Below are 112,224 nucleotides of genomic sequence, written 5' to 3' on the forward strand. Positions count from 1 at the left end.
GCGTGGTGAGCAGGATCGTCGTGCCCTCGTGCTGCACCTGCCGCAGGAGGTCCCAGAACTGCCGGCGAGCCTCGGGATCGAAGCCGGTCGTCGGTTCGTCGAGGAACAGGACCTCGGGGCGGCCGATGATGCCGAGGGCGACGTCGACGCGGCGGCGCTGGCCTCCGGACAGCCGGCTGATCCGGGTGTTGCGCTGCGTCTCGAGTCCCGTCGCGGTGAGGAGCTCCTCGACGCGGCGGTGCTTCGGGTACAGCGTGGCGAAGTGGTTCAGCTGCTCGGCGACGGTGACGTTCGGGGACTCCGCGCTGGTCTGCAGGACGATGCCGATGCGTGCGTTGTGGCTGCGGCTCGTCCGCGCCGGGTCGTGGCCGAGGACGCGGACCTCGCCGGCGGTGCGGGACCGGTACCCCTCGAGGATCTCGACCGTCGTGGACTTGCCGGCACCGTTCGGGCCGAGGAGCGCGAAGGTCTCGCCGCGTTCGATCGTGAAGGAGACGTCGTCCACGGCGCGTTTACCGGTGGCGTACTGCTTGCCGAGGTGCTGGACCTCGATGGCGGGGGACTCGGGCATGGGTCCAGCTTCGCCGCCCGGTGGTCGTGGGGGATCGGCCGGTGCGGTGGTGTCGGCATCGTCCGATCGGGGGATGGTGCAGGCCGGGAGGCGCGGTGCGGGTCGGTCGTGCCCAGAACGCTGCACGGGTCGTTGCGTCCGGCAACTCGTCTGATATGTTGCTGGCGGGGATGTGGTGCAGGCCGCGACGGGGGAGATGATGGGCGATCTGACAGTGTCGTGGAGCCCGCTCGACGCCCCTCCTCATGCTCCGATCCGCAAGCTGCTCGCCGTGCTGGTAGCCCTGCTGTCCGCCACGATCGTGCTCGCTGGATGCGCGGGCGGAGCGAAGAGCATGACCCCGGAAGAAACGCAGAAAGATGCCCTGGCGCTGCTCGACCACACCACGACGTCCACTGACCTCGATTGGTCGTCGCCCGGGGACCCAGTCAGCAAGAAGTGTTCCGAGGGTGTGCGTTACCAGTACATGGTGCATGCCCCGGTCACCTCGAAGCAGACCGAACTCGCTGACTCCCTGGCCGAGTTCTGGCGCTCCAAGGGACTCCAGGTCGAACGGAGCCAGCAGGAGTTCGGGGCGAAGTACGGGACCGTGTACGCGGCCACGGCGAAGGCTGACGGCAAGGCGGGCGCAGCCTTCGAGATCACGAACGGGAACGCACTCCTCTACGTCAACTCCCGGTGCGTCGCTGGCTCTCCGGACGATGAACAACAGCCGTGGCGAAGGTGACCCTGCCGTGATGGCGAAGCAACGCATCGGGCTCGTCGTGTTGACGGCGAGTCTGCTGACCGTGGGCATCACGGCCTGTGCAGGAGGGAGCCAATCGATGCACACCCCCGAGGACGCGAAGGCCGAAGCCTTGCAACTGCTCCGCAAGACCGAGAAGGCCGTGGACGTGTCGTGGCCCGACACCCCGGAACCGACCGCCGAGCAGTGCGATGACGGCGTCCGCTTCGCCTACTTCCTCCCGGTGTCGGTCGACAACGACGCGAAGGCAACCGCGAAGTCACTCCGGCAGTTCTGGGAGTCGGAAGGCCTTCGAGTATCGCCGTCCGAGACGGATTTCGGTGCGAGGGGCACGCTCTACTCGGCGACTGCCGACCGGGCTGGTGCGGCAGGAGCGGCGTACCAGATCAGTTCGACGTCGGTCGCAGTGCAAGTGACCTCTCCGTGCGCAACAGGGTCGGTGCACGGTGACGACGAGTGACGGCGTCGAGGCGGGGCGGCTCCGGTGACGAGGCGAGTGGACAAGCCGACGACCGCTGCCGCTCTGGCCGGCACGATCATCCTCGTGCTGTCGGGGTGCGGGATGGCAGGGCCGGGCAAGACCATGACCATCGACGAAGCGCGCTCGCAGGCCGTGACCGAACTCCGGTCGGTCCTGGAACTCGCTCCCGACACATGGCCACAGGAAGTCCCGAGGCCTGTCGCGAACGACTGTGAGGTCGACGGGCAGAAGGCGGTGCAGTTCAGCTACTACGTCGAGGTGGACAGGCCGGACGATCCGCAGGTGCTCATCGAACAGGCCGGTGAACACTGGAGAGAGCAAGGGTACGAGCTCGCAACGACGCAGACCGAGATGGATGCAGCGACGGGCGACGTGTCGGCCGTGGTCGCGCGCGCCGACGGCAAGCCTCGTGCGTCGATCGCAGCCACGAAGATCCGCGCGCACGTCAATGTGGACTCGCGCTGCGTGCTCGGGGACCCGGACGACTACCGGTGACGGCCCTGATGACGAATGAGTTCTGACGGTTCTGGTTCGCGATCGTCGGGGATCGTGAACCGAAACCGTCACCGTCTCAGTACTGCGGCCGGATCCAGTCCGTCGGTTCCACGAAGCGGGCGCGGGGCAGGACCTCGTCCGGCTCGGCGGTCCGCACGCTCGTGATGATCGTGGCCTCGCCGTACTCGTACGAACGGCGGGCGATGCCGTCGCGCTCGTCGATCACCAGCGTCGTGCGGAACGCCGGGTCCTCGTGGTGCTCGAACGTCAGCAGGATCGAGTGCTCGCCGACGTGCTGGACCAGGATCGGGTGGACGTCGTCCGCGGCGCGGCGCGGCCCCACCGGAGCATCAGGTCGGGCATGGCCATCCGGACGACGGGGGACGAAACCATGCCCCGGGCGAACGACACGTCGATCGGGCCGTCGTCGGGCTCGTGCAGCACGCCGTCGCGGTAGGAGACCGGCTTGGCCCGCTGGCGCACGAGCGTCCAGGTCTGCGCGGCCTCGTCGATGTCGACGCGGAACTGCCAGTACTTCTGCCGGGACTCCTGGTGGACGCCCTCGAGGACGTACCGGGCGGGTCGACGGAGGGCCGCGAGCTCCTCGGCGATCGCAGGACCGTCAGACCGGGTGAGGAGCTCGTCGAAACGCACGGTGCCAGCATGGCGCACCACGTGCCGTGGACCGCACCCCTGACGGGCGGGAGGCGCGGGGCGGGGTGGTGCCGGGCCTCCAGGCCGTGGGGTGGTCGCGTCAGGTTGCGTCAAGCAACGTGCGCGTAGACCGGGAGGATGCAGGTCGTCGGAGTCGAACAGTTCGGAGGGCCCGAGGCCCTCGCCGTCCACGAGGTGCCGGAGCCGCACGCCGGTGCGGGGTCCGTGCGGATCCGGGTGCAGGCGTTCGCCGTGAACCCGACCGACACGGGGGTGCGTGCCGGGCAGCGGGACAGTTCGCAGGCCTCGCCGCCGTACGTGCCGGGGATGGACGCCGCCGGCGTCATCGACGAGGTCGGGCCCGACGTCACCGGATGGCAAGTCGGCGACGAGGTCATGGCGATGGCGTTGCCGCTCAGCGCCCACGGTGGCGCCTACGTGCAGGAGCTCGTCGCGCCGGTGGGGTCGTTCACGCGGATTCCTCGTGGGACGTCTCTCCCGCTCGCCTCCACAGTCCCGATGAACGGGCTGACGGCGTTGCAGATCCTGTCGCACGCCTCGCTCAAGCCGGGGCAGACGCTCGCCGTGACCGGGGCCGCTGGGCTGCTCGGGAACTACGTGGTGCAGCTGGCGAAGGCCGCCGGGCTCACCGTCATCGCGGATGCTGCTCCGGCGGACGAAGCCCTGGTCCGCTCGCTCGGGCCGGACCATGTGGTGCCGCGAGGTGCTTCCTTCGCCTCCGCCGTCCGCGAACTCGTGCCGGACGGGGTCGATGCGCTCGCCGATGCTGCGGTGCAGCGTGATGAGGTCACGGACGCCGTTCGCGACGGAGGAGTGTTCTTCGATGTGCGGGGGTGGCAGGGGAACGGGGACCGGGGGATCGAGTTCGTGCAGATCATGGTGTTCTCGGAGTACCGGTCGTTCGACAAGCTCGAGCAGCTGCGGCATGCGGTGGAGAGTGGGACGTTGACGCCGCGGGTCGCCGAGGTGCTGCCGGCTGCGCGGGCTGTGGAAGCGCATGGGCGGTTGGAGGCTGGGGGGACGCGGGGGCGGTTCGTGCTGACGTGGTGAGTTGACGTCAGTGTGATGGACGGGAGGCGCGGTGCCGGGTGGTGCCGCGCCTTCCGTCGTTCGGCGGCAACTCTCTCGAATGCCGTTGCATGAGGTATCAAATATCAGTAGGTTACTCTCGTGCACAGCACAGTGGCTGTGTCGGGAGGGACAAACTTGAACATCCAGAAGCTCCGCCGTCCGCGGGTTGCCGTGCTCGGATTCGTGACTGCCATCCTGCTGCTCGCGGCATCGCTCGTCGGTTCGCCAGCCGCGGCGACGGCCGTCGAACCGGTGGCGGCTGCGAGCAGCACGTCGGGCCTCTCAGAACAGGATGTGCTGCTCGTCGACGGGGCGCTGTTCGGTGTCGGCCCCGTTGCGAAGCAGCTCGGCACGAGCATCGAACCAGTCTTCTCCGGCGATGACTTGGAGCGAGTCACGGCCTACGCGCGTGAATCCCGTGAAGGACTCGTCGCATCGAACCCCGATGCGGTCGAGCGCGCTGTGGCCAACATTCGGTCGGGATCGGTGAACTCCGTTGCGAAGGGCTTCGAACAGCTCGGCGGAGCCTTCAACTCTTACATCAGCGAGACGTACACCGAGGAAGAGTTGAACGCAGCCAAGGAGGAGTACAGCTCGACGCCGGCCGTACCGATGTGTGGAGCAGTCGCCGCCTGTGTCGCAGCAGTTGCCTTCGCCGTCTACGCAGCAGCTGCCGTCCACAATGCTGCGGTCATCACAGCGGCCGCTGCTGTCCTCGTGTCCGTGTACGCGTGGTGCGGAGCCTGGACCGGTTGCGGGCGCAGCGGCCAAGCAACCGGGAATGACCGGGTGAAGCAGGAGAAGTTCCTGGCGAACGCAACCCGCGTCGGCCAGACGCTGCCCGCGTGAGCCTGAAGCTCGCCGAGACGACCGTGGTCACGGTGGCGGCTCTTGCCGTGGCCACGGTCGCCTTCGCATCACTCCCGATCAGTACCCACGCGTCGGGATTCGTTGCTGACGGTCTGCGTGCTGTCAGCGAGGTCACGCCGCAAGGATGGGGCTTCTTCACCCGTGACCCGCGCTCTCCGATCACGCAAGCCCGCGTCCGCACCGCGGAGGGAGAGTGGAAGACCGTGACTCGGGGTCCGAACGCGACCCTGCGGAACGCGTTCGGGTTCAACCGGTCGTCGCGACTCGACGAGTACGACGTGTCCCAGGTCACCGGGGCGCACGACATCGATGAACTCTGGTCGGACTGCACCGGAAACTCGATCGCTGAGTGCGCCCAGCGTGCTGTGTCAGAGCGCGGTGTTCAGGAGTGGACGGCCGAAGGCTACGACCTCCGGCTTTGCGGGGAGGTCCTCTTGCTCGCTGTGGATCCGGTGCCGATCGACTTCGCTGGCCTGCAGTACGACGCCTCGACGAAGGCCATCCGCGCGACGGTCCGATGCGATGCTCTGGAGGACCAGTGATGACCTCTGCCGCCACACTGCAACGTCACAACGGTGTCGGAGAGGGCGGGCGAGGGTCCTTCGCGCGGTACGTGTCGGCCGTCAGCCCGCTCACGCCGGTACTCGGGCTCGTGCGATCAGCGATCGCAGCAGCCGCCTTGCTCACGCTCGTGTTCACCCCGACCGATCAGCTCTTCTTCCGGAGCTCGACGTTCCCGACCGGTGCGAACTGCGGGAACAGCACGTCGTGGATGTCCTTGTTCTGCATCGGGTCCTCCAGCGGGCATCTCGAACTGACGAAGTGGGTCGCGGTTTCCGTACTCGCCATCGTCGTCACCGGACTGTTGCCGGCGATCACTGCCCTTCCACACTGGTGGGTGACGTGGAGCCTCATGACTTCGAGTACGGCCGTCGACGGCGGCGAACACCTCGCCTCGAACCTGACACTCATCCTCGTTCCGCTCGTACTGCTCGACCGCCGTCGCTGGCACTGGGCGCCTGACAGGCGGTACGTGGGCCGTTCTTCGTGGGTCGCCGTGATCGGGTACACCGCCCTCGGGCTCTGGACTCTCCAGATGATGGGCGTGTACTTCCAGGCCAGCGTGGCGAAGTTCTCCGTCCTCGAGTGGTCGGACGGGACGGCGCTCTGGTACTGGATGCAGAACCCGGTCTTCGCCCCGGCCGGAGCCGTCGGAGACCTTGTCCGGAGCGCGCTCCAGTGGTTACCACTCACCGTCATCGCGACCTACGGCACGCTCGCGCTGCAGCTCGCTCTGGTCGGCGCTGTCTTCATGCCGCGCAGGCCTCGGCATGTGCTCCTGGGCCTCGCTGTCGCGTTCCACCTGGCGATCGCGATGCTGATGGGCCTGTGGAGCTTCTCGATCATCATGATCGCGGCAGACCTGCTGTTGCTTCTCCGCCCCCACGAATCCGAGAGCGTCGCTCGTGCCCTTCACATGGGCTCACGAAACGAACGGCAGGTGAACCATGTCAGCGCCTGACGGGTCCTTCCGAAGCCCGGCGGATCGCGGAGCGGCACTCGGGGCACTCTTCATCCTGGTCCCCATCGCGGTGATCGGAGTTGCCGGCGCTGCAGCGAAGGGCTTCGATGGACCGTCTCTTGTCGTTCTCGTTCTGGTCTTCGGCGGGCTGGTCTGGGCGATGTCGGTCGCTGCGCGGGCGGCTGCCTTCATCGAATACTCACCAGAGCAGGTCACCGTCGGGTTGGCGCCGTTCTGGAGGACGCGGCTGCCTCGACGTGAGATCGCAGACGTCGCGATAGTGCATATCGACACCTACGGCGACTACGGAGGCTGGGGTATCAAGGGCTCCGCCCGAAGCTCGAAGGGGCGCCTGTACTCGGTCGGCGGCGAAACCGCCTTGCGGGTGCTGATGCGGGATCAGCGGACGTTCGTGGTCGCATTCAAGGACCCGGCGACAGCGGAACGAGCGAGGGAAGCACTGCACGGCCGATGCTGATCGCGCTGAGCGGGATGGGTGTGCCGGTGAAAGACGCGCTGCCGCCCAGCCGTCAGCGGCTGCGCGTTGTTCCGCTCCGCCCGCCGACCCACAGACGGTCCCGTGCGCGGGTCATCTCGACGTAGAGATCCTGGCGCTCACGACATCGCCACTCCTGTTCGATCTCCGATGGGTCGACCGGACCAGCGTCCAGGGGTCGCGGAGCGACATACGACAGGAGTAACTGCTTGACCTCGAGGCCCTTCGCGGACTTGATGGACACAACTCGCACCGCATCCGACGTCCCTCCCCTCTGGTGCTGCAGGGAGACGGGCGGAACGCCCACGGCGCAAAGGCGTCAATGAGGCCCTCAGCCTGACGGTTCGGAGCCATATCACACCACCGTCGGGGCAGCGCGGGAGCAGGAGAGGTCAGCCACCGCATCATCCACCCCACGACGCCCTCGATGTCCATGAAGGTGTCGTCAGCGACCGTGTCCTTGCGAAGTGGGATGTTCCGGCGATGTTCCAGCGATGATCTCGGCGGTGTTCCGGTGGTCGACGTGGAGCACGTTCGGGCTGTGGATCGACGCGATCAGCCTTGTCCGAAGCGCTCCCGATGCGCCGCGAAGTATCGACGAGACTCCGGGCGCGAATGCCAGATGTCGACGACCCGCCCTCGCAGCTTCGCGCGCCAGTAGCTGAGTGCCTCCACGTCAGAGAGGTCCTTCGACTTCTTCAATCTTCCTCGGTCGTCGACCCAGATCAGTCCACGCTCGTAGAGTTCGTCGCACCCGAACTTGCAAGCAGCCATGGCGATCGCGGGGAGATCGTTCTTCTCGTCGTCGGAGCAATCTGAGCGCCGCTTGATGTGGGCTGCAACGAGGAACGAGGATGCCATGGACCTCCCGCACAGAGCACAGACGCCCGAATCGCCCGGAAGAATCCACGTTCGCAGATACCGCTGTTCTAGCCGTCGTGTCGTCGTCACCTCAGCGTCGAGTTCGTCGAATCGACGGGCAATCGATGGATAGTCGAACCCCCCGACGGGCCGGATGAGCGCTGCGGTGTCCTGGTCGAGTAGTGCGAGGACCGGAACACTCACCTCCGTACCGTAGACATTGAACTCACGGGTCCCCAGGGCGCGCACTCGCGCTGACGCCTCGGCCATGTCGGCGTAGGACAAGCGCACTTCCACCGGATCAGTGAAGCTGAACATGAGCTCCCAGGGGCGCGAGTTCCCGTCCGCGCTCCGCTTCCGAGGCCAGAGGTCGTCAGCCAGGCGTTCACTGACCCATTTGTGGGTGATGGTCGCGGCGAGGTAGGCATGGTTCCCCCCGAGGAAGAAGATCGCGTCGCCGTAACGGATTCGGTCCCACCGCGATCGCATCTGGCCTCGCTGTCCCGCCGTGGTGCCCCACATTGGTACCTGACCTGAGGGGTGGCTCCTCTCGAGCGCGCGCCGGTCGTCTGCGCCCAGGTGCGGTGCCCATCGAACGCGATCGACCGGCTTGTGCACGGTCTCGTTCAGGTTGATCCGTGCTGCTGGTCCGGCTGGCTGAAGAATCAGGTTTCCACGGTGAGTCGCGTCGAGCAGATCCGTGAGTTCTGGCATGAATACAGAATGTCCAGAAAATGTTCAGATTGCCAACTGCGCTCGCGGGCGGCCGCGAAGGTCGCTGGCCGATGACCTGGACGATCGAGGTCAGGCAGACGCTCCGACGCCGGGAGCTGCACGAGATAGTCGGTGGAGGCAGCTGGCAGAACGGCATTGCACCCGTGCGGTCGACGCCGGACATCCTCGTCTTCACCGACCCTGTCTCGGGGGCTGCCCACGGGTACGACCGCTTTGAAGGCTTGCGAGAAGACGGGACCTACGCGTACACCGGTGAAGGGCAGCGAGGCGATCAGCAATTCGTGCGCGGCAACCGGATACTCCGAGATTCCGCTGAGGACGGTCGAGTGGTTCGACTGTTCAGGACCTCAGGGCGGAACGCCACCTACGTCGGTCCGTTCACCTTGGGCGATCCCGCCTACGAAGTGCGGGAGATTCCGTCGTCAGACGGTGTGCTCCGCGCGGGCATCATCTTCAATCTGGCACCCTTGGAAGACGCGGCGCTAGAGCTCCTGCCGGCCTATGGCCGCGACGAAATCGATCCCCTTGTCGACAAATGGTCAGCGCCCTCGTTCGATGACTACACGGTCAACCTGCGGCGGACTGGTGAAGAAACGTACGCATCGCGCGTGGAATTCGAGCTTCAAGCAGCGTTTGGTCGATGGCTCACGCTTCGTGGAGACGAAGTCAAGCTCCTCGTGCTTGAAACGACCGACGGCGTCCTTCGGCCGGATCTGTACAACGAGACCACCGGGGAAGTCATCGAGGCCAAGAAGTCGGTGGCTCGGACGTACGTGCGCACGGCGATTGGGCAGGTCCTCGACTACGCCCACGTGGCACGGGTGAAGTCCCTTGATCTTGCGCCTTCGATCCTTCTTCCGGGGCGTCCCTCGAACGACATCCTCGAACTCTGCCACTCGCTCGGGATCACCGTCTGGCACCCGGACACGATCGGCTTTGTGCGACTTGAACCGTCCTGATCCTGACGATCCCTTGTCAGCCAGTCAGTCGTCGTCGGCCAGGAGCGCTACGACCGGCCTGTCAGCTAGAGCCCAGTCCCTGCGGGCGAGCTCGCTACGGGAGCACCAGGCGATTTCATCGTGGTCGGTGCTCGAGATGAACGCTGAGTCGCCGATCGGAACGCTGTAGCAGGCGAGGTCGATTGCCCCGTCGGGGGTGAGCGTTGTCCTGCGGTCGATCATGCGCCCGATCTCGAGGTTGAGACCAAGTTCTTCCAGAAGCTCCCGCGCGAGTGCTTGTTCTGGGGTCTCGCCGTGCTCGATCTTCCCTCCTGGGAACTCCCAGAGGCCCGCAGCTGATCTGCCCGCAGCCCGGCGGCAAGCCAAGTACCGCCCATCCGGGCGTCGGATCACGGCCGCTACGACTTCGACGGTGTGCACCCTCCAGTTCTACCCGATCGACCTACTTGAGACAGCTGAGCTGCGGGCAATGATCAGATTCCATCGGCCGAGTTCTTCTTCGACGACGGACGCAGCAGCTGCAGCGTCTTCGTGTTCCCAGAAACGGAGTACCCGCCAGCCCTCTGACTCGAGGGTCGCTTGGTTCCTCGCATCGCGCTGACGGTTCGCCAGCAACTTTCGGTGCCAGAGGTCGGCGTTCGCCTTCGGCAACTGGGCGTGCACCTCGCAGAAGTGCCAGAAGCACCCGTCGACGAAGACCGCGATCCGTGCACGTGGGAACACGAGGTCGGGCCGAACGCGGCACTGACTGCTCACGCGCCGATCGACGAAGAACCGTCGCCCTCGGCGGTGCAGCTCACGACGCAGGGCGAGTTCGGGCGCGGTGTCCCGTCGACCGAACCGGGCCATGTGCCGCCGACGAGCGTCGTCTGCTTCCCAGGTCTCCACGCTCTGATGCTCGCCTGACGACGATTCGGGCGGGGATCGGAGCGATGGTTTGTGAACGGATCGGCGGTGGATCGCGATGTGGAGGAACGGGCGATCAGCGCGAGGTAGCCGCGGTCGCTCGGACCGACGTGACCTGCGCGTCGAGCGGCGCCTCCGGAGCGACGGGATCGCCGGACGGGGAAGCCGGCCGCGCCTCGAGATCAGCCCGCACCGACTCCGACACCCCGAACAGCAGCGTCGCCACGAACCCCACGACGTACGCCACCACGAGCCCTGACCCGTACCCGAGCAACGCCCACCCGTACCCCGACGACCCGTTCAGCAGCGGGATCAGCGACAGGTCCGAGGCCCCGATCGCGATCGCCCCGACGGAGTGCCCGAGCTGGTCGAACAACCCGACGACACCGCCACCGAACGTTCCACCGATGCACGCGGTGATGAACGGCCGACCGAGGGGGAGGGTCACGCCGTAGATCAGGGGCTCACCGACGCCGAGGAATCCAGCAGGAAGAGCACCACGGATGGTCCGCACCAGCGAGGCGTTCGACCGGAACCGCACCCACAGCGCAATGCACGCACCGATCTGCCCGGCACCACCCATCGCCAGCACGGGCAGCAGCACGGTCCACCCGGTCTAGTCGATCAGAGTGGTGTGGATGGGGATGAGCCCCTGGTGCATGCCGGTCATGACGAGCGGTAGGAACAGGCCTCCGAGCACGAAGCCGGCGAAGGCCCCACCGTTCGCGAGGAGCCACGTGGCAGCCGTCCCGATCGCTACGGAGACGACACCGGCGACGGACATCAGGATCCCGAGCGTGATCGACCCGGCGACGAGGACGGTCACGGTCGGCACGACGATGAGCGCGATGACGTCCGGCGTGACCCGGCGCATGAAGCGCTCGACGTAGGCGGCGAGGATGCCGCCGGCAAGCGCGCCGAGCACACCGCCCTGCCCCGGAGCCAGGGTCTCGCCGAACACGGTGACGTTCGCGACACCGGCCGCGACGATGATGCCGCCGACCGCGCCGCCGAGGATGGGCGTGCCACCGAACTCCTTCGCGGCGTTCATACCGACGAACACGGCGAGCAGCGAGAGGAACCCGGACGAGAGCACGCCGAGGAAGGGCGTCACTCCGGGCAGCCACCCGAGGTTCGTCAGGATGCCGTTGATCCCGGCGATGAGCCCGCAGGCGATCAGCGCGGGGATGAGCGGGATGAAGATCGCGGAGATCTTCCGGATCGCGCGCATGGTGCGGCCATCGGAACGAGCCCGCGCGGTCGCCTTGATGGACGCACCGCGAGCAGCGAGCTCGTCAGGCGACGCACCAGGCCCACCAGCCGCAGCCGGCGGGGCGGCCGCGCGTAGGGCCTCCAGGCCGTCGGCCACGCGGTCGACGAGACCCGGGCCGAGCACGATCTGCAGGTTCGAGCCGGCCGCGATGGCGGCCATCACGCCGTCGGTGGCCTTGAGGTCCTCGAGCGCGACGGACGAGTCGGAGACGACCTCGACCCGCAGGCGGGTCATGCAGTTCTCGACGTCGGCGATGTTCGCGGAACCGCCGACGGCGTCGAGGATCTGCTGGGCGAGTTGCTGTGCATCGGGCATTGCTGTGCTCCTCGGGGGAGGGGAAACGAAAAAGGGAACGGGGTCTACAGCACGGCACGCAACGAGCCGGCAGCAGCATCGAGGCGAGCACGCACGTCGGCCGCCGAGGCGCCGGTCAGGATCACGGCGATGGCGGTCTTCACCTCGCCGTCCGAGGCGTCGAGCGCTGCCTGGACCTCGGCGGGGGGAGCGCCGGTGACGTCCTGCACGAGCGAGAACGCCCGGGCGACGAGCTTCGCGTTCGTCGCGCGCACGTCGACCATGCGGTTGCCGTACGTCTTGTGGCTGCGCACCATCGCGAGCGTGGTGAGCATGTTGAGCATGTTGAGCACGAGCTTCTGCGCGGTGCCCGCCTTCAGGCGGGTCGACCCGGCGATGAACTCGGGGCCGACGACGACGTCGATGGCGATGTCGATGGCGATGTCGGCCTCCCGCCCCGCGGCCGAGTCGGGGTTGCACGCGACGGAGACCGACAGGGCGGAGCGGCGCCGGGCCTCCAGGATGGCTGCGATGACGTAGGGCGTCCTGCCGGACGCGCTGATCCCGACGACCACGTCGTCGGCTGTCAGGCCGAGCGCGTCGAGGTCGCGGACGGCGGCCGCTTCGTCGTCCTCCGCGCCCTCCACCGCGGTGGTCAGGGCGGGGTCGCCGCCGTCGATCACGCCGACCACCTGGCTCGGATCAGTGCCGAAGGTGGGCGGGCGCTCGCTGGCGTCGAGGACGCCGAGCCTGCCCGGCGTGCCGGCGCCGACGGAGACGAGTCGGCCGCCGCGCGCTACGGCTGCGGCGATCGAGTCAGCCGCCAGGGCGATGGCCAGCGGACTAGCGCCAGTGCTGAAAGTAGCTTGCGTGTTACGTGGTGGGCGGGTGGCTGCGGTTCAGTGGTTCCGGTTCCGGTTCCGGTTCCGGTTCCGGTTCGCACAACGGGAGTCAGGTCGCGCCGCGGAATCGTGCGGCTCAGACGCGCTTTGGTTGTGCGGGCGGCCGTCCTCGTCAGGCCCGCGGGACCGGGGAAGCCACGACGGTCGCCGCGTGCAGGTACCGCCGCGACCGACGAACCGCTCGCAGCAGGATCGGCGTCATGATCAGTGCGGTGATGAGTAGCGCTGCGCAGAGGAACCGGGTGAACGCCGAGCCGAAGACATCTTCGTCCGCGAGCCTCGGGAACTGGATGCCGGCGATGCCGACGTAGAGCAGCAGGAACTGGGCGAGGGCGAGTGGCTGGTAGGTGGAGAGCAGTCGTGCGTGCTCGCGTGCTCGGAGGGCGAGGTCGGACTCGGGTGGCTGGATCGGGCTGCCGGTCTTGATCGCTTGCGTCACCATGCGCTTGCCGGCAGGGGAGAGCCCCGCCGTTGTGGTCTGCATCGCGGTCGACATCCCGATCGTCGTTGCGAGGATCGAGAAGGTACCGGCCAGGCCACCGACGGACGCGCCGAAGCCGACGACGGTGAGGACTGCGACAGCGCCCGACTCGGTCGTGGCCAGCAGCCCGCCGATGACGGCGCCGACGACGGCTCCGATCAGTGCGAGCAGGGTCGTCCGTCGCCAGGCTCGCCGTGCTTTCAGTTCGAGTTCCCCCATGCCCCCACCCTACGAGCGGATCGCCCGACCGTGACGACGGCCGCGACGATGACGATCGGTGCGACGAACAGCCAGTAGGTGAGCTCGGTGTTGGTTGTGACGACGCCGGCCCAGACGGCAGGGCGATCCGGCATTCCGCGTCCGAACAGCCCTGCGACGAGCAGGTACAGGACGCCCGGCACGGATTGGTAGCGATCACCGAGCACCGCGCGGCTGGCCACTGCTAGCGCGCAGAACGCGATCGTGTTGCGGATGGTGGCGAGCGAGACAGCGGGGTCTGCGCCGAGGGCGAGGCTGACGGTACTGATCGCGCACACCAGTCCGATCACCACCAGGACGGTGCTCAGCTCGAGCAGGTCGGTCCGTCGGGTCGGAGCGGGGAACGGTGCGCGACTGATTGATGCACCCGCCGCGATCGCAAGCACCAGCGGAGCGACCGCAGCGACGGGGATCATCGCGAAGGGTGCGCCACCGCCGAACGAGGGGAAGAGCATGCCGATCGGGCCGAGCGCGATCGAGAGCACCGTCAGGGCCGTCGTGAGTCCGAGCAGCGGCAGGGTGCGGTGGACACGCAGCCACCAGATCACGAGGACGGCACCGCGATGTGGCCGATCGAGCAATCCGTCAGCCGGTCGATCGTCGCGGTGACCCACGCGGCCTGAGCGGGGACCGGAGCACGACGGAGGTCTCGCAGAACGTCGGGGTCGTCCAGCTCGAGGGCGGGCTCCACCTGGTCGGCGTGCACGATGCCCTCGGCGGCGACGTCGATGAGCCATCGGTCGGCGACAGCGGCATCGTTGAGGCGTTCGGCGTCGTCCTCCTCGGCGCCGCAGTACGCCACCTCGGCGTCGCCGAGCAAGGAGGTCGTGATGCTGTGGAGCACGTCCGCATCGGTCATCCGGACCTGGACGATCATGTTCAGGACGTCGGGCGTCGACGGCGCGTTGCTCGCCCGGATGGTCGACGGCACCTTCATGCCCGAGCGGCCGAGGTTCTCCGCGGCCTTCCGGATCACCGACTGCGAGTCGTCGGTGGCGCGTTGCTCCGGGAAGAGGCAGATCGTGGGCGCCGCGCCGCTGCAGATCGCTTGCGCTTGCGGGCGGTCGACGATCGGTGCCGCGCCGAGGCCGGAACCGGCGGTCAGTGCGATGAGGGTGATCACGACGAACGAGCTGGCGCCGATCTGGAGTCCGAACCGGCGCGCACGGTCACCACTCGAGCGTCGAGCGACCGCGATGACGAGCAGACTGCACCCGGCGAGCAGACTGAACGCCGTCACGATGACCGGTGCCCGGATGTCGAGCGCGGTCTCGACCGAGCAGCAGTCCGCCATCACGAGACCGGCGAGGTACCGGAGTGGGAAGTAGTCCACGGACCAGGTGAAGCCGAGCCAGCTGTACGAAACGAGCAGGCTCAGCGGGATGGACACCACCGGCGGGAGCCACCGCCCCAGTGCGAATCCGATGCAGCTGTGGAAGAACAGGATCCCCGCGAATGCCAGACCGATGAGGGGCGACGGGCCACCGGGAGCGCCCCAGGTGTCCCGACTCATGAGTGCGACCGCGACGAGCTGGAGCAACAGACCGGCGGCCAGCGGTGTCCACAGGTGATCGGTGACGACCGCTGCACTGGATCGGCTGCTGGACTCGATGACGGGCGTCCCAGCTCGGAAGCGCTTCCCTTCCCAGGCGCCCGCCGTGGCCGCGATGCCGCAGGAGAACACCAGGTAGATCGCGGAGCCAGCCATCGCAGCGGGCCAGTAGCCGACGACGGTCGTCTCATCTGCGAAATGCATGCTGTACGCGACGACGCCGAGCAGCCCAGGAATGAGGAGCCACAGTGCTGCTCGGCTGCGCCACGGGATGATCGGGCGCATCAGTCGTCCTCGCTCGTGAACCGCGCGTACGAAGCGGTGATCGCCTCGGCGGACGAGAGGTCTGCGAACGGCTCGGTGAACGACGCGACCGAACCAGCGAACGGCACCCGGCCGTCGAAGAGGACGGTCACGTTGTCGTAGGTCGCGGCGACGTCCTCGGTCTGGTGCGTCGAGACGACGACGGACACTTCCGTCGGCAGGTTCTGGATCACCCGCGCGAACCGCGTGCGCTGTGCCGGATCGAGTCCGGCCGTCGGCTCGTCGAGCAGGATCCACTGTGCGCCGGACACCAGCGCGCCGGCAACGCCGAGCCGCCGGATCTGGCCGCCCGACAACGAGGACGCTCGTGCGTCGGCTCGGGTGGCGAGATCGACGGCGGTCAGGGCGGCCATCGAGCGATCCCAGGCGTCGGCGCGCGACAGGCCCTTCAACCAGCCGCAGTAGGCGACGTGCTCTCGAGCGGTCAGGCCCGGGAAGGCGCCGCTCCGCTGCGGAAGCCATGCGACCCCGCGGCGGTACCGTCGGCGGTTTCGGCGCGTCCCCGGTTCCCCCAGTCCCTCGATGTTGATCGTCCCGGTGCGGGGACGGAGCGTGTCGGCGACGAGTCCGAGCAGGGTCGATTTGCCAGCGCCGTTCGGCCCGAGCAGGACGCTCGCTCCGGTCGGGAACACCGTCGACAACCCGGAGAGCACCGTGTGGTCCCGCCGGTACCCGAAAGTCAGTTCGTCGATCTGTATGCCCACTGCGCCCCCTTGAAACCTTGTACTGGTGTTTCACCGTACAGTAGCGTGCACTCGGCTCGGACAGCCCGGGCCGTCACCTCAAGGGGGAAGCGCAATGGTCAATCTCAGTCGTCGTCTCGCGGCAGCCGTCGCAGGGGGAGTCGTGGCCGCCACGGTGTTCGCGGCAGCGCCGGCGTTCGCCGAGGGTTCCTGGTCATCGAAGCTGACCGGTGTCGCGATCGGCAAGAACTCGAGGAGCTGGCAGGACTCGCACAAGGACAAGGTGCGGACTGCCACGACGTTCGCGAGCTGCCGGATCTCGGGGAACGCGAGCGGATTCCGATCCGCCACCGTCCGGCTCTACGACGAGCGCGGTCTGTTGCCGGACAAGAGCATGGGGTCGAAGGTGAACAAGTGCGGGCGGAGCGACTGGGGCGTGATGACCCGGCCTGATCGGTACCACTGGACGATCACGGCGCTCAACGGCTCCTCGTACGAGCCCGCTCTGCGGCTGTCGGTGTCGCGGGTGCGGCAGGCCTACTGAGTCAGCGCTGGCGGGCGGCTGCTTCGGTGGCCGCCTGCACGTAGCGTCGTGCAGCCCGGGTCTGACGCAGGATGACGGGGGACATGGCCGCAGCCACGACGAGGAGGGCCACGCAGATGATGCGACTGAAGCCAGCCATGAACGAGTTGTCGTCGAACAGGTTCGGGATCTGCGGGCCCGCGATCCCCGCGGAGAGCAGCAGGAACTGGCCGAGTGCGACCGGTTGGTAGGCAGCGCGGAGACGAGCGAGGTCGAATGCCCGTCGTGCGAGGTCGGAGCCGGCCGGTTCGATCGGGGTCCCGCTCGCGATCGCCTGAGCGAGCGTCTTCCGGCCGAAGCGCGAGAGGCCATCGATCGGCGCTTGCATGTCGGAAGATCGGCGGAGCGTCGTGGCGATCATCGACAAGGTTCCGAGAATGCCACCCACTCCCGCAGCGATGCCGAGGATCGCGAGGGTGGTCTCGAGCGCACTGTCCTGCCGGGCGAAGAGCGATCCGCCGATCGCACCGAGGACCACACAGATCGCGACGATGACGGCGGTTCTGCGCCAGGCTCGGCGAGCAACGGCTTCGGGGGTGAGCGGCGCTCCGGTCACGGACGTCATGCGACGGAGGCCGGCGCAGGAGCGCGGCGCTCGTTCTCGGCCGTGGCAGCTTCGGCGTAGCGCCGAGCTCGGCGATATCGGGTGACCAGCAACGGCACGAGGAACACGACTTCGATGACGAAGAGCGCGAGGACGACCCGGCTGAAGACCACACCGCCGCCGTCGCTGACGACACGAGCGAAGTGCGGAGCCGCGACCGCAGTGAGGAGCAGGAATCCCTGCCCCAGGAAGATCCCGTTGAACACGGCGGTCCCGCGGGCGAGGGTGAGCGCACGGTGCTGCAGTTCCGGGCCCGCGTCCTCCGCGAGCGGAACGCCCGAGCGGATGGCCCTGCGGCGGTCTCTCGTCAGGCCCTCGGTCGCCTGCGTGATGATCGACGATGCGTGTGCGCTTGTGGGGAGCAAGGAGAGCATCCCGGCCATGCCGGCCAGCATCGCGACGCACGTGAAGATCGCCAGGGCGACGGTCCAGCCGCCCTCGCCTCGCGAGGTTGCCCAACCTGCCACTGCACCCGCGACCGCGGCGATCGACACGACCAGGGCAGTGCGACGCCGCGCGCGCCGGATGATCCGTTCGTCTTCCTCCACCCACTCACCCTACGAGGAGGCGCGTGACGGTGTTCTCGAGGCGTGCTGACGGTTCCGGTTGACGACCCCGGGGGATTCTGAACCAGAACCGTCACTCCCGCCGATACCGCGTCGCAGGCTTCCCCGGCCCGTCCGCCCGTTTCGTGTCCGTCGCGACCAGCTTCGGCAGCATTGCACGCCGGAACGAGTCCGGCAGCAGGCGCTTGCCGAGGACCGCCTCGTGCAGCTGCCGCAACTCCGACATCGTGAACGGCTCGTCGAGCAGCACGTGTGGATCCGGGGTAGTGCCGTAGACGGAGCGGAGCCGAGCGACCGCGAACCCGAGGATGTCGTCGTGCCCGTGCACCATCCCGCGCGCCTCGACCACCGGCGCGAGCCGTACCCGGGGCTCGTCCAGGTCCAGGGCATGAGCCGGCACGACGTCGAGGTGCGCCACCGACAGTACCCACCCACGGTCGTCCCGCGCCGGATCGTCGAACACGTGGAGCTGCTGCGGTGCGAGCCCGCTCACCCCTGCCTTCTGGCGGAGTGACCGCAGCACCGCATCCGCGAGCCGCTCACCCTCGTGCACGAACGTTCCCGGCAGTCGCCAGTCGCCCTCGGTGGCATCGCGGACCTGCACGACGGACAGCGGTCCGCCCGGGGGGACGGTCAACACGGCGGTGTCCACGGCGACGGAGGGCCGCGGGTAGTCCGTCAGGCGCCGGCCGCTCGCGTCGCGGTACTCGTCGGTCATGCCCGCGAGTTTACGCACACTTGCGCAAACGTGGCGAGTGGTGCAGGATCGCTTTTACGCAATCCCGCGTAAACCCGATCCGGAGGTCCACCTGACCAACCCGCAGATCCACGACCGAGCCGTCGGTGCCGTCCTGGGCTCCGCCGCCGGCGATGCCCTCGGCGCCGGGTACGAGTTCCGTCCGGCAGTGCCCGAGCCGACCCCGATCACGATGACCGGTGGTGGCTCCTTCGGCTGGGCGCCGGGGGAGTGGACCGACGACACGAGCATGGCCGTGCCGATCCTCCGCACGGTCGCCCGCGGCGGCGACCCAGCGTCGGAGCCAGCCCTCGACGGCCTGGTGGCCGCCTGGGCAGCGTGGTCGGTCGACGCGCCCGACGTCGGCATCCAGACGCGCAACGTCCTGACCGGTCTGGAGGCGCGGACCGCCTCCGTCGCGCGGGCTGCGGCCCGGCGGGAGCACGACTCCAAGGGCCGCTCCGCCGGCAACGGGTCGCTCATGCGGACCGCACCGCTGGTGCTCGCCTTCCTGCGCGGTGACGTCGGCGAAGAGGAACGGCTCGCGGCTGCGGCTCGCGCGATCAGTGACCTGACGCACTACGAGTCGGACGCGGGGGACGCGTGCGTGCTCTGGTGCGCGGCGATCCGGCACGCGGTCCTGACCGGCGAGCTCGACCTCCTGCGTGGGATCGACCTGCTCGACCTCGACCGTCGACGACTGTGGGTGGAACGGATCGTCACGGCCGAGCACTCGCAGCCGGTGGACTTCACGGAGTCGAACGGGTGGGTGGTGTCCGCCCTGCAGGCCGCCTACGCCGCGGTCAAGCACAGCTCCTCGCTCGAGGACGCCCTGATCCGCGCAGTCCGCACCGGCAACGACACCGACACGGTCGCCGCGATCGCCGGTGGCCTCGCGGGTGCGCTGTACGGAGCATCGTCGCTGCCGGCCGAGTGGCGTGAGCTGCTGCACGGCTGGCCGAACCTGCGCGCCGATGACATCGTCGCGCTCAGTGAGCAGGCGCTCGCCGTCTGACCGGACCGGCGTCGGAGGCTGCCGTGGGGGGAGCCTCCGCCGTCGGGCTGGTCGTTCTCGTGGGGCCGGCCCACCGCTCTGGAGGCGACCACATCGGCAGCGCGGGCGGTGGAGCGGAGGTGAGTCGGGCCTCCAGGCCGGACGCCGTCAGGCGACGCCGCGCCGCGGACGGAAGATGCCCGCGCGGACCAGCCACACGTAGAGCAGGCAGCCGATGCAGACGTCGAAGACGGCGTTGAGGAACGCGGCGACCAGGGCGACCGCCGCACCGATCGGGGCGGCGTACGGCACGCCGAGCAGCGCGAGGAGCAGCGCGACCGCGGTCACGAACAGGCCGACCTGCTGGGCGAAGGTCGGGGGTTCCGGAGCCTCGAGTTCGGCGGGTGGGGCCAGGCGCGGGCGGACGACCCGTCGGAAGAGTGCGCCGTAGGGGTGACGGCGGATGCCGGCGATGCCTCCGACGGCGAACAGCACGACGATGACCGCGAGCAACACGATGCCGGCGACCCACGTCTCGGGGATCAGCGTGAGGACGATCGTCGCGGCGAGCAGCACCGTGGTGATGGCGGCGCCGAAGCGTGGGGAGCGCGGGTCGATGCCGCGTGTGGGGTCGTTCGTGGTGGTCATCGGGGCTCCTGGGTGCCGGTGGTGCTTGAGGTACCTGTGCCGCGTGTGGTGTCTGTTCTGCCTGTGGTCAGGACGGTGTCGAGGGCTGCGGCGAGCTCGGGTGGGCGGGGTGGGCCTCCGAAGCGGGTGCGAACGGTCCGGGAACCGTCGACGAGCAGGACCGTGGGGGTCTGCAGGACGTTGAAACGGCTCGCCAGGCCGGGGTGCTCGGCGAGGTCGATCTCGATGCGTCGAACGCCCTCGTGGTGGTCTGCGACGGCGTCGAGCAACCGGCGCGTGGCCGGGCAACGAGCACACGTCGGCGTGGAGAACTGGACGAGGGTGGCGCGGCTGCCGAACGCATCGGCGGAGGCGAGGCCGTCGACGGTGCTGGCGGTGCCGTCGGGCGCGGTCGGGCTGGGCTTCGCGCGGCCGGTCCTGGAGCGCAGGAGCAGCCCGAGGACGGTGGCGAGGGCGAGAACCCCCGCCAGCACGGCGACGGCCACGATGACGGTCATGGTGTGACCGTACGTCGTGGTGCTGTCCGCACGGAAGCACGTGTCCGTTCGTGACGGTGCCGGGCGGTCTGGCGGTCCGGCGGTCCGGCGGTCTGGCGGTTCGGCGCGGCCGTCGCGTCGTTCAGCCGCCAGACGAGCCGCCCGCCGGGGTGGGGACACCTGCGCCGTGAACAGCGCACCTTTCCAGCGTCGGCGGCGGACGGCTCACCTGCCTACGATCGAGGCTGTGACTATCGACGTGACACCTGGGCGGTACCGGCACTTCAAGGGGAACGACTACGAGGTGGTCCTGGTCGCCCGTGACGTGGAGACCGAGGAGCCGGTGGTCGTCTACCAGGCGCTGTACGGCGAACGCGGGCACTGGGTCCGGTCGCTCGCCGACTTCACCACGCACGTCACCCGCAACGGGTACGACGGCCCGCGGTTCGTGCCGGTCGCCGGCTGACCGCCCGAGCGAGCGGTGTCGGCGCTCGCCCCTAGGCTTTCAGCGCACCAGAGGACGAGGGGGAGCGCATGCAGATCGGCGTCGACGGGCACGTGCTGCTCAGCCCGAGTGACCTGAGCACGTGGTCGGCCTGCGAGTGGGCGTTCCTCCGCCGCCTCGACGCCAAGCTCGGTCGCGGGGAAGCCCTGCCCGACGTGCACGACGACATGCTCGAGCGCACGGCTCGGCTGGGGGACCAGCACGAGCTGGACTACCTCGACATCCTCAAGCAGACCCGCGCCGTCGTCGAGTTCGACCGCCCTGCCCAGCCGGACTACGCACGCGCCGCAGCCGAAGCACGACAGGCCTTCGCCGACGGCGCCGACGTGCTGTACCAGCCGACGTTCCACGCGGCGCCGACAGCCGACGCCCCCGGGTTCATCGGCTTCGCGGACTTCATCATCCGCAACGAACGCGGCGAGTACGAGGTCTACGACACCAAGCTCGCCCGCCACGCCAAGATCAGCGCCCTGTTGCAGCTCGCCGCGTACGCCGAGCAGATGCAAGCGCACGGCATCCCGACCGGGCCGCAGGTGCACCTGGTGCTCGGCGACCGGACGACCACGACGCACGACCTCGCCGACATCGCGCCGGTGTACCGCACGCAGCGCGCCGAGCTGCAGCGGGTCATCGCCGAGCGCATCGCTGCCGACGAGCCACTGCAGTGGGGCGACCCGCGGTACTCCAGCTGCGGGCGCTGCGCCGTCTGCTCGACCCAGGTGGCCGAGCACCGCGACCTCGTGCTCGTCGCGGGCATGCGCCTGGACCAGCGGGCGAAGCTCATCAAGCACGAGGTGCGGACGATCGACGACCTGGCGGTCCGCACTCGGGCAGTGCCGGGCCTGTCCCGCGCGACGCAGGATCGGCTGGTGCGTCAGGCGAGCCTCCAGATCGAGACGGAGACCGCCCGACGGAACGGCGCCGACCGGCCGGACCAGCCTGTGAAGCCGCGCTTCGAGGTCCTCGACGCCCGTGCGCTCGACGCGATCCCGGCACCCGACCCGGGCGACGTGTTCTTCGACTTCGAGGGCGACCCCCTGCACACCGAGGACGGCGTGCACTGGGGCCTCGACTACCTGTTCGGCCTGGTCGACGACCGCGCCGAGTTCACCGCGTTCTGGGCGCACACGATCCGCGACGAGCGGGTTGCGCTGGAGCAGTTCCTCGCGTTCATCGAGGCCCGGCGGCAGCAGTACCCGGGCATGCACATCTACCACTACGCGGCGTACGAACGGACGCACCTGCTGTCCCTCGCGGCCCGGCACGGGGTCGGCGAAGAGGCCGTCGACGAACTGCTGCGCGCCGGCGTCCTGGTCGACCTGTACCCGATCGTCCGCAAGGCCCTGGTCGTCGGCAGCCACAGCTACTCGATCAAGAAGCTCGAACCGCTGTACATGGGCTTGGACCTGCGCGAGAGCGACGTGACGAACGCCGCGGACAGCATCACCGCCTACGTCGACGCGATCGAGGAACTCCGGAACGGCGACGCCGTCGAAGGGCAGCGGATGCTCGACCAGGTCGCCGACTACAACGCCTACGACTGCCGCTCGACCCTGCGCCTGCGCGACTGGCTCCGCTCGCTGCGCACCGACGACCCGGACGCGGCCGACCCGGCACTCGAGCTCGAGGTCCCGCCGATCCCCGTCGAGCGCGAACCCAATCCGGTGTACGTCGCCCTGGCCGCGCAGCTCGAGGACGTCGACGCCCTCGACCGCACTCCTGACCAGACCGCGTTGGCACTCGCCGCAGCCGCGATCGACTACCACCGCCGCGAGGCGAAGACCTTCTGGCAGGACCACTTCGACCGCCTGCGGAACCCGGTCGACGACTGGGCCGACACGCGTGACGTCCTGGTCGTGGAGCGGGCGTCCGTCGAGCGTGACTGGGACACGCTGCCGCGTGCCCGCTCGCAGTCGCGGGAACTCCGGTTGTCGGGGACGCTCGCGCCCGGTTCGCGGCTCCGGCCTGGAGGCACGCCCCACCTTGTTTACGACGACCCGCTTCCGCCATCGGTCGCTTCTCCGGGCCCCGGGTCGAAGGGCGCGTCGTCGCGCGCCGTGATCGTGGACGTGTGGGACAACGGCGATGCCGTCGAGGTCCTGGTGAAGGAGGGCCTGCCCGTCGGTGGCGAGCCGCACCACGAGTTCCCGGTGGCCCTCGCCCCGTCGGCACCGCCCCGAGCGAAGCCCCAGCCGGAGGCGATCGCGTGGTGGGGGCAGGCCGTGCTCGACGAGCTGCCGGCGATGCTGCCCGACCCTGCGCTCGACCTGCTGCGTCGGGTGCCCCCGCGCGGTGCGATCGTCCCGGTGCAGGGTGACGACACGGTGTCGGCCGTGGTGTCGACCCTGCTCGGCCTCGACCGCTCGTACCTGGCGATCCAGGGCCCTCCCGGCACGGGCAAGACCTACGTCGGGTCGAACGTCGTCGCACGGCTCGTCCGCGAGTACGGCTGGCGGGTCGGCGTCGTCGGGCAGTCCCACGCGACGTCGGAGAACTTCCTGTCGTCCGTGGTGAACGCCGGCGTCCCCGCGGACCGGGTCGTGAAGGTGCCGAAGTCCGGCGCGACCGAGGACGACCTCGACGCCGCCGCGTGGACGCCCGTCAAGAACGGTGCCGCGGTCGCCGCGTTCCTGTCGTCGTGCGAGGGCTCGGGCACCGGCGGTGTCGTCGGTGGCACGGCGTGGACGTTCGCGAACGAGTCGACGATCGAGCGTCGTTCCCTCGACCTGCTCGTGGTCGACGAGGCCGGACAGTTCTCCCTCGCCCCGACCATCGCCTCGTCGGTCGCGGGGACCCGGCTCCTGCTGCTCGGCGACCCCCAGCAGCTCCCGCAAGTGTCGCAGGGTTCGCACCCCGAGCCCGTCGACGAGTCCGCGCTCGGCTGGCTCGCCGACGGCCAGCACGTCCTGCCGCCGGAGTTCGGCTACTTCCTGGCCCGCACCCGCCGCATGGAGCCCGCGCTGACCGAGTCCGTCTCGGCTCTGTCCTACGACGGGCAGCTGGCCTCGATGGTCTCCGGTCGGCACCTCGACGGCATCGACGCCGGGGTGCACCCCGTGCCGGTCGTCCACGCGGGCAACACGACGTCGTCGGCCGAGGAGGCCGCCCGTGTCGTCGCGCTCGTCGGTGACGTCGTCGGCCGCGCGTGGACGGACGGTTCCGACACGCGTGCCCTGACCGACGAGGACGTCATCGTGGTGGCGCCGTACAACGCGCAGGGAGCCCTGATCCGGCAGGAGCTGGACCGCGCTGGCTTCACCGGGACCCAGGTCGGGACGGTCGACCTGTTCCAGGGCCGCGAGGCCGTCGTGTCGATCGTGTCCCTGGCGGCGTCGAGTGCGGCGGACATCCCGCGCGGGCTCGACTTCCTGCTCATGCCCAACCGGTTGAACGTGGCGATCTCGCGGGCGAAGTGGGCGGCGTACCTCGTGCACTCGCCGGCGCTGACCACGGGCCTGCCCCCGTCGATCGCGGGCCTGTCCTTGTTGTCCCGCTTCATCGAGTTGGTAGAACCCGTTCACCTCGCCGGAATGTGCGTGTTGTAGCAGCAAGGCAACGCGCTATGACAGACTCTCGTCCATGCATAAACCTGACGTTGACTCATTAAGGCACCAATGGTACCGGCAGACGGCGGAGTCCTTGATGTCCCCGAGCGTCCTGCCGAAGATGCCCGGGTTGGAGGCGATGCCTCCTATCAGCCGAGCGCTCGTCGCGATGCTCGTCGGGCAGGGGCACTTGCTCGGTGTGGACAACGAGGATCTGACGTTCGGCGGGGAAGTGAGTGCCGATGAAGTTCGGCGATTGATCGACCTCTGGCGTTCCGGGAGGGTTGCTCCGGAGATTGTCGCCGAGCCCGTGATGGCGACCGTGTCGCTGATCTGGGCGGCGGTTCGCTGGGAATCTTTCGGCAAAACGGCGTTGCACGCGTTCCTCTTGCGGTCGCACCTCCTCCGCAGACTCGAAGAGGCTATGGGTGACGGACTTCTCGATGACCGTGATTATCACACCGAGATTGAATCGAATCCGCCTTCTCTGCTGCGGGATTCAGCGTGGCCGGAGGCGCTGAGGGCAGTAGCTACCGGTGAGTCAGCTGATCTCCGGATAGCATCGCCTCTCGAACTTCGCTTGATCCTTGATGACCCGTTCCGTGACTGGCAGGTCGATCGACTCCTTGAGGTGAGCCGAGTGACCTACGCCTCGCTCACAGCAGACGGGGCGTGGCCGGCAAAGTCTGGCGGCACGGTGCCGCCTTGGTTGCGTGACGTTGTTGCTGGTGACGGTGCCCGTTTCTGGCACAATTCAACTGGGTTCGTACCGACTTTTCACTTGGTTCTGGAATCACCCCGCGATGAAGCCGATTTTTTTAGATGGACTTATCGTCCTGCATTCAGCATGGAGTTCCTGTCGGATAACCGGGTCGTTGTTTACATCGTGCTGGATCCCGAAGGTGATGCGGCGACGCTGCCGTTCTACTTCAACTATGAAGATTGGCAGTCAAGCGAGCAACTAGACCTTTTCGCGGCCATTGGCCTTTTGCGTATCGAGGTATATCGGATTGAAGCGGATGGTGTGATCAAGCATCTCTACAACTTCGGCACCACGACTGACTGGATCCTGCCAATATTGCAGCATCGTGGTCGATGGGGTGGGAAGCCCAACCACCCTCTGAGTGAAAGCCTGACCCCCGAAGAACTGATGAAAGCGATTGATCAACGTCAGCGAGCGGCCTTCGAGACAACGGTTCCAGGCTTGGATCCGCGCAGCGCTAATGATGGAGTTCGCGAAGCTTGGGAGCGCCGCCTCAAGGTGCTTGATAGGGCGGCTGACACCTACTCGGTTGGAGGTATCGTCGACATCGAAGTTCTCGAGGAGACGGTCATTGAACTGCGCAACGCTGAGAGTCGTTCGCGTGAACCTCATGATGATGATTTTGGCGCCGAAATCGCGCCGGGCGAAGCCGTGGTCCATTATGGCTTCCGAGAGGACTTGGGCTGGTTCTCAGTTGCCGCGGTGCATCGCTCTGAAGACGGCGCGTATTCCGGGCAGTTTTACGACACTACCGAGACCTGGCGTGAAGATTCTTTCGCCTCTGGCATAGATGATCTCGTGCGACCGCTTGTCCCGCTACAGGCGGAAGGAGTGAAGCATCTGACAGTTTCTGCAGGAGCTGGCGCTTATGCACTTCCGCTGCATGACGCCGCGCTCCGTCTCGGATTTGAAACCGTATCGTATTCTCACTCACTTCGGCGCAGGCCCGCGAGTGGTCGTGGAGACGGCGTCCTGGTGATGGGATACTCCGGCGCGGGCAGGGATCACATACCCGCCGTGGATGCGGAACTGAGCTACGTCTCGAGCCTCTACAACGCGGCTGTGAACGTCGAACCTGAGGCGTGGCGCGGGAACTGGCCAGGTGTTGTTCATGTTGCCGGACACGGTGTGACCGGTATGCGTGAGTACGAGGCCGGTATATATTTGCAGGGTTCATTTATGTCAGCAAGCGGTGTTCTTCGCTCCGTCGATGCGTCGGATACAGGGCTTGCCTTCTTGTCTGCGTGCGATTCGGGCGCAGGTGAGTTTGCGATAGGCGCAATTGGAAAGTCGGTTCCCCTAGATGTTGCTCTCCTTGAGCGAGGATGCTCGACCGTTGTTTCGACCTCAGCGCCTGTGAATGATGTAGTCGCTTCAGTCTTCGCGGTGGCTTTTCATGCGTCTTATGCTGCCGGTGCGTCCGCCTGGGACGCGTACTCGGCGGCGCGAGCAATATTTGAAGCAGGGAGAAAAGACGTGACTCGTGAGTTGAAGGACGTGTTCGAGCGGTATCTGCCTAATTGGCAGACCGAGCTCTCCGCAGAGGCGGAGGCAACCTGGCGATTCTTTCGATTCTCCGGACTGCGGGGATAACGTCTCGGAGTGCTGAGAAGGAGCCGCCTAGATGTGATGTCCAGGGACGTTGTGTCGTTGGGCGGTCGTTGACGCGCTGATCGAAGAAGGCCTCCCGGTGGTGGAGTGGAGCTGTCTAGGAACCGCTTCACCGACCAGGAGGCCTTCGTGTCCCACGCTAACGCTGCGCTGACCCCACGCGCCCGTCTTCGTCTCGCCAGGCTGATCGTCGAGGGCGGATGGCCCGCGACGACTGCAGCGAAGCTGTTCATGGTGTCGCCGATCACGGCCCGGAGGTGGGCTGCCCGATATCGGACTGATGGTGCTCCGGGAATGGCAGATCGGTCCAGCCGTCCGCACCGGATGCCGGCGAAGACGCCGCCGGAATTGGTGAAACGGATCGTGAAAGCGCGGTGGCGGCGCCGCCTCGGGCCGGTGCAGATCGGCGGCGAGCTGGGGCTACCGGCGTCGACGGTGCATGCCGTCCTGGTGCGATGCCGCATCAACCGGCTCTCCCACATCGACCGGATCACCGGGGAACCGATCCGCCGCTACGAACACGCGACTCCCGGCGCGATGATCCACGTTGACGTGACGAAGTTCGGAAACATCCCTGACGGCGACGGCTGGCGGTTCGTTGGGAAGCAGCAAGGCGACAAACACAAAGCCGCCACAGCGCTTCGGACAGGCAAGACCGCCAAGGGCAACTGGAAGATCGGCACCGCGTTCGTTCACACCGTGATCGACGACTGCTCTCGCGTCGCCTATGCCGAGATCCATGCTGACGAGCGAGCCGTCACTGCGATCGGCGTCCTCCAGCGGGCCGTCGCATGGTTCGCTGATCGGGGCGTCACGGTCGAGCGGGTGCTCTCCGACAACGGCTCCGCCTACAAGTCCCACGCTTGGACCGACGCATGCTCGGTGCTCGGGATCACACCGAAGAAGACCCGCCCCTACCGACCACAGACGAACGGGAAGATCGAGCGGTTCCACCGCACGCTCGGCGAGGGCTGGGCATACGCACGGTTCTACGGTTCAGAGGCCGAACGCCGAGGGGCGCTCCCCGGCTGGCTTCACTTCTACAATCACCACAGGACTCACTCCGCCATCGGAGCCCCACCCATCAGCAGACTCAACAACCTGCCTGGACATCACAGATAGACCAAAGGTGCGCTGCTTGTCACGCGTCCGTCGGCACGCCACCCTGCATCTGCGCCCGCATCTGGGCGAGGACATCGGCGTGCAGGAAGTTCGCCTCGGCCGCACTCGTGGGGTCGACCACGATGCCGAACTCCTCGGGGAGCGCGGACACGAGCTCGGACATCGGCACCGGACGCCCCTCGGCGTCGGGCAGACCGGCGGCGAGTTCGGCCGGGTCGGTGAAGACGGGCACGAACGGCTTGTCCCGGATCATGACGTGGGCGACGCTGCCGGCCTCCGGAGTGCCTGCTGGCTTCCAGGGGACCCACGCCGCGCTGCGCAGGAAGCCCGCGGGCGAGGCGGCCATCCTCCGTCGCAGTTCGGCGGCCGCGGTCGGCGGGGCTTTGTCGACGCCTCGGCCGAAGGCTGACCCGTTGGTCTGATCGGTACTCACACCAGCCATGCTGTCACGGTCGGCGCACACGGCGGGGTCGAGCCGCGCCTCCAGGCCGAAGCCCGGCGCACGCGGACGTGGGCCGGGCGTCGGAGGCGACGGACTCAGTACGCGGCCGACTGCCCGCCGTCGATCGGGACGACCGTCGCGTTGACGTAGGACGCGTCGTCGGAAAGCAGGAACGCGACGACGGCAGCGATCTCGGGGGCCTCGCCGTAGCGCTTCGTCGGGTTGACCTGGATGAACTCCTCGGCGGCCTTGCGGGGGTTCTCCGCGTCGAGCTGCTTCATCGAGTTCTCGACCATGGGCGTCCAGATGGCTCCGGGGGCGATGGCGTTGATGCGGATGCCGTAGTGGCCGTACTCGACGGCCGAGTTGCGGGTGAGGCCGACGACGCCGTGCTTGGCGGCGGCGTACCCGGACTGGTTGCCGATGCCGCGGATGCCGCCGACGCTCGCGGTGTTCACGACCATGCCGGAACCCTGCTCGCGCATGACCTTGAGCACCTTCTCGAGCCCGAGGAACACGCCACGCAGGTTGATCGACACGACCTTGTCGAACTCGGCGGCGGTGAAGGACTCGGTCGGGTTCTGCTTGCCCTCGATGCCGGCGTTGTTGAAGAAGCCGTCGATGCGGCCGAAGCGCTCGGTCGTGGCAGTGACGTAGGCGTCGACCTGGGCTTCATCGGAGACGTCGGCGACGGTCGTCAGGACCTGCGCGTCCGGGGTGGAGTCGAGGACGGCGGTCTTCGTCGCCTCGAGACCCTGCTCGGAGACGTCGACCAGGGAGAGCGCAGCGCCCTCGGCGGCCAGGCGGACGGCGGTCGCACGGCCGAGGCCGGAGCCGCCGCCGGTGATGAGGACAACACGGTCGGTGAAGCGGGTGGTGCCGGTGGTGGTTTCGGGCATGGGGGAGGCCTCCTGAGGTCTTCGACGGCGAAGGGCTCGGGGTCCGCGGTGGAGCAGCGAGTCCGATCAATGCATCCGCATCGATAAAAGTAGACTACACCTGTCGCGCAACGGCCTCGTCAGTGGGTGCCCAGCGGGTGCCCGCGGCCGACCTCAGCTCGTGATGACCGTGGTTGCCGTCGCGGTGGTCGCCGCCATGATGACGATCATCGCCGCGGCTCGGATCTGCTCGAGCACGGCCTGCACCGCGGGGCTCGCCCAGGTCCCCGAGGTGATCTCTTCGACCAGGCCCTTGTCGACCGCGCCGAACTGCTTGCGGAGCGTGTTCGTCGCGTCGAGCAGCCCGATGACCGCAGCGGAGAACGGTGTCGGGCCCGCCCGCCGAGCCAGCACGTCCGCGATGCCCGATCGCAGCAGTGCCTCCGGGGCTCCGTCGCGCTCCGGGTGCTTCGTGGTGGGGAAGAGGCCGAGCACCTTGCCCTGCTCGACGCTGATGATGCCCCTGGCGACGAGGCCGGCGAACACGTCATCGCGCAGCCGCTGCTTGCCGAGCCGGCTCACCCACCACTTCGCCTTGCGCGGCGCACCCGATGCCGCGATCGACCCGACGACGCCGTCGAGCACCGGGTCGCCCGTGGCGGCGCCGTTCACGACGGTGACCAGGCCGTTCTGCAGCGAGACGACACCGCGGAGTGCGAGGTCGGCGAGGACCGCGCCCGCGAGGCCGGTGTCCAGCGTCTGCCCGTCGAGGGACTTGCGGCCGCCGGGCTCGACCTGGAGGAGCGCGAACGCCTGCGGCACTGTGAGTTGCTCAGCCATGTCCGCAGCCTGCCACGCGGGGCGGAGGTGGTCCGGGCCTCCAGGCTGACACTCAGCGGCGCCGGGCCGCCCGGCGTCAGCAGGCGTCGAGCACGCGTTCCATCGCGTCCCGCTCCGCCGGGGCCACCCACAGGCGGTACTTCGTCTTCATCGTGACCTGGTGCTCGATGTAGGTGCAGCGGAACGCCTTGTTCGCGGGGAGCCAGGTCGCCGCGTCGCCGGAGCCCTTCTGCGAGTTGGACCGGCCGTCGACGGCGAACAGGTTCACCGGGTCGTTCGCCAGTGCCTGCCGCTCGGTCTCGGTGAGGCGCTGGGCTCCGGTGCGCCAGGCGTTCTCGAGCGCGACGACGTGGTCGATCTGCACGAGCGTCGAGGTCGTGTTGCCGAGGACGAAGTCCACCCGCGCACCGGTGTACGGCGAGACGAGGGTGCCGGTGAGGACCTTGCAGCGACCCTCGCGAGTGATGCCGGCCAGGTCGCGGGCGAGGACGTCGTTCCGCGTGTCGCACCCGTTGTGGTCGACGTCGAGCCAGGCGCTGCCGAAGTCGCCGGTGCGGTCGTAGCCGGTGGCCGCCGCCTTGCCCTTGACGGGCAGGTCGGCGAGCTGGGTGCGTGCGCGGACCGCGTCGGCGTCGGTTCCGCGGCTGACGGTCGGACTGGAGGCCGGGCTCGCCCCTGACGACGCGTCCTGCGGTCCGATCGTGGTCGTCTCCACGGCCGTGGGACCGCCCGCAGCGGTCGTGCCGGCCGCAGCGGTCGTGCCGGCCGTGTCGGTCGAGCCGGCCGCGTCGGCGTCCGGGCCGAGGGCCCCGGTGGCGTCGAGGGCGTACCCACCGACGGCGAGGGCCAGGACGACGAGGACGGAGGTCAGGGTGATGCGGCTGCGGCGTCGGCGGGACGTCATGCGGTGGGACTCCAGGTGGTGCGGGGCGGAACGTGGTGCGGTGGTGCGGGTCTGGCGGGACAGGGACGATCATCTCGTGCGTGACCGACATACCGGGGCGGCGCGCGCGGCACGGTGCGGGGTTGGTCGGTGTGTGCGGTCGGGGTTGTTCGGTGCGGGGTTGTGGCGTGGCACGGGGCGGGCAATGTCGCACGGGTTGGCGGATCTCGCACGGTGCGGATCTGGCGCGGCGGCGGGGCAGCGTGGTGAGCACGGTGCGGGGTTGGTCGGTGTGTGCGGTCGGGGTTAATTGGTGCGGGGTTGTGGCGTGGCACGGGGCGGGCAATCTCGCACGGGTCGGCGGACCTTGCACGGTGCGGATCTGGCGCGGCAGCGCGGCGGCGGGGCGGCGCGCGCGGCACGGTGCGGGGTTGGTCGGTGTGTGCGGTCGGGGTTGTTCGGTGCGGGGTTCTGGCGTGGCACGGGGCGGGCAATCTCGCACGGGTTGGCGGATCTCGCACGGTGCGGATCTGGCGGGGCAGCGGGGCAGCGGGGCAGCGCGGCGGCGGGCAGCGCGGCGGCGGGCGAACAGCGGGGGAGCCGGCAGGCGGCGGGTCAGGTCAGCAGGGAACGGATGTCGTCGGCGGTCAGGTCCTCGGCGAACAGGGCGTCGTCGTCGATCATCGTGGCGAACAGCTCGGCCTTGCGGGCGGCGAGGGCGAGGACCTTCTCCTCGATGGTGTCCTCGGCGATGAACCGCTGGACGCTCACCGACCGGGTCTGGCCGATGCGGTGCGTGCGGTCGACGGCCTGGGACTCGGCGGCGGGGTTCCACCACGGGTCGAGCACGAACACGGTGTCCGCCTCGGTCAGGGTGAGTCCGAAGCCGCCGGCCTTCAACGAGATGAGGAACGCCGGGGCGGTGCCCTGCCGGAAGCGTTCGATGACCTCGGGACGCTTGCGGGTGGAGCCGTCGAGGTACTCGTAGCCGATGCCGCGGGCGTCGAGGGCGTCGGACACCATCCGCAGGAACGAGGTGAACTGGCTGAACACCAGGGCGCGTCGCCCCTCTGCCGCGAGCTGTTCGAGTTCGTCGAGCAGCAGGTCGAGCTTGGCCGAGGGGATCGGGGTCGAGCCGGATGTGACGTCGGAGTCGGACGACGCCGACCCGGACGCTCCGGCGGACACCAGCGCCGGCGACAGCGCGAGCATCCGCAGCAGCGTCAGCGACCGGAACACGATCATCCGGTTCTTGGACAGGTCGTCGATCAGGTCGAGGACCTTCAGCCGCTCCCGGTTGAGCGTGCGCTCGTACAGCGCACGGTGCGCGGGGTCGAGCGTGACCCGGACCACTTGTTCTTGCTTCAGGGGCAGGTCGGACGCGACGGCTTCCTTGGTGCGGCGGAGCATGAGCGGCCGGATCCGTCGACGGAGCCGCCCGGTGAGTTCCTGACGGGCTTCGCCCCGGAGCTCGGGTGAGGCGAGGGGCTTCACGTAGTCGTCGCCGAACCGGGTCCAGGTCGACAGCAGCCCCGGCGCGACGATGTGGAACAGTGCCCACAGGTCGGTCAGCCCGTTCTCGAGCGGGGTGCCGGTGATCGCGAACTTCACCGGTGCCTGCAGCTCCGAGGCGACACGGTGGGTCTGCGACTGCGGGTTCTTCACGAACTGGGCCTCGTCGAGCACCAGCGCCGACCACGGCAGGTCGGTCCAGGCGTCGGCATCGAGCCGGAGCAGCGCGTAGGACGTGACGACGACGTCCGACGCGGCGGCGGTCCGTGCGACGAGCCCCGGGTCCTTCAGCGACGTCGAGGTCACCGTCGCGACCCGCAGCGACGGCACGAACTTCGCGGCCTCGGCCGCCCAGTTGCCGACGACCGAGGTCGGTGCGACGACCAGGAACGGGGGAGCGTCGGGCTCCGCGGCACGACGGGCGGCGACCATCGCGAGCACCTGCAGCGTCTTGCCGAGACCCATGTCGTCGGCGAGCACCCCGCCGATGCCGTGCGTCACCAGGAACGACAGCCACGCGTACCCGGCGTGCTGGTAGGGCCGCAGGTCGGCGTGCACGGTGTCCGGCACCGGGACGTCACCCGGGGGAGTCGCCCCGAGCAGCCCCGCGGTGATCGCCTGCCAGCGTTCGTCGTGCGAGGTCTCGTCGGCCAGCAGGTCGAACTCGGTCCACAGCCCGGCGTGCAGCGGCGTCACGGCGATCGGCTGGTCGGGCTCCCACTCGTCCAGGTCGCGGGCCTCGTCGATGAGTTCCTTGAGCCGGTCGAACGCGGGGTCGGCCAGGGACAGGTACGAGTTGTCGACGAGCTTCAGGCGTCGCTGCCGACCCGCGAGCGCGGTGAGCAGCGGCGTGAACGGGATCTGCTTGCCGTTGACGCTGACGATGATGCCGAGGTCGAACCAGTCGTGCTTGTCCGACGGCATCGTCGTGACGCGGATGTGCGGTCGCCCGCTCAGCCGCTCGTAGTCGAGCCGCTCGCCCTGCACGACGGTGCGGACGCCGAGCGACGGCAGCTCCGGCAGGAACTCGTTCGCGAACACCGCGACGTCGGCGCCGTCGATGGTGCCGTCCTGGAACCAGTCCAGTCCGCCACCGGGTCCGGCAGTGCGGACGGGAGGCCCGGCCCGCGTCGCGTCGTCGGCTGCCGTCGTCGCCGTGGCCGGCTCCACCGCCGCGGCCGGGTCCGAGACGGGAGTTTCGTCGGTGCCGGCCGGATCGTCGGCGGCACGGAGCCCGGACAGGTCGGGGAGCGGACCGTGCAGGGACACCGGGTCCTTCCGGCCGTCGACGTGCCAGCGCCAGTGCAGGTGCACGCGGTCGTCGGTGCGCGGCGCCCGGGCCGGCTCGAAGGTCGCGGTGAGCACGAGTTCGGGCGGGGTGCGCTCGGGCAGCTCCACCGAGCCGTCCGAGCTGACCAGCCCGAGTGCACCGCGCAACCGGGGCGACCAGTCCGCCAGGAACTCGTCGACCTCGGCCGTCGGCACGGTGATGCGGGTGCCCTCGACGAGCATGCGGCGCTGGTCCTCGGGCACCGGCGCGGGGGTCGGGGCGACGGCGACCGTGAACTCCGGGCTCTCGCGGAACACGTAGACGCCGTGGTCACCGATCATCCGCGCCGCACCGGGCACCACGGGTCGGCCGTCGAGCACCGCACTCGCGCCGATCACCACGGCGTCGTCGTGCCGGCCGACGTCGAGCAGCACCTGGGCCTGCGTGCCGAGCACCGCGCCGCCCTCGCGCTTGCCGGTGACGAACGCGATGTCGAGCGACGCGGCCTGTTGCAGGAGCGGCCAGAGCAGGGGACTCCGGAAGTCGTCGAGGTGCAGCCAGTCGCTCTCACCCGGCAACCCGGCGAGCTGCCCGGCACGGTGCAGGGCGGCGAGCTGCAGGAACCAGGCGTGCTGCTCGGCACCGACGCCGAGCCGGTTCTGCGAGTAGGGGAGCGTGCCCCAGGTCAGCTGCCCACGCACCCAGTTGCCGGCGTCGCTGCGGGTCACCGGGCGGACGCCGAGCCGCACGCTGCGGGACGCCGTCGGCAGCGCACGGCCGGCGGCACGGGCTCGCGAAGCGAGCTTGGCGGGGACCGCGTCACGCAACTCGAACTGCAGCCCCATTCGCGTGCCCTGCGGGGTGGGCGCCTGCTCGTCGTCACCGGCGAGGCGGGCGAGGTCGTGCCTCCAGTCAGAGGGCGGCGGAGCCGGCGCGTCCGGACGCGGGCCGGCGTTCGCGGCGAGGGCGCGGGCGTTGATGGTGAGGAGTGCAGCCGCGACGTGCTTGCAGTCGCCGCCGAGCGGGCAGCTGCAGCTGCTGCGGACCGGGCGGACGAAGTCGCCGCGCGCCGGGGTGGTGTCGACGCGCAGTTCGTACGGGTCGTCGGCGGTGCCGGACACGACCGCGGTGACCGTGCCGTCGTCGTCGTGCCAGGTGGCGTCGTCGACCAGTCCGGCGCGAACGACGTCGCGTGCACGGCCGAAGGTCTGCGGCCCGACGAATCGGATGACGTCGACGGCGTCGATCATCGGGGCTGCTGGCACGGGTCCATCGTGCCAGTCGCCACCGACGATCCGCGCCGCCACCCTGGGCGCCCCACATCGGGCAGGGCTACCGTCGACACCGGAGCGCGACGACTGCGGTCCACGGAACCGATTGGAAACGCATGCCGGACCGACTGCGGTGGGTACGCGACTCAGCCGACCACTGGAACGGGTGGCTCGGCTCGGAAGTCGTGTGCGACATCACCCGGACCGACACGTACACGGTCGATTCACCGGACCACTCGTTGACCGGTGGGCACTCGTCGTTCGAGAGCGCCGCCGCCCAGGTGCACGGTTGGGTGCGCTGGACCGGCCGTTAGGCCACGGAACGCAACCTGGTTGTAGGACCACCCGCCGCTCCTTAGCGTGAGGGGGCAGGTCGGCACCACCGCACGTGATCACTCCGCTCTGCTTCCAGGAGAGAGAGGTGGCCCCATGACCGACACGACCGAGTCGAAGTCGCCCGCTCCGGGCTCCGACCCCGCTGCGCGTCCCACGCCGCCGCGTTCACTCGTCGCCGTGGCCGGGCAGGACACCGACTCCGCCATCAGCTCACTCGCCGGCATGTACGCGGGAAAGGCCTGGTACTCCCGGGCCCTCGACCAGGACTACTGGTTCAAGTACGTCGGCGTCGGTGACGAACGGCTCAGCATCCGCCGTTCCCAGATGCACGGGTACCTGCGGGGCGACGTCGCCACCGAGGGCGAGGTCGTCGTGCAGTGGCTCGAACGCGGCGAAGCCCGCGTCGACGTCGGCCACGACGAGGTCCGCATGCAGCCCGGCGTCCCGACGATGTTCCCCGTCGAGCGCCGGTTCGAGATGGAGTACAAGGACTGGGACCAGCGCCTGGTGCACCTGCGCCGGGACCTGGTGCTCGACGTCGCTGCCGAGAACCACCTGGTCGACGGCACCGTGGCGTTCGACACGACCGCCGCCCCGGACCCGTCCGCCGTCGCACTCTGGCGCACCGCCGTGTCGGGTGCCCTCCACGCGTTGCGCGAGGAGGGCGAGGAGTCGCTCGCCTGGCACGAAGCGCAGCGCGACGTCGCCCGCGCCCTGTTCCGGATGTACCCGCTGCAGGCCGAGCGGTTCCCCTCCGGGTACGGCACCCGCAGCGACGGACGACTCCGTGCCGCGGTGGAGTTCATCCAGGCACACGCCCACGAGCCGCTGACCGTCGCCGACGTCGCACAGGCCGCGGGGCTCAGCATCCGCGGGATCCAGGAGTCGTTCCAGCGGGCGTTCGAGCGCTCGCCGATGACGTACCTGCGCGAGGTGCGGCTCGGGCGCGTGCACGAGGAACTGCGGGTCCTCGAGCCGCACGCTACCTCGGTGGCGGACGTCGCGCGGCGCTGGGGCTTCGCGCACATGGGGCGGTTCGCGTCGGTGTACGCGGCCCGGTTCGGGGAGTATCCGCGGGAGACGTTGCGGCGCTGAGCTGCACCGATCGTCGTCGACGACCCAGCCGTACACTGGCTCCACTCCGAGCCGGATCCGTCGATGTGCAGTTGCGGCTCGGCGCTGTCCGCACCCCTGTCACGAAGGTCTCGCCCATGGCATCCCGACCCACACGAACGACCAAGCAGTGGCTACCGCTGACCGCCCTCGTGCTGGGGCTGATCGGCAGCGCGGCCGGTGCGCTCGCCGGGCAGCCGAACTCGTGGCTGTGGTTCGCAGCGGGCGTGGTGGTCGCCGTTGTCTGGGCAGCGCTGAGACGCCGACGGTCTCCGTCGCGGTAGCCGCGCAGGGCCTCGGGGTCAGCGCTTCGCCGGCTCGGCGAGCTTGCTGTGCTTCCGCGAGTACCCGAAGTACACGCCGAGCCCGATCGCGAACCAGATCGCGAACCGCACCCACGTCTCCCACTGCAGGAACGTGACGAGCCACAGCGACGCGATGACGCCGATGATCGGGATGACGGGCATGAACGGCAGCCGGAACTGGCGGTCCAGGTCGGGCTGCCGGTAGCGCAGCACCACCACGGCCGAGCAGACCACGACGAACGCGAGCAGGATGCCGATGTTCGTGAGCTCGGCGACGACACCGATCGGCAGCACCCCGGCCAGGATCGCCGACGCGATGCCGAGGATCCAGGTCACGCGGGTCGGCACGTGCCGCTTCGGGTCGGTCTTCGCGAACCACTTCGGCATCAGACCGTCGCGGCTCATCGAGAACCAGACGCGCGAGGCACCGAGCATGAACGTCACCAGCACCGTGACGATGCCGACGATGGCACCGATCGCGATGACGTTGGCGACACCGCCGAGCCCGACCGACGCGAACGCCGACGAGAAGCCCGACGCCGGGTCGATGTCGGTGTACTTCTGCATCCCCGTGAGCACGAGGGTCGCCAGGACGTAGAGGACCATCGAGATGCCGAGGGACAGCAGGATCGCCTTCGGCATGTGCTTGCGGGCGTCGGTGGACTCCTCGGCCGCCGTGGACATGGCGTCGTAGCCGAACACGGCGAAGAACACGGTTGCGGCGCCGGTCATCACGCCGCCGAACCCGAACGGGAAGTACGGGGAGTAGTTCGCGCTGTTGATGTGGAACACCCCGAGCACGACGATGAGCACGACGAGCGCCACCTTGATGCCGACGGCGACGAACTCGAACCGGGCGGCGCTGCGGATGCCGCGGGTGAGCACGAACGCGGTGAGCAGGCACAGCGCGATCGCGAAGACGTCGATGACGTGGCCGTCACCGGTACCGGGGGCGCCGAGCATCCACGCGGGCAGGTCGATGCCGAACTGGCCGACCAGGAACCCGACGTAGCCGGAGATCCCGATCGCGACCACCGCCACGATCGCCGTGTACTCGAGCAGCAGGTCCCAGCCGATGAACCACCCGACGATCTCGCCGAGCACCGCGTAGCCGTACGTGTACGCACTGCCGGCCTTCGGGATGAGCCCGGCGAACTCGGCGTAGGACAGGGCGGCGGCGGCGCTCGCGACGCCGGCGACCAGGAAGCTGATCAGCACCGCGGGTCCGGCGACGCCGTTCGCGACGGTGCCGGCGAGGGTGAAGATGCCGGCGCCGATGATGCCGCCGATGCCGATCGCGGTGAGCTGCCACAGGCCGAGGTGCCGTTTGAGGCCGCCCTCGCCCCCGGCCTCGTCATCGATCGTCTCGATGGGCTTCCGTCGGAACAGGGTGCGTGTCGTCGTCGTCACCCGCCCATGGTGCACCCGGAGACGATTCCGCGCACGCACGCGGCTGCACCGCAGGCTCCGGGCGTACACCTGGAGCATGCGTCACCCGAAGAGGACCGAGCCCGGCCCCGGCCAGGAATCCGTCTGGGACTACCCCCGCCCACCCGCCGTCGAGCGGGTCACCGCCCGCGTCGTCGTCCGTCTGGGCGGCACGGTCGTCGCGGACACGACCGACGCCGTCCGAGTGCTCGAGACCTCGCACCCGCCGGTCTACTACCTGCCGATGGCCGATCTGGCCGAGGGCGCGCTCGTCAAGGCGTCGGGATCGAGCATGTGCGAGTTCAAGGGCCTGGCGCGCTACTTCGATGTCGTCGGCGGCGATGGCACGGTCGCGAGCCGTGCCGCCTGGAACTACCCGACCCCGGTTCCCGGCTACGAGTCGCTGCGGGAACGCGTCGCGATCTACCCGTCGGCGATGGACTCGTGCGAGGTCGGCGGCGAACGGGTCCAGGCGCAGGACGGCGACTTCTACGGCGGCTGGATCACGGCGGACATCGTCGGCCCGTTCAAGGGCGCGCCCGGCACGCTCGGCTGGTGACCCGGCGTCGTCAGGTGGGGCGGCCCTGACCCGGACCGACCCGGTTCGTGGGCGGCGGGGCGGACCCGATCCGGGCCTCCCGGCCGGACCGCGTCAGCGGTTGGCGTACGGCGACCAGAACGGCGGCGGGAACGTGCCGCCGCTCACGATCACGAGCACCTGCCAGACGAGCATGACGAGTCCGGCGGTGCCGATGACGATGCCGATCCACGACCACACCTGCACGGCTCGGCGACGGCCGGCGATCCGGATCGCCCGCCAGCCGCTCAGCACGCAGACCAGCCCGAACACGGCAGCGAGCAGAACGTGGCGGATGGTGGACTGCGCGGGCACGATGATGCCCAGGTAGAACGCGACCGGTCCGAGCAACACCGCGAAGGTCGCCGGAGCTGCCGGCGGTTCGTGGTCCCGAGCGACTGCTCCCATGGACGGCATGGTAGCGAGTGAACCTCGCTTCGGGTACGTCCGGGTCGCGCAGCGCGGGCATCCGGCCGTGGGAACGGGCACCATGGAGGCATGCGTTCCTTCTTCCGCGTCCTGCTCGGCCTGGCCCTCGTCGTCGCGGGCACGAGCCACCTCACCTTCGCGCGCAAGGAGTTCACGGCGCAGGTGCCCGACTTCGTGCCGCTCGACGACGACACGACGGTGCTCGCGTCCGGGGTCGCGGAGATCACGCTCGGCTCGGCCCTGGTGCTCGCGCCGAAGTCGGCGCGTCGCTTCGTCGGCTCGGTCGCTGCCCTGTTCTTCACGGTGATCTTCCCCGGCAACCTGTCGCAGTGGGTCAACCGTCGCGACGCCTTCGGCCTGGACAGCGACGAGAAGCGCTTCGGTCGCCTGTTCGGCCAGCCCGACCTCATCGCGCTCGCCCTCTGGTCGACGCGCGGCCGGCGCTCCTGATGGGCGCGCCCGCGCGGCAGACCGGGCCGGCCCCCGGCGTGGGCCCCGGGTCGGGTCCTGCGTCGGGTCCCGATCCGCTCGGGTCCGGCCCGGCGCGCTTCGGTCGGGAGGCCCGGCACCCCCTGGCAGGACGCGCTCGCGTCGCGGACGTGGTCGCCTCCGCCGCCCTGCTCGTGGTGCTCACGGTGGGTGCGTTGGCAGCGGGGTGGGGGATCAAGCTCATGTCGCTGGCGTTCGTGTCGTGTGCGGCACCGGGCAACACCTGCAACGAGACACTGGGTGACTCCGTGGTCGTCTTGGGGCCGATCATCGTGGCGGTGGTGCTCGTCGCGACGATCGTGGTGTGCGTGCTGCGGCTCGTGCGCCGACGGTTGACCTGGCCGGTGGTGCTCGTCGGTATGGCAGCGATCGTCGCGGTGTTCTTCGCCTCGCTGTTGCTCGTCGACAGCTCGGTCACGCACGGCATCTGAGCGGTTCTTCCTCCACAGGCCGGGCTCGTCGAGCGTCTCTCCACAGAAGCTGGTCGTTGCCTCGGGGGTGGATGCTGGGCAGCCACGCTGGGGCCATGCCTGACACCGAGATGCTCGACCGCCTGACCCGTGAACCCGTCCGCACCGACGACGACGTCGTCGCACTCGTCGAAGCCGTCGTCGAACGCCCGCTGCGCCGGCAGTGCTGGGTGCTGTTCCTCGACGACCGTGGGATGTCGATCCCGTTCCTGCTGCCGATCGCCGACCTGCCGTACTCGCCGGACGAACACGTCGACGACTTCGCCGCCCTGATCGCCGACATCGTCGCGCAGCTCGGTGCCGCCGACGTCGTGCTCGCGTGGGAACGCCCCGGCGCCGATCGCCTCTACCCGGTGGACTGGGAGTGGGTCGACGCCTGCGCGTGTGCCCTCGACGAGCAGTCCGTCCGGCTCCGCGCGCAGGTCGTCGTGCACTCCGGCGGAGCGGCCATCGTCGAGTTCGACGAGGAAACGCAGGCGGTGGCCTCGTGACGGGTCAGCCCTGGGGAGCGGTGTCCGGCACGGTCTGGCCGGTGAGCTCCTCGACGATCACCTTCGCCTCGGGCCACGACTTCGCGTAGTGGTCCGGGTCCGAGTTGATCTGCACTGCGTGTGCCATCTGCGTCGGCGTCATCGTCTTCCAGCCCGGCACCTTCACGAGCTTCGTGTAGAACATCGTCGCGGCCGTGTACGGGTCCATCCGCTGCTCGTACGTGCCCCAGGCGCCGTTGTCGCGCTGCTGGAACAGTCCGCGGCTGTCCGGGCCGGCGGCGTCGCCGTGGTCCAGGTTGACCAGGCTCGACTCACCGATCGCGGTCATCACGCCGACGGCCTGCGTGTGCGGGCCGATCCCGAGTGCCTGGGCGGCTTCGATCACGTGCGCGGCGTTCACCAGGCGGTCCTGGCAGAAGCCGGCGACGGGTCCGGCCGGCACGACCATGCCGCCGATCGTCTTCGAGGCGACGGCCGGGCACGCGGGCTCCGGTGTGGCGGCGCTCGACTTGGCGACCCCGGCGAGCGAGTTGACCGCGATCACCACGAGGACGACCACGCCGATGCCGACCGCCACGATCCCGGCGCCGAACACCGAGGCCAGGGTGATGCCGACACGGCGCATGACGGGACCTCTCGACGGGCTGGGCGAGTGCTGGGCGGACGGAGCGGGAAGAGCAGCACGAGCGTACGGGCGCCTCCTGGGAAGCCTGCGGCGGCCCGCCGTGGTCGCACGATCGGGGTTGGGGTTGGGGTTGGGGTTGGGGTTGGGGTTCGGGTTCGCGGTTCGGAGTTCGGAGTCCGCGGTCCGCCGCCGGTTGCTCGCCGCGGGGAAGGTGCATCCCCAACAACGAGTGACGGTTCTGGTTCACGAAGCGCAGGGCTTCGTGAACCAGAACCGTCACGGTCATCCGTGCGCGGCGGTCAGCGGTCGCGTCGGCCGACCCCTCGACCCCGACCCCGAGCCCGACGCAGGTGCCAGCCTCCGGCGGACAGCGACAGCGCGGCGAGCACCGCGATGACGACGGTCCAGATGACGCTCGTCGCTTCCATCAGGCGTCGCGCTGGTCGTGCGGCGGGCGCTGCACCTTCGTCGGTTCCGTGACGAGTCCGGTCGGGGCCTTCTCGGCCTGCTTCCGTCCGTGGGTGAACCACGTCAGGACCCAGAGCAGCACCCCCAGGGCCAGCAGGGCGCCGGCGATCTGGTACTGCTGCGGGTCACGACCGGACGAGAACGGCATGACGAGCCACAGGCACGTGACGATGCCGATGATCGGGATGACCACACCGGCACGGAAGTGCTTGTGGTCGACCTTGTCGCGGCGCAGCACGAGCACGGTCACGTTGACGACGGCGAACACCGTCAGCAGCAACAACGAGGTGGTGCCACCGAGGACCACGACGATGGGGGAGTCGGGGTCGAGCGAGACCCACCCGATCAGCAGGAGCGAGATGAGCGTGGTGAAGACGATCGCGGTCGACGGGGTGCGACGGGCGGGGGAGATGCGGGACAGGAAGCCCGGCAGCACGCCCTGCTTGCTCATGCCGTAGAGCAGACGCGACGCCATCATCATGTTGATCAGGGCCGTGTTGGCGACGGCGAACATCGAGATGAACGGCAGCAGGTCGGCGATGGGGAAGTCCGGCGCCGCGGTCTGCACCACGGTCACCAGCGGCGTCTCGTTGCCGGCGAGCTCACCGATCGGCACCACGGCGACGGCGCAGATCGACACGAGCACGTAGATCACGGCGGTGATGCCGAGGCCGGTGAGCATGATCTTCGGGAAGATGCGCGAGGGGTCCTTCGTCTCCTCGGCCATGTTGACCGAGTCCTCGAACCCGACCATCGCGAAGAACGCCAACGACGTCGCGGTGCTGATCGACAGCAGCAGGGACTTGTCCTCCGGCGTCTCGAACATCACGACCCGCGAGAAGTCCGCGTTGCCGCCCGCGATCGCCCAGAACCCGATCAGGATCACCATGACGAGACCGGACAGCTCGACCAGCGTCAGCACGACGTTCGTCTTGACGCTCTCGCTCACCCCGCGGAAGTTGATGAACATCACCGCGAGCATGAAGCCCATCGCGATGAGCATCACCACGCCGTTCGGCAGTTCGATGCCGAACCCCGCGCCGAGGTTCGCCGCGAACGCCCGCGACGCCGTCGACGCCGACGTGATCCCGGAACACATCACGATGAACGTCACGATGAACGTGACGAAGTGGATGCCGAACGCCTTGTGCACGTAGAGCGCGGCGCCGGCGGTCTGCGGGTACTTCGTCACGAGCTCGAGGTACGAGAACGCCGTCAGCAGAGCGACCGCGAACGCGATGAGGAACGGGAGCCACGCTGCCCCACCGACCTCGGCCGCGACCTGGCCGGTGAGCGCGTAGACACCCGTACCGAGGATGTCGCCGACGATGAACAGCAGCAGGAGCTTGGGACCGATGACCCGGCGGAGCTCGTGCTGCTCCTGCTGTGGGCGGTCCGTCTTGGTGGTGGCCATGCGTCACCCTTGCGCGCGGAACACCTTGCTGTCCAGTCCCACAGGAAGGTTTCTCGCGATCGCAACACGGTCCCGCGGCGACGGATACGCTCCGGGCCATGGACCAGCAGTCGAACACCACCGAGGAGCCCATCGAGTTCGCGGACTTCAACGCGAAGCTCCTGGTGCTCGATGTCCTCTGCTACGACCTCGACGTCCTCGACCCCTACGACCCGGACGCCGAGGACGAGACCGACGAGGACCTCGACGTCGACGGGCAGGACGACCGGGCGCGCGAGTACTACGACGACCTCGACCTGCTGCCGTCGCACCTGTCGCTCGTCACGGAGATCACGGTGGACTCCGACCTCGAGGTCCTGCAGGACGTCCACCCCGGCTGGGACGGCTCGGACGACCGCTTCGACCCGCAGAACTGGGACGACCTGCTCGACCTGCCGGAGCTCCGCACCGTGTACGCCGCCGCACCGTTGCCCGCCCACGTCGCCGAGCGGTTGGCGACGAAGGGTGTCGAGGTCCGCTCCGCCTGAGCGGGACGCAACCGGCACCCGACCGGCACCCGACCGGGACGGGCCGACGGCTAGCGGTCGAGCGCCCGCACCTGCTCGGTGAACTGCTTCGCGCCACCCTGCGCCGGGTGCCGTACGGCGACCGCCTCGATGCCGGCCAGCGCGAGCGCTCCCTGCGCCTTCCGACCGACGGCGACCACCCGGACCTTGTCTGCGCCGCCGAGGGCCTCCAGCAGCGCGAGCGCGACGGGCGCTCCCGAGCGGACCTCGGCGGGCCGGGGCGTGCGGTTCGTCAGCCGGTCCGGTGCCACGAACGGATGGTGCGGGAAGATCGCCCACGCGACGGGGAGCGCGCCGTGCCACCCCTCGAGCGCTGCGTGCACGACGCGGGACGACGCTTCCCACGGGGCGGTCGGGTCCGGCGGCACGAGGTACTCGGACCCGAGTTCACGCATGCTCGTGAACGGCACGCCCGTGTTCGTCATGCCGCGCCACCCCGGGGCCTCGGCCACGAGCAGCGTGTCGGCACCCGGCCCGGACTGCTCCAGGTACCGCGTCAGGTTCGCCCGACGCAGCCGCCCCTCGTCCGATCCGACGTCGTAGAGCACCTCGGCGTCGGACTCCACGGGCACGGCGTCGATCGCGGCCCAGAAGGCCGCGAACCGATCGCCCGTGTCCGGGGCACCCGACCTGCTCACGAGCGTCCGAGCACCCGGCGGTAGACGTCCTCGAGCCCCGCGGCCGACCGCTCCCAGCTGAGCCGCTCCGCGTGCTCCCGGCCCGCAGCAGCGAGCCCGGCGGCGTAGGGCGCATCCGTCAGGATCCGCTCGATCTCGTTCGCCCAGTCCTGCGGGTCGCGGGACTCGAGCACGACACCCGTCTCCCCGTCGACCACGGCCTCACGAAGACCCCCGGCGGCGGCGGCCACGACCGGCACCCCGGAAGCGGACCCCTCGAGCGCGACGAGGCCGTACGTCTCGGAGTGGGACGGCACGAGCACGGCTGCCGCGCCACGGAACAGGAACGCCAGGTCGGCACGCGACTGCGGCCCGATGAAGGTGACGTGGTCGGCGATGCCACGCGCGTCGGCGAGCCGACGCAGTTCGTCCACGTAGTCGCCCGCCTCACTCGAGACGTCGCCCGCGATGACCAGGGTGGGGCGGGCCTCCAGGCTGATGTCGGCGATCGCCTCGATCGCCAGGTCCAGGCCCTTGAGCGGCTGCACGCGCGCCGCCGCGACCACGTAGGGCGAGGCGGCGCGGCGCGCACCGACGGCAGCGGGACGGAAGACGGAACCGTCGACCCCCGGCGGCACGATCCAGATGCGGGCGTCGTCGCCACCGAGCCGCGAGCGCACGGTCGACGCTTCGGCCTCGGACACCACGACGACGGCGTCGGACTCGCGGGCCAGCAGTTCTTCGCCCGCGATGCGACCGGCGGACTCGGGGCGCTCGCCCTCGGACAGCGGCGTCGCCGGGTCGGCAGCGATGGAGTGGAAGGACTGCACGTGGGGGATGCCGCGCTCGCGGGCGACGGGCAGCGCGGCCGCTCCGGAGAACCAGTGGTGCGAGTGCAGGACGTCGAACTGCCCGAGCTGCTCGAGCTCGTGGCGGAACGGCTCGATGAACGCGTCGTGCTCACCCTTCGGCACCGGCTGGGCCGGCCCCGCGGACAGGAACCGCAGACACACGCCCGGCACCAGCGAGACCGAGTCCGGCTGCGTGGGGGCGGACCGGCGCGTGATGATGTCGACGTGGTGGCCCAGGTCGGCCAGCGCCTCGGCCTGGTGCCGGACGACGACGTTCATGCCGCCGACCTCGCCCGAACCGGGTTCGTCTCCGGGGGAGGTGTGCAGCGACACCAGCCCGATGTGCAGGGGTTCGGTCGTCGAGCTCACCGCTCAACCCTAGCCGCGCTGCCCCCGCTGCGACGGGCGTGCGGGCGCCACCACGACGGGCTGGCGGCCAGCCTCGTCTGGCGTGTCGGTGGGGAGGGTGGGCCCACGCCGCCGGTTCCCGGGCGACGCGCCAGCGGCGTCCGGGCCGTGTCGGTGGGGAGGATCACCTCCCAGGATCTGCACGCGCTCGTCGCCGTGTCGCTCCCAGAACGACGCCGTCCACGCGCACAGCGCCCCGTCGAGCAGGTCCTCGCGGTGCTTGTGCGTCGGACCGTGCAGCACCGACGGATCGGCGAGCCGCTGCGTCAGCGGGTGCGAGTCGAGCAGCAGCGGTGGGTCGAGCGGGGTCTCGCGCAGCCGCCGGACCAGTTCGTCGAAGGCCTCGGCGCGACGGGCACGGGCCTCGGCGGCGGGGATCCGCAGGTCGAGTCGCTTGTAGCGGGGGCGTTCGACGTCGTACCCGAGCTCCTCCACCCCCACCAGCGTCGTGTACGGGTAGCACTCGAACATCGCCGGACCGGTCCGTGCCCGCATGGCGTCCGTGTCGGAGACGTACCCGACGCCGAGTGCGGTCAGCCGGTCGAGCAGCGCTGAGCCGGCGCTCGCCGCAGATGCCTGGTTCGTCGGGTTGGCCGCGACCTTCCACCGGCCGTAGCGCTGCCCGACCTGTCGTTCGGACTCGCGGATGCCCGTCGGGTTCGTCACGACGAGCGAGGCGTCCACGGCGATCAGGGATCGCGGCCCGAGGTGCGCGGCGATCCAGTCCGTGACGGCGTCGACCCCGCGGGCCCACCCGGCGTCGGTGATCGTGCCGTCGGAGTCCATCGCGACCAGCCCGGTCTCGTTCGCGGCCTTCCGATCCGAGCCGAGTCCCCACGCGAGGTCGATGCCGAGGTACGCGTTCACCCGCCCCATCCTGCCCGGCGCACGGTTCATCCTCACAGCGCGGCTGCCCCGGAGTGGGGGTGCAGCGGTCGACGGAGGACGAGGCACCCTGGATCGTCGTACCGAACACGAGGGGATGTCGCAGGATGCGCTGGTCAGCACTACCGACGAAGGCGAAGGCTTCGGTCGTCGTCGCGATCGCAGCGGTGATCTGGGTCGGAGGCGTGGGCACCGCCGGTGCTGTGGTCGGTGCCGCCGTGACCAGTGCCAGCCAGGACACGGCTGCTCCGCGAGCCGTCGCCGACGTCGCCACGACCCCGACACCCAGCGCGACGCCGACCCCGACCCCGACGCCGACGCCGGTCGTCGAGGTGTCGGAGGTCTCGAAGGACTTCCCGATCCACTTCCGGAAGACCACCATCGACGATCCGACCCTGGCGAAGGGCCAGACGCGGCTGCAGACGGCGGGTGTCGACGGCGTGCTCACCCGCACGTACCGAGTGACCACCACCGACGGCGTCGAGACGGACCGAGTCCAGGTGTCCAGGACCGTGTCGACGGCACCGGTGCCCGAGGTGACTGCGATCGGGTCGTACGTCGAGCCTGCTCCGGCCCCCGCGGCTCCCGCGCCTGCGCCAGCTGCTCCTGCTCCCGCGCCCGTCGAGCAGGCGCCCGCGCAGTCGCAGGACTTCATCACGCCCGGGGCGTTCTGTGCCGATGCGCAGGCCGGTGTCGTCGCGCGGGCGGCGAACGGCAACTCGTACACCTGCGGCGGCAAGGGTCCTGACGCGAACGGTCACCTGCACTGGAACGTCATGTGAGTGCTGCCCGCAAGACACCGGTGTCCGCGCCCCGAACACCGGCGTGCGCGTGTTCGACCAGGGAACACCGGTGTCCAGCGGGAGCGCGAAGGCGCACGCACACCGGGCTGCGGGCGCGCGGCGGGCACGCGTGTACGGTCCGCTGCATGGCGAGCGAAGCGACGACGGTGCGTGTGCCCGGGCCTGACGGCGACCGCGAGGTCCGGATCAGCAGCCCCTCGCGGGTGCTCTGGCCCGAGGCGGGGATCACGAAGCTCGACCTGGCGGAGTACCTCGTGACGGTGGGCGATGCCTTCGTCCGGGCGAACGGCGACCGGCCGATCTCGCTGCAGCGGTTCCCCGGTGGTGTCGACGGCGAGCAGTTCTTCTCCAAGAACCCGCCGAAGGGAGCGCCCGACTACGTCCGGTCGGTGACGGTGACCTACCCGAGTGCCCGGTCGCACCTGCAGCTCGTGATCGACGAGCCGGCCGTGGCGGTGTGGGCCGCCCAGATGAACACGGTGGTGTTCCACCCGTGGGCCTCACGCGCCGAGGACAGCGACCACCCGGACCAGCTCCGCATCGACCTCGACCCGCAGCCCGGCACCGACTTCGGTGACACGGTGCCCGTGGCCGAGGAGCTCCGGAAGGTCCTCGACGAGGTCGGGTTGACCACGTGGATCAAGACCAGCGGCAACCGTGGCCTGCACGTGTTCGCGCCGATCCACCCCGAGCACGAGTTCCTCGACGTGCGGCACGCGGTGATCGCCGCAGCGCGTGAACTCGAACGCCGGATGCCCGACCAGGTGACGACGGCGTGGTGGAAGGAGGAACGTGGACAGCGGATCTTCGTCGACTTCAACCAGGCGAACCGCGACCGCACGATGGCCGGTGCCTACAGCCCCCGGGCCCTGGCGCACGCCTCGGTGTCGACGCCGATCACCTGGGGCGAACTGCCGACCGCTGACCCGACGAGCTTCACGATCCGGACGGTTCCGGAGCGGCTGCAGACCACCGGCGACCCGTGGGAGTCGATGGGGGAGCAGCCGGGCAGCATCGCACCGCTGCTGGAGTGGTGGGAGCGTGACCTGGCGAACGGCGAGGGGGAGCTGCCGTTCCCGCCGGACTTCCCGAAGATGCCGGGGGAACCGCCGCGCGTGCAGCCCTCACGGGCGAAGAAGCCCAGCTGAGGCCGAGCGGCCGGCCCTCAGGCTGCGGAGGAGACGTCCCGCTGGCGGTCCGGGTCTTCGACGCGGGTGGTGTGCGTCGGCAGCCCGACGCTCGCGGTGTGCAGGCGGGTCAGTCGCGACCAGGTGCCGCGGTGCGCGTCGGTGATGCCGTCGACGATCACGCGCCGAGTCCGATCGTGACGAGTGCGAGCGCCGTGGCGGTGACGCCGGCGATGGCACTGATGACCGCGCTGAGCTGCAGGACGCGCTGACGCCGTGCTTCTCGGACTTCGGTGAAGGGGCTCCGCTGAGGGTGGCGGACAAGCGTGCTGGTGCTCATGTCGATCCCCATTCGATCCAGGCCTCCGGGGCTCCGGAATGGACGCCTCGTGCTGCTGGGAACATCCTCACACGACTTCGCTAGTTCGACTAACTACTCATCCGGAAACGTGACCGAACAGCGACAAACGGACACCGCAGTGCGTTCCACGACCCGGAGGAGCGCACAGGGGCGGTGGCGAACGCCTCAGGACAGCACGTCGTGCAGGTCGTACGCACTCGGCACCTCGAGCTGCTCGAACCCGCACGACGTCGCGTCACGGTCGGGCCGCCACCGCTCGAACTGCACGGTGTGCCGGAACCGGTCGCCCTCCATCTGGTCGTACCGGACCTCGAGCACCAGTTCCGGCGCCAGCCGGACGAACGACGTGTCGCGACCCGACGAGAACCGCGACCGTTCCCCGTCACCGGTCACGGGCCTCCCGTCCGCATCGCGGAGCACGACGGGCTCGAGTTCTTCGACCAACGCGGCCCGTCGCTTGTCCGTGAAGGCGGAGACGCCGCCCACCTGACGGAGCTCGCCGTCTGCGTCGTACAGGCCGACCAGCAGCGACCCGACACCGGAGCCGCTCTTGTGCACGCGGTAGCCGATGGCGACGACGTCGGCGGTGCGGTGGTGCTTGATCTTGAGCATGGTGCGCTTGTTCGGTTCGTACGGCCGCGCGCGGGGCTTCGCGACGACGCCGTCGAGCCCGGCGCCCTCGAAGGTGGTGAGCCATTCGCGGGCCTGCTCGACGTCGAGCGTGGTGCGGGTGACGAAGAGCGGGGCGGTCATCGCGTCGCCGAGCTGTTCCAGGCGCTCGCGGCGCCCGTCGAACGGCAGGTCGAGCAGTTCCTGCCCGTCGACCGCCAGCAGGTCGAACGCCACGAACTGTGCCGGGGTCTCGACGCTGAGCTTGGCGATCCGTGAGGCCGCCGGGTGGATGCGCTGCGACAGGGCCTCCCAGTCGAGCCGCTCGGCACCGGGCTCGCCGGACCGCAGGATCACCTCGCCGTCGAGGACGACCGGGTGGTCGCGTCCGCCGAACTGCGCGCGGAACGCCTCGACGAGTTCGGGGAAGTACCGGGTGAGCGGCTTGGCGCCGCGGCTGCCGATCTCGACGTCGTCGCCGTCGATGGTCACGATGCCGCGGAAGCCGTCCCACTTCGGCTCGTACCGCAGCCCGCCCTTCGTGCTGTCCGGGTCGGGCACGGTGGCGACGGCCTTGGCGAGCATCGGTGCGATCTCCATGCGTCCTGTCTACTCGCGCGCGTCGTCGGCGCTGTCGGCGCGGTGCTGCGCAGCCTGCGCCGTCTGCCTGGAGGCCCGTGCTCCGCCCGGCGCGTGCGTTCGGTGAGCAGGAATGGTCGGGTCCACTGCCCGCACCCGACCCTTTCTGCTCACCATGCGTCGGGAGCAGGGCCATCGCCGGCCAGACACGCGTCGGTATGGTGGCGAGCGTGACGACCGTGCCCCCGCCGGCAGCGCCGGCCCCGGAACCGATCAGCCCCGTGCAGGCCGCCGCGCTCCGCGACGGTGTCCTGCCGCCCGTCGAGCAGGTCCGGCCGGGCATTTGGACCCTCGCGGTGCCGTTCCGGTTCGGGGTGCCCGACGCCACCCTGGTCTACGTCGTCGAGGGGGCGGACGGCTCGCTCGCGGTGATCGACCCCGGGTGGTCGGCCGACGGCCGTCTCGACGAGCTGCGGGACGGCCTCGCCGCGATCGGACGGGACCTGGATGACGTGTCGCTCGTCGCCGTGACGCACCTGCACGCCGACCACCTGGGCGCCGCAGCTGCGATCCGCCGGGCGACGGGCGCCAGTGTGGCGATGCACGGGCTCGAGGTCGGAGCGCTCGAACGGGAGCGCGCCGACGCCGAGCGGAACGACGCGGACATCGCGACGTGGGGGCTGCCCGAACACCTGCGGGCTGGGGTCGTCGAGGCGTGGGGCAGCGGCCGTCGGATCGGGATGGGCCGGATCGAGGCGCCGTACGCCGACGTGTCGCTGGAGGACGGTGACCTGCTGCCGATCCCCGGTCGGACGATCCGCACGCTCTGGACCCCGGGGCACACGAGCGGGCACGTGTGCTTCCTCGACGAGACCGACGGGCTGCTGTTCTCCGGCGACCACGTGCTGCCGCGGATCAACTCCGGCATCGGGCTCGGTGGACGGACCGGGACGAACCCACTGGGGGACTACCTGGCGTCCTTGGCCCGGCTCGACCCGTACGCCGAGCTCGAGGTCTGCCCGGGGCACGAGTACCGGTTCCGCGACGTCGTCACCCGTGCGCGGACCCTGGCCCGGCACCGGGAGGAACGCTCCCGCCACGTCGCCGCGGCCCTCGACGCACTGGACCGACCGACCCTGTTCGAGGTCGCCGCCCGGGTGCCGTTCAGCGGCGGGATCGAGTCGATGACCGGGTTCCTGCTCGCGAGCGCACTGACGCAGACGGCCTTCCACGCAGACCTGCTCGGGCGGGCCGACGAGGTGCGGCCCGCCTGACCTCAGCCGTCCGCGGCCGCGCGGGTCAGCCGAGCGTCGTCGCGAGGCGTTCGATCGTCGTCTTCGCGTCGGCGAACTCGGCGGCGGCGTGCTCGGCCAGGGCGGCGAGGTCCGGCAGCCGGTCGGCCAGGGTGGCGCTGACGGTGATCGGGTACAGCTTCATGCCGAGCGCGGTGCCGAGCACGATGTGCAGGACGGGGGAGCCGTGGTCCCAGCCCTCGGTCGGGGTGCCGGCGTCGTAGGTCGCGCCACGGCTCACCACGGTCACGACGGGTCGCCCGGCCAGGGGCTGCACGCCGCCGGTCAGGATGCCGGGCACGTGGATGCGGTCGATCCAGGCCTTCAGGGTCGAGGGCACCGTGTAGTTGTACAGCGGCGCACCGACCACGACGACGTCGGCGGCCAGGAGCTCGTCGATGACCTCCTGCCGCAGTGCGTCGGCTTCGGGCGCGACGGTCTCGTCGGCGGTGCGGTCGGCGGCGGCCCAGTGCAGCGCGGAGCTCTCCAGGTGGGGGAGCTGGTCGACGTGCAGGTCGCGCCGGACGACCGTGTACTCCGGACCGCGGGCGCGCCAGGCATCGGCGAAGGCTGCGGTCAGCGCGCGCGAGCGGGAGTGGGAGAGGTCGGCCGAGGAGTCGATGTGCAGCAGCGTGGGCATGTCGCCAACGCTACCGGCGCGGACCCACCCGGGTGCTGATGCGGGAACGGCCCCGCTGCTCCGGTGGGGAGCAGGCGGGGCCGTGGCGGGCCTCCCGTCCGCCGCGCGGGCACGCGACGGACGGGAGACGTCTCCGGGTGTCAGCGCTGGGCGCGACGACGGCGCGCGAAGCGGGCGCCGATCAGGCCGGCACCGGCGACCAGCAGGCCGAGGGCCCACGGCAGTGCGTCGGTGGTGTCCGAGCCGGTGTAGGCGAGCTGGCCGCCGGTGTTGACCGGTGCGACCGGGGCCGCTGCGGGTGCGACGGGGGTCGGGTCGGCGATGCCGGCGGCGACGGTCGGCCGGACGTCGACGGCGAACGACGTGCTGAAGTCGCCGGCGGCGACGGTCAGGTTGTGGATCGACGCGTGCGGGAACGTGACGCCGACGATGCCGAAGTCACCGAGCTCGGGGTCGGGCGCGATGACGTCGCTGGCGATGTCCGACGTCACCGTCGGCAGCTCGCGCGTCTCGCTGTCGAAGCCGCCCTCGGGGTTGCCGAAGCGGTCCACGAGACCGCCCTGGACCACGAGCGTGCCACCCTGCTCGATGGTCGGACGGCCACCGATCTGGAAGTCGTCCTCACCGAGCGTGAAGACGCTGCCGTCGGGCTCGATGATCCAGCTCGTCCGTTCCTGGTCGCTGTCATCGAAGAGGCCAGCGCGGTCGGTCGTGTAGACCATGACGCCGATCGGGGCTGCGGCCTCGACGGTCATCGACACGTACTGCGTGACGGACTCGGTGCCGCTGGTCGCGGTGACGGCGAAGTCGTAGTCCATCGCGAAGGTGGCGGTCCCGCTGAGTTCACCGGTCGAGGCGTCGAAGGTCAGGTCGAAGGGGAGCTGTTCCTCGGGGGACGACTCGTCCTCGGGGAACTCCTCGGCGTAGTCGGCGTCCTCTTCGGAGAACCAGGTGAGGCTGTACTTCGGCTCCGGGAAGCCCTGCGCACGGAAGGTGTGCGAGAAGGCGTCACCGGCGACGGTGCTCAGCGCGAGCGGGTTGTCCTGCGTCGCGCCGGCCTTGGTGGGCTGGCCGTCCGCGCCGAGGAACGCCGGGGTCTGCGTCACGGCCGCGGTCGCGGCCGAGGTGACGGTCGACGTCTCGGTCGCGCCGGGCAGCGTGCCCGTCACGGCGACCGTGATGGTCTTGCGGACGTCGGTGGGGTCGACGACGTAGCTCGCGGCCTTCGACAGGACGTTGCCGTCCTGGTCGGTCCACGAGTACTTGTAGCCTGCCTCGTCGTCGAAGCCGGTGACGACGGCGACGAGTCGGGTGCCGACCTTCGCAGCGCCCTCGATGGCGACGGTGGCGTCGGCGGCCTCGGCGGTGACGTCCGGCTTCGGGGTCTCGGTCGGCGTCGGCGCCTCGGTGGCCGTCGGCGCGGTGGTCTCCGGAGCGACGGGCTCGTCGGTGGCCTCCGGGGCCGGTGCAGCCGGGGTCTCCTCGGCGGGAGCCGGGGTCTCGGGCGTGGTGTCGGCGGGCGGATCCGTCGGCGTGGACGTCTCGCTGCCCTCGGCCGGGGCCGGGGTCTCGACGGCCGAGATCGGCTGCGTGGTGTCGAGCGTCTCGGCGTTGGCGGCCGTCGCGGTCATGATGCCGAGGCCGGTGGTCAGGCCGACCAGGGCGACGGTGGTGCCGACGGCGCAGGCGCGACGGACTGTGGAGGTGCTGCGGTGCACGGGTTCCCCCAGGGAATCGGTCCAGGCCACTGGCCCGGATCATGTGAATTTGCCGAGAATGTCGGCGTTCTCGGATCGTAGCGGGATCAGGTCCTGGGGCTGTGACGATTCACCGGAATGTGACCCGGGTTGGGGGTGCGTGCGGGAAACCGCCTGACTTCCGCAGCCGCGGCGCGGCTGCGGAGGTGCGGAAGGACGGACGGGAGGCCCGGTGCCAGCTGGCACCGGGCCTCCCGTCCGTTCGTCGGTCGCGTCTCAGGCGCGACGGCGCCGCAGACGGTGGACCAGCAGGCCGCCGCCGGCGGCGAGCAGGCCGAGCGCCCACGCCAACGGCGTGGTCTCGTCGGCGCCGGTGTAGGCGAGGGTGCCGGGGGTGCCGCTCGTGGTGGTCGCGACCGCGGCCGTGGCGACGGGACGGACGGCGACGACGAACGTGGTCGAGGCGCCGCCCTGGGTGATGGTGAGACGGTGGTCCGAGGCGTGCGGGAACGTCACCTTCGAGGCGTCGCCCCGGGGATCGGTGGCGATCTTGTCCGACGCGACCGAGCTCGTCACCGTCGCGCCGAACCCGGTGCTCACGGAAGCCGGCGCGGTCGGGTTGCCGAACCGGTCGACGGCGAGGCCGGACACCACCAGCGAGCCGCCCTGCTGGGCGGGGATCGAAGTGACGGTGCCGAGGGGGTCGCCCCCGCCGGAGAACGCGCTGATGACGCCACCGGGTGCGACCGACCAGACCGTTGCGCCGGGTGTGCCGGTGTCGACGATCGCGCGGACCCCGACGGGTGCGGCCGGCAGGACGGTCAGGCGCACGTACTCCGTGGCGGTCGCGGTGCCGCGGAGGGCGACGACCTCGAAGTCGTACGTGCCAGCGGTGGTCACGGTGCTGGTGAGCACCCCGGTCTCGACGTTGACGGTCAGGTCGGACGAGGGTGCGTCCTGGATCGCGTACGCCAGCGAACCCGTGCCGCCCGTGGTGCGGAACGTGTGCGTGAACGTCGCGCCGGCGGTGGCGGTGAGGGCGAGCGGCTTCGCCTTCGTCGAGGGCTCGGTGAAGACGACCGGCGACGGCGAGACGGTCAGGCGGACGTACTCGGTCACCTGTGTCGAGCCGCTGAGCGCCACGACCTCGAAGTCGAACGTGCCGGCGGTCGTCGGCGTGCCGCTCAGCACGCCGGTCTCGACGTTCACCGTGTAGTCCGCCGACGGGGCGTCCTGGATGGCGTACCCGACGGTGCCGTTGCCGCCCGTGGTGGTGAACGTGTGACTGAACGGCGTGCCGACCGTCGCGGTGAGGGCGATCGGGGCGGCCTGGGTCGACGGCTCGGTGAACGCGAGGTCGCTGCCGTCACCCGGTGCTGCCGCCGGGGTGGCGCTGTCCGTGGCCTTCGCGGCGGGGCTGGCGGCGTGCGTCAGGCTGGCACCCGGTGTCGCGGTCGCCGTGGTGCTCGTCGGTGTCGTCGTCCGCGTCGGCGTCGCCGCCGTCGCGGGCGCGCTGACGCCGATGACCGAGCCGATGGCGGTCGCCGCGACGACGATGCCGATCGTCGCCGCGCGGCGGACGGGCGGCTTGGTGGACTGGTGCATGGTTCCCCCTCGGGAGTCTGGTGGTGAGCACGCGGTGCCCGCGCGCTCCTCTGTGCTGACGTTACGGTTCACGGACCCGTTTTCGACCCATGCCGAGATCACGGTTTCGTCTCGGTACTACCGGCTCTCATCTGGGGTTTTTCACAGAAACGCGCGACGACGGGCCGGGGGTGCGGGGCGGTCCCGCGGCGCACCTCCGGTCCGTCAGGCGGTTGCCGTGACGTGCCTCAGCCGAGTCGGCGACGCAGGCGCCAGACGAGCAGGCCGGCGCCCGATGCCAGGAGACCGAGGGCCCACGCGAGCGGGCCGGACTCGTCGGCACCGGTGTACGCGAGGGTGCCCGACGCGGTCGGCGTGTGGGTGGTCGTGACCGTGGTCGTCGCCGTCGGCTGCACCTCGAAGCGGATGGTGCTCTTCACGTCTCCGGACGCGACGGTGATCGTGTGCGGCGACGCGTGCTCGAAGGTCACCCACGTGGCCACAGCCTCGGGGTCGTACTCGGTGCGGTCACTGGCCACGTCGCTCGTGAAGGTGAGGTCGGTGTGGTCGCCGACCGGCTGCCCGTCGGCGTCCACGGCCAGGGCGCGGATCTGCACCCGGTCACCCTGTCGGGCCGGGATCGCGTCGACCTGCTGCGGGTCGCCGTCCGCCGGGTAGTAGGTGATCACGTCGCCATCGACGCCCCACCGGTCGCCGGAGGTCCCGTCCGCGGGGAGCACCCCGATGGTGATGCCGGTGACGGCAGCGGGGGCCTCGGGGACGCGGACCGTGAACGAGGTCGAGACGCCGCCCTCGGACACCGTCAGTGTGCGGGTGCCCGGCTCCGAGAACGTCACCGTGTTCGCCGACCAGTTCGGGTCCCAGACCACGCCGTCGGTCGCGGTGGTGCTCGTGACGGTCGAGCGCGGGTACTCGTCGCCCGGGGTGGTGCGGTTGCCCAGCGCGTCGACGGCCAGCCCCGCGAGGGTCATCGAGGAGCCGACCGTGGCGGGGACCTCCGACACCACGGTGTCACCGGTGCCACCCGGCGCGTACTCCCGGATCGTCCCGTCGGCGTCGACCTGCCAGCTGACGTCGGAGTCCGAGCTGTCGACGCCGAACGTGACACCCACCGGGGCGCCGGGCTCGATGTCGACCTGGACGTACTGCACGGCGGTCTGGTGCAGGTCGGTCGCGGTGACCTGGAACAGTGCGGGTCCGTCGAACGTGCTCTTCGGGGTGGCGCTCAGGACACCGGTCTGCTCGTTCCAGGACCAGCCGTTGACGTCGTTGGTCGGGTCGAAGTTCAACGGGTTGAACAGGTACTCCAACGGGCCGTCGCCGCCCTGGGCGGTGAAGGTGTGCGAGAACGGCTGGCCGGCGGTCACGGTGAGGACGATCGGCGCGTCCTTGCTCGACGGCTCCGCCCAGGTGACGGGTGTCGATGCCTCGGGGGCAGCCTGTTCTGCGGCGGCGGGGGTCGTCGGCGCGGTGCCCGCGGCGGTCGTGCCCTGCGGAGCCGACGTCGCGGTGGTGCTCGGCGCAGCGGTCTCGTCGGTCGCTGCGGAGGCGGCGCTCGCCCCGATGCCGAACGCCGACGAAGCGGTGACGATCGCGATCGCCGCTCCGATCGCCGCGCTGCGGCGGAAGGTGTACTTGCAGGACTGGTTCACGGGATCCCCCTCGGATGCCTGGACGGGACGCCGGATCAGCGTCCTCTACTCAGGGAATGTCGCCCGCTGGCCAGTCCTGACGATCGCTCGATCACAGAATGATCACGACGGCAACGGAGCTCCGCAGCCGTCGTGCCGACCCGAGCCGCGCCTCCAGACCGCCGTGTCACGCTCCGACGACGGACGCGGCACGTTCGAGCGCGGCGCGGAGAGCACGCACCGCTGGCGACGACGCGCCAGCGGCGCGGACCACCGTGAAGATCGTCCGTCGCGGACCCTCCGGCAGCTCGAGCAGTCGACAGGTCGTCGTCCGGCCGGTCCACATCAGGTCCGGCATCAGGCTCACCGCGTTGCCGGACTCGACCAGGCGGATCTGCGTCTGCAGGTCGGCGGTCTCGTACCGGACGTCCGGCTCGAAACCCCAGCGCCGACAGACCTGCTCGGCGAAGTGCCGCGACGCGGTGCCGCGGGGCTCCATCACCCAGGGCATGGTGCGCGCGTCCTCGAGCGACGACACCGGGCGCAGCGCGGTGTCGAGCGGGGGCAGGGCGAGCCGCACCGCGTCGGTCGTCAGGTCCGATCGGTCGAGCCCGGGCAGGTGCGGTGCGGCATGTGCCGGGTACTGCTCGGCGATCACCATGTCGAAGTCACGAGCCCACGTCTCGTTCAGTGCGGTCTCCGGCTCCCGCTGCACCATCTCGACCCGGACGTCGGGGTGCTCCGTCGCCATCTCGTGCAGGGCGCTCGGCATCAGGGCCAGGGCCGCGGACTGGAACACGGCAACCCGCACCCGGCCCTGCACGGACGACAGGGTCTCCTCCACTTGGGACTGCGCGTGCTCGAGGACGTCGAGCACCTGGCCCGCCGCGGTGACCAGCACCTCGGCCTGCGGGGTGAGCTGCAGCCGTCGGCCGGCCTTGCGGAACAGCTGCACACCGGCCTCCCGCTCCAGGGCGCTGAGCTGCTGCGAGACCGCCGACGGGGTGAAGTTCACCGCCTCGGCGACGGCCGCGATCGTGCCACGGATGGACAGCTCACGGAGGAGCACGAGACGGCGGACGTCGAGCATGGTCCGACGCTAGCCGGACCGCGACCGGAACGGTAGCGCAACTGAACGGTATCCATCAGGAACGCTCACTTCCGCTACCGCATCCCGGACCTCCACACTGAACCCATGACGACGCTGCACGAGGACTCCGCCATCGACCACGACGCCCTGGCGGACCAGTCCGTCGCGCTCGTCCGACAGTGGCTCGCCGAGGCCGAGTCGTACCCCGTCGACGGCTCCGCGAAGCAGCTCGCCGGCGTGCTCGCCGACCCCGCCGGCCTCGACTTCGCCGTCGGGTTCGTCGACGGCGTCGTGCGACCGGAAGACCTCGCCGTCGCCGCCCGCAAGCTCCGCCAGATCGCCCCGGACGCCCCCGGGTTCCTGCCCGCCGCGCTCCGCGGACTCGTCCGGCTCGGCGGCGGCATGGCCCCGGTCCTGCCGAACGTCGTCGTCCCCATCGCCCGCCGCGTCCTCCGGAACATGGTCGGCCACCTGATCGTCGACGCCACCGACTCCAAGCTCGGCCCGGCGATCGCGGGCATCAAGCGCGACGGCGTCCGCCTCAACGTCAACCTGCTCGGCGAGGCCGTGCTCGGCGAACGCGAAGCCGCCCGCCGGCTCGAGGGCACCCACAAGCTCCTGGCCCGCGACGACGTCGACTACGTCTCGATCAAGGTGTCGTCCACCGTGCACCCGCACTCCCCGTGGGCGTTCGACCACGCCGTCGACGACATCGTCGAGCAGCTCCGACCGCTCTTCCAGCGCGCCGCAGCCGCCAGCCCCGCCAAGTTCATCAACCTCGACATGGAGGAGTACAAGGACCTCGACCTCACCATCGCGGTCTTCACGAAGCTCCTCGACGAGCCTGAGTTCCTGGGCCTCGAAGCCGGCATCGTGCTGCAGGCGTACCTGCCCGACGCGCTCGCCGCGATGCAGGAGCTGCAGGAGTGGTCCGCCGCCCGCCGTGCCCGCGGCGGTGCCGGCATCAAGGTCCGGCTGGTCAAGGGCGCGAACCTGCCGATGGAGCAGGTCGAGGCCTCGGTGCACGGCTGGCCGCTCGCCACCTGGCACACCAAGCAGGACTCGGACACCAACTACAAGCGGGTGCTCGACTGGGCGCTCACCCCATCGCGCGTCGAGAACGTCCGCGTCGGTGTCGCCGGGCACAACCTGTTCGACGTCGCGCACGCCTGGCTGCTCGCCGGTGAGCGTGGCGTGCGGGACGGCATCGAGTTCGAGATGCTGCTCGGCATGGCGCAGGGGCAGGCGTCGGCCGTGAAGAACACGGTCGGTTCGCTCCTGCTCTACACGCCGGTCGTCCACCCGGGTGAGTTCGACGTGGCGATCGCCTACCTGATCCGTCGTCTCGAAGAAGGCGCGTCGCAGGACAACTTCATGTCCGCCGTCTTCTCGCTCGTGTCGTCGCCGCCGCTGTTCGCCCGCGAAGAGGAGCGCTTCCGCGCCTCCCTGGTGCCGCTCGCGACGCCCGAGGGGCTCGAAGCGCCGGCATCACACCGGGTCGCCGACCGGTACGCCGCCGTCGGCCGCCCCGGCCCCGGCCACTTCGAGAACACCCCGGACAGCGACCCCTCGGTCGGCGCCGTCCGTGCCTGGGGCGACGCCATCACCGCACGGGTCGCCTCGTCGACGCTCGGCGTCCGTGCCGTCCAGGAGGCCCGGGTCGGCTCCGCCACGGCGCTCGACTCCGCGCTCGGTCGCGCCAAGGCCGCCGGTGCGGTCTGGGGGACCTGGTCCGGTGGTGCGCGTGGCGCGGTGCTGCACGCCGTCGGCGACGCACTCGAGGCGAACCGTGCCGCCCTCATCGAGGTCATGGCGTCGGAGACCGGCAAGACCATCGACCAGGCCGACCCCGAGGTGTCCGAGGCGATCGACTTCGCGCACTTCTACGGCACCCTGGCGTCCTCGCTCGACGACGTCGACGGTGCGACCTTCACGCCCGCAGCGCTGACCCTCGTCGCGCCGCCGTGGAACTTCCCCGTCGCGATCCCCGCCGGGTCCACCCTCGCCGCACTGGCCGCCGGGTCCGCCGTCGTCCTGAAGCCCGCGCCGCCCGCCGAGCGCTCCGGCGCCGTGCTCGCCTCGATCATCGAGACCGCGCTCGACGCCCACGGGGCACCGGCCGACGTGCTCGCGTTCCTGCAGGTGTCCGAGGACGACCTCGGGCAGCAGCTCATCGCGTCGCCTATGGTCGACCAGGTCATCCTCACCGGTGCGTACGAGACGGCCGAGCTCTTCCGCTCGTTCCGGCCGGACCTGCCGCTGCTCGCCGAGACCTCGGGCAAGAACGCCGTGATCGTCACGCCGTCGTCCGACCTCGACCTCGCCGTGAAGGACGTCGTCGCGTCCGCGTTCGGGCACGCCGGTCAGAAGTGCTCGGCCGCGTCCCTCGTCGTCATGGTGGGCTCGGTCGCCAAGTCCAAGCGCTTCCGGAACCAGCTGCTCGACGCGGTGTCGTCGCTCACCGTCGGCTACCCGACCGACGCGGCGACCCAGATGGGCCCGGTCATCGAGCCGGCCTCGGGCAAGCTGCTCGACGGCCTGACGACGCTCGGCGCGGGGGAGTCCTGGGCCGTCGAGCCGAAGCAGCTCGACGAGACCGGCAAGCTCTGGAGCCCGGGCGTCCGACAGGGCGTCCGCCGTGGCTCGGAGTTCCACCGCACCGAGTACTTCGGCCCGATCCTCGGCATGATGACCGCCGACTCCCTCGACGAGGCGATCGACATCGTGAACGAGGTCGACTACGGCCTGACCTCGGGACTGCACTCGCTCGACCCGGCCGAGATCGGCACGTGGCTGTCGCGGATCCAGGCGGGCAACCTCTACGTCAACCGTGGCATCACGGGCGCCATCGTCCGGCGGCAGCCGTTCGGCGGGTGGAAGAAGTCGGCAGTCGGTGCGGGGACGAAAGCCGGTGGGCTGAACTACCTGCTCGGGCTCGGGTCGTGGACGCCGGCACCGGCGGCCGGTGCGTCCGGTGTCGCCGTGTCGGGTCCGGTCTCGGCGTTCGCCCGGGCTGCCGAGGTCGCTTCGCCGATGCTCGACCGCGCGCTGGCGTCCGACGAGCAGGCCTGGTCGACGCTGTTCGGCACCGCGACGGACGTCTCGGCGCTCTCCGCTGAGCGGAACATCGCCCGGTACCTGTCGTTCCCGTCGGTGCAGGTGCGGCTGGCCGCGGTCGCCGACGCGGACGCTGACGCCTCGGTGATCGAGCTCGTCCGCGTCGTCGCAGCCGCACTCCGGGCTGGCACGACGATCGAGGTCTCCACGGCCGCGACGCTGCCGTCGTCCGTCGCCTCGGCGATCCGGTCGCTGCCGATCGTGCGCTCGCTGTCGCAGACGGTGTCCGACGGGGCCTTCGCGAGCTCGGTCGCTTCTGGTCCCTCGACCCGCGTGCGGCTCATCGGTGGGGACACCTCGGCGCTGTACTCCGCCGTCGGTGGTCGTCCGGACGTCGCGGTGTACGGCGGCCCGGTGACCGAGGCCGGGCGGCTCGAGATCCTGCCGTTCGTCCGCGAGCAGGCGGTGTCGATCACGGCGCACCGCTTCGGCACGCCGAACCACCTGACCGACGACCTGATCTGACCCCGGACCGCGGCGCTGGCGTTCGGGTCCAGCGCCGCTTGCACGACCGAAGTGCCCCCGAACCGCGCGATCGCGTGGTTCGGGGGCGCTCTGGTTGTGCGGCGTGCGGAACGTCGTGCGCGCGGCTGTCCGGTCGCCGCACGGCCTCGGGTGCTTCGGAGGCACCGAGGGTTGCCTCGGGTGCGCGTCGCAACCACGGCGCGCAACCCTGAGGAGCTCCACCATGACCGAGCCGTTCGCACGCCCGACCGCCCTGGCCCACGTCCGTGTCACCGTGACCGACATCCACCGCAGCAAGGCGTTCTACCAGCAGCTGCTCGGCACCGACCCGGCGATCGACTTCAGCGACCAGGTCGACGAGCCCGGCGTGCGCGAGGACCGTGAGCGCTTCTACGGCGGCTCCGTGTTCCGGCTCGGCGACCAGGTGTTCGGGCTCCGTCCGGTCGCCCCGGCGGGGCAGACGTTCGACCCTGACACCGTCGGCCTCGACCACGTGAGCTTCGTCGTGGGGTCGGTCGACGAGCTGCACCAGGCGGCTGCACGCCTGGACGCCGCAGGGGTCGAGCACGGCGAGGTCACCGACCTCGGCGACGCCGGCATGGTGATCCTGTCCGTGCAGGACCCCGACGACATCAACCTCGAGCTGGCTGCGCTGAAGGGCTGAGGTCCTCAGTCGGCGACGGCGGGCTGCTGCGCGACCATCGAACCCGTGACGAGCTCGCGGAGTTCGGCGGGCAGCGGGATCGGACGACGGGCACCTTCACGGTCGATGATGACGTGCACGAACTCGCCCGTGGCGAGCAGTGCCCCGTCGGACTGCCGGAACAGGCCGAACTCCCACGACAGGCTCGTGGTGCCGAGGTGCTTCGAGCGCATCCCGACCTCGATGACGTCCGGCCAGACGGCGGACTCGACGAACCGGCAGCTCGACGACACCAGCACGGCGATCCACTCCGACGAGAACGGGTCGAGCCCGGCGAACTCGCGGAACCAGTACGTCGACGCGTTGTCCATCGCCGAGTAGTAGATCGTGTTGTTGACGTGCCCGAACATGTCGTTGTCGTTCCACCTGGTGGGGTAGGAGCGGCGGAACGGGTACTCGTCGATGGTCATCGGTCTCCGATCGGTGGTGCGGGTGTGGCGTGCACCGCGTCGGGCCGCAGGACGTACTCGAACGCCGCACGTGCCCGGTCGGGATCAGGGGTCTCACCGGAGATGAACTCGGCGTAGGTGAACGACTCGGAGATCCGGACGAGCAGCCGTGCGAGCTCCTCAGCCGACAACGGTGCCGGATCGAACGTACCGGACGACTCCTGCTGCTCGATGAGTGCGGTGACCCGGGCGACGAACCGGCTCTGCACGTCGCTCTCCGAGGTGGTCAGCAGACGCATCGCCCGAGCCGGTTCGCGGGTCAGGAACGCACGGAAGTACGGGGCGTCGATCAGGTCCGCGGTGAACCGGTCGAGCACGACGACGAGCCGGGCTGCCCCGGTCGCTCCGATCTCGTCGGCGGCGTGGGTTGCCCCGTCGAGCGTCGGGACGGCGAGGGACCACAAGATCTCGGACAGCAACCGGTCACGGTTGCCGACCCAGCGGAACAGTGACGTGCGATCGACGCCGAGTGCGGCAGCCAACGCCCCCATGTCGATCCGCGACCCGGCGATGAAGGTGTGACGGGCCTCCCGGAAGGCGCGCAGCGCAGAGTCTGATGTGTACACGCGATCCTCTCTTGCAACGTTTTCGAGAATGATGCATCGTGGTTCCCATGTCAACGACCATGCCCGCCACGGCCCTGCTCGAATCGGACTTCTACGGCTTCCAGCAGCAGCTCACCGAGCAGGAGCGTGCGTCGCTCGGGCAGCTCCGGCAGTACCTCGAGCAAGAGGTCCGGCCGATCGCCGACGAGTACTGGGCGCGTGCCGAGTTCCCGATGCAGGTCATCGCGCCGCTCGCCGAGCTCGGCATGTACGGGCCGGGCGTGCCGATGGTGCGCCGGTTCGAGAACTCGGCCGTCTACCGCGGGTGGACAGCGCTCGAGCTCGGCCGGGTCGACGCCAGCGTCGCCACCTTCATCGGTGTGCAGTCCGGCCTGGCGATGAACTCCATCGCGGTCGCCGGCAGCGACGAGCAGCAGCGGGAGTGGCTGCCACGGATGGCCGCCGGCGAGCTCATCGGGGCCTTCGGACTCACCGAGCCGTACTCCGGCAGCGACTCCGCCAAAGGCCTGCGCACCACCGCACGGCGCGAGGGCGACGAGTGGGTGCTCGACGGCGAGAAGCGCTGGATCGGCAACGCCACCTTCGCCGACGTCGTCGTGATCTGGGCGAAGGACGTCGCCGACGGCCAGGTCAAGGGCTTCCTCGTCACCACCGACACCGCGGGCTTCACCGCGACGAAGATCGAGGACAAGATCGCGCTGCGCGGCGTGCAGAACGCCGACATCGTCATGCGGGACGTCCGTGTCCCCGAGTCGCGTCGGCTGCAGAACGCCACGTCGTTCCGCTCGACCGCCGAGGTGCTCCGGCTGACCCGCACCGAGGTCGCCTGGCAGGCGGTCGGCATCGCGATCGGCGCGTACGAGGCCGCCCTGGCCTACGCCCGCGAGCGGGTCCAGTTCGGCAAGCCGATCGCCGCGCACCAGCTCGTGCAGGACCTGCTCGTCAAGTCGCTGTCGAACATCACGGCCTCGATCGCACTCTGCACGCAGGCCTCGGCCATGCAGGACGCCGGGGTCGGTGGCGACGAGCACTCCGCGATGGCCAAGGCGTTCGCCACTTCGAAGATGCGCGAGACCGTCGCCTGGTGCCGCGAGGTGCAGGGCGGCAACGGCATCGTGCTCGACAAGGGCGTCGCTCGGTTCTTCTCCGATGCCGAGGCGATCTACTCGTACGAGGGCACGCGCGAGGTGAACACCCTGATCGTCGGCCGGGCGATCACCGGGCAGGCCGCGTTCGTGTAACTGCCCGGCTGGTGTGGAGCGGTTCGCCGGTTCGCCGGTTCGCCGGTTCGCCGGTTCGCTCGTTCGTGTCAGGCCGGTGTCGACTTGAGCAGCCGGTTCACCGCGATCATCGCGCCACCCACCACCGCCGGGACGCCGCCGCCGGGGTGGACCGACGCACCGACCCGCCACAGCCAGGGCCGCCAGGGGTCGTTGTACGAGGGACGGTGGAACGGCCCGCTCAGCCACGGCGGGCGTGCCGCTCCGTAGAGCGCCCCGTGTGGTTCGCCGCCCTCGCCGTAGTACTGCGGATCGAGCACGACCTGCTCGTCGAGCAGGTCGGTGAGGGGCCCGTCGAGTCCCATCGCGCGGGAGACACGGTCGACCTCGCGCCGCACGAAGGGGTGCTCCGCCGTGTAGTGACCGCCGTCGGCGGGCGCGGTGAGCAGGATCCCTGCGGTGCTGCGCCCGTTCGGGTACACCTCGCCCGCGCGGTACTGGTTGACGAACACCATGGTGTCCGCCGGCTCGTCGCCGGCCTCCAGGCTGCGGTGCAGTGCCGCCGGCTTCGTCGGGAGCACCACGCTGTGCGCCGCGAGGTCCGCCGGCAACTCCTGGCGGAGGACGCCGTACACCGCGACGGCCGAGCAGGAGAGGGTGCGCGGACGCAGACGGGGGAGCGGTGGGATCCGCGACGGGCCCGTCAGTGTGGTGAGTCGGTCGGCGTCCACGGCGCTGACGACGAGGTCGGCCGGGTACCGCCCGACCTCGGTGGTGACCCACCCGCGCTCGATGCGGGTGACGGCCTCGCCGGTGCGCACCTCGGCTCCGGCGGCCTCGGCCAGCCGGGCCAGCGCGAGCACGATCTCGTAGATCCCGCCGCGCGGCACCCAGGCACCGGTCTCCGCCATGATCGCCGGCATGCTCGCGTAGAGGGCCGGGGTGCGTGCCGGCGAGACGCCCGCGTTGAGGGTGTGGATCGCGATGATCTCGCGCAGCCCGTCCGGCAGCCACTGCAAGCCGTCCAGGTAGGCGCGCGTCGTGAGTCGCGAACCGTAGACGGCCAGGAGCCGACGGAGCGCCGGGAGGGCCGCGCGGTCGAGGGGGTCGGCGAGCAGCAGCTCGGTCACGTCGTCGGCGAGGGGCGCGTGCAGGTCCGAGAACCGGCGCCAGGCGGGGTACCACGGGTGGTCGGGCGCCACCGGCAGCGAGGTCTCCTCGCCGTCGTGGTAGTAGCGACCGACCTCGGGCATCCGCACCAGGTCGAGGTGACCGGCATCGCGAGTGCGCTCGGGTGCGCCCGCGTCCGCGCCGTCGCCGAGTCGCCGCAGCAACTCGTCCCACACGGCGGGGAACGTCATCAACGACGGGCCGGTGTCGATCCGGTCCGCACCCAGGTGGATGCGCCGGCTCTTGCCGCCGAGCTCTGCGGAGGATTCGAGCAGGGTGACCCGATGGCCAGCACGTGCGAGCAGCGCGGCGGCGGTCAGGCCGCCGATCCCGCCCCCGACCACGACGATGCGGCTCACGAGCGGCCTCCCAACACGATCGACACCATGAGGAGCACCCCGACGAACGACCCCGCGATGTACGGGAAGGCGACCGACAGACGGTACAGGCGGTGACCGGTCTCCGGCGTCGGATCACGCAGCAGGGACACCACCAGGATGCCGGCGATGAGCAGGTTGACTGCGGCCACGGGCACGCTCACCACGGCGAAGAGTGCCGTCGAGGCGATCCACCAGGACCCGCTCCACCATGCCGTCCCGCGCGCGCCGAGCCGGACCGCGGTGGTGGTGATGCCCGCACGGCGGTCCTCCTCGATGTCCTGCACCGCGTCGAAGGCGTGCTTGGCCACGCTCCACGCCATCAGGCCGAGGGCAGCCGGCCACACCGGGGTGACCGAGAGCGCCGCGGGGACGATGACCAGCGGCAGCGCGTACGCGGCGTTGCTCAGCGAGTCGAGGAACGGCCGCGCCTTGAACCGCAGCGGCGGTGCGGAGTAGAAGACGAAGACACCCGCGTAGAGCAGGATCACCGCGTTCGCGAGCGGCGGCAGTGCGATGGAGAAGTAGACGAGGAACGGGACGTTCACGACCGCGACGGCCCAGGCGATCAGTCGCACCTCGGACTGTCGGATCCTGGCACCCTCGATCGACCCCTTGCGGGGATTGGCCGCGTCGGTGTCCTGGTCGTAGATGTCGTTGACGCCGTAGATGAGCAGGTTGAACGGCAGGGTGAGCCACAGGATGAGCGGCAACGCCCGCACGTCGAACAGCGCGCCGGTGAGCCACACGGCAACGAGCCCGGAGCCGATGGTGTTGATCCACAGCACCGGTCGCGAGATGAGCAGGAGCCGGCGCACGGCCGGTCCGATCCCGGACAGCGCGGTTCGCGGGATCCGCTCGAGTCCGTCAGTCACGGGCCCGAGCGTACCCGGCCGACGGTGACGCCGGGCGCCGGCTTCCCCGCCACACTGGTCGGATGCGCATGATGCTGCTCACCGCCGGCACCCGCGGCGACGTCGAGCCCTTCGCCGCACTGGCACGACGTGCCCTGTCCCGCGGACACCAGGTGCGGCTGGCGCTGCCGGACGACGCGGTCGCGCCTGACGGTGTCGACACCGTGCGCCTCGGCCTGGACGCGCACCGGGTGCTGTTCCCCGTCCGGCGCACCCCTCGAGTGCTCGCGCACCACCTGCGCACCGAGGTGCGTCCTGCGATGCGCCGGATGCTCGCGGCCGCGGTGCGGGAGAGCGTCGACTTCGGCCCCGGCGTGGTGGTGCACCACCCGCTGATCCTGAGCGCTCCGATGGTGGCGGACGCGCTCGGCGTCCCCCGCGTGCTGGTGGAGTTCGCACCCGTGGCGACCCCGAGCGAGCGCTTCCCCGCCGCCGGAGGCCCGACGGCGACCCGAGACCTCGGCCCGCGCAACCGGTCCACCTACGCCGTCCCCCGCGCCGTCGCCCGTCTCTTCGACGCCGACGTGGTGCGCGCCGCCGCCGAGTTGCCGGGCGGCCGTCGTCCCGCGCGGCGGTCGCCGTCGCGTGCGACGCTCATGGCTGTGAGTCCCGCGTTGCTCCCGCGGCCCGACGACTGGCCCGAGCGGGTGCACCAGACGGGGGCCTGGTACGAGGCGACACCGTCGGCGTCACTCGACCCCGAGGTCGGCGACTTCCTGCGGGCCGGTCGCTTCATCGTCGCCTCGTTCGGGTCCATGGCGACGGGGACGGCGCGGGACGCAGCGGCTCGAGGGTCTGCGATCGTCACGGCTGCCCGTTCCCACGGCCTCCGGGTGCTGCTCGTCACCGGGGCGGGCGGCCTCGCGCTGCCGGCTGCGCTCCGTGGCCCCGACGTGCTGGCGGTGGGGTCGACGCCGTTCGACGCGGTGCTGCCGGGCGCGACGCTCGCCCTGCACCACGGCGGGGCCGGTACCGCGCACGCCGTTGCCCGCGCCGGCGTGCCCGCGGTCGTCGTGCCCGTCACCGCGGACCAGCCGTTCTGGGCCGCGCAGCTGCACCGACAGGGCGTGGCCGCCGCTCCGGTTCCGCTGCGTCGCCTGTCGGTGGGCACGCTCGAACCCGCGATGCGCGATGCCCTGACCCGCCGCGACCGTGCCGCCGACGTGGGGCGGCGGATGCGGGCAGAGCACGGGGTCGAGCGGGCGCTCGACGTGCTCGAAGCCCTCTGAGCCGTGGTCGCGGCGCGGGCAGGGATCGTCGGCGGCTGCTCCTTCGGTCCGGACGTGTCGCTCAGCCGAGCAGCTCGGGTCGCTCCCACTCCTGGTCGAGCACGTGCTGCCCGAGGAACGCGAACACCGTCTCGTACCAGACCACGGCGTGCTGCGGGGAGAGCACCCAGTGGTTCTCGTCCGGGAAGTACAGGAACCGGTGCGGCATCGAGCCGTCCGGCGCCGCGTGGTGCTCCGCGAGCTCGGACCACAGCCGCAGCCCCTCGCCGATCGGCACCCGGTAGTCCTTGTCGCCGTGGATGACGAGCATCGGTGACGTGATGTCGCCCACGAACCGGTGCGGGTCGTTCGCCGCGATCCCGTCGGCGTCGAAGATCGACGACCAGTACTGCGACGAGTCCGTCGTGCCGTTGAACTGGTCGAGCGCCCACAGGCTGGCGTGGGTGACGATCGCCCGGAACCGGTCGGTGTGCCCGGCGACCCAGTTCGCCATGTACCCGCCGAACGACCCGCCCATCGCCGCGGTGCGGGAGGCGTCGATGTCGGCTCGGGCCTCGACCACGTCGGTGATCGCCATCAGGTCGGTGTACGGCGCCTGCCCCCAGGCGTTCCAGCCGCGGTTCACGAAGTCGAGCCCGTAACCGGTGGACAGCGCGGGGTCCGGCAGCAGCACGGCGTACCCGCGTGCCGCGAGCAGCATCGGGTTCCACCGCCACGACCACTGGTTCCAGGAGTTGAGCGGCCCACCGTGGATCCACAGGACGAGCGGGTGCGGCCCGTCGCCTTCGGGTACGACCAGCCAGCCGCGCACACGGGCACCGTCGGCAGCGGTCGTCTCGACCTCTTCCAGGTTGGCGGGCACGTCCGGCAGGGGCGCCGGCGTCGCCAGCGCGGTCACCGTACCGTCCGTCGCGATCCGCACGGGGTGCAGCGGCGCCGCCCAGGAGGCCCGGAGTGCCACGACCACGCCCGTCGCCTCCGCCACGCGCAGGCTCGAGTACGCCCAGTCGTCGTGCATCAGCTGCTCGACGGCGCCGCCGTCGAGCGGGATGCGGAAGACCGGCGCGCGGCCGTCCTGGTCGGCGACCGCCAGGAGCGCCCCGTCGCCGTGCTCGAACACGAGCTCGCTTGGCCAACGGTCCCAGTCGGTCGCGATGCGGCGGGCGTCGGAGCCGTCGATGCCGGCCGTCCAGACCTCCTGCTGGTTCGCACCGGCGGGGGTGGAGCGGACGGTGCGGACCCAGGCGATCGTCCGACCGTCGTGGCTGAGCGCCGGCATCTCGTGGTCGACGTCGACGTCGTCGAACAGCACCGTGCGGCGGCCGCTGGACAGGTCGATGGTGACGAGCGTCGAGCGGTGTCCACGGGCCTCCCGGACGCCCACGGCTGCCAGCAGGACCGATCCGTCGGGGGTGAGCGCTCCGCTGACGTGGTCGAGGGAGCGGCCGGGGGACGGCGTGCGGTCCACGGGCTGAGCGACTTCGTCCGCGCCGCCGGCCGTGTCGAGCGTCAGGACATGGGTCTGGGCCGGACCAAGGTCGTGGTCCCAGTACCGCACCGGGTAGGTCTCGTGCAGGATCGCGCGGACGTGCTTGTCCTTGCGGGTCTTCCGGAGCCCGGCGTCGGCCTCGAGCACCGTCGACGGGTCGGAACCGGCCCCCGGCAGCAGGTCGGCGGTCAGCGCGACGACGTCCGACGACGACGCGGTGGCCAGGACGCCACCGACACCCCCGGCGAGACGGGTGAGCGGGCGGGCCTCGCCACCCGCGGCGGGCAGCACCCAGAGCTGTGCCGCCTCGAGGTCGCTGGCGTCCGCGTCTGGCCGGGCGGAGACGAAGAGCAGGTCGCCGGTGCGGGTGAAGGCGATGCCGCCCTCGCCCTTGGCGGAACGGGTGAGGCGGACCGGGCGCGCAGCGGACCCGCTGTCGTCGGTCGACGACGTGGGCACCTGCCAGATGGACCGGCGGGAACCGGTGCCGTCCGGATCGAGTGCACTGACCGTCAGGGCGACGCGAGTGCCGTCCGGACTGACGTCGATGCCGTCGACGCGGGGGAGCGCGATGTACTGGTCGAGGTCGGAGAACGGGGCGCTCATGCGTGCACGCTCGCCAGGTCCTCGGCCCAGAAGGCGGCGATCTGCTCGGCGACCGCGGTGCCCTGGGCGTGGCCGGCCTCGGCCGACGGCGCCTGGGTGGCGAGCGAGAGCGAGTTCGTGCCGAAGGCCTGCTGGGACGCGCTGTCGGCCACGACGACCTCGACCGACGAGCCACCGGCGCGCAGGGCCTCGACCGCGACGTCGAGCCAGGGTCCGCACGGAGACGGCCCTTCGGGTCCGCAGGCGATGACGAGGACCCGCTCGTACCCGGCGGCGGCGTCGGCGTTGGTGCCGGAGCGGACACCGCCGTCGACGTAGGGGTGGCCGTCGATGCTGACGGGGGTCCACACGAAGGGCACCGAGCAGCTGGCGGCGACCGCGCGGGGGAGCGGGACGCCGTCCGCTGCGGTCAGCAGGCGGAAGGTGCCGTCGGTGGCGTCGACCGCGGTGACTGCGAGGGGCTTCTCCGGCCACTCGGTGGACGGGAGCGTCTCGCCGAAGGTCACGATGCGCTCGTCGTCGCTCTGCCCGCCGACGACCTGCTGGGCGGCCTGGCCGAGTCGAGCGCGGGCGTCCTGTTCGTCGGTCGCGCCCTGCAGTGCTGCGCCGATGTGCTGCTGCACGGCTTCGACGTCGATCGGTGCCGGCTCTTCGTAGGTCGTGGGGGCCGGGCTGTGCTGCTGGTCGTGGGCCTGCTGGACGGCACCGTTCCGGACGAAGGCGCCGACGACGCTGCCGGCGCTCGTGCCGACGACCAGATCGGCGGCGTCGAGGTCGACGCCGGCTTCCTGCAGGGCGACGAGGACGCCGACTTCCCAGGCGATGCCGGCGACACCTCCGCCACCGAGGACGAGGGCTCTGGATCCGGGAACGGGCGTGCTGACGTCGGTCATGGGTCCTGCTTACCAGCTGCGTGCGACGGGCTGGTGGAGGCCGTCGGATCCTGTGGAGAACCGACCTGTGGACAACTTCGACCGAGTCGGTGGCGTGACCTAGCGTCGTGGTCATGGGGCATCAGCGTTCAGGACGGGTCGGCACGGTCGTGTGGCCGATCGTGGTGGCTGCTGCGCCCACCGCCGCGTTCCAGCTGCCCAACCTGTTCGTCGCCCCGGCGGTCCGAATCTCGCTCGTCGCGTTCGGGCTCGTCGTGCTCGTCGCCGCGGTGACGGTGCAGGTGGTCCGGACCCGGCGCAGCGACGCCGCGCGCTCGGTGGCCGAGGACAACGCCACCGCGGCGGAGCTCGAGCAGTCGACGGCCGTCCGGTACGCGTTCGGTCAGATCGCCACCCGGCTCGTCCGGTTCACCGAACTGCGCCGGTCCGAGCGCCACGGCGAACTCTCCGTCGTCGCCGACCGCGTCGCCGTGGCCCTGGCGTTCTACCTGCTGCCGAAGGTGCCCGACGTCCGCGCCAACGTCTACCAGCTGTCCACCGATCTGCGGGCGCTCGAGCCGATCGGTCACGCCGGCGCCGGCGACACTGCCGGTGTCTTCCGCGCGGGCACGCCCTACGGCGACCGCAACCTCGAGTGGGTGTTGGTCGGGGGATCACCCCGGATCGTCGGCGACCGCTCCGCCGACGTCGACGTCGACCAGGACGTGCCGGGCTTCGAACCGCGGTACTCCTCGTACGTGTCGGTGGTGATCCGGTCCGACCAGTACTCGTTCGGGATGCTCACCGTCGACTCCCCGGTGCCCGACGCCTTCACCGAACTCGACGCCAAGAACATCGCGATGATGGCGTCGTTCATGGCCGTCGCGTTCTCGCTGACCTACTCGTTCCCGAAAGGCCCGTGATGCTCACACGCTCTGTCGGACGCTCGACGTACGATGCCCCCATGACGACCGTGAACCCTGCTCCGCCGTCGTTCGGGCGTGCCCGGATCTCCTCACCGAACTGGAACGACACCACCACCGACGCCGACTACGAAGACCTCGACGTCATCGCCGCCAACATCGAGCGCGAGCGCGCAGCAGCCCGGATCCGGGTCACCGCTGCCATCGCTGCGCGTCTGGGTCGCTGACCCCTCCCGCACCGTCCACCACGAACGGCTCCCACGCATGCGTGGGAGCCGTTCGTCGTCCGCCGAGCCGGAGCCGGACCCGGCGTGGGATCCGGTGTCGCGGCTACGGCGCCTCGGTCACGTCGATGAGCACCTTGCCGACCGTGTCCTGCTCGACCGCGTCGTGCGCCCGGGCGGTCTCCTCGAGCGCGAACCGGGTGAGCGGCAGACCGGCGTCCTCGCCGACCGGCAGCACGCCGTCGTGCAGCGCCTCGGTGACGTCCCCGGCCGCAGCGGACAGCGCCTCGTCACCGATCGTGTAGAGCAGCAGGAACTGGTAGCGGGCGTTCACGGTCATGTTCGGCCGGATCGGCAGGCTCGCCTCGTCCCCGCCGTTGTTCGCGTAGATCGACACGACGCCGTGGTTCGCCAGCACGTCCGCGACGAGTGCGGCGTTCTGCGGGATCGAGACCTCGACGACGATGTCGACGCCGTCGGGCGCGATCGACCGGATGCGCTCGGCGGCGTCCTCCTCGCGGTAGTTGACGATGTGGTGCGCGCCGGCCGCCGTCGCCAGCGCTGCCTTCGCGTCCGAGCTGATCGTCGTGATGACGGTCGCTCCGGCCCAGCGGGCGAGCTGGATCGCGGCGTGCCCCACGGCACCGGCACCGCCGGCGACGAGCACAGTGAAGCCGTCCAGGGCACCGGGGCCGAGTCGGGCGGGGCCGTCCTCGTGGGTGGTGAGGGCTCGGTGCGCCGTCATCGCGGGGACCCCGAGCGCGGCGCCGACGTCGAACGAGACCCCGTCGGGCAGCGGGACCACGCGGGACTCGGGGACGACGGTGTACTCCTGCGCGGTGCCGGTCGGCCGTGACGCCGCCGCCATGAACAGCCAGACGCGGTCACCGACGGCCAGTCCCTCCACACCGGGGCCCACGGCGTCGACCACACCGGCGCCGTCCTGGTTCGGCGTGATCTCGGGGAAGGGCAGGCCGTCGCCGTAGGTGCCGCCGGCGCGGGCCTTCCAGTCGGTCGGGTTGACGCCGGAGACGACGACGCGGACGCGGACCTCGCCCGCGCCGGGTTCCGGGATCTCCCGCTCGACGAGTTCGAGGACGCTGCTGGCACCGGGCTTCGTGTAGACGATCGATCGCATGTCCCCAGGCAACCACTCGTCACCGTCGGGGATTCCGAGTGCGCCGGAGCGCTGCGCGCGCCGGCGCTCAGCGCGCGTCGTACCCCTCGCGCGCCACCGCGACGTCGGGCATGTGCGAGGTCGCCCAGTCCTCCAGCGGCACGAGGACCGTGCGCAGGGACCGTCCGAGATCGGTCAGCTCGTACTCCACGTGCGGCGGGATCTCGGGGAACACCGTGCGCGTGACCATGCCGTCGCGTTCGAGTGCCCGCAGGGTCTGGGTGAGCATCTTCTGCGAGACCCCCTGCACCCGGGCCGCCACCGCCGAGTACCGTGCGGGACCGTCGGCGAGGACGCCGATCGTCAGCACGCTCCAGCGGTCGCCGATGCGGTCGAGCAGCTGCCGACTGGGGCAGTCCGCCGCGTAGGGGCTGTAATCGAGTGCTGACATGGTGTCCTCCGCAACGCACCGTCAGGTGCCTACTTACTCAAAGAGAGTAACTCTTGTACGGTGACTGTCAACGTCACCGACGCCCAGAACGTCCACGAAGGGAACACCATGACCAACATCGTCGTCTTCGGAGGCACCGGCTACGCCGGCTCCGCCATCACCCACGAGGCCCTCTCCCGCGGCCTCACCGTCACCGCGGTCGCCCGCGACACGAGCAAGCTCGAGCCGGCCGAGGGCCTCACCCTGGCGCAGGGCGACGCGTTCGACGCCGACTTCGTGTCCGAGGTCACCAAGGGTGCCGACGTCGTCGTCGTCTCGCTCCACGCCGTGCAGGCCGACGGCAGCGAGCTGAAGGACAAGTTCCAGCACTTCGTCGACGCCGCCGCCGCGGCTGGCGCGCGGCTCGGCATCGTCGGCGGTGCCGGCTCGATGCGCGTGTCCGAGGACGGCCCCCGCCTCTTCGACACCGACGGCTTCCCGGACGCCTTCAAGGGCGAGGCGAAGAGCCACGCGCAGATCCTCGACGCCCTCCGCGCTTCGGACACCCAGGTCGACTGGTTCTACGTGAGCCCCGCCGCGGCCTTCGGCAGCTACAACCCGGGCGAGCGCCGCGGCACCTACCGCGCCTCGGACGAGGTCCTGCTCGCCGACGCCGCGGGCAACTCGGACATCTCCGGCGCCGACTACGCGATCGCGTTCGTCGACGAGATCGTCACCCCGGCGCACCACCAGACGCGCTTCGGCGTCGCCTACTGAGGCACTGCCCCTCGAGGGACACCGGTGTTCGCGCAACACACCGCGGGATTCCGCGGCGTCGAGCGTGGACACCGGTGTTTTGCGTACGGCCTGGCGCGACCAAGGGGCGGACGGGAGGCGCGGGGCGGGGCCGCCACGGGCCTCCCGGCCGGCGGGTGGTCACCGCGAAGTCCCGCGTCAGTGCGCGACGATCGCCGGCACCGGCAGGTGGTGTCGCATCCGCACCGCCAGGTGCAGGCCCCCTCGGCGGGCGAGCACGAGCGCGATCACCGCGGCGGCCGCAGCCGGCACGCCACCGGCGACCATCATCCCCACGTGCGCACCGAAGCGGTCGACGACCTGGCCCATCAGCGGGCCGCCGATCGCCTGTCCACCGAGCAGCACCAGGACGTAGAGCGACATCACCCGGCCGCGGATCGCCACGTTCGACGACAGCTGCACGAGCGAGTTCGACGCGGTCTGGAACAGCAGCTGCGACATCCCCACGGCCACGAGCGCGACGGTGAACGGCGCGATCGCGGGGATCGACCCCGACACGACGAGCAGCACGCCCGTCCAGAACACCCCGCCGACGATGGTGCGGAGCCGCACGACGGCCCGACGGGTGGACAGCAGCGCGCCGACCAGGGCGCCGATCGCGACGGCGGAGTTGAACACCCCGTAGCCACCGGCGCCGACGTCGTACACCTGTGACGCGAAGGCGGACAGCAGCACCGGCATCGTCAACGCGAACACCGAGAAGAACGCCACGAGGATCACCGGCACGATGATCGTCGGCTTGTTGACGGCGTAGCGGAGGCCCTCCACGAGCTGCCCCTTGCCCCGCGGTGCCGGGGGTGTGCGGTGCAGTTCGGAGACCTTCAGGAACCCGAGCGTCACGACGACGGCGACACAGGCGATCGCGTTCACGCCGAACGACCAGCCGGCACCGACCGCGACGAGCAGAGCCCCCGACAGTGCCGGACCGATCATGCCGCCGAGCTGGAACACCGACGAGTTCACGCTGATGGCGTTCCGCAGGTGCTTGTGCCCGACGATCTCGGTGACGAACACCTGCCGGGCCGGGTTGTCGATCACGGTGACCATGCCCACCAGGAACGCGATCACCCAGATGTGCCACGCCTCGACGACGCCGGCGAGCGTCAGCACGGCGAGCAGAGCGGACAGCACGGCGAAGACGCCCTGCGTGATCATCATGAGCGCGCGCTTCGAGAACCGGTCGACCAGCACGCCGCCGAGCAGCCCGAACAGCAGCATCGGCGCGAACTGGCAGGCGACCGTGATGCCGACCTGCGCGACCGAGCCGGTCAGCTGCAGCACGAGCCAGTCCTGGGCGATGCGCTGCATCCAGCCGGCGGTCATCGCGACCAGGTTCGTCGCCGTGAACAGCCGGAAGTTCGGCACGGACAGGGCGATGAGCGTGTGGCGCCACGGCGGTCGCGTGGCCTGGATCGGGAGCGGTTCGGTGGGCGGGGGAGGGTCGTCGGTGACGCGCTCACGGTGCGGGGTTCTCCGGACGTCGGTGTGGATCTGGTACCCCAACGAAACTACGTGGTGCCGAGCCATTCGATACCCCTATGGTGGCTATCAGTCCATTGCGATGTCGAATGACCGCGCGAACGCCCGCATGGGTGGCTGCTCGAACGACAGCTCGAACGCCCGCGCGAACGAACGAGGTGCCCCGTGCTCGATCCGGTCCTGTTGCAGACGTTCCTTGCCGTGGCGGAGACCGGCAGCTTCACGCAGGCCGGCACCCGGCTCGGCATCAGCCAGCCGACGGTGTCGCAGCACGTCCGGCGTCTGGAGACCGCGGTGGCACGCACCCTGGTCGCCCGGGACACCCGTGGCGTCGCGCTCACCGACAACGGGGACGCGATGGCGGGGTTCGCGCGGACGATCCTCGCCGCACACGCCACCGCCGACGCCTACTTCTCCGGCGCGGCAACCCGCGGACGGCTCCGGTTCGGCGCTGCGGACGACCTCGCCATCACCCAGCTGCCCCGGATCCTGCGGGACTTCCGGCGGCTGCACCCGCAGGTCAACCTCGAGCTCACGGTGAACCAGTCGTCGCCGCTGCTCCGGCGGGTGCACGCCGGTCAGCTCGACCTGGTGTTCATCAAGCAGACGGCGGGGGAGTCGGCCGAGGGCACCCGGGTCGCCACCGACCAGATGGTGTGGATGGCGCAGGACGGCATCGCCCTGGAACCCGGCGAACCCGTGCCGCTCATCGCGTACCAGGCGCCGAGCATAAGCCGGCAGATGGCGATCGACGCGCTCGAGGCCGCCGGCCGCACCTGGCGCATCACCTGCAACACCCGCGACGTGAACGGGGTGCTGGCCGCGGTGCGCGCGGGCATCGGCGTCGCGGTGTTCCCGCACTCGCTCATCCCGGCGGACCTGGTGAAGGTGTCGCAGCGGCTCGGGCTGCCCGACCTGCCCGCGGTCGACTACGTCCTCATCGCGAACCCGACGGTGCAGCGGGAGCCGATCGACGCCCTGACGAACGCGATCCTGTCGCGCGGGGTCGTCCGCGCCGTCTGAGCGGTTGCGACCTGCGTCCGCCAGCGCTCAGACGCCGGTGTGTCGCCCCCGGTGCGTGCTGCGAGACGCCGGCGTATTCCATCGACGCCGCAGAGTCATCGATACGCCGCGGCTTTCGGGGGCGTCTCGACGTCCCCGGGGCGTCGCACCGAGACGCCGGCGTCTGAGCGGTCGCGGCGCTACGGGGCGAGCGTCGGGGTCACGCCGGTTCCGGTGACGTCCGGCAGCGTCACCCCCGCGAGCGGCAGCAACGCCGCGGCGACCGCCCACAGCAGCACGACGGTGCCGACACCACCGAGCACGGCGCCGAGCAGCGCGACCGGCCGCTGCCACGTGGACGTCCGGTCGCGCAGCGCCACGATCGAGACCACCAGCGCGAGCAGTCCGAGCACCACGCCGACGCCGTGCACAGTCGACGGCGCGGTGAACCACCAGGCGGCCAGACCGATCGTCGCGATGCCGGCGACGGCACCGAGCCCCGCCCCGGCGGTCACGCCGAGTGCACGGCGCGGCTCCGGTGCGGCGGCTCCGGGCACGGGCTGGTCCAGCAGTTCGGTCGGGAGGCACGCATCGCCCCCGCCACCACGCTGCGGCCACGACCATGGTCGCGTCGGCGGGGGACACCGCGGCGTGCAGCACGGTGTCGAACGACCGGGCGGGAGCGGGGCCGAGCACCTGTGCGGGGGCGGGGTCGGCCGACCGTGCGGCGGCCTGCTGGTGGGCGAAGCGTCGGTGCGTCCGGGAGCCGATCGGGCCGACCCGGGCGACCGTGGTCGGTCGGACCGGCGCCGCGTGGGCGGCGCGCGACGAGGCGGGGGTGGGGCGGGCCTCCCGGCCGGAGGCGTTCACGTGGCCGGCGGCGGCGACCCGCTCGGGGGCGACCTCGTCGACGGGCGGCGCGATCACCCAAGCCGGGACGGGCCGACCGGGACGGTCCGATTCGGGCATGCGATGCGCTGCCACTGCGGTGCTCCTCTCCGTCGACTGATCCGTGCTCAGCCGGAGCGGCAACCGCTGTGGGGGTCGCAGCCCCGGTTCGGGGTCGCCGGTACGTTCGGGGCATGACCGGAATCGAACACCGTCCCCTGGGCCCCTCCGGGCTCGTCGTCTCCACCGTCGGCCTCGGCTGCAACAACTTCGGGCGGCGGGGCACCGCGTCCGAGTCGCAGGAGGGCACCGACGCCGTCGTGTCGGCGGCCCTCGACGCCGGGGTGTCGCTCTTCGACACCGCCGACATCTACGGCGGTGCACCGGGCATGTCCGAGGAGATGCTCGGACGCTCGATCCGCGGTCGGCGCGACGAGATCGTCCTCGCCACGAAGTTCGGCATGGACATGCAGGGCGCGAACGGTCCGGACTGGGGCGTCCGCGGATCCCGCCGGTACGTGCGGCTCGCGGTCGAGTCGTCGCTCCGGCGCCTCGGGACGGACTGGATCGACCTGTACCAGATGCACCGGCCCGACGACGTGACGCCGATCGAGGAGACCCTGTCGGTCCTCGACGACCTGGTCCGCGAGGGCAAGATCCGGTACGTCGGCCACTCGAACTTCGCGGGGTGGCAGATCGCCGAGGCGGAGCTCACGGCGTCGATCGCCGGCACCACGGCGTTCGTGTCCGCGCAGAACGAGTACAGCCCGCTCGCCCGGGCTGCCGAGGCCGAGGTCCTGCCTGCCGTGCGGGCGTACGCGCTCGGGTTCCTGCCGTTCTTCCCCCTGTACAACGGGCTGCTCACCGGCAAGTACACGAAGGCGGGCGGCCCGGCCGACGGGCGGCTGACGACCTCGAAGCCGCAGCTGCTCGAGGCCGCACCGTGGGAGGTCCTCGACGACTACCAGCGGTTCTGCGACGACCGTGGCGTCACGATGCTGCAGGCGACGTTCGCGTGGCTCCTGGCGCAGCCGGGGCTGTCGAGCGTCATCGCGGGGGCGACGAAGCCGGAGCAGATCACGCAGAACGTCGAAGCGGGGACCACCTGGACGCCGACCGAGGACGACATCGCCGACATGACGACGATCTTCGACCGGGCCTGAGCGGGCGCGGTCGGGTCGCGCTGGGTGTTTCGCGCTGGGTACCTAGCGCTGGGTGTTTCGCGCTGAGCGACCGCTCACGGGCGGTGGGGCCAGTGAGGTGTCGCTCAGCGCGAAACGGCGGCTGCGCGGCGGCGGTGGTGATGCTGCTGCGCCGAGCCGTGGACCAGCGGGACTAGCGGGTGGCGGCGGCCAGGGCGTCGCGCATCTCGGCGACGGTCAGCCGCGGGCCGTAGCCGGGGGTGTCCCGCTGGATGCGCCAGCCCTCGGCGAGGGGCCCGGCGTCGACGACGTCGAAGCCGAACGCGTCGATGAGTTCGGTGACGGTCTGCTTGGCGGTGTCGTCGTCGCCGGCGATGACGAGGGCACGGCGGTCCGGGGTGCCGGCGGGCGTCGCGTGGCCGGTCAGGTCGTCGGCGGCGATGTGGTTGAACGCCTTGACGACCAGGGCACCGGGCAGGTGGTCCTGCAGCATCTCCGCGGTGGTGGTGGACTGGTCGTCGAGTGCGGGGATGTGGCCGTCGCGCTCCCAGTAGTAGTTGTTCGTGTCGATGACGACCTTGCCGTCCAGGGGTTCGACGGGGATCGTCTCGATCGCGGCGAGGGGGACCGTCACGACGACGATCTCGCCCGCTGCAGCTGCTTCGTCGCGGGTCGCCGCACGTGCCGAGTCGCCGAGTTCCGTGACCAGGTCGGTCAGGGTCTCCGGGCCGCGGGAGTTCGCGATGACGACCTGGTGGCCGTTCCGTACCGCGAGTCGTGCGAGCTGGGATCCGATGTTGCCGGCGCCGATGATTCCGATGGTTGTCATGTGTCCGGGCAACGTCTGCCGGACGCCGCCCATTCCCCTGACGGCACGCCGCGCCCGCTCGGAGCATGATGGCGGGCATGGACCACGAGTTCCGCGACGAGACCGATCAGGACCGCTACGCGATGTACGTCGGCGGCGAGCTCGTGAGCGTGCTCGACTACCGGGTGAACGGTGACGCCGTGGCGTTCCCGCACACGTACACGGTCCCGAAGCACCGCGGCCACGGCTACGCGGCGCAGCTCGTCGAGTACGCGGTCGCCGACGTCGAGTCGACGACCACGAAGCGCATCGTCCCGATGTGCTGGTTCGTCGGCAAGTGGTTCGACGACCACCCCGAGAAGGCCGAACTGCTCAGCCGCAGCGCCGCGGACTGAACACCGAACGAAGGGGCTCCCCGTGCCCGCCATCACACCGTTCCTGTGGTACGACGACCAGGCCGAACAAGCCGCCGAGTACTACGTCGGACTGTTCCCCGACAGCCGCGTCGACAGCGTCAGCCGGATGCCGGACGGCCGCGCCCTCGTCGTCGAGTTCACCCTGCTCGGCACCCCGTACCGCGCGATGAACGGCGGTCCCGGCCACCCGCACACCGACGCGGTCTCGTTCCAGATCGACGTGGACACCCAGGACGAGCTCGACCGCCTGTGGGACGCGCTGCTCGCCGACGGCGGGAGCCCGATGGCGTGCGGATGGCTCACCGACCGCTGGGGTCTGGCGTGGCAGGTGACCCCGTCGATGCTGGGGGAGCTGATGAGCGGATCGGGTGACCCCGATGCCAACGCCCGGGTCTTCGAGGCCATGATGCAGATGGTCAAGCTGGACATCCCGGCGCTGCAGGCCGCGGCCGCCGGTCACTGACCGCACTCCAGGCCGACCCGCCGGTATGGTGACCGGACGAGAAGACCGCCGGCCGGCGCCGGCACCGACAGGCTGGAGCCACCATGGACCACCCGAGCTCCAAGGTCCGGAACAGCGACATCAGCAGGGCGTACACCGAACTCGCCCGCATCACCCGTCGGGCGAGCATCCGTGCCCGGGGCTCGGACCAGGTGCTGAGCGTCGTCGACCAGTCCCTCGTCGACTTCGTGGTGCAGCACCCGGGTTGCATGGCCATCGACATCGCCCGGTACCTGCGGCTGAACCGTTCGACGATCTCGCGGCAGCTGTCCGGGCTCCTGGCGACCGGGCTGGTGCGGACGACCGACGGTGGCAGCGGCAACGCGAAGCCCCTCGAGGTGACCGACGCCGGCCGCGCGGCGCTCGAGCGGTCCGTGCAGCTGCACCGCGACGCGCTCGACGAACGGCTCGCCGACTGGTCGGACGACGACATCGCGCTCCTCGCCGGGCTGCTGGAGCGCCTCGGTGCCGCGGACGAGGCCGGGCTCCCGATGCCGGCACCCACCGAGCCGTGACGACGTCGTTCGTCCTGCTGTCCGACACCCACCTGCCGAAGCGCGCGAAGGACCTGCCGTCCGGGTTGTGGGACGACATCGACGCCGCCGACCTGGTGGTGCACGCGGGGGACTGGGTCGACCTGGCCACCCTCGACGCCGTGCAGGCGCGGTCCCGACGGTTCGAGGGCGTGCGGGGCAACAACGACGGCCCGGAGTTCGACGACCGCCTGCCGCTCGTCGCCCGCTTCGGGGTCGAGGACCTGCGGTTCGCCCTGGTGCACGAGACCGGCGCGTCGACCGGCCGGGAACGCCGGATGGACGCCGAGTACCCCGACACCGACGTGCTCGTCTTCGGCCATTCGCACATCCCGTGGGACACCGTGGCGCCGTCGGGGATGCGCCTGCTGAACCCGGGCTCGCCGACCGACCGGCGTCGCCAGCCCGACCACACGTGGATGCGCGGCACGGTCAGCGGTGCCGTGCTGTCCGTCGAGCTGGTGCGGCTGCCCCCGGTCGCCCGCTAGCCCCACCCGAGACCCGGCCCCGAGGACGGTCCTCGGGGGAGTCGCCCGAGGACCGTCCGTCAGCGCGAGACCCGGGCGTCGTGTGCGGCCGTCGGCATCCGGAAGAAGGCGAGCTCCCACTCGGTCGACTGCCGGAACGCCCGCGCCATCCGCCCCCGCTCGTCGGGCGTCGCCGCACGGGCGAGCTCCTCGACGAGCCGGGTCGCCTCGGCGCTCGACGCCGCGAACCCCGGGTCCCCGTACGCCGTGATCCAGTCGGCGAAGGCGTGCCCGTCCTGCGCGACCCCGAGCTGCGAGCCGACCCACGCGTAGACCCGGAAGCACGGCAGCACCGCGGCGGCCAGCACCGCCTGAGAGCCGGCGTCGGCGGCCTCCTGCAGGTGCGCGAGGTACCCGGCGCACGTGGGGTGCACGGGATCGTCGGCGTGCGAGCCGGCCAGGCGACGGTGGTGCAGGTCGCGCGCCTCGTCGGCACACCCCTGCGCCGCCGCCGCCCAGAACGCAGCAGCACCGGCAGCGGTAGCACCGACCCCGAGCGCCGCCAGGTGCCGTTCGTACGCCCGCAGGTAGTGGACGTCCTGCGCCAGGTACCCGGCGAACACCTCCGGCTCGAGCGTCCCGTCCCGGAGCCCCACCAGGAACGCGCAGTCGATCGTCTCCTGCAGCACCGTCGCCGCGTCCGCCCACCACACGTCCGTGTACGACAGCGCCGGCAGGGCGGCTCGAGTCAGCGCGCCGTGGTCGATCGGACCGTTGCCGCTGCCCACCGACAGGGCGTCGGCTCCGCGGAGCGCCGCCGTCAGCCACTCCTTCGCCACCCCGAGCGCGAGTTCCCAGTCGCCGTGCCGCGCGGCGAGCGTCGCGATCGCACTGGACAGCGAGCACCCGGTGCCGTGCGTGTTCGTCGTCGCGACCCGGGGACCCGTGAACACCCGCACGGTGCCGTCCGGCGCCACGAGCACGTCGTCCGACGTCGGTCCCTCGTCGTGGCCTCCCTTCGCCAGCACGAGGACGTCCCACCGCGCCGCCACGGCACGCGCGGCATCCAGCGACGACGCCGACGAAGCCGCCGAGGAAGCCGCACCAGGACCAGCCGCACCGGACCCGGCCAGCTCCGCCAGCACCGCCAGCTCGGCCCGGTTCGGGGTCACCAGGTCGGCGAGCGCGAACAGCGCCCCCATGGCTGCGGCCGCGTCCTCGTCGAGCAGCCGGTCCCCGCTCGTCGCCACCATCACCGGGTCGACGACGACCACCGGCGGCCGGTGCTCCCGCAGCCAGTCCGTCACGACCCGCACGACGTCGACGGTGCCGAGCATCCCGATCTTCACCGCGTCGACCACCACGTCGTCCGACACCGCGTCGAGCTGCTCCCGCAGGAACCCGACGTCCGGCACGTGCACCGACCGCACCCCGTGCGTGTTCTGCGCGACGAGCGCCGTCACGACGCCCATGCCGTACCCGTCGTGTGCGGCGATCGCCTTGAGGTCCGCCTGCATCCCGGCCCCGCCCGTCGGGTCGGTCCCGGCGATGCTCAGCACCCGCGGGACGCTCATGCGTCCGCCCCGCGCCGCGTGAAGACCGGGAGGACCGGTACACCTTCTGCGAGCCGCCCCGCCTCCGCCCCGTGGCCGGTTCCAGGGCCCCAGGCGGCCACGTACGCCGCCGCCGCGGACCCCGGGTCGGCCGCGGCGCAGATGCCCGACACGATCGCGACGCCCGCGGCACCGGCTGCCCGGAGCGGCACGACGTCGTCGAGGGTCACCCCACCGATCGCCACGCACGGCACGTCGGTCGCGGCGGCCAGCCGGGCGAACCCGTCGTGGCCGAGGGCCGGCGGGTGGTCGGCCTTCGTCGCCGTGGGGTGCACGACCCCGACACCGAGCAGGTCGACGGTGCCGCGGGGGAGCCGCTCGACGACGGCCAGGTGCGCGAGCGTGTTCGCCGTGAGGCCCACGTGGGCGTCCGCTCCGAGCAGGGCGCGGGCGACGGCCACGGGGACGTCGGACTGGCCGAGGTGCACGCCCGCGACCCGGTGTCCGGCGTGCCGAGCGGCGAGGGCCACGTCGAGCCGGTCGTCGACGACCACGGTCGCACGGTCCCCGACGGCGTCTGCGACCGCGGCGGTGAGCGCCAACAGGTCACGCGCCGAGGCGTCCTTGTCCCGCACCTGCACGATCCGGACCCCGGCGTGCACGGCGGCGCGGACGACCCCGAGCACCCCGATGCCGTGCCGGTCGGCCAGGGCGCCGTCGGTCACCAGGTAGACGCCGAACCCGGCGGACTGCAGCCCGCTCATGCCGACACCGCCCGGGTGTCGACCGCAGGAGCCGTCTCGACCGTGATCCGGGCCTCGCGGACGACATCCTCCGGGGTCAGCGACGCCAACCGGTCGAGGAACAGCGGCTGGAAGGTCCCCGGCCCACCGGCGTCCCGTGCCGCGAGCTCCGCGGCGATCGTGTGCACGGCGGTGGCAGCGACGGCAGCGGCACCCGCGTCCTCCGGCGCGACCGACGTGAACGCGGCGACGACCGCGCCGAGCGCACACCCGCCACCGGTGATCCGCGTGAGCAGGTCGGTCCCGTTCGCCACCCGGACCACACCGATGCCCGGCGCGACCAGCAGGTCGACCGCCCCCGACACGGCCACCGCGGCCACGAGCCTCCCGTCCGAAGCAGTGACGGACGCGACCCGGGCGTCCTCCGTGCCCACGGTGCTGTCGACCCCGCGGCCACCGGCCGAGTCGCCGAGCAGGGCGAGCACCTCGGAGGCGTTGCCCCGCAGCACCGTCGGGTGCAACGCGAGCAGGTCCCGCGCCAGGGCGGTGCGCACCGGCAGCGAGCCGACCGCCACCGGGTCGAGGACCCACGGAGTGCCCGCGTCCCGGGCGGCGTGCACGGCCTCGAGCGCGGCGACCCGCGGTTCGGCGTGCGGAGTGCCGGTGTTCACCAGCAGGGCGTCCGCGACCCGGGCGAACGGCCCCGCCTCGGTCGCCACGTCGACCATCGCGGGCGAGGCCCCGAGTGCGAGCAGCACGTTCGCCGTGACGTTCTGCACGACGGTGTTCGTGATGCACTGCACCAGCGGGGCCCGGGCACGCACGGCCTCGAGCAGTTCGGCGGTTCGGTGGGCCCAGGCAGGGGAGGGCGCAGCGGTTTCCATGGACGATCCCTTCGCGAGTACGAGCTCGAGCAGGTTCGACGGGTGTGATCTCAGCCGCTGGATGCGGCACCCCGTGTCTCGAGCGACACCGTACACGACGCCCGGTGACCACTTCGAGGCCCGCTCCGGGCACCGTGTGCCAGGGTTGGACCCGTGCCAGACGCAACGCCTCCCGGGCCCCCACCCGGCCCCCGCGACCCCGGTGACGCCTGGGCGGTCGGCCCCGACGGCACCAAGGCGTGGGGACGCTTCGGCGCCGCCGGCCTGCTCGTCGACGACGGCGCCGGCCGCGTGCTCCTGCAGCACCGCGTCGAGTGGAGCCACCACGGCGGCACCTGGGGCATCCCCGGCGGCGCACGGCACCAGGGCGAAGCAGCCGTGACCGCCGCCCTCCGCGAGTCCGCCGAAGAAGCCGGCGTCCCCGACGACGCGATCGCCCTGCGCCACACGGCGCTGCTCGACCTGGGGTTCTGGACCTACACGACCGTCGTGGGGCGCGCCTCCCGACCCTTCGAACCCGTCATCGCCGACCGCGAGAGCCTCGCGCTGTCGTGGATCCCGATCGACCAGGTCGACGACCTGCCCCTGCACCCCGGGTTCGGCAGGTCGTGGCCGGCGCTCCGCGCCACGGTCGCGACCACCCCGCACGTCGTCGTCGACGCGGCGAACGTCGTCGGCAGCGTGCCCGACGGGTGGTGGAAGGACCGAGCCGGTGCCGCGTCACGGCTGCTGGCACAGGTGTCGGCGCTCGCCGCGGGCGGGGTGTCCGCGACCTTGCTCGACCTGCCGTTCGCACGGTGGTGGCCCCGGTGGACCGTGGTGCTCGAGGGCGAGGCCCGTGCCGCTGGCTCCGCGGAGCCCGCGGACCCAGACCACGGCACTGGCACTGGCACCGGCACTGCCACCGGCCTTGGCACGGCCACCAGCACCGGCGCCGCCACCGGTGCTGTCGACGTCGTCCGTGCCCCTGCCTCCGGCGACGACGCAATCGTCGAGTCCGCCCGGGCAGCGGTCCGGGCCGGTGACGGGCCGGTCGTCGTCGTGACGGCCGACCGCGAGCTCCGTGACCGCGTCGAGGCCCTCGGCGCGACCGTCCACGGGCCGTCCTGGTTGCGCGACCAGCTCTGAGGCCAGCTCGGCCGCGGGGACCGACGCGCCGTGTTCCGGATGTCGACGGAGCGCCCGTCGCTCGCTTGCCGGTACGCTGGCCCTCCGTCAACGGAGACGCAACAGCAGGAGGTTCCCCTTGGAGCGCATCACCAGGGCCGACGACCGAGTCCACCGCCCCGCAGGGCTGTGGACACCCACGGTGCACCGGCTGCTCGCCCACCTGCACGAGCAGGGGTTCGTCGCCGCGCCGGAACCGATCGCCCTCGGTGACACCCTCGAGACGGTCTCGTTCGTCCCCGGCGTCGCGGGGGAGTACCCCTGGACGGAAGACATCGCCAGCGAGGCCGCCCTCGTGACCAGCGCCCGCCTGCTCCGCCAGTTCCACGACGCCGCCGCCAGCTTCCCGCGCAGCGCCGAGGACGACCTCTGGTCCCAAGCCGACCGGGCCCCGGTCGAGACGATCGTGCACGGCGACTTCGCCCCGTACAACTGCGTCTACGACGGCATCGCCGCCGTCGGCCTGATCGACTTCGACACCGCGCACCCCGGCCCCCGCGTCTGGGACGTCGCGAGTGCCGTCTACCGGTTCGCACCGTTCACCACCGGTGCGGTCGAGGGCTCGACCACCCCCGACCTCGACGAGCGGCTCGCTCGGGCCGCGGAGTTCTGCCGCGCCTACGCCCTCGACGACCGCTCCCGCGGGGTCCTCGCCGAGACGATGATCGCGTCCCTGGTCGCCCTCGTCACGACGATCGAGCACGAAGCCGCGGCCGGCAACCCGAAGTTCGTCAGCGACCTGCAGCACGGCCACGCCGACCTGTACCGCGCCGACGTCGCCTACCTGGAGCAGCACGCAGCAGCCATCACCGCCGCCGTCGCGTGACCACCGGCACGGCCGATCCGCCGCTGGCGCGTTGGTGCAGGACCAGCGGCACGGGCCCAGACCGTACCCAGCAACCATGCGGCGGACTCCGACACTGCCTCCGGTAATGTCGCAGGGCCATGACGGACAGCCCGGCCGACGCCACCCCCTACGAAGTCCTCGGCGTCCCCGCGACGGCTGACGACGAAGCGCTCCGCCGCGCCTACCGACGGGCGGCCCGCGAGACGCACCCCGACCTCGGCGGCGACGCCCAGCGCTTCCGCCAGGTCCAGCTCGCATGGGAGCGCATCGGCACGCCGGCAGCCCGGCGCGCGTACGACATCGGGTCCCGCGCGTACGGCGCGTCCGGTCCGTCCGGGGCGACCGCCGGCAGGGGTGACACCGGTCGCGACGCCTACGCGCCCCCGGCAGCGCGTCGCGACACACGCCCCCGGGCCCGGTCCCACGGACACCCCGGCGGTCGGTCACGCGAGGTCTTCCTGCAGGCCGAGCGCGAGTGGGTCGGCCTCGGCGACCCCATCGAGGACCCGTACGACCCCACCCTCATCCGCTCCGCGCCCCGCCACATCCGGCGGCTGCTCGCCGAGGCCCTGGCCGAAGAGGCGACCGCCTTGATCGTCTCCGACATGGGGATCGGCGTCACGGTGTGGCACGACCTCGACGCCGGGGCCGAGGGCAAGCTCGACCACGCCGTCCTGACCCCGAGCGGACTCTGGGCCGTCGAGTCCATCGACTGGGGTGCGCCGGTCCACGTCGAGCACGGCGAGATCGTCGGCGAGACGCTCGCACCGGGGGAGCGACCCGTCAAGGAACTCGTCCGCGCCGCCCGTGCCGTGCAGAAGCAGACCCGGGTGCGGTTCTCCGGCCGGCTGCTCGTCGTGCCGGACACCGCCGTCACCGAGGACGTGCAGCTCGTCGGCTCCCCGAAGAAGCCCACGGCGCTCGTCGTCCGCCGGAGCGCGCTGCCCCAGGTGCTGAACGGCGTCTGGTCGCCGGCCGGTTCGGTCGACGTGTTCGAGATCCGCGACCGTCTGCAGCAGACCGTCCGCTTCGTCTGACCCCCGACCGCTGGCCCGGACCCCGGGTTCCGACCGTCACCGTCCGACGCGTCGTACGATCACGGCATGCGCGAAGAGGTCGTCGTCGTGGTCGGCGGGTGGGAGCACGACTGCTGCGGGCCCGCGTACGAACGGGAGACCACGGCGGCCTTCTCCGCGTACGGCAGGACGCCGCGGTTCGCCGAGTCCCGGCACCACGACGACCCGTTCGGGATCACGGAGTTCCGGGGCCGGGTGGCCGACCTGTTCGTCATCGCCGAGGACGGCACCCGCATCCCCGTCCACCGCGTCCCGTCCGGTCGTGCGCTGGGCGGATCGGACCCGGACGACGACGGGCACCTCGAGGCTCCGTGGACCGGAGAACGGATCGAGGTCGAGTCCGCCACGTTCGAGATCGTGGTCGATGTCCACGTGCCCGGGTCCGGGTCCGGGAAGCGTCAGTAGCCGCGGAGCTTCTCGAGGTCGCGGCGCTCCCGCTTGCTCGGCCGTCCGGCACCGCGCTCCCGCATCGGGACGAACCCGGCCTCTTCCTTCGACAGCCGCGGCGGGGTCTTGTCCTCGAAGTGCTTCGCTGCCTCGGGGGCGCTCGTGCGCTTCAGGATGATGCCCGTCACCATGACGATCCGGTCGAAGCCGTTCTGCCGCACCCGCACCTCGTCGCCGGGACCGATCGGCTGCGCCGGCTTCGCGCGTTCCCCGTTCACCCGGACGTGACCGGCCTTGCACGCGGCGGTCGCGGCCGACCGGGTCTTCGTGATCCGGACGGCCCAGATCCAACTGTCGACCCGGGCCTTCTCCATGCCGACACTCTAGGCGGCCCGTACCCTGGGGCGGTGCAGGCGGACGAACAGGCGGCCATCGCGCGGGCCCGTGCGCTCGGAGTGCTCCGCGACGCCGCCATCGGGGACCGCCTGGTGGTCCGCGCACACCACGGGGACGGCGCGCAGGACGCGCTCGGGGACCTGGTGACCCGGACGTCCGACGCCGTGACGATCTCGACCCGCCGGGGCCCGGTCGAGGTCCGGCTCGTCGACGTCGTCGCCGCGAAGCCCGTCCCGCCGCCCCCACCCGCGCGGCCCGCGCGGCGCTGACGCGCTCGGCTCGCACGGTGCGGACTTGTCGTGCTGTCGAGCCGGGGTCGCACGGTGCGGACTTCGTCGGTGGGTGCGTGGCCGGAGGCTCGGTGCGGGGTTGTGGTGCCGCACGGAGCCACCAGCTCCGCACGGTGTGGCGCGGCCGGCACCGTGCTGGATTCGCGGAGCCGGGGTTGCACGGTGCGGACGTCGTCGGCGGGTGCGTGGCCGGAGGCTCGGTGCGGACGTCATCGGCGGGTGCGTGGCCGGGGGCTCGGTGCGGGGTTGTGGTGCTGCACGGAGCCACCAGCCTCGCACGGTGTGGCGCGGCCGGCACCGTGCGGGATTCGCGGAGCCGGGGTTGCACGGTGCGGACTTCGTCGGTGGGTGCGCGGCCGGAGGCTCGGTGCGGGGTTGTGGTGCCGCACGGAGCCACCAGCCTCGCACCAGCTGACGAACCTCGCACCGTGCGAACCTCGCACCGTGCGAACCAGCACCTCCGTGCGAACCCGACGCACCCCGCCCACCCCGGCGAGCCGCAGGCCCCCACGCCCCGCTCCCGACATACGCTCATCCCATGGCAGTCCCCGTCCCGCTCGGCACCGAGGACCGCACCGCCCGCCTCACCCTCCGCCGCCCGGACTCCTGGCGCCGCGAGGACGCAGCCCAGGCGGACCTGCGCGTCACCGGCGACGACGTCGTCCTCACCGTCCGATCCCGTCCCAGCGACCGCGCGATCGGCGACGAGAACACCGGTCTGCTCGCACGGCTGCCCGGCTCCGTCGAGGGGCTGCTGCTCGTCGGCTGCGACCCCTGGACGGCCGCAGGTGCCCCGGCTCGGCTCGTGGAGTACGTCCGGCCCGACGAACACGGCGACGTCGCCGGCACCCACCTGCTCTTCGTCACCGGTCGGCACCGCGTCGACCTGACGATCGAACGCCCGCTCGCCCGGCTGCTCGAGACCGACGACCTGGTGCTCGCAGTCCTCGAGAGCGTCCGCGCCACCGAGACGGTCCCGGTCCGCCCCGAGCGTGACCTCGAACGCCTGCCGGCCCCCGCCCCGGCACCGTCGCTCGACGGCCCCCGGCTCAGCGCGAACGCGATCGGCACCCTGCGGAGCCTCGCCGGACGCCGGTGGAACCCGACGCTCCTCCGCACCGCCGCGGGCCGCGAACTCATCGAGGCTGGCCTCGTCGGCCGGCTCGGCACCCTGCCGGAGTCGACCCAGACCCTCCTCGAGCCCTGGCAGGGCGATGCCCAGCCGGTCACGTTGGAACAGCACCTGCCCGACGGGGGCGAGTCGCGCCTCCAGGCCTGGTCGCAGACCGTCGTCGACGGGACCGACGCGGCGGGCGCCGTGGTCGCCTCCGTCACGCCGGACCGGGCCGTCGCGCTGCTGGCCGGGAGGCTCGGCATCGGTCCGACGTGGACCTTCCCGTTCCGCACGGGGTCGCTCCCAGGGCACCTGCTCGGCCGCAAGCTGGCCGGCGGTCCGGACGTGCCGGACCTGCCGGAGGCCCTGGCCGAGGCCGACCCGCGCCTCGCGCGGTTCTGGGCTGCGCCGTGGACGGTCTCGTACCTGCGTCGACCGGGCAAGCCGAAACCGGTCACGATCGTGCGGGCCGAGGGACACGGGTTCGCGCGCGTGGGGACGACGAAGGCCGGGGAGACCGCCTTCCGGACGGACTCCCCGGCGAACGTGTACCGGTCGGTGGTGCGGGCGCTGCTGGGCTGAGCGCGCCCGGGTTCTGCCGCTACGCGGCGGGGCCGGCGGTCAGGGTGATCGTGACCGTCTTCGCGGTGCCGGCGCTGTCGGTGTACCGGACGCTGACCTTGTCGCCCACCGAGTGCGACTGCACGACCTTGGTCAGCTGGTCCGAGCTCGTGACCGCGGTGCCGTCGACGCTCGTGATCGTGTCACCCGCACCGAGGCCGGCGCTGGCGGCACCGGAGCCCTCGACCGTGCCAGCGACCGCGACGCCGCCCGTGGTGGCGGCGGTGTTGCTGACCTCGACGCCGAGGAACGCGGGCAGCCCGATGGTGATCGTGCTCGACGACTCCCCGGCGAGGATCTTCTGGGCGATCGTCTTCGCGGTGCTGATCGGGATGGCGTAGCCGGTGACGTCGGCCGTGCCCGAGGACGCCGCCGTGGCCATGCCGACGACCTCGCCCTCGCTGTCCAGGACCGGCCCGCCGGAGTCACCGGAGACGATGTCCGCCGAGATCTCGAGCAGGCCGCTCAGCGACTCGGTGCCGGTGCCGGACTCGCTCTGCACCTGGATGTCCTGGTCGGTCGCCGTGACGGTGCCCTCGGCGGAGACGAGGTTGCCGGTGCCCTCGGCGTTGCCGACGTCCTTCACGGTGTCACCGGTGCTCGGCTCGCCGTCGTCGTCGAGCGTGACCGTGGACAGCCCGGAGGCGTTCTCGAGCTTCAGCACGGCGACGTCGTTCGTGGCGTCGGCCCCGACCACGTCGGCCTTGTACTGCTTGCCGGTGGTCTCGTCGGTGACGGTGATGCTCGTCGCGCCCTGGATCACGTGGTTGTTCGTCAGGATCGTGCCGTCGGAGGTCAGGACCATGCCGGTGCCGGCCGCCTGTGACGACTCGTCGTAGTTCAGGACGGTGTTGATGGTCACGACGCCCTTCTTGTCGGCGGCCGTCGCCGCAGTGGCGGGGGACTGCGTGCTCGTCCCACTGCCGTCGCTGCTGCCGTCGGTGCCGCTGCCGCTGCCGCTGCCGCTGCCGCTGCCGTCGCCGGGCACCGTGAAGCCGTTCGTGCCGTCGCTGCTGCTGCCGGTACCGGTGCCGGGCAGCGTGGTGGTGCCCTGCGACTGGCTCGACGTGGTGGTGGTGCCCTGCGAGGACAGTCCGAGTGCGGTGCCGCCCGCAGCGCCGACGATCGCGAGGGCAGCGATGCCGGAGCCGATCATCAGCCCGAGCCGGCGGGGGCGTTTCGTCAGACCGGGGTGGTTCGCGGCACCGTAGTGGTTCGCGGTCGCCGCCGAGGAGGCCCAGGCGTGGTTCGCGCCGGCGAGGGCGGGGCTGCCGATCAGGTAGGGGCCGCGGCCGTCCGGCGTGTAGGCGTAGGGGCCGGTGCCGTCCGGGCCGTACAGGTACGGGCCGGATCCGTCGAACGCGTACGCCGGGCGCAGGGAAGCCGGGTCGGCGTGCGGTGCCTCCCAGTGCATCCCGGGAGCCTGCTGCTGCGCGGCGGGGGTGCCGTTCTCGTCGTGGTCGGCGGCGGCGGGGTTCGGGGTCTCGTTCATCGGTGCTCTCCGGTCGTCCCTCGACGGCCCGGTCGGGCGTCGATGGAGACCAGTACAGAGGGCTTCCCCATGACGAGCCTATGAACGAACCCTGCGCACGCTCCGGGCTTGCTCGGGGGACGCCGAACAGGGCTCCGGCGTTAGGGTGGCCTTACCTCCATGCCTCCGTCGACGTCCCCGCCCCCGGCTCCCAGCTCCGTCCCCCGACTCGTCGGTGCGACCGTGCTGGCGGTCGTCGTCCTCGCCGTGGCGTGTGCCCTGTCGATCGCGTACGGCTCACGGCCGATCCCGCTCGGGACCGTCCTCGACACGGTGCTGCACCCCGGCAGGAACGACGAGATCGGGCTGATCGTCCTCGGCAACCGCGTGCCGCGCACCGTCGTCGGTCTGCTCGCCGGAGCAGCACTCGGCGTGGCCGGGGCGGTCATGCAGGGCGTGACCCGGAACCCGCTCGCCGACCCCAGCGTCCTCGGCATCAACTCCGGCGCCACGCTGGCCGTCGTCGCCGGGATCGCGCTCTTCGGCGTCAGCGGGACGGCCGCGTACCTGCCCTTCGCGTTCGTCGGGGCCGCCTTCGCGGCCCTGCTCGTCTACGGGATCGCGGCCGTCGCCCGGCGCGGGCTCTCTCCCGTCGGGCTCGCCCTCGCCGGAGCCGTCGTCGCCGCTGCCCTGTCGTCGGTCACCACCGCGGTGCTCGTGACCGACCAGAGCCTGCTCGACCAGCTGCGGTTCTGGCAGGTCGGAGCCCTCGCCGGCAAGGACCTCGGCACGGCTGGGGTCATCACGGCACCGGTGCTCGTCGGGCTGGTGATCGCGTTCGGCCTCGGTCGGTCGCTCAACACCCTGGCGCTCGGGGACGAGCTCGCTGCGTCGCTCGGGCAGCGGGTCGTGCTCGTCCGAGCCGTGGGCGGTCTGGTCGCCGTCCTGCTGGCCGGGTCCGCGGTGGCCGCCGCCGGGCCGATCGCGTTCGTCGGCCTCGCCGTGCCGCACGCGGTCCGTCGCCTGAGCGGCCCGGACCACCGGTGGACCATCCTGCTGTCGGCGATCGTCGCCCCCGCACTCCTGCTCGTGGCGGACGTCATCGGCCGCGTCGTCGCGTACCCGGGGGAGCTGCAGGTCGGCATCGTCACGGCACTCATCGGGGCGCCGGTGTTCATCGCGCTCGTGCGGTCGAGGGCGGTGCGGGGACTGTGAAGCCGCTGTTCCGTTCCGTCGGGCTGCGCCGTGAGGTCGCGGTGCTCGTCGCCGTGGTGGTGGTCATCTCGGTGCTCGTCCTGATCGGGCTCGGCGCGGGGTCGATCCCGCTCACGCCCGGTCAGGTGCTGGCCAGCCTGTTCGGCCAGGGGGACCGCATCTCGGACTTCGTGATCGGGCAGCTCCGCGGCCCCAGGGTGCTCGGCGCGGTCCTCGTCGGCGCCAGCCTCGGTGTCGCCGGCGCGATCGTGCAGAGCGTCGTGCGGAACCCCATCGCGAGTCCCGACGTCATCGGGATCACCTCGGGGGCCAGCGCCGCCGGGCTCACCGCCATCGTGCTGTTCGGCGCGAGCGGCGGCACGCTGTTCTCGGTCGTGCTCGTCGGCGCCGTGGTGGTCGCGATCGCCATCGCCGGGCTCGCTTGGCGGAGGGGGATCACCGGGAACCGGGTCGTCCTCGTCGGCATCGGTGTCGCGGCGATCTGCCTGAGCATCACCGGGTGGATGCTCACGAGCGGCACCGTCACCCAGGCCGGAACAGCACTGCTGTGGCTCTCCGGCAGCCTGAACGCCGTCGACCGTGACCTGGTCGGGGTGCTCGGTGTCGCGTTCGTCGTGCTCGGCGTGCTCGCACTGCTGCAGTCCGCTCGGCTGCAGGTGCTGAGCCTCGGGGACGAGGTCGCCGCCGCCCTGGGGCTCCGACCGGACCGCGCGAAGGTGCTCCTGCTCCTCACCGCCGTGTGCCTGACCGCCGCAGCCGTCGCCACCGCGGGTCCGGTGTCGTTCGTGGCGCTGATGGCAGCCCCGATCGCTCGACGCCTGGTCGGCGGCGGTCGGGTCGCCCTCGCGCCGGCGGCAGCCGTCGGCGCCGCGATCACGCTCGGAAGCGACCTGCTCGCCCAGTTCGCGATCCCCGGCAACGCGCTGCCGGTGGGGGTCGTGACGGGTGTCGTGGGCGCGCCGTACCTGCTCTGGTTGCTCGCGCGGGGGCGTTGACGCGGGTCGTGCTGGTTCGTTGACGCTGGTCGAGCTGGTTCGTTGACGCTGGTCGAGCTGGTTCGTTGACGTGGGTCATGCTGGTTCGCTGACGCCGGTCGTGCGTTCGCGCATCGCGGAAGTCTCTCCACAGTCCCAGATCGGGGCTGCCGCTCGGGGCTTCGTTTCCGATACGCTGGTAGGCCAAGAGGAGGAGGTCCACCGATGCCAGATCCAGTGGTCCCGCAGCCGGGCGGTCAGAAGTCCCCGGAACAGCGGCTGGTCGACACCACGCTGACCTTCAGCATGGACATGGGAGCGGCGCTCACCGCCGAGTCCGGTGTCTCGACCGAAGAACGTGAAGCCGTCAACGCCCTGCCCTCCGGGTCGGCGTTGCTCGTGGTCCGTCGTGGCCCCAACGTGGGTGCGCGGTTCCTCCTCGACTCCGACGTCACGACGGCCGGCCGCCACCCCGACGCCGGCATCTTCCTCGACGACGTCACCGTGTCGCGCAAGCACGCGCAGTTCCTGCGCCACGGCACGAGCTTCAGCGTCAAGGACAACGGTTCCCTGAACGGCACGTACTTCGACGGTGTCCGCATCGACGAAGCGCTGCTCACCGACGGGGCCGAAGTCCAGGTCGGCAAGTTCCGCCTGACGTTCTACGCATCTCGGGTCGACCTGGCGCGCCTGGCGAACGCGTAGTGGCCGCACGGTCCGCTGCGGCCCGGGCGGGGTCCGCGGCACCGGACCTGCTCACGATCGGGCAGGTCCTCGCTCGCCTCAAGCCCGAGTTCCCGGACCTGTCGAGCTCCAAGCTGCGGTTCCTCGAAGAGCGCGAGCTCGTCACCCCCATCCGCACGGCCAGCGGGTACCGCAAGTTCTCCGCCGCCGACCTCGAGCGTCTCCGGGTGATCCTCGGACTGCAGCGCGACCACTACCTGCCGCTCAAGGTCATCAAGGAGTACCTCGCCGACCTCGACGCCGGGCGCGAACCGGTCCTGCCCGGCGGCGGAGACGCGCCGAAGCCGTCGATCCTCGGTCGTGAACGTCGCTACACCCGCGACGAGACCGTCCGCGCGGCCGGTGCCTCGCCGATGCTGCTGGCCGACGCGGTCTCGGCCTCGCTCCTGCCGCCCACCGACACCTACGGCGACGACGGCGTCTCCGTGTTGAAGGCCCTGGTCGAACTGCAGCGCACCGGCATCGAGCCGCGGCACCTCCGTACGCTCCGCAGTACCGCGGAGCGTGAGGTCGGTCTCATCGAGTCCGCCCTCATGCCGGTCTCCCGCCGGGGCGACGCCACCTCGCGCGCGAAGGCCACCGAGCTCGCCCGCGAGATAGCGGGACACCTCGAGATCATCCGGTCGAACCTCATCCGCCAGGCCATCGGTCGTCTCGACGCATGACGCCGTCCGGTGCTCCGACAGGGCTTGTGTGTCAGTGGTCGGGGCGTATCCTCGACACGCCGGACGCGCCGGGTCGGATGTCCCGCGCGGGAGCGGTCGGAGTCGCTACCGTGGACCTCGGAACAACTCTCAACCCGTCGTTGAAGCTTCGGGTGGGAGCTCGATCGTCGTGGAAGGCAAGCTCATGAGTGGGAACGACACCCCTGGCACCGAGTCTGATGTGACCCGGTACGACCTCGGGCTGCTCTTCACCGATGGTCTGCCCGAGCACGACGAGCAGAACGGCTACCGCGGCACCGTCGCCGCACGGGCAGCCGGCATCTCGTACCGACAGCTCGACTACTGGGCCCGCACCGAGCTCGTGCAGCCGACGATCCGCGGCGCCGCTGGCTCCGGTTCGCAGCGCCTGTACGGGTTCCGCGACATCCTGGTGCTCAAGCTCGTGAAGCGCCTGCTCGACACCGGTATCTCGTTGCAGCAGATCCGCACCGCCGTCAACCAGCTCCGTGAGTCCGGCGTCTCCGACCTGGCGCAGACCACGCTGATGTCCGACGGCGCCTCGGTGTACCTGTGCACCTCTGACGACGAGGTCATCGACCTCGTGTCCCGCGGCCAGGGCGTCTTCGGCATCGCGGTCGGCAAGGTTCTGCGCGAGGTCGAGAGCTCCCTGGTCGAGCTCGACGCCACCGCTGCGGCCGACCCCTCCGACGAGCTCGCCGCTCGTCGCGCTTCTCGCGCTTCCTGACCATCCGCGTTCCGGCCCTGTGGTCGCGAACCGTCGTGTGCGGGGCGCCGTGTGGTCACGACCTGTCGGCTGCGACGCTGCCGGCCGACGGTTGGTGACCAGTCGGCGGACGTGAGCGGGGTGTTGTGACCCCTGGGCGTGCCGGGGCCGGGCGTGTCCGCTGGGGCGGGGCGTGCCTCCAGGCCCTTCGCGGGTGGTCGCGAACCGTCGTGTGCGCGGCACCGATTGGTCACGACCTGTCGCTTGCGCAGGCCTCGCCCGACGGTTGGTGACCAGTCGGTGGACGTGAGCGGGGTGTCGTGACCGCTGGGCGTGCCGGGGCCGGGCGTGTCTGCCCGGGCGGGTCGCGCCTCCAGGCCGTCGCGGCGAGGTCGCGAACCGTCGCGTGCGGGTCGCCGAGTGGTCACGAACTGTTGTCTGCGCGGTCTTCGGCCGACGGTTGGTGACCACTCGGCGGTCGTGAGCGGGGTGTTGTGACCGCTGGGCATGCCGGCGCCGGGCGTGTCCGCGGGGACGGGGCCCGCCTCCAGGCCCTTCGAGGGAGCTCACGAACCGCCGTGTGCGGATCGCCGAGTGGTCACGAACTGTCGGCTGCGCGCGCCCGAGCCGACCCTTGGTGACCAGTCGGCGGACGTGAGCGGGGTGTTGTGACCCGTCGGCGTGCCGACTCCGACCTAGGCGGCGCCGCCCTCGGCGTACGGACCGATCTTGCCCGTGCGCATGATGCGCTCGAGCAGCTGGTCGAAGTTCTTCGCCATCTCCTGCGCGGACTCGCCGGGCCAGACGTGCAGCGGCTTCGCCGCACCCTGCGCCTGCTGCAGCGACGTGCGCTCCGGCAGCTGCGGGGAGAGCACGAGCGGACCGAACATGTCGCGGAGTTCCTTGATGCGGAACTGGTGCTCGAGCGACTGCACGCGGGCACGGTTCACGATGATGCCGAGGGGCTGCAGGCGGGGGAGAGTCCGCGGCGGATCTCCTCGATGGCGCGCAGCGCACGGTCGGCGGCGGCGACGGAGAACAGGCCGGGCTCGGTGACGACGGTGACGCGGTCGGACGCGGCCCACGCGGTGCGGGTCAGGGCGTTCAGCGACGGCGCGCAGTCGATGAGGACGAGCTCGTAGTCCTGCTCGACGTTGGCCAGGGCCTCTTCGAGCTTCCAGATGTCACGGATCGACGGGTGCGGCCCGTCGAAGTTGATGGCGGAGGGCGACCCGACCATGACGTCGATCTTGCCCTGCGACCCCTTCGTCCAGCCCGAGGGGGCGATCGCCTGACGGACGATCTTCTCCTTCGGGTTCTCGAGGACGTCGGCCACGTTGAGGTGGCCGGCGAGGTTGATGTCGAGGCCCGTCGAGACGTCGGACTGCGGGTCCAGATCCACCACCAGCGTGCGCAGTCCCTTGGCGAACGCGGCCGAGGTCAGGCCGAGCGTCACCGTCGTCTTGCCGACACCACCCTTGAGGGAGCTCACGCTGAGTACATGCACGTTGAGCAACGTTACCGCCACTAGGGTTGTCTCACCTCAACCCGGGCTGAAAGGGACGTCGTGTTCACGAAGATCCTCGTTGCGAACCGTGGCGAGATCGCCATCCGCGCGTTCCGTGCCGCCTACGAGTTGGGGGCCCGAACGGTCGCCGTCTACCCGTACGAAGACCGGAACTCCCTGCACCGTCTGAAGGCCGACGAGGCCTACCTGATCGGGGAGCGGGGCCACCCCGTCCGGGCGTACCTGGACGTCTCTGAGATCATCCGCGTCGCCCGCGAGTCGGGCGCCGACGCGATCTACCCGGGGTACGGGTTCCTGTCCGAGAACCCGGAGCTCGCCGCGGCAGCAGCGGCGAACGGCATCACCTTCATCGGTCCGGGCGAGCACGTGCTCGAGATGGCCGGCAACAAGGTCACCGCGAAGGAGCACGCGATCGCGGCCGGCGTCCCGGTCCTCGCGAGCACCCCGGCGAGCCGCGACATCGACGAGCTCATCGCCGGCGCGGACGCGATCGGGTTCCCGGTGTTCGCCAAGGCCGTCGCCGGCGGTGGTGGCCGTGGCATGCGCCGTGTGGAGACGAAGCCCGAGCTGCGCGACGCCCTCGAAGCCGCGATGCGCGAGGCCGACAGTGCGTTCGGCGACCCGACGATGTTCCTCGAGCAGGCCGTCATCCGTCCGCGCCACATCGAGGTGCAGATCCTCGCCGACGCGACCGGCACCGACGCCGGCACGATCCACCTGTTCGAGCGGGACTGCTCGGTGCAGCGGCGCAACCAGAAGGTCGTCGAGATCGCGCCGGCGCCGAACCTCGACCCCGCGATCGCGCAGGCACTGCACCGCGACGCCGTGGCCTTCGCCCGGTCGATCGGGTACGTCAACGCCGGCACCGTGGAGTTCCTGCTCGACACCGAAGGCGAACGCGTCGGCCAGCACGTCTTCATCGAGATGAACCCGCGCATCCAGGTCGAGCACACGGTCACCGAAGAGGTCACCGACGTCGACCTGGTGCAGTCGCAGATGCGCATTGCGGCGGGGGAGACCCTCGCCGACCTCGGCCTGTCGCAGGACGCCGTCCACGTGCACGGCGCGGCGCTGCAGACCCGCATCACGACCGAGGACCCGACGCAGGGCTTCCGACCGGACACCGGCCGGATCAGCACCTACCGCAGCCCCGGCGGCGCGGGCGTCCGGCTCGACGGCGGCACGGTCGCCACCGGCGCGCAGATCAGCCCGCACTTCGACTCGATGCTCGCGAAGATGACGTGCCGCGGCCGGGACTTCCCGGCGGCGGTGTCCCGGGCCAAGCGCGCCCTCGCCGAGTTCCGCATCCGCGGCGTCAGCACGAACATCCCGTTCCTGCAGGCCGTGCTCGAGGACCCGGACTTCGCCCGCGGCGACGTCTCGACGAAGTTCATCGAGGAACGCCCCCAGCTCTTCGGCGGCCACGTCTCGAAGGACCGCGGCACGAAGGTGCTCACCTGGCTCGCCGACGTCACGGTGAACAAGCCGAACGGTGAGCGGTCGCCGCTCGTCACCGACCCGGCCGACAAGCTCCCGGCCACCGACCTGACGACGCCGGTGCCCGAGGGACAGCGCGACCGCCTGCTGGCGATGGGCCCGGCCGAGTGGTCGAGGGCCCTCCGCGCCCAGACGGCCCTCGCGGTGACCGAGACGACGATGCGGGACGCCCACCAGTCGCTCCTGGCCACACGGGTCCGCACGAAGGACCTCGTCGCCGTCGCACCGCACGTGGCGCGGCTCACCCCGCAGCTGCTCAGCGTCGAGGCCTGGGGAGGTGCGACCTACGACGTCGCCCTCCGGTTCCTCGGGGAAGACCCCTGGGAGCGCCTGTCCTCGCTGCGCGAAGCGATGCCGAACATCCCGATCCAGATGCTGCTCCGTGGCCGCAACACGGTCGGGTACACGCCCTACCCGACCGAGGTCACCGACGCCTTCGTCGACGAGGCCGCTCGGTCCGGCGTCGACGTCTTCCGCGTGTTCGACGCGCTGAACGACGTCAGCCAGCTGCGTCCGGCGCTGGAGGCGGTGCTCGCGACCGGCACGGCGGTCGCCGAGGCGGCGCTCTGCTACACCGCCGACCTCCTCGACCCCGCCGAGGACCTCTACACGCTCGACTACTACCTCCGCCTGGCGGAGCAGATGGTCGAGGCCGGCGCGCACGTCATCGGCATCAAGGACATGGCCGGTCTCCTGCGTGCCGGTGCGGCCGAGAAGCTCGTCACCGCGCTGCGCGAGCGCTTCGACCAGCCCGTGCACGTGCACACCCACGACACCGCCGGCGGCCAGCTCGCGACCCTGCTCGCCGCCTCGCGCGCCGGGGCGGACGCCGTCGACGTGGCCGCAGCACCCATGGCCGGCACGACCAGCCAGCCGAGCATGTCCGCCCTGGTCGCCGCCCTGGCCCACACCGAGCGTGACACCGGTCTGTCCCTCGACGCCGTCGGTGACCTCGAGCCCTACTGGGAGTCGGTCCGTCGCGTGTACGCCCCGTTCGAGTCCGGGCTCGCCGGTCCGACCGGGCGTGTCTACAAGCACGAGATCCCCGGCGGTCAGCTGTCGAACCTCCGGCAGCAGGCGATCGCCCTCGGGCTCGGTGACCGGTTCGAGCAGGTCGAGGACTGGTACGCCGAGGCGAACCGGATCCTCGGGCGCCCGACCAAGGTCACGCCGTCGTCGAAGGTCGTCGGCGACCTCGCGCTGCAGCTCGCCGCCGTCGGTGCCGACCCGGTCGACTTCGAGCAGAACCCCGACAAGTACGACATCCCGGACTCCGTGGTCGGGTTCATGGCCGGCGAACTGGGCGACCTGCCCGGCGGCTGGCCGGAGCCGTTCCGCTCGAAGGTCCTGGCCGGGCGTGACGTCCGACTCGAGATCACCCCGGTGCCCGCGGACGAGCGTGCGCACCTCGAGACCCCCGGACCCGAGCGGCAGCAGGCACTCAACCGCCTGCTCTTCCCGCAGCCGACGCAGCAGTTCCAGCGTGTGCGGGAGCAGTACGGCGACCTGTCCGTCGTCCCGACCGTCGACTACCTGTACGGGCTGCGCCCCGGGCAGGAGCACAGTGTCCCGCTCGGCAAGGGCGTCGACCTGTTCGTCGGGCTCGAGGCGATCGGCGAGGTGGACGCCAAGGGCATCCGCACGGTCATGGCGACGATGAACGGGCAGCTCCGCCCGGTCGCCGTCCGCGACCGTTCGGTCGAGGTCGAGACGAAGGCGGCCGAGAAGGCCGATGCGTCCGACCCGAAGCACGTGGCCGCGCCGTTCTCCGGTGTGGTGACGCTCAAGGTCGCCGTCGGTGACGTCGTCGAGGCCGGTACGCCGGTGGCGAGCATCGAGGCGATGAAGATGGAAGCGGCCATCACGGCGCCCGTGTCGGGCACCGTCGGCCGACTCGCGATCCCGGTGACCCAGCAGGTGGACGCCGGCGACCTCCTGGTGGTGCTGCAGTAAATTGACCGTTCGTCCCATCCGCCTGTTCGGCGACCCCGTCCTCCGATCGCCGGCCGATCCGATCCGACCCGAACTGCTCGGGAGCACCGGAGTCCGTGACCTGGTGCAGGACCTCGTCGACACCGTCAAGGAACCCGGACGTGCCGGGGTGGCCGCGCCGCAGATCGGCGTGGGGCTCCGTGCGTTCTCGTACAACGTCGACGGCGAGGTCGGCTACGTCCTGAACCCCGAGGTCGTCGAGGTCTCCGGGGAGCCCGAGCTCATGGAAGAGGGTTGCCTCTCCGTCCCCGGCCTCGGCTACCCGACGCGTCGGTACCCGTACGCCAAGGTCCGGGGTGTCGACGTCGACGGTGCCGAGGTCGTCCTCGAGGGCACCGGACTGATGGCCGAGGCGCTCCAGCACGAGTGCGACCACCTCGACGGCACGGTCTACGTGATGACGCTCGACCCCGAGATCCGCCGTCAGGCGCTGCGCGACATCCGCGCGCAGGACTGGTTCCACTGAGCGGTCCCACAGGCCCGCGTTCGCGGGCTGTGAACTCGGGTGTGACACCCCCACGGGGGATTGTCGCTTTGTCCTGACGAGGGGGTACCGTGCTGCTGTCGGCCTCCCACCGACGGCCCATCCGATCCCCCCAGGACTCCCGCATGACCAGTCAGAACGACGAGCTGAGCTCGCACCGCACCCGCACCAACCGTCGACCGGCCGAGGCCACCGTCACGACCGGTTCGACCGCCGTCCTCGACGCCCCCGCGACGGAGCAGCCGCAGGAGGCCTGACCCCGCAGGCGCCCCGGCGCCCGCTGGACGGCCTGGAGGCCCGGATCACGTCCGACGGACGCGATCCGGGCCTCCAGACCGTTGCGTCCACAACCGCGCGCACCTGGCGGGATCGGGCGTCCCTGGTCGGAAGAACCGACCCGGTACGCCCGAAGCGACCCGGTACGCCGGGCCGGGCCGGGCCGGGCCGGGCCCGGCGCTAGGAGCGGCCTCGGCGCCGCCCCTCGACGACCGGGGTCGCCGTCGTCTGCACCTTCGACCCGGAGTAGATGTGGTCGACGTCGGCGGCGAAGTCCTGCAGGATCACCGACCGCTTGATCGTCAGCTTGGGCGTGAGGTGCCCGGACGCCTCGGTCAGGTCGGTGTCGAGGATCGTGAACGACCGGACCGACTCGGCGCGGGAGACGCGGCTGTTCGCGGTGTCGATGGCCTCCTGGACGGCGGACAGCACGCGTTCGTCGTAGGCGGCCTCGTGTGCGCTCAGCGCCGGGGCGATCCCGCGGGACTCGCACCAGCCGGGCAGCATCTCGCGGTCGAGCGTCACGAGCGCGGCGACGAACGGCTTGCCCTCGCCGACGACGACCACCTGGCCGATGAGCGGGTGTTCGCGGATGCCGTCCTCGAGCGGTGCCGGTGCGACGTTCTTGCCGCTCGCGGTGACGATGAGCTCCTTGGCGCGTCCGGTGACCGTGAGGATCCCGTCGCCGTCGAGCCGGCCGAGGTCACCGGTGCGGAACCAGCCGTCGGCGAAGGCGTGCTCGGTCGCCTCGTCGTTCCGCCAGTACCGGTCGAAGACGTCGACGCCGCGGATCAGGATCTCGCCGTCGTCGGCGATCCGGACCTCGATGCCGGGCAGGGCGCGACCCACCGTGCCGATGCGGAGTTCACGGGCACGGTTGACCGTGGCGGGTGCTGTGGTCTCGGTCAGGCCGTAGCCCTCGAGGATGAGCACCCCGATCGAGCGGAAGAAGTGCGAGAGCCGTGGGGAGAGGGGCGCCGAACCACTGATGGCGTACTCGACCCGGCCGCCCAGGGCATCGCGGAGCTTCGCGTACACGAGCCGGTCGAACAGCCTGAACTTCAGGCCGAGCAGGAACGGCACCCGGCCGGCGGCGAGGGCTTCGGAATGGGCGACCGCGGTGTCGGCGGCAGCGCGGAAGATCCTGCCCTTGCCGCCGAGGTCGGCCTTCTGCTCGGCGGAGTTGTAGATCTTCTCGAACACCCGGGGGACCGCGAGCAGGAACGTCGGCTGGAAGGTCGACACCGCCCGCATGAGGTCCTTGGTGTCCGGCTCGTGGCCGACGAGGACACCCGCGGAGACCGACATCGCGGCGATGAACCGCGCGAAGACGTGGGCGAGCGGGATGAACAGCAGGGTCGAGGCGCCGTCGGCGACCACCTCGGGCATCGCCTCGCTCGCGCCCTCGACCGTGGCGGTGAAGTTGTCGTGCCGCAGGACGCACCCCTTCGGCCGGCCGGTGCTGCCCGAGGTGTAGATGATCGTGGCGTCGTCGTGGCCGTGCACGTGGGCGGTGCGGGCGTCGAGTTCGTCGTCGGTGACGTCCTCGCCGAGCCGGGTCAGGTCGTCGAGGCCGCCGCCGTCGATCGTCCAGTGCTGGCCCAGGGCGGGCAGGTCGGGTGCGATGGAGGCGACGCGGCGCGCGTGCTCCTCCTGCTCGACGACGATGGCGACCGACTCGGAGTCGGACAGGATCCACCGCACCTGGTCGGGGGAGCTCGTCTCGTACACGGGCACGGACACCAGGCCGGCGGTCCACACGGCGAAGTCGACCAGGGTCCACTCGAGCCGGGTGCGCGACAGGATCGCGACGTGCGCGCCCGGTTCGAGCCCGGCGGCGACGAAGCCCTTCGCGATGCCCCGGACCCGGGCCAGGGTCTCGGCCGCGGTGAAGGTCGTCCAGGTGTCGCCGTGGCGCTGGGCGAGGATCGGACGTTCCGGCGTCAGACGGACGCGGTCGCCGAGGAGCCGCGCTGCCGAGCCGTGGTCCGGGGCGACGGGGCCGGCGTCGGGGCTGGTGGGGTGCTCCCCGGCCGACGGTGTGCTCCCGGTGGCGGCGCTGCCAGCGGTGGACGTGTCGGTGGAGGCGCTGCTGCGTGCAGGACGCTGATCGTTCACGGTGACTCCCTTGTCTGCCGGTTCGACTCGAGTGCGCCTCAACACCGAGGCGACACCGCCAGCATAGGGCGCGTCTCCGGGCGTTCCTCGACTTCGCGGCGAACCGGTAGGCTCGTTGCTCGTGCACGCCATCGGAATCGACATCGGGGGCACCAAGATCGCGGGTGCGGTCGTGACGGAACTGGGCGAGATCGTCGCCGAGGACCGCGTGGCCACCAACGCTGCGGACCCGAACGCCATGCTCGACGACGTCGTCTCGATGGTCGAGCGACTCAGCTCGCTCCACCAGGTCGGCGCCGTGGGGGTCGCCGCCCCCGGGTTCATCGACGCTTCGCAGTCGATCGTCTACTACACGCCCAACATCCGGTGGCGGAACGAACCACTCCGGCAGAAGCTGCAGCAGCGCCTCGGCGATCTGCACATCACCGTCGACAACGACGCGAACGCCGCTGGCTGGGCGGAGTTCCGGTTCGGTGCCGGTCGGCTCGTGTCCGACATGACGATGCTCACCATCGGTACGGGGGTCGGCGGCGCCATCGTGACCGAGGACCGGCTGTTTCGCGGCGGCTTCGGCACCGGTGGCGAGATCGGGCACCTGCGCATCGTCCCGAACGGCCTGCCCTGCGGGTGCGGCGCCCGTGGCTGCATCGAGCAGTACGGCTCCGGCCGCGCCCTGCAGCGCATGGCCAACGACGTCGCCGACGCCGGCGGGATCGGTTCGGCCCTGGCCGACGCCCGCGCCGACAACGGTGGCCAGCTCGACGGCAAGATCGTCGGCGACCTGATCCTGGCCGACGACCCGGGTGCCCTCGCGGCACTCCGTCGGCTCGGTCGGCACCTCGGCGAGGCGTGTGCGTCGCTCTCCGCCGTGCTCGACCCGCAGCTCTTCGTGTTCGGCGGCGGCGTCGCCAGCGCGGGGGACCGGCTGCTCGACCCGATCAAGCAGGCCTACCTCAACAACCTGCCGGCCCGCGGGTACCACCCGGAGCCCGACTTCGTCATCGCCGAACTCGTCAACGACGCGGGCGTCGTCGGTGCTGCCGACCTCGCTCGCATCCACGCCCGGACGGCGTAGGGTCGGCGCGCAAACGCAAACGCAAACCCAACCGCAACCGCAACCGCAACCGCGAACACCCGTGCACCACCCGGACCTTCTCACCACCTGGAGTCGTCGATGACCTACTGGCTGCTGAAGAACTTCGTGCTCGGACCGCTCATCCTCACCCTGTTCCGGCCGTGGGTCGTCGGGCGCGAACACGTCCCCACGACGGGCCCGGTCATCTTCGCCTCGAACCACATCTCGTTCATCGACTCGGTGATCCTGCCAGCGGTGCTCGATCGTCGGCTGTCCTTCCTGGCGAAGAGCGACTACTTCACCGGCCGGGGGCTGAAGGGCTGGGCGACGAAGACGTTCTTCAACGCCATCGGCCAGCTGCCGATCGATCGTTCCGGTGGCAAGGCGTCCGAGGCGTCCCTGCGCACCGGGCTGCAGGTCCTGGCGCGCGGTGAGCAGCTCGGCATCTACCCGGAGGGCACGCGCAGCCCCGACGGCAAGCTCTACCGCGGACGCACCGGCATCGCCCGGATGATCCTCGAGGGGCGCGTGCTCGTCGTCCCGGTGGCCATGGTCGGCACGCGCGAGGTGCAGCAGATCGGGCAGCGGTTCCCGAAGATCAAGCGCGTCGGGGTCGTGTTCGGCAAGCCGCTCGACTTCTCGCGGTTCCAGGGCTTCGAGACGGACCGCTTCATCCTGCGCAGCGTCACGGACGAGGTCATGCACGAGCTCGCCGGGCTGAGCCGTCAGGAGTACGTCGACGTCTACGCCACCAGCGTGAAGGAGCGCGCGAGCTCTGCGCGCGAGGCCGTCATGCGGGAACGGAAGTCGACGCCTGCACGTTAGGCTCTGATGGTCCCGGCACCCCGCCAGGACGCCCATCGCCGACGCGCGGCCACGTGCCGGTCAGCGTCGCCGGGCCGCCCGCACAGAACACCGAGGTAACGCCCTTGCCCGAGTCGACCGACTTCGTCGCCCTGCAGGATCCGGACGTCATCGAGGGGCTCGACTATTGGCGGACGCTCCCGATCAAGCAGCAGCCGACCTGGCCGGACGCCGCCGCTGCTGAGGCGGCGTCGGCCGAGATCGCCACGCTCCCGCCGCTCGTGTTCGCGGGCGAGGTCGACGAGCTGCGCGCACGGCTCGCCGCGGCCGCCCAGGGCAAGGCCTTCCTGCTGCAGGGCGGTGACTGCGCCGAGACCTTCGCCGGTGCCACCGCCGACTCCATCCGCGACCGGGTCAAGACGATCCTGCAGATGGCCGTCGTGCTGACCTACGGCGCCTCGACGCCCGTCATCAAGATGGGCCGGATGGCCGGACAGTTCGCCAAGCCCCGCTCGAGCGACTTCGAGACCCGCGGCGACGTCACGCTGCCCGCCTACCGCGGCGACATCGTGAACGGCTACGACTTCACGCCGGAGAGCCGCGAAGCGGACCCGCGTCGTCTGGTGCAGGGCTACCACACCGCTGCGTCGACGCTGAACCTGGTCCGAGCGTTCACGCAAGGGGGCTTCGCCGACCTGCGGCAGGTGCACTCGTGGAACAAGGGCTTCGCCTCGAACCCGGCGAACGCCCGGTACGAGCACCTCGCCAAGGAGATCGACCGCGCGATCCGGTTCATGGCCGCCTGCGGTGCCGACTTCGAAGCGCTCAAGCACGTCGAGTTCTACGCCTCGCACGAGGGGCTGCTGATGGACTACGAGCGCCCGATGACCCGCATCGACTCCCGCTCGGGCCTGGCGTACGACACGTCCGGCCACTTCATCTGGATCGGTGAGCGCACGCGTGACATCGACGGTGCCCACGTGGACTTCCTGTCGCGGGTGCGCAACCCGATCGGTGTGAAGCTCGGCCCGACGACGACCGTTGACGACATGAAGGCGCTCGTCGACAAGCTCGACCCGAACCGTGAGCCGGGTCGCCTGACCTTCATCACGCGGATGGGTGCCGGGAAGATCCGCGACGAGCTGCCCAAGCTGCTCGAGGCGATCAAGGGCATGGACGCCAACCCGCTGTGGGTCACCGACCCGATGCACGGCAACGGCCTGACCACGCCGACGGGCTACAAGACCCGCCGGTTCGACGACGTCGTGGACGAGGTCCTGGGCTTCTTCGAGGCGCACCGCCAGGTCGGCACGTACCCCGGTGGCATGCACGTCGAGCTCACCGGTGACGACGTCACCGAGTGCCTCGGTGGCTCGGAACACATCGACGAGGCCACCCTCGCCACCCGCTACGAGTCGCTCTGCGACCCGCGCCTCAACCACATGCAGTCCCTTGAGCTCGCCTTCCTGGTGGCCGAGGAACTCGGCGCGCACCAGCCCGACCGCTCGTAGCGCAGGAACCATCTCGACGAAGCGACAGAACCCCGCGGCACGTTCGCGGGGTTCTGTCGCTTTCGCGTGTCGGACGGGAGGCCCGTGACGGCGCCGCCACGGGCCTCCCGTCCGTCCTGACGGTGTCGGCGCGATCGGGCGAGACAGTGTCGCTCTGGCGACACACACCGCCCATGCAGCGCCTGCGCCGGCCCTACTGGTCGTAGGACAGGGTGACCGTGTCGCCGCGGTACACGGTCGCGCCGGCGCCCGGATCGGTGCCGGTGACGGGCAGCGTCGACTTCCAGTCGTAGAAGCCGCAGAGGATGTTCGTGCAGTCGGGCACGGAGACCTTGAGGCCGAGGTCCTCGAGGGTCTTCGTCGCCTCGTTGATGGTCTTGCCGACCACTCCGTCCTTCGGCACGGTGATCGGCGTCGGGCCCTTCGACACGACGACGTCCACCGCCGACCCGCGCACGGCGGGGGACTCCTGCACGGCGGCGGAGACGATCTGCCCTGTCGGGACGGTCTCGCTGTACTCCTCGGTCCGGGCGCCGAGGACGAGCCCGACGTCGTCGAGTGCGGCGGAGGCCTCGTCGACGGTCTTCCCGACCACGTCGGGCACGGGGCCGAGCGACACCGTCAGCGTGATCCGACCGGTCTCGCCGTACGCCTTCACCGTCGTCAGGTCGAGCGCCTTGCCCCCGGACGCCCGACCGGTCGCCGCGATCACGGTGTCCTTCGGCGCGTCGGCGGAGAACTGGTACCGGTCGTCCTGCAGCTCGAAGTCGTCGTCGAGCGCGGCCGTCACGGTGGAGAGCGGCTGCCCGACGATCGCCGGCAGCGGGATCATCCGGGGGCCGTTCGAGACGACGATCTGCACCGCCGTGCCCTTCTGCACCTCGCGCCTCGCAGCCGGCTCGGTCGTGGAGACCTGCCCCTTCGCGACGACGGCGTCGAACCGTGTCCCGGTCTTCGACGCCGCCTGCAGGCCCTGTGCTTCGAGCAGCTGTCGGGCCTGCGAGACCGACTTGCCCGCGACTTCCGGGATGCGCACGTTGCCACCGGGCCCCGGGCCGAAGTACCAGCCGAAGCCGGCTCCGATCAGCGCGAGCACGACGACCACGGACAGGGCGATCCAGCCGCGCTTCCGACGCTTCGCCGACTGGTCGGCGAGCCGCTGGCCGGCGGGGGACAGGACGCCGGGCTGGGCACCGGTGCGACGGGGCCCCGGGGCGTTGGTGCGGGCCCGCGCGGGCGTCCGAACGCGGTCACCGGTGTCGCGGTCACCCGCCCGGTCGATGATGGCGGTCTCGTCGGCAGCACCGGCACCTGCGGCTCCGACCGAGGCGGCGGCCGCTGCGGCGCCGAGCGTTCCCCCGCCGCCGGAGGGCAGGATCGCGGTCCCGTTCTCGGGGCGGAGCACGGCGGTGCGGTACTGACCGGTCGCCCGCTGCTGGTTGCCCGACATGTGGTCGAGCATCTCGCGGGCGTCGCGGGGACGGTCCTCGGGGTCGCGCGCGGTCGACCAGGCGACCAGCTCGTCGAGCTCCGGCGGCACCCCGGACACGGCGGCGCTCGGGGCCGGGACGGAGTCGTTGGCGTGCTGGTACGCGATCTGCATCGGCTGCTCGCCCTTGTAGGGCTGCTCGCCGGTCAGCATCTCGTAGAGCATGATGCCGAGCGCGTAGATGTCGCTGCGCGAGTCGGCGGCGCCGCGGGTCACGAGCTCGGGGGACAGGTAGGCGATCGTGCCGAGCAGGGCCGCGCCGGTCGCCGTGTTCGCGGTCGTGGCCCGGGCCAGGCCGAAGTCGCCGAGCTTGATGCGACCGTCGTCGGCGAGCAGGACGTTCTCGGGCTTCAGGTCGCGGTGCACGATCCCGGCGCGGTGCGCGGACGCCAGGCCCGCCAGCACGGCGCGCAGGATGTCCGTCGCCTGCTCGGGCGTCAGGGCGTGGTGTTCCTGCAGCAGGTCCCGCAGCGTGATGCCGGGGATGTACTCCATGACGATGTAGGCGGTCTCGCCCTCGGCGCCCTGGTCGTAGACGCCCACCAGGTTCGGGTGCGACAGCCGGGCGGCCGACCGGGCCTCCTGGATGAAGCGCTCACGGAAGGCCTGGTCGTCGGCCAGGTGCCCGTGCATGATCTTGATGGCGACGCGTCGCTCGAGGCGCACGTCGGTCGCGAGGTAGACGGTCGCCATGCCCCCGCGCGCGATGCGCGAGCGGACGCGGTACCGCTGATCGATCATGCGACCGATCATGGGGTCCGTGGCGGCGTTGGTGGTCATCGGCGGCATTCTACGAATCGAGACGGCAGCCGGACGCACCGGCGCACCGGTCGTGACCCAATCTCGATCTTCCGGATGAGGCTCAGAGGGTCGCCAGCCAGCCCTCGGCGGCCGTCGCCCAGTCGGCGTAGGCCTTCGGGTAGGCGGAGAGCTGCACGGCCTGGGCCGCATCGGTGATGCTCATCGAGGACCAGCCGCGCACGTCGAGCAGCCCACTCGTCTTGCCGGCGTTCGGGTTGTCCCGACCACCGAAGAACAGCTTGGTGGCGTGCACCGGGTCCTGCAGCGTCGCCGCGGGGCCCCACCCCTGGCTCGGGCGCTGCTGGAAGAGACCGACCGAGTCGCGGTCGCCGTGTGGGATGTTCCGCAGGCTGGACTCCTGCATCGCGGCGGCGAGGGCGACGACGATGCCGCGGTCGGGGACGCCCAGGGAGCGACCGACGGCGACGATGGTCGCCGCGTTCTGTCGCTGCTCGGCGCTCAGGCCCACGGCACCGCTGACGGCTGCGCTGGCGGCGACCGCCGGTGCGGCAGTGGCGTTCGACGACGGGATGACGAGTGTCTTGCCGGCGTAGATGGTGCTGGTGTACGACAGGCCGTTCGCCGACAGGAGCGACTTGACGGAGACGTGGTGGGCGGCGGCGATCGAGGCGACCGTGTCACCGGCGCTGATCCTGACGCTCGACCGGGTCGACGGCGCCGACGCCGTGGACACCGACGTCGACGAGGACGTGCCGTGCGGTACCCGCAGCGTCTGCCCCGGGTAGATGACGCTGCGCTGTGACAGGTCGTTCGCGCGGAGGAGCGCCGTGGTCGACACGCCGACGCGGGAGGCGATGGCGGAGACCGTGTCGCCCTGCTTCACGTGGTAGCTCGAGGTGTTCGACCCGGAGCCGCTCGTGGCCCCGGACGTCCGCACGGCAGCGGTGGTGACGGCGGGGGTCGACGCCAGGTGCAGCGTCTGGCCCGGGTGGATGATCGTGTTCCAGCCGAGGCCGTTGCGCACGAGGATCTCCTGCGCCGACAGGCCGAACCGGGCGGCGATGCCCGAGACCGTGTCGCCGTGGTGGACGGTGTAGTTCGTGGGCACAGCGGTCGTGGGGGCCTTCGTGGTGGCGGCGACCGTCCGGACGACGGTCTGCGACGGCCGTGCGACCGCGGTGCCGAACACCGGGCGGTCGGTGATGACGCGGTCCTGGTCGACGTGGCGCTTGTGGTTCGCGTCGGCGTCGTCGTGCCGCGGCTCGGCGTGTGCGACCGGACCGGTCAGGCCGGCGGTCACGGCGATCGTGCCCGCGAGGACGATGGGCATGGTGGCGAACCGGGCGGATCGTGCGCGCCGGGCGACTTCGTCTGCAGCGTGGTCCACGGGTCTCTCCTGATCTCGACTGAGGCGTGCGCACGCGTGCGCGCACTCACAGGTGCCACAACGCTGGCATGGCCTGATTCCCAAGTCAACCAGAGAGTCAGATGTGGTGGATGTGACGAATGTGACGAACGTTACCGATTCACTCCGGCGGTCACTCTGGCACCATGGGCGTGTGAGTGCCGCACCCGCCGACGACC

112 protein-coding genes, 2 pseudogenes and 1 riboswitch (2 of these 115 running past the window's edge) are annotated in these 112,224 nt (G+C 70.9%); of the genes and pseudogenes, 56 read left to right on the forward strand and 58 right to left on the reverse strand.

Annotation, left to right across the window (positions count from 1 at the left end; translation table 11 throughout):
• Positions 1–571 carry the 5' portion of an ABC transporter ATP-binding protein gene (locus MXD64_RS06565; protein WP_263137291.1) on the reverse strand. 269 nt of this gene lie to the left of the window's left edge, so the window shows 571 of its 840 coding nt (coding positions 1–571); it begins with the start codon at positions 569–571; the stop codon falls past the left edge of the window.
• A gap of 199 nt (positions 572–770) precedes the next feature.
• Between MXD64_RS06565 and MXD64_RS06570 the strand changes: the two genes are divergently transcribed.
• Genes MXD64_RS06570 through MXD64_RS06580 form a run of 3 tightly spaced genes read left to right on the forward strand, consistent with a single transcriptional unit; the run spans position 771 to position 2,292 of the window.
• A complete protein-coding gene (locus tag MXD64_RS06570; RefSeq protein WP_259575473.1) occupies positions 771–1,298 on the forward strand; it encodes a hypothetical protein in 528 nt (175 codons plus the stop codon).
• Positions 1,299–1,308: 10 nt separating this feature from the next.
• Positions 1,309–1,776 carry a hypothetical protein gene (locus MXD64_RS06575; RefSeq protein ID WP_263137292.1) on the forward strand — a complete coding sequence of 156 codons (468 nt, stop codon included), beginning with the start codon at positions 1,309–1,311 and terminating at the stop codon, positions 1,774–1,776.
• 36 nt (positions 1,777–1,812) lie between these two features.
• A complete protein-coding gene (locus tag MXD64_RS06580; RefSeq protein ID WP_263137293.1) occupies positions 1,813–2,292 on the forward strand; it encodes a hypothetical protein in 480 nt (159 codons plus the stop codon).
• Between the two features lie 76 nt (positions 2,293–2,368).
• Here the strand turns inward: MXD64_RS06580 and MXD64_RS06585 are convergent, their stop codons facing one another.
• On the reverse strand, positions 2,369–2,635 hold the full coding sequence (locus MXD64_RS06585) for a hypothetical protein (RefSeq protein ID WP_263137294.1): 267 nt from the start codon (positions 2,633–2,635) through the stop codon (positions 2,369–2,371).
• Positions 2,560–2,946 (reverse strand): hypothetical protein, encoded by a 387-nt coding sequence (locus MXD64_RS06590; RefSeq protein ID WP_263137295.1) that lies wholly within the window; start codon positions 2,944–2,946, stop codon positions 2,560–2,562. Before MXD64_RS06590 ends, MXD64_RS06585 begins: the two co-directional genes overlap by 76 nt.
• 138 nt (positions 2,947–3,084) lie before the next feature.
• Here MXD64_RS06590 and MXD64_RS06595 point away from each other — a divergent pair, with 138 nt between their 5' ends.
• The 5 genes from MXD64_RS06595 (at position 3,085) to MXD64_RS06615 (ending at position 6,908) form a co-directional block, all read left to right on the forward strand.
• The gene (locus tag MXD64_RS06595; protein WP_263137296.1) at positions 3,085–4,017 is read left to right on the forward strand and encodes an NADP-dependent oxidoreductase; all 933 of its coding nucleotides are present in this window, start codon (positions 3,085–3,087) and stop codon (positions 4,015–4,017) included.
• Between the two features lie 156 nt (positions 4,018–4,173).
• On the forward strand, positions 4,174–4,887 hold the full coding sequence (locus MXD64_RS06600) for a hypothetical protein (RefSeq protein ID WP_031259399.1): 714 nt from the start codon (positions 4,174–4,176) through the stop codon (positions 4,885–4,887).
• Positions 4,884–5,450 carry an SdpA family antimicrobial peptide system protein gene (locus MXD64_RS06605; RefSeq protein ID WP_017886516.1) on the forward strand — a complete coding sequence of 189 codons (567 nt, stop codon included), beginning with the start codon at positions 4,884–4,886 and terminating at the stop codon, positions 5,448–5,450. The genes MXD64_RS06600 and MXD64_RS06605 overlap by 4 nt, the downstream gene beginning before the upstream one ends.
• Complete coding sequence (locus MXD64_RS06610) at positions 5,450–6,430, forward strand: sporulation-delaying protein SdpB family protein (RefSeq protein WP_263137297.1); 981 nt, start codon at positions 5,450–5,452, stop codon at positions 6,428–6,430. Before MXD64_RS06605 ends, MXD64_RS06610 begins: the two co-directional genes overlap by 1 nt.
• Complete coding sequence (locus tag MXD64_RS06615) at positions 6,417–6,908, forward strand: hypothetical protein (RefSeq protein WP_017886518.1); 492 nt, start codon at positions 6,417–6,419, stop codon at positions 6,906–6,908. The genes MXD64_RS06610 and MXD64_RS06615 overlap by 14 nt, the downstream gene beginning before the upstream one ends.
• A gap of 573 nt (positions 6,909–7,481) precedes the next feature.
• On the opposite strand, the gene MXD64_RS06620 is transcribed toward MXD64_RS06615, so the two are convergent.
• A complete protein-coding gene (locus MXD64_RS06620; RefSeq protein WP_152427206.1) occupies positions 7,482–8,501 on the reverse strand; it encodes a hypothetical protein in 1,020 nt (339 codons plus the stop codon).
• Positions 8,502–8,572: 71 nt separating this feature from the next.
• On the opposite strand from MXD64_RS06620, the gene MXD64_RS06625 reads away from it, so the two are divergent.
• The gene (locus tag MXD64_RS06625) at positions 8,573–9,481 is read left to right on the forward strand and encodes a hypothetical protein (RefSeq protein ID WP_017886520.1); all 909 of its coding nucleotides are present in this window, start codon (positions 8,573–8,575) and stop codon (positions 9,479–9,481) included.
• A 24-nt stretch (positions 9,482–9,505) separates the two neighbouring features.
• Here the strand turns inward: MXD64_RS06625 and MXD64_RS06630 are convergent, their stop codons facing one another.
• The 8 genes and pseudogenes from MXD64_RS06630 to MXD64_RS06665 form a co-directional block, all read right to left on the reverse strand.
• A complete protein-coding gene (locus MXD64_RS06630; protein WP_017886521.1) occupies positions 9,506–9,901 on the reverse strand; it encodes an NUDIX domain-containing protein in 396 nt (131 codons plus the stop codon).
• Positions 9,902–9,910: 9 nt separating this feature from the next.
• Positions 9,911–10,330 carry a DNA mismatch endonuclease Vsr gene (vsr, locus tag MXD64_RS06635; protein WP_081612234.1) on the reverse strand — a complete coding sequence of 140 codons (420 nt, stop codon included), beginning with the start codon at positions 10,328–10,330 and terminating at the stop codon, positions 9,911–9,913.
• Between the two features lie 133 nt (positions 10,331–10,463).
• A pseudogene (locus tag MXD64_RS06640) lies at positions 10,464–11,975 on the reverse strand (PTS transporter subunit EIIC).
• 44 nt (positions 11,976–12,019) lie between these two features.
• The gene (locus tag MXD64_RS06645; RefSeq protein WP_317629863.1) at positions 12,020–12,793 is read right to left on the reverse strand and encodes an N-acetylmuramic acid 6-phosphate etherase; all 774 of its coding nucleotides are present in this window, start codon (positions 12,791–12,793) and stop codon (positions 12,020–12,022) included.
• A 175-nt stretch (positions 12,794–12,968) separates the two neighbouring features.
• Positions 12,969–13,556 carry a hypothetical protein gene (locus MXD64_RS06650; RefSeq protein WP_159556582.1) on the reverse strand — a complete coding sequence of 196 codons (588 nt, stop codon included), beginning with the start codon at positions 13,554–13,556 and terminating at the stop codon, positions 12,969–12,971.
• Positions 13,538–14,143, reverse strand: a complete 606-nt coding sequence (locus MXD64_RS06655) for a hypothetical protein (protein WP_056068139.1) — start codon at positions 14,141–14,143, stop codon at positions 13,538–13,540. Before MXD64_RS06655 ends, MXD64_RS06650 begins: the two co-directional genes overlap by 19 nt.
• A complete protein-coding gene (locus tag MXD64_RS06660) occupies positions 14,140–15,432 on the reverse strand; it encodes a DUF7224 domain-containing protein (protein WP_263137298.1) in 1,293 nt (430 codons plus the stop codon). Before MXD64_RS06660 ends, MXD64_RS06655 begins: the two co-directional genes overlap by 4 nt.
• Entirely contained in the window at positions 15,432–16,175 is a 744-nt protein-coding gene (locus MXD64_RS06665; RefSeq protein ID WP_263137299.1) for an ATP-binding cassette domain-containing protein, read from the reverse strand. The genes MXD64_RS06660 and MXD64_RS06665 overlap by 1 nt, the downstream gene beginning before the upstream one ends.
• Before the next feature lie 94 nt (positions 16,176–16,269).
• Here MXD64_RS06665 and MXD64_RS06670 point away from each other — a divergent pair, with 94 nt between their 5' ends.
• The gene (locus tag MXD64_RS06670) at positions 16,270–16,698 is read left to right on the forward strand and encodes a hypothetical protein (RefSeq protein ID WP_263137300.1); all 429 of its coding nucleotides are present in this window, start codon (positions 16,270–16,272) and stop codon (positions 16,696–16,698) included.
• Position 16,699: 1 nt separating this feature from the next.
• Here MXD64_RS06670 and MXD64_RS06675 read toward each other — a convergent pair whose 3' ends face one another.
• The 3 genes from MXD64_RS06675 to MXD64_RS06685 form a co-directional block, all read right to left on the reverse strand.
• Positions 16,700–17,293 (reverse strand): hypothetical protein, encoded by a 594-nt coding sequence (locus MXD64_RS06675; protein WP_263137301.1) that lies wholly within the window; start codon positions 17,291–17,293, stop codon positions 16,700–16,702.
• A gap of 5 nt (positions 17,294–17,298) precedes the next feature.
• Positions 17,299–17,889, reverse strand: a complete 591-nt coding sequence (locus tag MXD64_RS06680; protein ID WP_263137302.1) for a hypothetical protein — start codon at positions 17,887–17,889, stop codon at positions 17,299–17,301.
• Positions 17,890–17,980: 91 nt separating this feature from the next.
• On the reverse strand, positions 17,981–18,625 hold the full coding sequence (locus tag MXD64_RS06685) for an NUDIX hydrolase (RefSeq protein WP_071251815.1): 645 nt from the start codon (positions 18,623–18,625) through the stop codon (positions 17,981–17,983).
• Between the two features lie 40 nt (positions 18,626–18,665).
• Between MXD64_RS06685 and MXD64_RS06690 the strand changes: the two genes are divergently transcribed.
• On the forward strand, positions 18,666–19,658 hold the full coding sequence (locus MXD64_RS06690) for an ADP-ribosylglycohydrolase family protein (protein WP_263137303.1): 993 nt from the start codon (positions 18,666–18,668) through the stop codon (positions 19,656–19,658).
• A gap of 147 nt (positions 19,659–19,805) precedes the next feature.
• On the opposite strand, the gene MXD64_RS06695 is transcribed toward MXD64_RS06690, so the two are convergent.
• Positions 19,806–20,285, reverse strand: a complete 480-nt coding sequence (locus MXD64_RS06695) for a DUF4395 domain-containing protein (protein WP_263137304.1) — start codon at positions 20,283–20,285, stop codon at positions 19,806–19,808.
• A complete protein-coding gene (locus MXD64_RS06700) occupies positions 20,282–20,782 on the reverse strand; it encodes a TlpA family protein disulfide reductase (protein ID WP_263137305.1) in 501 nt (166 codons plus the stop codon). Before MXD64_RS06700 ends, MXD64_RS06695 begins: the two co-directional genes overlap by 4 nt.
• A gap of 226 nt (positions 20,783–21,008) precedes the next feature.
• Between MXD64_RS06700 and MXD64_RS06705 the strand changes: the two genes are divergently transcribed.
• From MXD64_RS06705 to MXD64_RS06720, 4 genes are all read left to right on the forward strand, one after another.
• The gene (locus tag MXD64_RS06705; RefSeq protein ID WP_240048599.1) at positions 21,009–21,227 is read left to right on the forward strand and encodes a DUF1653 domain-containing protein; all 219 of its coding nucleotides are present in this window, start codon (positions 21,009–21,011) and stop codon (positions 21,225–21,227) included.
• A 68-nt stretch (positions 21,228–21,295) separates the two neighbouring features.
• Entirely contained in the window at positions 21,296–24,811 is a 3,516-nt protein-coding gene (locus MXD64_RS06710; protein ID WP_263137306.1) for a TM0106 family RecB-like putative nuclease, read from the forward strand.
• Positions 24,812–24,908: 97 nt separating this feature from the next.
• Positions 24,909–27,167: a CHAT domain-containing protein gene (locus MXD64_RS06715; RefSeq protein ID WP_263137307.1), complete on the forward strand. Its 2,259-nt coding sequence runs from the start codon at positions 24,909–24,911 to the stop codon at positions 27,165–27,167.
• A 147-nt stretch (positions 27,168–27,314) separates the two neighbouring features.
• The gene (locus tag MXD64_RS06720; protein ID WP_263137308.1) at positions 27,315–28,307 is read left to right on the forward strand and encodes an IS481 family transposase; all 993 of its coding nucleotides are present in this window, start codon (positions 27,315–27,317) and stop codon (positions 28,305–28,307) included.
• A gap of 19 nt (positions 28,308–28,326) precedes the next feature.
• On the opposite strand, the gene MXD64_RS06725 is transcribed toward MXD64_RS06720, so the two are convergent.
• The 5 genes from MXD64_RS06725 to MXD64_RS06745 form a co-directional block, all read right to left on the reverse strand.
• Positions 28,327–28,740 (reverse strand): SseB family protein, encoded by a 414-nt coding sequence (locus MXD64_RS06725; protein WP_259496159.1) that lies wholly within the window; start codon positions 28,738–28,740, stop codon positions 28,327–28,329.
• Positions 28,741–28,844: 104 nt separating this feature from the next.
• Complete coding sequence (locus MXD64_RS06730; protein ID WP_263137309.1) at positions 28,845–29,648, reverse strand: glucose 1-dehydrogenase; 804 nt, start codon at positions 29,646–29,648, stop codon at positions 28,845–28,847.
• A gap of 153 nt (positions 29,649–29,801) precedes the next feature.
• A complete protein-coding gene (locus MXD64_RS06735) occupies positions 29,802–30,467 on the reverse strand; it encodes a GOLPH3/VPS74 family protein (RefSeq protein ID WP_082509328.1) in 666 nt (221 codons plus the stop codon).
• A gap of 76 nt (positions 30,468–30,543) precedes the next feature.
• Positions 30,544–31,371 (reverse strand): HNH endonuclease family protein, encoded by an 828-nt coding sequence (locus MXD64_RS06740; RefSeq protein WP_263137310.1) that lies wholly within the window; start codon positions 31,369–31,371, stop codon positions 30,544–30,546.
• Between the two features lie 594 nt (positions 31,372–31,965).
• Positions 31,966–35,397: a DEAD/DEAH box helicase gene (locus MXD64_RS06745; protein WP_263137311.1), complete on the reverse strand. Its 3,432-nt coding sequence runs from the start codon at positions 35,395–35,397 to the stop codon at positions 31,966–31,968.
• Between the two features lie 122 nt (positions 35,398–35,519).
• On the opposite strand from MXD64_RS06745, the gene MXD64_RS06750 reads away from it, so the two are divergent.
• Complete coding sequence (locus MXD64_RS06750) at positions 35,520–35,717, forward strand: hypothetical protein (protein WP_017886538.1); 198 nt, start codon at positions 35,520–35,522, stop codon at positions 35,715–35,717.
• 115 nt (positions 35,718–35,832) lie between these two features.
• A complete protein-coding gene (locus tag MXD64_RS06755; RefSeq protein ID WP_071251569.1) occupies positions 35,833–36,834 on the forward strand; it encodes an AraC family transcriptional regulator in 1,002 nt (333 codons plus the stop codon).
• 320 nt (positions 36,835–37,154) lie between these two features.
• Here the strand turns inward: MXD64_RS06755 and MXD64_RS06760 are convergent, their stop codons facing one another.
• Positions 37,155–38,567: an amino acid permease gene (locus tag MXD64_RS06760; RefSeq protein WP_017886540.1), complete on the reverse strand. Its 1,413-nt coding sequence runs from the start codon at positions 38,565–38,567 to the stop codon at positions 37,155–37,157.
• Between the two features lie 76 nt (positions 38,568–38,643).
• Here MXD64_RS06760 and MXD64_RS06765 point away from each other — a divergent pair, with 76 nt between their 5' ends.
• Positions 38,644–39,144 carry a DUF427 domain-containing protein gene (locus MXD64_RS06765; RefSeq protein ID WP_031259408.1) on the forward strand — a complete coding sequence of 167 codons (501 nt, stop codon included), beginning with the start codon at positions 38,644–38,646 and terminating at the stop codon, positions 39,142–39,144.
• A gap of 93 nt (positions 39,145–39,237) precedes the next feature.
• Here the strand turns inward: MXD64_RS06765 and MXD64_RS06770 are convergent, their stop codons facing one another.
• Positions 39,238–39,570 (reverse strand): hypothetical protein, encoded by a 333-nt coding sequence (locus MXD64_RS06770; protein ID WP_017886542.1) that lies wholly within the window; start codon positions 39,568–39,570, stop codon positions 39,238–39,240.
• A 90-nt stretch (positions 39,571–39,660) separates the two neighbouring features.
• Between MXD64_RS06770 and MXD64_RS06775 the strand changes: the two genes are divergently transcribed.
• The 3 genes from MXD64_RS06775 to MXD64_RS06785 all read left to right on the forward strand — a co-directional run bounded on the left by MXD64_RS06775 (position 39,661) and on the right by MXD64_RS06785 (position 41,041).
• On the forward strand, positions 39,661–40,041 hold the full coding sequence (locus MXD64_RS06775) for a DoxX family protein (RefSeq protein WP_263137312.1): 381 nt from the start codon (positions 39,661–39,663) through the stop codon (positions 40,039–40,041).
• Positions 40,014–40,511: a DUF6264 family protein gene (locus MXD64_RS06780; RefSeq protein ID WP_228500578.1), complete on the forward strand. Its 498-nt coding sequence runs from the start codon at positions 40,014–40,016 to the stop codon at positions 40,509–40,511. Before MXD64_RS06775 ends, MXD64_RS06780 begins: the two co-directional genes overlap by 28 nt.
• Before the next feature lie 95 nt (positions 40,512–40,606).
• Complete coding sequence (locus MXD64_RS06785) at positions 40,607–41,041, forward strand: hypothetical protein (RefSeq protein WP_017886545.1); 435 nt, start codon at positions 40,607–40,609, stop codon at positions 41,039–41,041.
• Between the two features lie 4 nt (positions 41,042–41,045).
• On the opposite strand, the gene MXD64_RS06790 is transcribed toward MXD64_RS06785, so the two are convergent.
• The 3 genes from MXD64_RS06790 to MXD64_RS06800 form a co-directional block, all read right to left on the reverse strand.
• Positions 41,046–41,666 (reverse strand): hypothetical protein, encoded by a 621-nt coding sequence (locus MXD64_RS06790; protein WP_017886546.1) that lies wholly within the window; start codon positions 41,664–41,666, stop codon positions 41,046–41,048.
• A 299-nt stretch (positions 41,667–41,965) separates the two neighbouring features.
• Positions 41,966–42,094, reverse strand: a complete 129-nt coding sequence (locus tag MXD64_RS06795) for a hypothetical protein (protein ID WP_263137313.1) — start codon at positions 42,092–42,094, stop codon at positions 41,966–41,968.
• Positions 42,094–43,548 carry an APC family permease gene (locus MXD64_RS06800; RefSeq protein ID WP_017886548.1) on the reverse strand — a complete coding sequence of 485 codons (1,455 nt, stop codon included), beginning with the start codon at positions 43,546–43,548 and terminating at the stop codon, positions 42,094–42,096. The genes MXD64_RS06795 and MXD64_RS06800 overlap by 1 nt, the downstream gene beginning before the upstream one ends.
• A gap of 98 nt (positions 43,549–43,646) precedes the next feature.
• On the opposite strand from MXD64_RS06800, the gene MXD64_RS06805 reads away from it, so the two are divergent.
• Positions 43,647–44,075 (forward strand): DUF6892 domain-containing protein, encoded by a 429-nt coding sequence (locus tag MXD64_RS06805; protein ID WP_052481637.1) that lies wholly within the window; start codon positions 43,647–43,649, stop codon positions 44,073–44,075.
• Between the two features lie 50 nt (positions 44,076–44,125).
• Here MXD64_RS06805 and MXD64_RS06810 read toward each other — a convergent pair whose 3' ends face one another.
• Genes MXD64_RS06810 through MXD64_RS06820 form a run of 3 tightly spaced genes read right to left on the reverse strand, consistent with a single transcriptional unit; the run spans position 44,126 to position 46,857 of the window.
• The gene (locus MXD64_RS06810; RefSeq protein WP_214585246.1) at positions 44,126–44,752 is read right to left on the reverse strand and encodes a uracil-DNA glycosylase; all 627 of its coding nucleotides are present in this window, start codon (positions 44,750–44,752) and stop codon (positions 44,126–44,128) included.
• The gene (locus MXD64_RS06815) at positions 44,749–45,951 is read right to left on the reverse strand and encodes a glycosyltransferase (RefSeq protein ID WP_017886551.1); all 1,203 of its coding nucleotides are present in this window, start codon (positions 45,949–45,951) and stop codon (positions 44,749–44,751) included. The genes MXD64_RS06810 and MXD64_RS06815 overlap by 4 nt, the downstream gene beginning before the upstream one ends.
• 9 nt (positions 45,952–45,960) lie before the next feature.
• Complete coding sequence (locus MXD64_RS06820; protein ID WP_214585247.1) at positions 45,961–46,857, reverse strand: DUF429 domain-containing protein; 897 nt, start codon at positions 46,855–46,857, stop codon at positions 45,961–45,963.
• Between the two features lie 125 nt (positions 46,858–46,982).
• Here MXD64_RS06820 and MXD64_RS06825 point away from each other — a divergent pair, with 125 nt between their 5' ends.
• Both MXD64_RS06825 and ligD read left to right on the forward strand, forming a co-directional pair.
• Positions 46,983–47,657 (forward strand): G5 domain-containing protein, encoded by a 675-nt coding sequence (locus MXD64_RS06825; protein WP_214585248.1) that lies wholly within the window; start codon positions 46,983–46,985, stop codon positions 47,655–47,657.
• A 146-nt stretch (positions 47,658–47,803) separates the two neighbouring features.
• Positions 47,804–48,826, forward strand: coding sequence for a non-homologous end-joining DNA ligase (gene ligD, locus MXD64_RS06830; RefSeq protein WP_263137316.1), 1,023 nt, complete (start codon positions 47,804–47,806; stop codon positions 48,824–48,826).
• 17 nt (positions 48,827–48,843) lie between these two features.
• Here the strand turns inward: ligD and MXD64_RS06835 are convergent, their stop codons facing one another.
• The 3 genes from MXD64_RS06835 to MXD64_RS06845 form a co-directional block, all read right to left on the reverse strand.
• Positions 48,844–48,987, reverse strand: a complete 144-nt coding sequence (locus MXD64_RS06835; RefSeq protein ID WP_017886554.1) for a hypothetical protein — start codon at positions 48,985–48,987, stop codon at positions 48,844–48,846.
• Positions 48,984–49,145: a hypothetical protein gene (locus MXD64_RS06840; protein ID WP_156155271.1), complete on the reverse strand. Its 162-nt coding sequence runs from the start codon at positions 49,143–49,145 to the stop codon at positions 48,984–48,986. The genes MXD64_RS06835 and MXD64_RS06840 overlap by 4 nt, the downstream gene beginning before the upstream one ends.
• 186 nt (positions 49,146–49,331) lie before the next feature.
• Positions 49,332–50,375 (reverse strand): ATP-dependent DNA ligase, encoded by a 1,044-nt coding sequence (locus MXD64_RS06845; protein ID WP_259552309.1) that lies wholly within the window; start codon positions 50,373–50,375, stop codon positions 49,332–49,334.
• A 209-nt stretch (positions 50,376–50,584) separates the two neighbouring features.
• Here MXD64_RS06845 and MXD64_RS06850 point away from each other — a divergent pair, with 209 nt between their 5' ends.
• Positions 50,585–51,628, forward strand: a complete 1,044-nt coding sequence (locus MXD64_RS06850; RefSeq protein ID WP_214563471.1) for an MBL fold metallo-hydrolase — start codon at positions 50,585–50,587, stop codon at positions 51,626–51,628.
• Between the two features lie 25 nt (positions 51,629–51,653).
• On the opposite strand, the gene MXD64_RS06855 is transcribed toward MXD64_RS06850, so the two are convergent.
• From MXD64_RS06855 to MXD64_RS06875, 5 genes are all read right to left on the reverse strand, one after another.
• Positions 51,654–52,286, reverse strand: a complete 633-nt coding sequence (locus MXD64_RS06855; RefSeq protein WP_017886558.1) for an FMN-dependent NADH-azoreductase — start codon at positions 52,284–52,286, stop codon at positions 51,654–51,656.
• Positions 52,287–52,426: 140 nt separating this feature from the next.
• Positions 52,427–54,004, reverse strand: coding sequence for a hypothetical protein (locus tag MXD64_RS06860; RefSeq protein WP_017886559.1), 1,578 nt, complete (start codon positions 54,002–54,004; stop codon positions 52,427–52,429).
• A 255-nt stretch (positions 54,005–54,259) separates the two neighbouring features.
• On the reverse strand, positions 54,260–55,588 hold the full coding sequence (locus tag MXD64_RS06865; protein ID WP_262160009.1) for a hypothetical protein: 1,329 nt from the start codon (positions 55,586–55,588) through the stop codon (positions 54,260–54,262).
• Positions 55,589–55,815: 227 nt separating this feature from the next.
• A complete protein-coding gene (locus MXD64_RS06870) occupies positions 55,816–57,240 on the reverse strand; it encodes a hypothetical protein (RefSeq protein WP_263137317.1) in 1,425 nt (474 codons plus the stop codon).
• A 166-nt stretch (positions 57,241–57,406) separates the two neighbouring features.
• On the reverse strand, positions 57,407–58,309 hold the full coding sequence (locus MXD64_RS06875; protein ID WP_017886561.1) for a LysR substrate-binding domain-containing protein: 903 nt from the start codon (positions 58,307–58,309) through the stop codon (positions 57,407–57,409).
• 105 nt (positions 58,310–58,414) lie between these two features.
• On the opposite strand from MXD64_RS06875, the gene MXD64_RS06880 reads away from it, so the two are divergent.
• On the forward strand, positions 58,415–61,891 hold the full coding sequence (locus MXD64_RS06880; protein ID WP_263137318.1) for a bifunctional proline dehydrogenase/L-glutamate gamma-semialdehyde dehydrogenase: 3,477 nt from the start codon (positions 58,415–58,417) through the stop codon (positions 61,889–61,891).
• Between the two features lie 223 nt (positions 61,892–62,114).
• On the forward strand, positions 62,115–62,555 hold the full coding sequence (locus tag MXD64_RS06885) for a VOC family protein (RefSeq protein WP_017886563.1): 441 nt from the start codon (positions 62,115–62,117) through the stop codon (positions 62,553–62,555).
• 5 nt (positions 62,556–62,560) lie between these two features.
• Here the strand turns inward: MXD64_RS06885 and MXD64_RS06890 are convergent, their stop codons facing one another.
• Positions 62,561–63,004 carry an acyl-CoA thioesterase gene (locus MXD64_RS06890; RefSeq protein WP_017886564.1) on the reverse strand — a complete coding sequence of 148 codons (444 nt, stop codon included), beginning with the start codon at positions 63,002–63,004 and terminating at the stop codon, positions 62,561–62,563.
• Positions 63,001–63,609 (reverse strand): QsdR family transcriptional regulator, encoded by a 609-nt coding sequence (locus MXD64_RS06895; RefSeq protein WP_017886565.1) that lies wholly within the window; start codon positions 63,607–63,609, stop codon positions 63,001–63,003. The genes MXD64_RS06890 and MXD64_RS06895 overlap by 4 nt, the downstream gene beginning before the upstream one ends.
• 47 nt (positions 63,610–63,656) lie before the next feature.
• Here MXD64_RS06895 and MXD64_RS06900 point away from each other — a divergent pair, with 47 nt between their 5' ends.
• A complete protein-coding gene (locus tag MXD64_RS06900; protein WP_371831442.1) occupies positions 63,657–64,850 on the forward strand; it encodes an acyl-CoA dehydrogenase family protein in 1,194 nt (397 codons plus the stop codon).
• Between the two features lie 68 nt (positions 64,851–64,918).
• On the opposite strand, the gene MXD64_RS06905 is transcribed toward MXD64_RS06900, so the two are convergent.
• Together MXD64_RS06905 and MXD64_RS06910 are read right to left on the reverse strand one after the other, a co-directional pair.
• Positions 64,919–66,358 (reverse strand): phytoene desaturase family protein, encoded by a 1,440-nt coding sequence (locus MXD64_RS06905; protein WP_042537383.1) that lies wholly within the window; start codon positions 66,356–66,358, stop codon positions 64,919–64,921.
• Positions 66,355–67,251, reverse strand: coding sequence for a UbiA family prenyltransferase (locus MXD64_RS06910; RefSeq protein ID WP_017886568.1), 897 nt, complete (start codon positions 67,249–67,251; stop codon positions 66,355–66,357). Before MXD64_RS06910 ends, MXD64_RS06905 begins: the two co-directional genes overlap by 4 nt.
• 62 nt (positions 67,252–67,313) lie before the next feature.
• Between MXD64_RS06910 and MXD64_RS06915 the strand changes: the two genes are divergently transcribed.
• Entirely contained in the window at positions 67,314–68,519 is a 1,206-nt protein-coding gene (locus MXD64_RS06915; protein ID WP_194590628.1) for a glycosyltransferase, read from the forward strand.
• Positions 68,520–68,580: 61 nt separating this feature from the next.
• On the opposite strand, the gene MXD64_RS06920 is transcribed toward MXD64_RS06915, so the two are convergent.
• Positions 68,581–70,614, reverse strand: a complete 2,034-nt coding sequence (locus MXD64_RS06920; protein WP_263137319.1) for a S9 family peptidase — start codon at positions 70,612–70,614, stop codon at positions 68,581–68,583.
• Positions 70,611–71,507: a patatin-like phospholipase family protein gene (locus MXD64_RS06925; RefSeq protein ID WP_263137320.1), complete on the reverse strand. Its 897-nt coding sequence runs from the start codon at positions 71,505–71,507 to the stop codon at positions 70,611–70,613. Before MXD64_RS06925 ends, MXD64_RS06920 begins: the two co-directional genes overlap by 4 nt.
• 113 nt (positions 71,508–71,620) lie before the next feature.
• Here MXD64_RS06925 and MXD64_RS06930 point away from each other — a divergent pair, with 113 nt between their 5' ends.
• Together MXD64_RS06930 and MXD64_RS06935 are read left to right on the forward strand one after the other, a co-directional pair.
• Positions 71,621–72,409 (forward strand): hypothetical protein, encoded by a 789-nt coding sequence (locus MXD64_RS06930; protein ID WP_263137321.1) that lies wholly within the window; start codon positions 71,621–71,623, stop codon positions 72,407–72,409.
• A 41-nt stretch (positions 72,410–72,450) separates the two neighbouring features.
• Positions 72,451–72,636 (forward strand): hypothetical protein, encoded by a 186-nt coding sequence (locus MXD64_RS06935; protein ID WP_017886573.1) that lies wholly within the window; start codon positions 72,451–72,453, stop codon positions 72,634–72,636.
• Between the two features lie 103 nt (positions 72,637–72,739).
• On the opposite strand, the gene MXD64_RS06940 is transcribed toward MXD64_RS06935, so the two are convergent.
• On the reverse strand, positions 72,740–73,771 hold the full coding sequence (locus MXD64_RS06940) for an NADPH:quinone reductase (RefSeq protein ID WP_263137322.1): 1,032 nt from the start codon (positions 73,769–73,771) through the stop codon (positions 72,740–72,742).
• A 67-nt stretch (positions 73,772–73,838) separates the two neighbouring features.
• Entirely contained in the window at positions 73,839–74,201 is a 363-nt protein-coding gene (locus MXD64_RS06945) for a winged helix-turn-helix transcriptional regulator (protein WP_263137323.1), read from the reverse strand.
• A gap of 108 nt (positions 74,202–74,309) precedes the next feature.
• On the opposite strand from MXD64_RS06945, the gene MXD64_RS06950 reads away from it, so the two are divergent.
• Complete coding sequence (locus MXD64_RS06950) at positions 74,310–74,957, forward strand: NAD(P)-dependent oxidoreductase (RefSeq protein WP_263137324.1); 648 nt, start codon at positions 74,310–74,312, stop codon at positions 74,955–74,957.
• A 177-nt stretch (positions 74,958–75,134) separates the two neighbouring features.
• Here MXD64_RS06950 and MXD64_RS06955 read toward each other — a convergent pair whose 3' ends face one another.
• Positions 75,135–76,499, reverse strand: coding sequence for an MFS transporter (locus MXD64_RS06955; RefSeq protein ID WP_263137325.1), 1,365 nt, complete (start codon positions 76,497–76,499; stop codon positions 75,135–75,137).
• Between the two features lie 141 nt (positions 76,500–76,640).
• Here MXD64_RS06955 and MXD64_RS06960 point away from each other — a divergent pair, with 141 nt between their 5' ends.
• Positions 76,641–77,498 (forward strand): LysR substrate-binding domain-containing protein, encoded by an 858-nt coding sequence (locus MXD64_RS06960; protein WP_017886578.1) that lies wholly within the window; start codon positions 76,641–76,643, stop codon positions 77,496–77,498.
• 179 nt (positions 77,499–77,677) lie between these two features.
• On the opposite strand, the gene MXD64_RS06965 is transcribed toward MXD64_RS06960, so the two are convergent.
• Positions 77,678–78,034: a hypothetical protein gene (locus MXD64_RS06965; protein WP_152427211.1), complete on the reverse strand. Its 357-nt coding sequence runs from the start codon at positions 78,032–78,034 to the stop codon at positions 77,678–77,680.
• Between the two features lie 525 nt (positions 78,035–78,559).
• Here MXD64_RS06965 and MXD64_RS06970 point away from each other — a divergent pair.
• A complete protein-coding gene (locus MXD64_RS06970; RefSeq protein WP_263137326.1) occupies positions 78,560–79,528 on the forward strand; it encodes an aldo/keto reductase in 969 nt (322 codons plus the stop codon).
• Between the two features lie 172 nt (positions 79,529–79,700).
• Here the strand turns inward: MXD64_RS06970 and MXD64_RS06975 are convergent, their stop codons facing one another.
• Positions 79,701–80,336, reverse strand: coding sequence for an NADPH-dependent F420 reductase (locus MXD64_RS06975; RefSeq protein WP_017886582.1), 636 nt, complete (start codon positions 80,334–80,336; stop codon positions 79,701–79,703).
• Between the two features lie 77 nt (positions 80,337–80,413).
• On the opposite strand from MXD64_RS06975, the gene MXD64_RS06980 reads away from it, so the two are divergent.
• The 4 genes from MXD64_RS06980 (at position 80,414) to MXD64_RS06995 (ending at position 82,254) form a co-directional block, all read left to right on the forward strand.
• Positions 80,414–80,710, forward strand: a complete 297-nt coding sequence (locus tag MXD64_RS06980; protein WP_042537463.1) for a GNAT family N-acetyltransferase — start codon at positions 80,414–80,416, stop codon at positions 80,708–80,710.
• Positions 80,711–80,732: 22 nt separating this feature from the next.
• The gene (locus MXD64_RS06985) at positions 80,733–81,194 is read left to right on the forward strand and encodes a VOC family protein (RefSeq protein ID WP_194590624.1); all 462 of its coding nucleotides are present in this window, start codon (positions 80,733–80,735) and stop codon (positions 81,192–81,194) included.
• Between the two features lie 83 nt (positions 81,195–81,277).
• Entirely contained in the window at positions 81,278–81,748 is a 471-nt protein-coding gene (locus tag MXD64_RS06990; RefSeq protein WP_017886585.1) for a MarR family winged helix-turn-helix transcriptional regulator, read from the forward strand.
• Positions 81,745–82,254 carry a metallophosphoesterase family protein gene (locus tag MXD64_RS06995; RefSeq protein ID WP_214563489.1) on the forward strand — a complete coding sequence of 170 codons (510 nt, stop codon included), beginning with the start codon at positions 81,745–81,747 and terminating at the stop codon, positions 82,252–82,254. The genes MXD64_RS06990 and MXD64_RS06995 overlap by 4 nt, the downstream gene beginning before the upstream one ends.
• Before the next feature lie 59 nt (positions 82,255–82,313).
• Here MXD64_RS06995 and thiD read toward each other — a convergent pair whose 3' ends face one another.
• From thiD to thiM, 3 genes are all read right to left on the reverse strand, one after another.
• A complete protein-coding gene (gene thiD, locus MXD64_RS07000; protein ID WP_259552335.1) occupies positions 82,314–83,807 on the reverse strand; it encodes a bifunctional hydroxymethylpyrimidine kinase/phosphomethylpyrimidine kinase in 1,494 nt (497 codons plus the stop codon).
• Positions 83,804–84,550, reverse strand: a complete 747-nt coding sequence (gene thiE, locus MXD64_RS07005; RefSeq protein WP_071251596.1) for a thiamine phosphate synthase — start codon at positions 84,548–84,550, stop codon at positions 83,804–83,806. The genes thiD and thiE overlap by 4 nt, the downstream gene beginning before the upstream one ends.
• Entirely contained in the window at positions 84,547–85,413 is an 867-nt protein-coding gene (thiM, locus tag MXD64_RS07010; RefSeq protein WP_071251597.1) for a hydroxyethylthiazole kinase, read from the reverse strand. The genes thiE and thiM overlap by 4 nt, the downstream gene beginning before the upstream one ends.
• A riboswitch (TPP riboswitch) is annotated at positions 85,402–85,497 on the reverse strand. (Overlaps the previous gene by 12 nt.)
• 69 nt (positions 85,498–85,566) lie before the next feature.
• On the opposite strand from thiM, the gene MXD64_RS07015 reads away from it, so the two are divergent.
• From MXD64_RS07015 to MXD64_RS07030, 4 genes are all read left to right on the forward strand, one after another.
• The gene (locus MXD64_RS07015) at positions 85,567–86,541 is read left to right on the forward strand and encodes an NUDIX domain-containing protein (protein WP_071251598.1); all 975 of its coding nucleotides are present in this window, start codon (positions 85,567–85,569) and stop codon (positions 86,539–86,541) included.
• Between the two features lie 118 nt (positions 86,542–86,659).
• On the forward strand, positions 86,660–87,406 hold the full coding sequence (locus tag MXD64_RS07020; RefSeq protein ID WP_042537359.1) for a phosphotransferase enzyme family protein: 747 nt from the start codon (positions 86,660–86,662) through the stop codon (positions 87,404–87,406).
• A 119-nt stretch (positions 87,407–87,525) separates the two neighbouring features.
• The gene (locus MXD64_RS07025) at positions 87,526–88,464 is read left to right on the forward strand and encodes a J domain-containing protein (RefSeq protein WP_042537357.1); all 939 of its coding nucleotides are present in this window, start codon (positions 87,526–87,528) and stop codon (positions 88,462–88,464) included.
• Positions 88,465–88,530: 66 nt separating this feature from the next.
• Positions 88,531–88,908, forward strand: a complete 378-nt coding sequence (locus MXD64_RS07030; protein WP_201300434.1) for a hypothetical protein — start codon at positions 88,531–88,533, stop codon at positions 88,906–88,908.
• Here MXD64_RS07030 and MXD64_RS07035 read toward each other — a convergent pair.
• Positions 88,902–89,264, reverse strand: coding sequence for an RNA-binding S4 domain-containing protein (locus MXD64_RS07035; protein WP_017886594.1), 363 nt, complete (start codon positions 89,262–89,264; stop codon positions 88,902–88,904). The genes MXD64_RS07030 and MXD64_RS07035 overlap by 7 nt on opposite strands.
• A 33-nt stretch (positions 89,265–89,297) precedes the next feature.
• Here MXD64_RS07035 and MXD64_RS07040 point away from each other — a divergent pair, with 33 nt between their 5' ends.
• Both MXD64_RS07040 and MXD64_RS07045 read left to right on the forward strand, forming a co-directional pair.
• Positions 89,298–89,555, forward strand: a complete 258-nt coding sequence (locus tag MXD64_RS07040) for a hypothetical protein (protein WP_017886595.1) — start codon at positions 89,298–89,300, stop codon at positions 89,553–89,555.
• A gap of 559 nt (positions 89,556–90,114) precedes the next feature.
• Complete coding sequence (locus tag MXD64_RS07045; RefSeq protein ID WP_263137327.1) at positions 90,115–91,272, forward strand: hypothetical protein; 1,158 nt, start codon at positions 90,115–90,117, stop codon at positions 91,270–91,272.
• A gap of 19 nt (positions 91,273–91,291) precedes the next feature.
• Here MXD64_RS07045 and MXD64_RS07050 read toward each other — a convergent pair whose 3' ends face one another.
• Positions 91,292–92,803 (reverse strand): trypsin-like peptidase domain-containing protein, encoded by a 1,512-nt coding sequence (locus MXD64_RS07050; protein ID WP_263137328.1) that lies wholly within the window; start codon positions 92,801–92,803, stop codon positions 91,292–91,294.
• Between the two features lie 159 nt (positions 92,804–92,962).
• Here MXD64_RS07050 and MXD64_RS07055 point away from each other — a divergent pair, with 159 nt between their 5' ends.
• The 5 genes from MXD64_RS07055 (at position 92,963) to MXD64_RS07075 (ending at position 97,125) form a co-directional block, all read left to right on the forward strand.
• Positions 92,963–93,997, forward strand: coding sequence for a FecCD family ABC transporter permease (locus tag MXD64_RS07055; protein ID WP_017886598.1), 1,035 nt, complete (start codon positions 92,963–92,965; stop codon positions 93,995–93,997).
• Positions 93,994–94,992, forward strand: coding sequence for a FecCD family ABC transporter permease (locus tag MXD64_RS07060; RefSeq protein WP_017886599.1), 999 nt, complete (start codon positions 93,994–93,996; stop codon positions 94,990–94,992). Before MXD64_RS07055 ends, MXD64_RS07060 begins: the two co-directional genes overlap by 4 nt.
• A 204-nt stretch (positions 94,993–95,196) precedes the next feature.
• Positions 95,197–95,676 (forward strand): FHA domain-containing protein, encoded by a 480-nt coding sequence (locus MXD64_RS07065; RefSeq protein WP_042537353.1) that lies wholly within the window; start codon positions 95,197–95,199, stop codon positions 95,674–95,676.
• Positions 95,676–96,380, forward strand: coding sequence for a transcriptional regulator FtsR (ftsR, locus tag MXD64_RS07070; RefSeq protein WP_017886601.1), 705 nt, complete (start codon positions 95,676–95,678; stop codon positions 96,378–96,380). The genes MXD64_RS07065 and ftsR overlap by 1 nt, the downstream gene beginning before the upstream one ends.
• A gap of 184 nt (positions 96,381–96,564) precedes the next feature.
• Positions 96,565–97,125 (forward strand): MerR family transcriptional regulator, encoded by a 561-nt coding sequence (locus MXD64_RS07075; protein ID WP_027465231.1) that lies wholly within the window; start codon positions 96,565–96,567, stop codon positions 97,123–97,125.
• Positions 97,126–97,799: 674 nt separating this feature from the next.
• Here MXD64_RS07075 and MXD64_RS07080 read toward each other — a convergent pair.
• Positions 97,800–98,611, reverse strand: a pseudogene (locus MXD64_RS07080) (ParA family protein).
• A gap of 60 nt (positions 98,612–98,671) precedes the next feature.
• Here MXD64_RS07080 and MXD64_RS07085 point away from each other — a divergent pair.
• The 3 genes from MXD64_RS07085 to MXD64_RS07095 all read left to right on the forward strand — a co-directional run bounded on the left by MXD64_RS07085 (position 98,672) and on the right by MXD64_RS07095 (position 102,862).
• Positions 98,672–102,082 (forward strand): pyruvate carboxylase, encoded by a 3,411-nt coding sequence (locus MXD64_RS07085; RefSeq protein WP_071251042.1) that lies wholly within the window; start codon positions 98,672–98,674, stop codon positions 102,080–102,082.
• Between the two features lies 1 nt (position 102,083).
• Positions 102,084–102,587, forward strand: a complete 504-nt coding sequence (locus MXD64_RS07090) for a peptide deformylase (RefSeq protein ID WP_017886605.1) — start codon at positions 102,084–102,086, stop codon at positions 102,585–102,587.
• Between the two features lie 143 nt (positions 102,588–102,730).
• Positions 102,731–102,862, forward strand: a complete 132-nt coding sequence (locus MXD64_RS07095; RefSeq protein ID WP_017886606.1) for a hypothetical protein — start codon at positions 102,731–102,733, stop codon at positions 102,860–102,862.
• A gap of 199 nt (positions 102,863–103,061) precedes the next feature.
• On the opposite strand, the gene MXD64_RS07100 is transcribed toward MXD64_RS07095, so the two are convergent.
• The gene (locus tag MXD64_RS07100) at positions 103,062–104,999 is read right to left on the reverse strand and encodes an AMP-dependent synthetase/ligase (protein WP_159556505.1); all 1,938 of its coding nucleotides are present in this window, start codon (positions 104,997–104,999) and stop codon (positions 103,062–103,064) included.
• Positions 105,000–105,120: 121 nt separating this feature from the next.
• On the opposite strand from MXD64_RS07100, the gene MXD64_RS07105 reads away from it, so the two are divergent.
• From MXD64_RS07105 to MXD64_RS07115, 3 genes are all read left to right on the forward strand, one after another.
• Entirely contained in the window at positions 105,121–106,074 is a 954-nt protein-coding gene (locus tag MXD64_RS07105) for an ROK family glucokinase (RefSeq protein ID WP_017886608.1), read from the forward strand.
• Between the two features lie 99 nt (positions 106,075–106,173).
• Positions 106,174–106,899, forward strand: coding sequence for a lysophospholipid acyltransferase family protein (locus MXD64_RS07110; RefSeq protein WP_017886609.1), 726 nt, complete (start codon positions 106,174–106,176; stop codon positions 106,897–106,899).
• A gap of 104 nt (positions 106,900–107,003) precedes the next feature.
• Entirely contained in the window at positions 107,004–108,389 is a 1,386-nt protein-coding gene (locus tag MXD64_RS07115; RefSeq protein ID WP_042537455.1) for a class II 3-deoxy-7-phosphoheptulonate synthase, read from the forward strand.
• Positions 108,390–108,582: 193 nt separating this feature from the next.
• On the opposite strand, the gene pknB is transcribed toward MXD64_RS07115, so the two are convergent.
• Together pknB and MXD64_RS07125 are read right to left on the reverse strand one after the other, a co-directional pair.
• Positions 108,583–110,658 carry a Stk1 family PASTA domain-containing Ser/Thr kinase gene (gene pknB, locus MXD64_RS07120; protein WP_214520036.1) on the reverse strand — a complete coding sequence of 692 codons (2,076 nt, stop codon included), beginning with the start codon at positions 110,656–110,658 and terminating at the stop codon, positions 108,583–108,585.
• 82 nt (positions 110,659–110,740) lie between these two features.
• The gene (locus MXD64_RS07125; RefSeq protein ID WP_263137329.1) at positions 110,741–112,027 is read right to left on the reverse strand and encodes a LysM peptidoglycan-binding domain-containing protein; all 1,287 of its coding nucleotides are present in this window, start codon (positions 112,025–112,027) and stop codon (positions 110,741–110,743) included.
• A 172-nt stretch (positions 112,028–112,199) separates the two neighbouring features.
• Between MXD64_RS07125 and MXD64_RS07130 the strand changes: the two genes are divergently transcribed.
• Positions 112,200–112,224, forward strand: partial view of an Rv2175c family DNA-binding protein gene (locus MXD64_RS07130; RefSeq protein WP_263137330.1) — the 5' end (the start) only. Its footprint extends 332 nt past the window's final position; the window shows 25 of its 357 coding nt (coding positions 1–25); its start codon is at positions 112,200–112,202; its stop codon lies beyond the right edge, outside the window.

The organism is Curtobacterium sp. Arg-1, from assembly GCF_025643395.1.
GTDB lineage: Bacteria > Actinomycetota > Actinomycetes > Actinomycetales > Microbacteriaceae > Curtobacterium > Curtobacterium poinsettiae.

What these genes read in the sequence shown, in the direction of transcription:
- MXD64_RS06775 (WP_263137312.1), top strand. Translation starts at nt 39,661, where the DNA reads ATGCGTTCCTTCTTCCGCGTCCTGCTCGGCCTGGCCCTCGTCGTCGCG.
- MXD64_RS06710 (WP_263137306.1), top strand. Translation starts at nt 21,296, where the DNA reads ATGCAGATCGGCGTCGACGGGCACGTGCTGCTCAGCCCGAGTGACCTG.
- MXD64_RS06795 (WP_263137313.1), bottom strand. Translation starts at nt 42,094, where the DNA reads ATGGAAGCGACGAGCGTCATCTGGACCGTCGTCATCGCGGTGCTCGCC.
- MXD64_RS06715 (WP_263137307.1), top strand. Translation starts at nt 24,909, where the DNA reads ATGTCCCCGAGCGTCCTGCCGAAGATGCCCGGGTTGGAGGCGATGCCT.
- MXD64_RS06825 (WP_214585248.1), top strand. Translation starts at nt 46,983, where the DNA reads ATGCGCTGGTCAGCACTACCGACGAAGGCGAAGGCTTCGGTCGTCGTC.
- MXD64_RS06740 (WP_263137310.1), bottom strand. Translation starts at nt 31,371, where the DNA reads ATGACGTCCCGCCGACGCCGCAGCCGCATCACCCTGACCTCCGTCCTC.
- MXD64_RS06980 (WP_042537463.1), top strand. Translation starts at nt 80,414, where the DNA reads ATGGACCACGAGTTCCGCGACGAGACCGATCAGGACCGCTACGCGATG.
- MXD64_RS06660 (WP_263137298.1), bottom strand. Translation starts at nt 15,432, where the DNA reads ATGCGCCCGATCATCCCGTGGCGCAGCCGAGCAGCACTGTGGCTCCTC.
- MXD64_RS06790 (WP_017886546.1), bottom strand. Translation starts at nt 41,666, where the DNA reads ATGCGCCGTGTCGGCATCACCCTGGCCTCGGTGTTCGGCGCCGGGATC.
- MXD64_RS06770 (WP_017886542.1), bottom strand. Translation starts at nt 39,570, where the DNA reads ATGGGAGCAGTCGCTCGGGACCACGAACCGCCGGCAGCTCCGGCGACC.
- MXD64_RS06570 (WP_259575473.1), top strand. Translation starts at nt 771, where the DNA reads ATGGGCGATCTGACAGTGTCGTGGAGCCCGCTCGACGCCCCTCCTCAT.
- MXD64_RS06975 (WP_017886582.1), bottom strand. Translation starts at nt 80,336, where the DNA reads ATGACAACCATCGGAATCATCGGCGCCGGCAACATCGGATCCCAGCTC.
- MXD64_RS06935 (WP_017886573.1), top strand. Translation starts at nt 72,451, where the DNA reads ATGACGACCGTGAACCCTGCTCCGCCGTCGTTCGGGCGTGCCCGGATC.
- MXD64_RS06685 (WP_071251815.1), bottom strand. Translation starts at nt 18,625, where the DNA reads ATGACCGACGAGTACCGCGACGCGAGCGGCCGGCGCCTGACGGACTAC.
- MXD64_RS06620 (WP_152427206.1), bottom strand. Translation starts at nt 8,501, where the DNA reads ATGCCAGAACTCACGGATCTGCTCGACGCGACTCACCGTGGAAACCTG.
- thiM (WP_071251597.1), bottom strand. Translation starts at nt 85,413, where the DNA reads ATGGAAACCGCTGCGCCCTCCCCTGCCTGGGCCCACCGAACCGCCGAA.
- MXD64_RS06950 (WP_263137324.1), top strand. Translation starts at nt 74,310, where the DNA reads ATGACCAACATCGTCGTCTTCGGAGGCACCGGCTACGCCGGCTCCGCC.
- MXD64_RS06970 (WP_263137326.1), top strand. Translation starts at nt 78,560, where the DNA reads ATGACCGGAATCGAACACCGTCCCCTGGGCCCCTCCGGGCTCGTCGTC.
- MXD64_RS06800 (WP_017886548.1), bottom strand. Translation starts at nt 43,548, where the DNA reads ATGGCCACCACCAAGACGGACCGCCCACAGCAGGAGCAGCACGAGCTC.
- MXD64_RS06855 (WP_017886558.1), bottom strand. Translation starts at nt 52,286, where the DNA reads ATGCCCACGCTGCTGCACATCGACTCCTCGGCCGACCTCTCCCACTCC.
- MXD64_RS07045 (WP_263137327.1), top strand. Translation starts at nt 90,115, where the DNA reads ATGGCAGTCCCCGTCCCGCTCGGCACCGAGGACCGCACCGCCCGCCTC.
- MXD64_RS07025 (WP_042537357.1), top strand. Translation starts at nt 87,526, where the DNA reads ATGACGGACAGCCCGGCCGACGCCACCCCCTACGAAGTCCTCGGCGTC.
- MXD64_RS06915 (WP_194590628.1), top strand. Translation starts at nt 67,314, where the DNA reads ATGCGCATGATGCTGCTCACCGCCGGCACCCGCGGCGACGTCGAGCCC.
- MXD64_RS06875 (WP_017886561.1), bottom strand. Translation starts at nt 58,309, where the DNA reads ATGCTCGACGTCCGCCGTCTCGTGCTCCTCCGTGAGCTGTCCATCCGT.
- pknB (WP_214520036.1), bottom strand. Translation starts at nt 110,658, where the DNA reads ATGACCACCAACGCCGCCACGGACCCCATGATCGGTCGCATGATCGAT.
- MXD64_RS06610 (WP_263137297.1), top strand. Translation starts at nt 5,450, where the DNA reads ATGACCTCTGCCGCCACACTGCAACGTCACAACGGTGTCGGAGAGGGC.
- MXD64_RS06920 (WP_263137319.1), bottom strand. Translation starts at nt 70,614, where the DNA reads ATGAGCGCCCCGTTCTCCGACCTCGACCAGTACATCGCGCTCCCCCGC.
- MXD64_RS07095 (WP_017886606.1), top strand. Translation starts at nt 102,731, where the DNA reads ATGACCAGTCAGAACGACGAGCTGAGCTCGCACCGCACCCGCACCAAC.
- MXD64_RS06805 (WP_052481637.1), top strand. Translation starts at nt 43,647, where the DNA reads ATGGACCAGCAGTCGAACACCACCGAGGAGCCCATCGAGTTCGCGGAC.
- MXD64_RS06765 (WP_031259408.1), top strand. Translation starts at nt 38,644, where the DNA reads ATGCGTCACCCGAAGAGGACCGAGCCCGGCCCCGGCCAGGAATCCGTC.
- MXD64_RS06945 (WP_263137323.1), bottom strand. Translation starts at nt 74,201, where the DNA reads ATGTCAGCACTCGATTACAGCCCCTACGCGGCGGACTGCCCCAGTCGG.
- MXD64_RS06755 (WP_071251569.1), top strand. Translation starts at nt 35,833, where the DNA reads ATGACCGACACGACCGAGTCGAAGTCGCCCGCTCCGGGCTCCGACCCC.
- MXD64_RS06845 (WP_259552309.1), bottom strand. Translation starts at nt 50,375, where the DNA reads ATGGAGATCGCACCGATGCTCGCCAAGGCCGTCGCCACCGTGCCCGAC.
- MXD64_RS06865 (WP_262160009.1), bottom strand. Translation starts at nt 55,588, where the DNA reads ATGCACCAGTCCACCAAGCCGCCCGTCCGCCGCGCGGCGACGATCGGC.
- MXD64_RS07065 (WP_042537353.1), top strand. Translation starts at nt 95,197, where the DNA reads ATGCCAGATCCAGTGGTCCCGCAGCCGGGCGGTCAGAAGTCCCCGGAA.
- MXD64_RS06890 (WP_017886564.1), bottom strand. Translation starts at nt 63,004, where the DNA reads ATGACCATCGACGAGTACCCGTTCCGCCGCTCCTACCCCACCAGGTGG.
- MXD64_RS06625 (WP_017886520.1), top strand. Translation starts at nt 8,573, where the DNA reads ATGACCTGGACGATCGAGGTCAGGCAGACGCTCCGACGCCGGGAGCTG.
- MXD64_RS06885 (WP_017886563.1), top strand. Translation starts at nt 62,115, where the DNA reads ATGACCGAGCCGTTCGCACGCCCGACCGCCCTGGCCCACGTCCGTGTC.
- MXD64_RS06735 (WP_082509328.1), bottom strand. Translation starts at nt 30,467, where the DNA reads ATGGCTGAGCAACTCACAGTGCCGCAGGCGTTCGCGCTCCTCCAGGTC.
- MXD64_RS06840 (WP_156155271.1), bottom strand. Translation starts at nt 49,145, where the DNA reads ATGAGCACCAGCACGCTTGTCCGCCACCCTCAGCGGAGCCCCTTCACC.
- MXD64_RS06925 (WP_263137320.1), bottom strand. Translation starts at nt 71,507, where the DNA reads ATGACCGACGTCAGCACGCCCGTTCCCGGATCCAGAGCCCTCGTCCTC.
- MXD64_RS07110 (WP_017886609.1), top strand. Translation starts at nt 106,174, where the DNA reads ATGACCTACTGGCTGCTGAAGAACTTCGTGCTCGGACCGCTCATCCTC.
- MXD64_RS06575 (WP_263137292.1), top strand. Translation starts at nt 1,309, where the DNA reads ATGGCGAAGCAACGCATCGGGCTCGTCGTGTTGACGGCGAGTCTGCTG.
- MXD64_RS06730 (WP_263137309.1), bottom strand. Translation starts at nt 29,648, where the DNA reads ATGCCCGAAACCACCACCGGCACCACCCGCTTCACCGACCGTGTTGTC.
- MXD64_RS06615 (WP_017886518.1), top strand. Translation starts at nt 6,417, where the DNA reads ATGTCAGCGCCTGACGGGTCCTTCCGAAGCCCGGCGGATCGCGGAGCG.
- thiD (WP_259552335.1), bottom strand. Translation starts at nt 83,807, where the DNA reads ATGAGCGTCCCGCGGGTGCTGAGCATCGCCGGGACCGACCCGACGGGC.
- MXD64_RS07075 (WP_027465231.1), top strand. Translation starts at nt 96,565, where the DNA reads ATGAGTGGGAACGACACCCCTGGCACCGAGTCTGATGTGACCCGGTAC.
- MXD64_RS06930 (WP_263137321.1), top strand. Translation starts at nt 71,621, where the DNA reads ATGGGGCATCAGCGTTCAGGACGGGTCGGCACGGTCGTGTGGCCGATC.
- MXD64_RS06940 (WP_263137322.1), bottom strand. Translation starts at nt 73,771, where the DNA reads ATGCGATCGATCGTCTACACGAAGCCCGGTGCCAGCAGCGTCCTCGAA.
- MXD64_RS07050 (WP_263137328.1), bottom strand. Translation starts at nt 92,803, where the DNA reads ATGAACGAGACCCCGAACCCCGCCGCCGCCGACCACGACGAGAACGGC.
- MXD64_RS06750 (WP_017886538.1), top strand. Translation starts at nt 35,520, where the DNA reads ATGCCGGACCGACTGCGGTGGGTACGCGACTCAGCCGACCACTGGAAC.
- MXD64_RS06650 (WP_159556582.1), bottom strand. Translation starts at nt 13,556, where the DNA reads ATGGGGGAACTCGAACTGAAAGCACGGCGAGCCTGGCGACGGACGACC.
- MXD64_RS06700 (WP_263137305.1), bottom strand. Translation starts at nt 20,782, where the DNA reads ATGACCGTCATCGTGGCCGTCGCCGTGCTGGCGGGGGTTCTCGCCCTC.
- MXD64_RS06595 (WP_263137296.1), top strand. Translation starts at nt 3,085, where the DNA reads ATGCAGGTCGTCGGAGTCGAACAGTTCGGAGGGCCCGAGGCCCTCGCC.
- MXD64_RS06990 (WP_017886585.1), top strand. Translation starts at nt 81,278, where the DNA reads ATGGACCACCCGAGCTCCAAGGTCCGGAACAGCGACATCAGCAGGGCG.
- MXD64_RS06900 (WP_371831442.1), top strand. Translation starts at nt 63,657, where the DNA reads ATGTCAACGACCATGCCCGCCACGGCCCTGCTCGAATCGGACTTCTAC.
- MXD64_RS06880 (WP_263137318.1), top strand. Translation starts at nt 58,415, where the DNA reads ATGACGACGCTGCACGAGGACTCCGCCATCGACCACGACGCCCTGGCG.
- MXD64_RS06670 (WP_263137300.1), top strand. Translation starts at nt 16,270, where the DNA reads ATGGTCAATCTCAGTCGTCGTCTCGCGGCAGCCGTCGCAGGGGGAGTC.
- vsr (WP_081612234.1), bottom strand. Translation starts at nt 10,330, where the DNA reads ATGGCCCGGTTCGGTCGACGGGACACCGCGCCCGAACTCGCCCTGCGT.
- MXD64_RS07035 (WP_017886594.1), bottom strand. Translation starts at nt 89,264, where the DNA reads ATGGAGAAGGCCCGGGTCGACAGTTGGATCTGGGCCGTCCGGATCACG.
- MXD64_RS06695 (WP_263137304.1), bottom strand. Translation starts at nt 20,285, where the DNA reads ATGACCACCACGAACGACCCCACACGCGGCATCGACCCGCGCTCCCCA.
- MXD64_RS06785 (WP_017886545.1), top strand. Translation starts at nt 40,607, where the DNA reads ATGCCTGACACCGAGATGCTCGACCGCCTGACCCGTGAACCCGTCCGC.
- MXD64_RS07055 (WP_017886598.1), top strand. Translation starts at nt 92,963, where the DNA reads ATGCCTCCGTCGACGTCCCCGCCCCCGGCTCCCAGCTCCGTCCCCCGA.
- ligD (WP_263137316.1), top strand. Translation starts at nt 47,804, where the DNA reads ATGGCGAGCGAAGCGACGACGGTGCGTGTGCCCGGGCCTGACGGCGAC.
- thiE (WP_071251596.1), bottom strand. Translation starts at nt 84,550, where the DNA reads ATGAGCGGGCTGCAGTCCGCCGGGTTCGGCGTCTACCTGGTGACCGAC.
- MXD64_RS07030 (WP_201300434.1), top strand. Translation starts at nt 88,531, where the DNA reads ATGCGCGAAGAGGTCGTCGTCGTGGTCGGCGGGTGGGAGCACGACTGC.